The organism is Psychrobacter sp. KCTC 72983 (assembly GCF_014280455.1).
In the GTDB taxonomy this organism is placed as follows: domain Bacteria; phylum Pseudomonadota; class Gammaproteobacteria; order Pseudomonadales; family Moraxellaceae; genus Psychrobacter; species Psychrobacter pacificensis.
This window is the reverse complement of record NZ_CP060390.1, coordinates 1,845,487-1,960,829: the sequence shown is the minus strand read 5'-3', so window position 1 is coordinate 1,960,829 and position 115,343 is coordinate 1,845,487. Positions and strand designations below refer to the sequence as shown.

Here is a 115,343-nt window from a genome sequence, read left to right as displayed (position 1 = left end):
GTATATAGGCTGTTAATGGAGACAAAAAAGCGCTTTACTAGCCTCTCGCGTCTTTTTGCATTTGTATCGCCCACTTCTCAAGATTGGCTTTGAGCACTAACAGATCTGCCTCAATCCGTTGCTGATGATACGTGGGATTAGAGTTTGGGCGCACGTAAGCAATGTCTTCCCAATAGATGATAATGCTATTTGCCTTGGTCATCAGCCCTTTAACAAACGGCTCAATGCTCACTGGTAGCTCTAATGGCGCTTTGTCCAAACTAAAATCGGTTTTTTTCACCGTCACATTATTGCTGCTTTGCGTAGAGCGAATGGCACTTGGAATATGGAGTGTTTTTGCATCATCGCTGGTATCAACAAAACTGCTATCTGGTCGCCATTGTCCATCGATCACTTGATAGCGTGTGTGCGGCAGTTTGGTTTCTTCTAATATCAGACAATACTGTCCAAGCATACCGCGGCCATATTCATTATCACGACCTTTGATCCAATCAGGGCAAGCAACGAGCTTTGGATTAAGCTGCAAACGGCGTGCGGTCATACGCAGCTTGTCTAAACGCTGATCGATACCATTCGGTTTGAGCGCCATCATACTCCCTAAGACGAATAGTACAATGATAACGCCAATCAATGTTCCCATGATGCTCTGGCCTTTTAACTAAATAAAAATGATGCTAAACAATATCAATATAACTGCTACGGCTGATAACCGCTGTCTACGCCAACAGTAAAAATAACGGCTTTATAAATAACTATCCTATAAATCGTTAACGTGAACTGGCTGCTACTCACATGACAGATAACGATATAGCAAGACTTATAATGAGCTCGAACCCGCAAAAATCAAGCACTGCCACTCAACTACTATTCAAAAACTGGCTGTATGGCTCACTCTTTATTTGTCAGTTATACTGTTAAATCAGACATTTAGCGTACCTAATCATCAGTAGCATAGCCACATACAAAAACCAGATACAAAAAGTGGTCGGCGTAAAAAAGTGCTATGATAAACCATAATTTTAAACGCGCGCAGGTTTATTATGAATTATCTTATTAAGTCAAACTCATCAAGCGCTTATATCCCTAGCAAGCTGACAGGTAAACTCCTGAGCAACACTGGCATAAGCTTATCATTACTTGGCGCAATCGTGCTAACAGTGTCAGGCTGTGCCACTACCCAAAGCCTGACCCCGCAGCAATGTCAAAGCAGTAACTGGCAAGAAGTCGGTTATGCCGATGGTCTACAAGGTCGTTCAGGGGCTTACTTCGGGCACTATACCAACAGCTGCGCCAGTGTCGGAGGCGCCAGTCCTAACCGCATACAGTGGGAGCAAGGACGACAGCAAGGTCTCAAAAACTACTGTACCGAGCTGAACGCTTATAAGCTCGGTCGCGAAGGCTATGACTGGCAGCCAGTCTGTCCATTAGAAGGTATTGAGAAATTAGAAGAAGCTTACTCTCAAGGACGCTACTACTATATCCGTCAGCGCGATCTGGATTACTTGCGCTCGCCTTATCCGTTTGGTTATGGACATCTGGGCTTTGGCTACCGTCCATTTGGCTATGGCTGGTAAAAAGAAAACCTCAGTGATGACTTAATTTGAGGTTTAAGTCGTCACTGAGGTCGGAGAGAAGCTTATTATTTTGATCGTTCTTATTATTGTTATGACGCTCGTGCTATTCATTGGCTTGTTGATTTATATCGCCAATTTTTTGCTGTAACGGACGTTGCATTTCGCTGCTTATTACTACTTACTACCGTTTATCGCTGCTATTATTCATTGACAAAGGCAATCTTGGTGAGTCCTGCTTGACTGGCAGCCGCCAAGACCTGAGCGACCGTATCATACTTACCTTCTTTATCGGCGCGTAGTTGCACTGAAGGATCTTTGCCGGTTGCGCCTTGCTCTTGCAGACGCGCCTCTAGCGCTTCCATGCTGATGGGATCGCTGTCCCAAAATATCCCCGCGTCTTTATCAATACTGATTTGAATGGCTTCTGGCGGCGTTTGATTGACCTCAGCACTGGTCTTTGGCAAATCTAAAGGAACCGTCGGATTCAGCACGGTCGCTGTCAATAAAAAGATAATCATCAATACCAGCATGATATCGATAAGCGGAATGAGGTTCATCTCATTCATACCTTGAATGTCATCATCACCCAGTTGAAATGCCATAATTATTCTCAATACTTGTGTTTATTGTCATGCCGCCAAGAGGTGCTTTTTTATTCTGCCACAGAGCTGCTGTAGTGGCGCGCTTGCTGCGTGTCTACTGCTGCATCGATAGTATTTGAGCGATTGCCTTTAACCGCCTGCACCGATGTCGCGCCTACATTTGGGTTGGTAGACGATGGCACAGGCTCAGCAGACCCGGACAACAGATCATGTGCTCTATCATTGGCTTGATACATCACACGGCGATTGATACGTACTGCTAGGTTGTAAAACACCACAGCTGGAATAGCCACAGCGATACCAAGACCCGTCATAATTAGTGCCTCACCAACGGGGCCTGCCACTTGTCCCAATCCTGCCTGTCCACTCATACCAATATTATGCAGCGCGTGGAAAATGCCCCACACCGTGCCAAATAAGCCGATAAATGGCGCGATGGCGGCTGTCGTGCCAAGAATAGGTAAGCCGCGCTCGCTCGCAAAACGGTAGCGCCCTATGTGCTTGAGTAACGTCTGTTCAGTGACCAAACGACGAGCGGCAGCATCGGAGCCGACCAAATCGGCCTGCTTTGCTTGTAGTTGTTGACTCAAGTCATCTGCTACACTGGTCGCCAGTTTGCGACTTTGCAATACGCGGACGATACCTGTCACCCAAGAGAGAATAGATAACGCAAGTAACAAAAAGAATAACGTCTTTGTCACCATGTCGCTGATCTGCCAGTATTGCATAAAGTCCATATCAGACTCCTTAATGTTTTATGCCATCACATGCTACTAAAATGAGTATCATGCCTTGTCTTATTATGAAAGATTATCAATAAATACGTTGTTATATAATATAAATACTTAAGGAACTACATAGCTGATCGGCAAGGTCACATTGCCCACCACTGGTGCGCCATTCTTGGTAAAGGGTTTGAACTTGCCAGAGCGTACTTGACGCTGGGCTTCTTTATCCAGCAAAGTATTGCCTGAAGACTGCGCCACTCGCACGCTATCGATACCACCTTGTTTATTGACACGCAATACCAATACCACGTTGAGCGTATCACCTGAACGCGCTCTACGTGCCGCACGATCAGGAAAGCTAAAGTTTGGCGCAGAGGCCCAATTGGCAGCGCTCGCAGTAAAGCTCACAGGCTCATTACTCTGTGCTCGAGCAGCAGCTTCTGCAGCTGCCTCAGCTGCTTCTCTAGCGGCTTGTGCTTGGGCGGCGGCTTCTGCTTCTCTAGCAGCTTTTGCTTGTGCCGCAGCCTTAGCATCCGCGACTCTTTTAGCTTCTTGCGCTGCTCTGTCTTGTGCTTCTTGAGCGGCTTTTTTGGCTCGAGCAGCAGCCGATGTATCGACTATCGGTTCTGAGCTGATCTTTTTGGGTGCTGCTTCTTTTGGTACAGGCTTTTGACTACTCTCAGTAGATGTTTTTTCGGTTGCGATGATTGGCGGTGTTTCAGATACTTTTTTCACCACAGGCTTCGCTGGTTCTATAGGTGTCTCGACACGCTTCTTAGGCGGTGGCTCTGCTTTTGGCTTTTGTACAGGCTTAGGTTGCACTTCTTTTTTGACGGTGACCTTTTTGACCTGCTGCACAGGTTCTTTCGTTTCTACTTTCGCTACTGCATTATTAGCAGGTAACGTCACAAACTCTATTTCGACAGGCGTGATATCTTTTTTTGGCGCAAGCTGTGGTTTGGGCGTTTTGATCACCGCCAAGGCGACTGCGGTGAGTACATGCAACCCTACCACTACGAGAAGAGATAGCAGTATCAATCTGGTTGGTGGTGTCTCTAAATCCGTTGAACTCATAACAGCCTAATGTTTATTATCCGAGGTGGAATGGCGTTGATAATAATGCAAACGATAATTATTATCAATAATAATTTATAATATTTTTTTTTGCTTTGTGAACTCATTGCCTCTTATCTCTGACAGATATCCTATAACTATTGAGCATTACTGCCATCTCGCCCGTATTTAGCTCGCTTTTTTAATAAGTCTTTTAGATAAATACTTATCGCCAATAAAAATCATTATCATTATTATTATTGATAATGAGTCTCAACTACTTTATCATAACTGCTGTTTGGTTTTTCCGTATCATGATCAAAAACTGATGCGCATAAAAATATCCAAACCATAAAACGCTCAACCCAAAAGAATAAGGCTAGAGAGTAAAATTGACAGGCGCTCTATCGGCACCCTTTTAATATGAGCATTACTCTGCTCAGCTGCTCTCATCATTTTCTATTTTTATTGTGCTACCTGTGCAGTTGTCTTATTAACAGACTGCTTAAATATCCTGATATACCGAGTCCCTTATGTCTACTACCCCATTATCACACCGTCGTACTATTCCTATTTTTAAACGTCCATTATTGATGATGACAGCTCTAGTCACTGCTATCAGTGTGACAGGTTGTAGCTCGCCTGAGACTGAATCAGCTGATGCGACAGCTACCAATCAAACGGCCAATGAGTCTGCAAACGTTGCCAATAACGATGCCGTATCTGCTGAAAAAATCACGGTGAATACGGTTAAGGGTGATGTTGAATTGGCAATGAGTCCCTCACCGTTGGTGGTTTATGACATGACCTTGATGCAAGACTTGGCAGCGCTAGATGTGGCTGTTGACGGTATGCCAGGCAGTTTGCTGTTAGACAATTTACACTCAAAAACGCAGCCTGAACCAAAAGCGGTCGGCACTGTGTTTGAGCCAGATCTTGAGGCATTGAATGCCATGCAACCACAAGCAATATTGGTGGGCTCACGCATGGCAGAAAAGTATAATGAGCTGTCAAACATCGCGCCGACGTTGGATATGTCTATCGACACGGCTAATATTTATGAGTCGAGTAAGCAGCGTTTGCATGATTTGGGTGCGTTGTTTGGCAAAAGCGATCAGGCCGCTAGATTGCAACAAGACATAGATACGCTTATCGACGAGACAAAGGGTGTCACTAAAGATAAAGGCACTGGTCTGGTCGTTATGGTTAATGGCAATAAAATGTCAGCATATGGCGATAAATCTCGTTACGGGTTTATCCATACAGTGCTAGATGTGCCAATGGCAGATAAGCAAATTGCCGATGCCCCTCATGGACAGCCGGTCTCTTTTGAATATATCCAAAAAGCCAACCCAGACTGGTTGTTTGTTATCGATCGCAGCGCCGCGATTGGTGAAGATGGTATCGGTGCCAAAGCCGTATTGGACAATCCGCTGGTCGCGCAAACCAACGCTTGGAGCAAGCAGCAAGTGGTTTATCTAAGCCCAGACTCTTACCTAGCGTTTGGTGGCTATTACCAATGGATGCAGGATCTCACAACGATTAAAGATGCCTTTGCTAACGCTAAATAACGTCGTTCTCTATACAAACGATTGTTTCACAAGTAGGTAATTATTACCGTTAACCTTGCTCATTTTTAAGCCAATAAAGATTATGTCGTTATTTTCACACCGTGCTCGTGCTAGGCTCAAACCTAACGCTTCTCTGCCAGTATCAAATTGGCAAGGAAGCGCTAGCCATACTTTAGGCTCGAAATATCGACGTGCTGCCATGCCACCGTGGTTAATCAACACCGCAAGCCTCATTATCATGGGGCTTTTGGTGTTATTGAGCTTATCTATTGGTGTGGCTGACTTTTCGTGGTCGGGTATCTTACAAAGTATCATTAGTCATAGTGCAAACTCTGATAGCTCGCTACTACTGGTCAGCCGTATCCCGCGCACCGTTGCGATTATTTTGACGGGCATTGCGATGGCAGTGGCAGGAATGGTCATCCAAGTGGTGCTCAAAAACCGCTTTGTAGAGCCGTCTATGGTCGGTGCGACCCAAAGCGCCGCGCTCGGTTTGCTGGTAGTCAGTCTGCTATTTCCTGCCAGTGCGCTCATTGTGAAGATGAGCGTAGCGACCATCGCCGCTGTATTCGGCATGATGCTATTTATGCTATTGATTCACCGTATTCCGCCGACTGATTTTTTGATGGTTCCACTGATTGGTATTGTCTTCGGCGGCATTATCGAAGCAGTCACTACCTTTATCGCCTATCAAACCGAATCGCTACAGATGCTCAGCGTGTGGCAGTTTGGGGATTTCTCAGGCGTCTTGGCAGGTCGTTATGAGCTGCTGTGGCTCACGGGCGCGCTGTGTGTACTCGCCTATATCATCGCAGATAAGCTAACCATCGTTGGTTTGGGTGACAATATCGCCTTGAACTTAGGTATTAGTAAGCGCCAAGTGACGTGGATTGGTGTGGGGATGGTTGCCATGATGAGTGCCGTTGTCGTCGTGACGGTCGGTATGATTCCTTTTATTGGCCTCGTCGTGCCAAACATTGTGAGCCGACTGATGGGAGATAAGTTGCGTCGTAGCTTGCCTGCAGTCGCGCTACTGGGCGCTTCAGCAGTATTGCTGTGCGATATTATCGGTCGCTCGATTCGCTATCCATTTGAAGTGCCTGTTGCCACCATATTTGGCGTGGTCGGTACAGTGCTGTTTTTATGGCTATTACTGCGCGCGCCAGCTGAGCAATAAGACTAAGCAATAAAGCTGAATAATAAAACAGCAATCTTTAATCGATTAACCACTCACTTACCGTCGTTCATTTTTTGCCTTATTTAGCTAAGCTTGGCATCATAGGATTTATTTATGTTCTCATCAACTAAGCTTAGTGCCACAAAGGCTCGTTCTACGGAAACCAACACAGCGATAGATAACTCATCTGCAGCAGATGGTCAGTATTCAGCTGCTGCCCAAGGTCAGTTGGCAAAGCTTTGGGCATGGATAGCTGCGCATCCGAAATCTATTGCAGCTATTATTCTACTGATCTCGATGACCTTGTTTATGACACTCAATGTCAATGGCTATTGGGACTTTGCGCTACCGCTACGCGGCAAAAAACTGCTGGCACTGATGGTGGTTGGCTATGCGATTGGCGTGTCGACGTTATTGTTTCAAACGTTGACTCACAATCCAATTCTAACGCCCTCCCTACTCGGATTTGATTCGCTCTATATTTTGCTACAAAGCTTACTGGTTTTCTTTTTAGGGGCGATTAGTTTTACCAGTCTCGATCCTATTGCCAAGTTCACGCTAGAGATTGTCCTGATGTTTGGGGCATCTTTGTTATTATTTAAGCTATTATTTTCTAAAAGCAGTCAGGATCTGACACGCTTGATATTGGTGGGCGTTATCTTTGGTGTGTTGTTCCGCAGTTTATCAGCACTCATTGCACGGCTGATTAACCCCGATGATTTTGTGGTCGTACAGTCCGCTAGCTACGCGCAGTTCAATACGGTCAATCCTCAGCTATTAGGCATTAGCCTATTTATCTGTGTCATCACTGCGGTGTTTGTCTGGCGCTGGCGTTACCAATGCGATGTGCTAATGCTCGGACAAGCCCAAGCCATTAACCTTGGTATCCATTATCAACGTCTGGCATTTGGCCTATTAACTGTTATCGCAGTGTTAGTCGCCACAGCCACTGCACTGGTCGGTCCAGTGACTTTCTTTGGTCTATTGGTTTGTGCATTGACCAATCGTATCGCTCGACACATGTATCATACTGAGCGGCTGATATTGGTCAGTTTGGTCGCTATGATTTGCTTGGTGTTGGGTCAGACACTCTTTGAGCAAGTGCTAGATATGGCAGGCGTATTGTCCGTTGTGATAGAGCTCGCAGGTGGCCTCGTGTTCTTGGCATTGATATTTATGTCCCAGCGCCGTTCGTTATAACGACTTAGCCGACATTGTTTATTTAGCTGATGCTGTTGATAAAGAAAGCCCTAAGACTTTTTAAATAAGACGATTATGATTAAACTGAATAATATCTCTCACCATATTGGCAAACAAAAAATCTTGCATGACATTACGCTGTCTCTACCAACGGCGCAGGTCATTGCTTTGATTGGGCCTAACGGCGCTGGAAAATCGACGTTGTTTTCTGTCATGGCTCGCTTGCAACCACTGCAATCTGGGCAAGTGAGCTTCGCTGTAGATAATGAGGAACGTGATATTGTCAGTTGTCAGGCGCGCACACTTGCCAAGACGGTCGCGATGCTCGGACAAGACAACCATGTACAAGGACGACTGCGCGTGCATGAGCTGCTGATGTTTGGTCGTTACCCTTATCATCAAGGACAACCAACCGCAGAAGATCAGCAAAAAGTACAGGAAATCCTCGAACGCTTTGAGCTTGAGCCACTTGCCGAGCGTTTCTTGTCAACGCTATCAGGTGGACAGCGTCAGCGCGTGCTGATTGCGATGATTGTCTGCCAAGATACGCCCTATCTATTGCTTGATGAGCCACTCAATAACCTAGATATGTATCATGCTGGTCGACTCATGCGTGAGCTACGTACGCTTAGCCACAGCCAGCAAAAAACCGTGGTGATCGTCCTACATGATATCAATCAAGCAGCACAATTTGCCGATACGGTCGTTACAATGAAAGCAGGAGAAGTGATGGCTGTTGGTCGCCCTGCTGATGTTATTACTCAAGAGACAATGAAAGATTTATACAATGTCGATGTGACTGTGCTCAATCATCAGGGTCGTCCTGTGATTGTTGATACGGTGTAAAACCCCACTTCTTCTTATGTAAAAAAGCTCAATATAATGCTAGTACATTGGTACTAGCACTATATTGAGCACATCAATTTTATGTTTTAATATCTATTTGAGCTTTTGCAACGCCTTTAAACGCTGCTGTCGGCCTTTCCACCATAGATACACACCTGTCCCTGATAGCACCGCAACTGCCAGTCCAATCATTGCCAAAAATGCTTGATACAGTCGATGGCTCCAACCTTGACCGACATGTCCCATATGCAGCGTTGACAGCCATTGGTCTACTTTGTTACCAAAACCGCTTTGATAACCAAAACTAACACGCGCAACCTCTCCTGTGGCAGCATCAACCGTAATAGATGACGCGCCGCTGTGTATACCAATATCTCTATCTGTTTTGAAACGCATTTGCCATTGCTCGTCCTCTGCAACCCAGCGGATACCCAATAACTGCTGTACAGCCGTGCCATTCTGCCGCGCCGCAATATCGGCTTGGGCACTCAGATAGGCAATGCTGTTACTCTTATTGACTGCTTGAGCAATGGCATCCGCTGTATTGCGGCTATCGTTAACAGTCGTATTTGAGTTTATAGACTTATCTGCCCTACCCTGATTTTCTACTGTTTTATTCGGTTCAGGCTTGGTTGGCGGTTGCCCTCTTTCTCTTGGCGTCAGTCCGACCACTGCCTGCATCACAGGCTGATAAACGGGTTTTAAATTAAACCCAACGCTTGACCAAGCGATGACAAACAGCATCACCCATAGCCACAGACCAAAAGCATGATGCACATCATAGTTAAGCTTAAAGGTATTGGTCTTGCGGCGAATTTTCCATGCAGGTAGCCAGCGCTTAAACAGCGAGGCGCGTTTTTTGCTAGAGACTTGTTTTGACTGACTCGATTTGACTGCTCGAGGAAACGTTAAGTAAAAGCCAATAAAGCAATTAATCGTCCAAACTAGCGAGACGATGCCCAAAAGCCATTTACCAATATTACCCAGCAATAAATCACGATGCAGCCAAAACACCTTCCACATGGTGTTATGCCATGCCCATGCCTCCTTATCACGCGTACCGATAATCGCGCCGGTATAAGGGTCAACATACACCTCATGGAAGGTTGGCTCAGGTGCGTCTAAACTGGCATTGCCGCGCCATCTGTCTACCGAAAACACCGCTGACTTGCCCGCCTCAATGGTCGTCGGCAAACTTGAAAAACCATACTGCGGATAGGTACGGATCACACTATCATGCAGCGCAGCGACAGACTGTATCGGCGTGTTTTGTGCCTCGACACGCGCCAGTTTATGGTTAAACAAGTCATCTAACTCATGATGAAAAGCGAGCAGCGCACCCGTGAGACTGGCAATGATTAAAAAGGCTGCCATAGCAAGCCCAGTATAACGATGAATCCACAAGCAGGCTTGACGAGGATTGAATGTAATCATTGGTCTTGGTTCTTTATTATATGTTGTTTGGGTAGGTATTTATCCATTAGCACGTCATTGCTGCTATAGCCAATCCAAAAGCCAGTAGGCAATAAAAAGCCAGCTCCCATGTACAGACAGCTGACTCTATAAGTACGATTAGACTCAAACCAGATAAGCTATATTAGAACTGATACGTTAAAGACGTTTTGATATTACGTCCCATCTCAAAATCAGTATAGGCATCATCGATAGAGTTGCGAGATGCATGACTTGCATAAGTCTCATCAAAGATATTGTAGACACCTAGCGTGGCCTTTAGACCTTCGATTTGAGTTGGTGCATAAGTCATAAAGATATCATGCACGTCATAGCCTGGTTTTTCGTTGTCATCACCGGCGGTATTTGGTGTCACATCGGCGACATAAGTACTGCGCCAGCCAAGCTCGGTGGTGCTGGTTGGAGCGTAACCAAGATTGACCATGTACTTGTCACCAGACTCTGAGCCACTGCCGCTGACAGAAGAGATATTGTAACCCGTATCTTCGCCTTTGCTACGTGCACGAGCATAGCTTAGACCCATGTTGAAATTATCTGCGCGATAATCAGCTGATAACTCTACGCCTTTGATCTTAAAATCTTCGTCATTGTTGATGACACCTTGGCAGGCTTCAGGGGCAGCACTTGTACCTAGTTGCCCAGTGGTACAATTCATACCAGTTCTACTGCCACCTGCACGTACGAACTCAATATAGTTTTCGATATTGGTTTCAAAGTACTTAGCGCTCAGTTTTAAAGAGTCATCAGCCATGGTCAAACCACGCAGCGTTGTCGCAATACCGACTTCTGCATTGTCACCTTCTTCTGCTTTTAGGTCATTGTTTACATAGGTATCAACACCGTCGGAATTAAAGATCGTTTGGCTAAGATCTGGGCCATTAAATAACTGCGTATAGCTCGCAAATAGCTGGGTACGCGGTGCAATCTCATAACTGGCGGCCAATGCGCCAACGACATTGTCGTAAGTCTTGCCAGCCGATACGTACTCTGGAGATTCATAACGGTCATAGCGGACGCCTGGCGTTAAACTAAGCTTGCCCATCTGCCATTGGTCTTCCAGATAGACTGAGGTATTGGTTGCCTCATCAGTGCTCGCTTTGCCAAAATCACGTGTCATCTCAGATTCTTTTTTGTAATGCTCAACCCCAGCGATGAACTTATGAGTCCCTGGCAAACCATTGATAATAGTGCTATCAACGATACTGGTGTTCTGTATTTTGCCGCCTGTGGTTTTGACTTCCGCATCAAACTCAAACCCAGGTACGCCATCAGAGTTACGCAAAATCTGCGTGCTGGTCTGATATACATTGGCGTCTACATTGACCAACTGGTTGGCAGGACTGTATGCGTAGTCAAGCGCATAGGTATCGCGTTTGACTTCCTGCGGGATGATTGGGTTCCAACCACCAGCAGGAAAATCTGGACGTAATGGGAACTTGCCTTTGTTTTCAGTACGGCTAAAGCTAGCGCCCACATGATGATCACTACCGACATACGCACCCGCTTTTAATAAGATGTTTTCGCCTTCGCTATCTTCCGTTTGGATTTTACGGCCTTTACCATCTTCACCAGCATTAGCATCACGTTTGCCATAATAAGCCAGTAAATCAACATTTTCTGTTGGCGCACCATACACAGTAGCTGAGGTTAGCAGTTCATCATTGTTGCTGCCGTAGCCTGCATGCAGCTTAGCACCTACTTTTTGACCAGGCTTAAGTAAATCTGCCGCGTCGACTGTCTCAAAAGCAACCGCACCGCCGATAGCATCATTACCGAGCGTCACTGAGTTATTGCCTACCGACACCTCTGCTTGTTTTAGCAGATCTGGATCAATCGTGACATCACCCATGTGGTAGAACAACGCGCCTTCTTGACGTGCGCCATCAATCGTTACTTTTAGGTTGGTATCATCAAGACCACGTACACGAATACGTTGGTTGACTGATGAGGTACCGCCTACGCTTACCCCCGGTACGACGTCCAGAAAATCGCTCAGATGGCTTGCTTGAGCTGCTGGCGTATAGTCATCTATATAGACAGAGTCTTCTTGTACACTATCGCGGACAGAGCTATTTGCTGTCACGGTAATCGTTTGCAACGTCGTATTTGGCATATCTGCTGCCGTTGCAGCACTGGCAGCTTGTGCACACAATACCGCTGCTACACCCATAGATAGCACAGTCAATCTGCTAGATAACTTTACTTCGCGCATAACACATCTACTCACTTTATTTACTGTCAAAAATTAGAATTATTTTTAAAACCTATCATCGAATAGTCCTGAAAATAACGCCTATCAGAAGATTCATTACCTTAAAAACACTCAATCATGTCGTGCAAATAACACTATTAATACTAATGATAATGATTAGCGTTTAGATAAAGAGAGGCATAATAACTAAGTATTAACAATTTGGCAATAATTAATATCATACATTCTCAATTCTAGTACTTAGTACGCCAGGTGGACGTAGCAATACAACGCAGCAACGTTTGGTACTAACTATAAATATGCTATCGAATATGATGCTAACCACGAGTTGAATCTATATAAACAAAGCTTAAAAATCATCACTTCTATCATCACGTCTATAGCAGCCTGCTATTAACTTAGCTCATCACTTGTATTTCTTGTACTACTGTACTAGAATGCTGATACAAGCCAAAAGTATCATGGCTATCCTGACTGTTTTTTGATGAAAACTTTATTTGATTAAGACCACGATTATGAGTACCGACCCTTATCACAGCTTACTGAGTCATCTGGCAAACTGTACTGATAGCACAGAGATTGAAAAGCTACTCAGTGCCCTGCTGACAGATAAAGAGCAGCACGACATTGCTAACCGCATTCGTATCTTTGACTTGCTTGATCGAGGTATCACGCAGCGTGATATCTCTGAGCAACTGGGCGTTGGTATTGCGACTGTCTCTCGCGGTGCTAGAGCCATGCACAGCCATGATGTGAGTGCATTACTTGCGACCCATAGAGAACGGTCTTAAACCACCGATCCCAATACCGTTTACCCTTTTCCTCATTACTTTATTAATTGTTGATTGACACATATTTGAACCATTTTGGACTTTATTATGACTGCTAGTACGCCCATACATACCCAACCTGCACCGATTGATATCCCGAGCAAACCACAACGTATCAAGCTCACGCAAGATATCGATTTTTTTGCATTATTCAAACGTATTGAGAGCGCTTTTGACACCTGTTATTTGCTCGAGTCATTGGGCGAAGACAGTCATATCTCACGCCACCATGCCATCGGCTTTGATCCTGTGATGACCATCGCTGCGCTTGACCGTAATACGCTCGCTATCACGGACAATAAAACGGCTGAAACGACTCGTTATCAAACTGACAATCCTTATCAATTGCTCCGCGCCATCACGCCGCAGCACGTCATCGCGCGTGATCAAAGTGGCGGTCTCGTCGGTTATTTGGGCTATGACTGTGTGAATTTTTTTGAGCCCAGCCTGACAGCCAAAGCCAGTGACGACTTTGAGCCATTTAAATTTGGTGTCTATTTAGATGGATTGACGCTCGATAAAATGACGGGTGAGATTTTCTACTTTTATTATCCAACCGCTCAGCAGAATAATCGTATCGAGCAAATCAAAGCCCTACTTGATGAGCCAGTTCCCAGTTACGAAGCGCCCACCGTTGAATTTTTGGGCGATGGTATGAGTCAAGAGGAGCATGCCAAGGTAGTGATGCAGGTCAAAGAAGACATCATCTCTGGTCGTATCTTTCAGTGTGAGGTTGGCTTTAAGTCCAAATATCGTATTGCTGGCGACAAAATGCCCATCTACGAAAAATTGCGTACCGTGAACCCCTCGCCGCACATGTATTTTATGAAATTTGCTCAGCAGTGCATCATTGGTGCTTCCCCTGAGCTACTGTTTCGCTTGCGTCAAGGCGAGATGGAAACTTACCCACTCGCAGGTACTGCCAAGCGCGGCGTCGATGTGGTCGAAGATCGCAAACTTGCTCGCGCCCTACTCAACGATGACAAAGAAATTGCCGAGCACAATATGTTAGTCGACTTGCATCGCAACGATATCGGCCGCGTGGCACGATTTGGCACGGTAAAAGTGCGTAGTTTGATGGATATCAAACGCTTCTCGCACGTACAGCATATCTCCTCTGAGATCGTCGGCATCTTGCACCCTGACGAAGATATGTTCAGTGCCCTTGCCAGCAACTTCCCCGCTGGTACGTTATCAGGCGCTCCTAAAGTAGAAGCTATTAAGGTGATTAATGAGCTGGAGCCCGATGGGCGCGGTGCGTATGGCGGCGCGCTGGGTTCATTTAACTTCAATGGTGATTGTATTTTTGCCATTCCAATTCGTAGCCTATTTATCAGTGGCGAGTCAGCCTACGCACAAACGTGCGGCGGCAATGTCTATGACTCAAACCCAGAGGATGAGTATCTAGAGATTCAGCGTAAACTGTCGGCGATGAAAGTCGTATTAGACAGCTTTATGCAACCATAATCACCCCTATTTTTATCAAAGAGTTTATGACCCATGAATGTTTTAATTATCGATAACTACGACTCGTTTACCTTCAATCTGTACCAATATGTCGGCGAGATTCTGCAAACCTTGAGCGATGATAAAGAAACCAGCGTCACCGTGAAGCGCAATAATGAGATTACCCTCGCAGAGGTAGAAGCAATGAATCTTGATAGAATCATCATTTCACCTGGCCCTGGTTCCCCTGATGATCCTGCCTATTTTGGTATATGTAGCGAGGTCATCGAGAAACTGGGCAAAACTGTGCCAATACTCGGCGTGTGCCTCGGTATGCAAGGTATCGCGCATGTGTTCGGCGGCGATGTGATACGCGCTAGTGTGCCGATGCATGGCAAGGTCTCATCGATTCGCCATGATGGTAAGGGTATCTATCAGGACTTGCCGCAAGCGCTTGAAATCATGCGCTATCACTCACTGGTGGTAAAAGCCGATACCATCCCAAGCTGCCTAACGATCACCTCAGTTGTCGCCAATGAGAACCGTGCTGATTTAAGCTTTGATGAATCTGCGCTGACGGGCGATGAGATTATGGGACTAAAGCACAAAGAATACCCAATCCAAGGCGTACAATTTCACCCTGAATCCTTTGCTACTGAAGGCGCTAAGCGGTTGCTGAGTAATTTTTTACTGCAGGTGTAAATGCTACTATCTAGCCATGTCTTCCATTTTAAATGACAGTCGATTGAATTTAGACCACGCCCTAGTAGCAGTTTATAATCTTTTAATGATAGACTGAAATAACAAACAAAAGACAGCCCTTGAACCGGTTGTCTTTTCTTATTGCAGTATGGCTTGGTGCCTTTACATCACAGGCGCTTTAGCAATATAGTCGAACCACTATTAAAATGTTACAGCGTTAGACTCGTTTAGCCTACTACTGTAGCACTTGCACTCGTCCGCCTTGTACCACTTTTAATATTGATTGACTATAGCCCAATGTCATTTAGATCGTAAGAAGAAACCATTATGGCAAATATCGACAGTACAGCGGCGATACACTCGCATCAGTCATGGATGGGCATTGTCCAAATCATCACCGCGGCAACCTGCTGGGGGACGCTTGGGATATTCTCAACCTACCTCAATCAAATGGGCTTTAGTGGTTGGCAAGTCACGATATTACGCATTGTGACGGCAGCAGTGATTATCTTAGCCATGCTACCGACCCTATGGCCACAGCTGATCAAACTACGACCCAAGCAGTGGTTTGGGCTAGCACTTCAGTCCTTGATTGGTGTGCTGGGGATGTCCGTCTGCTATTTTTTTGCTGTCAGTTATGTTGGCGCGGGCCCTGCGGTGGCTTTGCTTTATACCGCGCCTGTGTTTAGCTTGTTATTCTCAAAGTTTTTGCTCAGTGAGTCCATTACGCGAAAATCTATCGCGCTGGCATTCATGGCGGTTTTTGGGGTTGGGTTGACGATGCTGGGTGAGCAAGCGGAGGTCAATTGGGGTGTTTTGCTCGGATTGGCAGCAGGGATGTGCTACTCACTATACGGCGTACTCGGTAAGCGCGCGATGCATGACGCGCATCCCGCTCCTTTGGTGTTTTTTACCTCTGTGGTCATCAGCGCGTGCGGGCTGCTACTACTGCCTGAAACGTATCAGACGTACGCGCAGCTAGTTACCTTGCCGTTATCGACTTGGGGTTATGTATTAGGACTATCGCTCTTGGGTACTGTCGTGCCCTTTGGCCTTTATATGAAAGCATTAGAGAAGCTGCCCGCCTCTCGTGCGTCTGTTTTTACGATTTTTGAGCCGTTGACGGCGATTGCGCTGGCAATGATACTGCTACATCAAGCTTTGTCTTGGATTCAATATCTGGGCGTGACACTGATTTTGCTGGCGGCGTTGTTAAATGCAGTGGTCAATGGCACGACCACGCGCGTTCCTCGCTGGCTTAAAAGACGGCAAACGGTCTAGCCTTATTATTTGGTTGTCTGGCAGGGTGCGATAGCCAAATTTGGATTAAAAAACGACGCAATAGATAGGCTTGATTAATGGTATAAACTTCAAGTTAAATTAAAATGATCATTTATAATCTATGAATTAGAACTATTTATCATGCAACGCTCTTCCATCTGGCAATCCAAATAAAACTAAGATCTTATCCAAGTTGCACTTATCTGAAGGTGTGGTTTTTAAGCCTTTTAGAATATAGCCGTTAGGATTATCTTTAGAAGTTAGAGTCCCTCCAGCGCTTATAGTATCGCCTACTTGGTAAATGACATTAAAATATTTTAAAGTCTGATTCTTTTTATCCCAGCTCGAAACCCCGTATGGTAGCAGCGGTACGGCTTTGTGTGGGCCATACTGGAAATAAATACATTCATTTTCGTATTTAAGCTGTACATTTACACCTTGTAAAATTTCACTCTCATTGAGATCGGAAAAATTGAAAGGGTAAGTATAAAATAAACCCTGACCACTAGTAGAAGAGTAATGAACTAAAGGCATAGTACTTTGAGAATAGTCCTTTGCTACTTTCATGTCTTTCGAAGGAGAGGTTGTAACTTGACAAGCAGTCAACAAAACGCAAAAGAAAATTGATACGTTACGAATATTCAAACCAGCTCCTTTAAGCACTAGGTTAAGAGTGTTTTTAACTTTATTAAAACATCAATATAAATAAAAAAAAGTTTTAATATATTACTATTTTGTTAAGGTGGCTATGATGCTTAGAATAGTCAAGTATGAGTATATGTATTCTTAACCTTACCGACTTGGCTTTTAAAAAAGGTATTTTTCTCGCTTGCTGTATCTACGCTAACAGAGGCTATATAAAATTTATCCAAAACCGTCAAACTAAAATTATAAACACAAAAAAAACCCTCAATGGGCTTCTTTCTAACTAAACATATTGCAACGATATAAATCGCTTACTGCTCGATACGCTGCAAAAATGCCTGCGTACGCGGATGCGTTGAGTCTTCAAACAGCTGCTTAGCGCTGCCCTCTTCGACTACAACGCCGTCTTCGATCAAGACTACATGATCGGCAACGTCACGGGCAAAGTTAATTTCGTGAGTGACCACGACCATCGTCCAGCCCTCAGAGGCAAGCTGCTTCATCGTCTCAAGGACATCCTGTACCAGCTCTGGATCTAGTGCAGACGTTGGCTCATCAAACAATAACAATGAAGGCTCAATCGCGAGCGCACGAGCAATCCCAATACGCTGCTGCTGACCACCAGATAGCTGGAACGGGTACAGCTCAGCTTTGTCCGCCAGTCCGACTTTTTCAAGCAATACCAGCGCGTCTTTACGCATCTCAGCCTTGTTTTTACCTTGTACCACTGTCGGGCCGAGCATGAGATTTTCGATCGCAGTCTTGTGCGGAAACAAATTATAAGACTGAAATACCATACCTGATTTGCGCTGCAAAGCGAGCAGCGTTTTTTTGCTTGGCTTAGTTGCAAAGTCAACTTTTAAGCTGTCATCATCAAATGCAATGACACCTTTATCAGGAATCTCCAGCGCATTGAGACAGCGCAAAAACGTGGTTTTACCCGAGCCTGAAGGTCCTAATATGACGACCACTTTACCTTTATTGATGGTCAAGTCGATGCCTTTTAGCACCTGATTGCCACCAAAGGCTTTATGAATATTAGTGACTTTGATCATAAAAATTCCTATTGTACTGGTCTATATGTACGATGGTCGGTTGCTAAGCGCTCTTGTCAAGCAGCTCAGCTATGACTTACTTTGCCACGTAACGGTCTAATCGAGTCTCAAGCTTGCCTTGGATAAAGGTCAAGAACAGACAGATACCCCAATAAATAATCGCCGCTTCGGTATACACCAGCATAAATTCATAGTTACGAGCTGTGATGATCTGCGCTTGTTTAAACAGCTCAGTGACCAATACCAGTGATGCAAGTGAAGTGTCTTTTACCAAGCTGATAAAGGTATTAGACAATGGCGGCACTGACACGCGCAGCGCTTGCGGTAAAATCACATGACGAAATGTCTGTAAATACGTCAAGCCGACAGTTGAACCCGCTTCCCATTGCCCTTTTGGAATCGACAAAATCGAGGCGCGCACCGTCTCTGATGCATAAGCACCAATATTGAGCGAGAATGCAATGATCGCTGAGGGAAACGGGTCGAGCTTGACGCCCACACTTGGTAAACCGTAGAAAATAATAAACAGCTGAACCAGCATCGGTGTACCCCGAATCGCGGATACATAGATACGAGCCAATCGATAAATGATCTCATGGAACCAACCAGTACGCGGTACAATTCGAATCAAAGCAACGGTCAGGGCAATCGCCATACCGATAGAAAACGAGATCAATGCCAGCGGTATCGAATAATAGATACCGCCTTTGAGCATTGGCCAAAACGACGAGATGACGATCTGTGCTCGATCAGGACTCATAAATGGCAATAATGCCAATAGTTCTGCGAGCACAGATGTGATAGAAGCCAACATTACTTTTGTTGACTTACATCAGCACCAAAGAACTCTTTACTAAGTTTGGTGAGTGTACCATCAGCGGCGAGTGCGGCCATTGCTTCATCCAGTTTTGCCACCACTTCATCGTTGCCTTTGATGAGCACGAGACCTGAGCCTGTTTGTTCACTTGGTGGGGCTGTCAATTTGATCTCAAGATCAGAATCTGGGAATTTTTTGAGATAATCAAGCACGGCTAGATTGTCATTCATCGTGAAGTCAGCGCGGTCTTGCTTGACCAATTGGATCGCTTGTGCCATACCATCGACAGGGACGATTTCTGCGCCGTATTTTTCTGCCAGCTCGCCGTAGTTACTGCTGAGTGATTGAGCCGTACGTAAACCTTTTAGGTCATCCCAAGAGCTATAACGGTTGTCATCAGTCGGTGCCAATGCAACCGCGCCTGACCAGCTATAAGCCATAGATTTGTCATATTTGGCTTGACGCTCAGGCGTCGTTAAGCTGACTTGGTTGGCCACCATATCAAAGCGTTTTGAATCCAAACCTGCTAGCATCGCATCCCACTGAGTCTCTTTAAACTCAACATCAACGCCTAGCTTGTCAGCGACCGCACGAGTCACTTCGACGTCATAGCCTGTCAGCTTGCCACTCTCATCATGATAGGTAAATGGAGGGTACGTACCCTCTGTACCGACGTTAATCGTACCACCGTTATTGATACGTTGCAGCAAATCAGAACCGCCAGTCGAGGTGGTGTCAGTGGCAGTAGTGTCAGCTTCATTAGTATTAGACTGACCACAAGCAGCAAGTAACACAGTACTAGCAGCAAGGGCTAAAAGAGTACGACGTTTCATAAGACGTCCTTATAAAATATAAAAGTAGATAAATGAGATAAAAGGGTTTACATGAAAACAGTTAGCGCCAATAAATAGGGAAAAGCTGATACAAGAGGGCAATATAATAATCGCCCTGCAAAATTCGGCTTTGGTTGCTCGATTTGAGGTTAGTCAGCATATTTTTCAATGCGGCGACCCTATTATTTTCGAATTTTTATAGCGTATGATCATTCAATAGGCAGCCGATCAAACGTTCATAGTTGCTACTGGATCAATCGCTGCTCATAAATATAATATCTTACTTTAGATAAAAAAGCGTACAAACTCCGTGAGCGTGCGTCAGGTAATGACCGCCATTAGCGCAAAACTACAGCTCACCCGAGAATTGATAGCGATCTCCTGCATGCCACATCTTCACAAAAGTGACGACTTGACCAGCTGAATAAGTCTGGCGACGCAATACCAATGTCGGCGACTGCGGCGCAATCTGCAACGCATCTGCCACCTCGTTTGGCGCCGCTAGCGCACGTATGGTGTAGCTGCCACTCTCTAGCGGTATTTTGGCGACCAGATAATCACTGGTATTAACCACGGTAAAATCCTGATCAATAAAATGTGGCACTTTTTTGGCATCGACCCAGCGCTCTTCAAATTGTATGGGCTGACCATCTGCAACGTGAATGATTTTCACCTCGTATAAAACGGGCGTATCACTAGCGTCTGTATGAGTCACGGTAGCCATTTCATCAATACCAAACTTACGGCGCAACTCATCATCGAGCATAGCAGCAGTCACCGCGCGCTTACTCACCACTTTTGCTTCATAATCGCGATTGGCAGATTTGAGATCCTCTGCGATATTACGCACTTCTACAAAGGTATGGTTGAATTGCTGCTGCGCGACAAAGGTTCCTGAGCCTTGACGCCGCTCCAATACATGCTCTTCGCTTAGCTCTTTGAGCGCGCGATTCACCGTCATCCGTGAGACACCAAACTCTGTCGCCAGTGCCATTTCTGTAGTGATCGCACTGCCCGCTTGCCATTTGCCAGAGTGAATATTGTCTAATATCGCATTTTTAATCCGCTGATACGCCGGAATCGTTTTTGTCATATTTGTTTTAAACCGTCAGTTCCGCTAATAAATAAGAGTAGCGCCATAATATCACGACAATCATGCGAACTTTTATTCATATCATTCTATCAGTTATGCTCTTTTTTTCATTAATTCTAATTTTTATCAAAAATCCTTGCATGAAAAAAGCATCTTTGATAATTTGTATATACAATTTATAGCAAGTCTAAAAATCTTGATCTAGCTACTCTATATTTCGATGCCTTTATAGACTGCCTATAAAACACTTACTCTTATTATTTTATCGCCCTATGAGCTACCACAAGGATATGACCATGACTACTGAAAACGGAACCAACAAAAAACTTACCCGCCGTGATGAGTCTCGCGATATCGCCGCCCCTACTGGCAGCACGTTGCACTGTAAAAGCTGGCTGACCGAAGCGCCGTATCGCATGCTACAAAACAATCTACATCCTGATGTGGCAGAAAACCCAAAAAGTCTTGTGGTATACGGTGGTATTGGACGCGCCGCGCGTAACTGGGAGAGCTATGATCAAATCCTAGAGTCGCTCAAAGAATTAGAAGATGACGAAACCTTACTCGTACAATCAGGCAAGCCTGTGGGCGTGTTTCAAACTCATGAGAACGCACCGCGCGTATTGATTGCCAACTCAAACCTTGTGCCACGCTGGGCAACGTGGGAGCACTTCAATGAGCTCGATCGCAAAGACTTATTTATGTACGGACAGATGACCGCAGGTAGCTGGATTTATATCGGTACGCAAGGCATCGTGCAAGGCACATACGAGACTTTTGTTGAAGCAGGTCGTCAGCATTATAATGGCAGCTGGGCGGGTCGTTGGATTTTGACCGCAGGTCTTGGCGGTATGGGTGGGGCGCAGCCACTGGCCGCAACCTTTGCAGGCGCAACCTCATTGAACATCGAATGCCAGCAGTCTAGTATCGATTTCCGTTTGCGCACGGGTTATGTCGATAAGCAAGCGCGCGATCTTGACCATGCTTATGAATTGATTGAGCAGCATACCAAAGCAGGCGAGGCGATCTCTATCGCGCTACTTGGTAACGCTGCAGATATCTTGCCTGAAATCGTTAAGCGCGCTCGTGAAGGAGACATCAAACCTGATTTGGTGACCGATCAAACCTCAGCGCATGACCTGATCAATGGCTATCTACCAAGCGGCTGGACGGTCGAAGAATGGAGGTCCGCTCAAGAAGATCCAGAGCAACATGCAGCTCTCACCAAAGCCGCTGCTCAATCTTGTGCCGTACACGTCCAAGCGATTTTAGACTTGCAAGCGATGGATATTCCAGCGACCGATTACGGTAATAATATCCGTCAGGTGGCGTTTGATGAAGGCGTCAAAGATGCCTTTAATTTCCCCGGTTTTGTCCCTGCTTATATTCGTCCGCTGTTTTGCCAAGGCAAAGGCCCATTCCGCTGGGTAGCGCTCTCAGGTGATCCAGAAGACATCTATAAGACCGATCAAAAAATCAAAGAGCTGTTCCCAGAAAACACCCACGTCCACCGCTGGCTCGATATGGCAAAAGAGCGTATTCAGTTCCAAGGCTTGCCTGCACGTATCTGCTGGTTGGGTCTTGGCGAACGTGATAAAGCAGGTTTGGCATTTAATGAAATGGTCAAAAACGGTGAGCTAAAAGGCCCAATCGTTATCGGTCGTGACCACCTCGACACGGGCTCGGTCGCCAGCCCCAACCGCGAGACCGAAAGCATGAAAGACGGCTCAGATGCGGTATCTGATTGGGCACTGTTGAACGGTATGCTAAACGTAGCAGGCGGCGCAACGTGGGTATCACTACATCATGGCGGCGGTGTCGGCATGGGCTACTCGCAGCATTCAGGCATGGTCATCGTGGCGGACGGTACAGATGCCGCAGCCAAACGCTTGTCACGCGTACTGGTCAATGACTGCGGCTCAGGCGTCATGCGTCATGCCGATGCAGGTTATGAGTTGGCGATTAAGACAGCGCAAGATTATGGTTTAAATCTGCCAATGATCAAATAGTTTGAACTACCTTAATATTATAAAGACAAACACTTATATGTCTATGCAACTAGGATTACCCTTATGAGCAACATCAAACAACTTACCCTACATCCACGCCAGCTTAGCTTCAAGATGCTACGCGACATCTACGATCAGCCCGTGGTATTGAGCTTGCCTGAGAGTGCGTATGAGGCGATTGACGCCTCGCATAACAATGTCAAAACCATTATTGAGCGTGATAAGAGCGCCTACGGCATTAACACCGGCTTTGGTCTGCTTGCCAAAACCCGCATCAGTGATGACCAGCTTGAGCTGCTACAGCGTAACCTAATCATTTCTCACTCGGTAGGTACAGGTGACGCGCTACCAGAGGGCGTGGTGCGCCTGATTATGGTGATGAAAGTTGCTAGCCTAGCACAAGGTGTGTCTGGCGTACGTCGCGAGGTGGTAGATAGTTTACTTGGTTTAATCAACAATCAAATCACCCCAAATATCCCAGCCAAAGGCTCAGTTGGTGCCTCTGGTGACTTAGCGCCACTATCACATATGACACTTGCGATGATGGGTGAAGGTGATGTGTTTGTCGCTGGTAAAAAAGTGCCAGCTGCTGATGCCCTAGCAAAGCATGGACTTGAGCCAATCACATTGGCAGCCAAAGAAGGCCTTGCGCTTATCAACGGTACGCAAGTCTCAACTGCGCTAGCATTACGTGGTTATTTCTTAGCGCGTGATTTACTTGAGACTGCTACTATCGTCGGCTCACTGTCAATTGATGCCGCCAAAGGCTCAGATTCACCATTTGATGCGCGTATTCACGAAGTACGCGGTCATCATGGTCAAATAGAGATCGCCAAAGCACACCGTCAACTGATCAAAGGCAGTGCTATCCGTGCCTCGCACGATGGCGAACAAGATGATCGCGTTCAAGACCCTTATTGCTTACGCTGTCAGCCACAAGTCATGGGTGCTTGTCTTGATATCATCAACCAAGCAGGGAAAACGCTGCTCATCGAATCTAATGCGGTAACAGACAATCCGCTTATCTTTAATAATGAAGATGGTCCGGTCGCCATATCAGGTGGTAACTTCCATGCTGAGCCAGTCGCTTTTGCCGCGGATATTTTAGCATTGGCTATCGCTGAGATTGGCTCGATGTCTGAGCGCCGTGTCGCTTTGCTGATCGATGCAACTTTGTCAGGTGGTCTGCCACCATTCCTAGTCGATAACGCTGGGGTCAACTCAGGCTTTATGATTGCGCATGTGACCGCTGCTGCACTGGCTTCAGAAAACAAATCTATCGCCCATCCAGGTAGCGTCGATAGCATCCCAACCTCTGCCAACCAAGAAGACCATGTATCCATGGCTACCTATTGCGCACGCCGCCTATATGAGATGGCGCAAAACACTGCGACTATCATAGGTATTGAGCTACTGGCTGCTGGTCAAGGTATTGATTTTCATCGAGGACTCGAGACATCAGAGCCGTTGACTGTGGCACATCAAAAACTACGTGAGAAAGTGACGTTCTATGATAAAGATCGCTACCTCGCCCCTGATATCGAAGCGGCCAAGCAGTTAGTACTAGACGGTACACTTGCTGAGCATTGGCAAGAACTACGTCAGAACTGGTACGAGTCTAAATAAGCATTGGCTGGTAAAAGGAGAGCCATGATGGCAGTCACAAACATGACCACACCCATTTGCCATACACCTGCTGATATGACTCAGTGGACAGGACGCGCAGAGCCGTTTGAGACTGCACGCGCCCGTTATTGGTATCAGCTTGCTCAGCCTTATGAGGCTCAACATATTGGGCTAATTGGCTTTGCCTGTGATCAAGGCGTCAGACGCAATCAAGGACGCGTGGGTGCTAGAGCTGCCCCGCCATTGATTCGTCGAGCTTTTGCTACGCTGCCAGTCATCGCTGATTTGCAACAACGCTTTGATAGTCAATTATCAACCTTATTGGGTGATGCTGGCGACATTCATTGTGATGACAATGATGGCTTTGCCGACAGTATTCTTGAGCAAGCTCAGATCAAATATGCCGATGCAGTGAGCACTATCGTCAAGCAAGGTGGATTACCCATCGGGCTTGGCGGTGGTCATGCCATTGCTTATGGTAGCTTTTTGGGATTATGGCAGGCCTTAGAAAAGGCAAACGATACAACTATCAGCACAAACACAGCGCCTACTATCGGGATTATTAATTTCGATGCCCATCTTGATATTCGTCAGTCTGATGTGGCGACTTCTGGTACACCGTTTCGCCAGATTGCCGAGCATCTTGACGCACACGATCAGCCCTTTCATTATTGCTGTATTGGCGTCAGTCGCTTTTCTAATACCGCCGCGCTCTTTGATCGCGCTGAGCAACTTGGCGTACAGGTTATTAGTGATGAAGACTGTCATTATAAGCCTTGGGACACCATTGCCGAGCAGGTCAAAAGCTTCATAGATCAGGTTGATATTATTTATCTCACTATTGATATGGACTGTCTCCCCTCTAGTATCGTTCCGGGTGTCAGTGCGCCTGCTGCTTTTGGTATTGAGCTTGGTTTTGTTGAGCGTATGGTCAAGCTGATTGTGTCATCAGGCAAAGTAAAAATGGCAGATATTGCTGAGATCAACCCAACCTTTGATGTGGATAGTCGTAGCTGCAAAGTCGCTGCTCGATTGCTGGCAACGATTGTAGAACAGCACTTACTTGTCACTTAGATCTTACAAGCAAAGGTCTTGCAAACAAAGATCGCTCGCCTCCCAATTATTAGGAGCATACTATGAATGAATCAGAAAATTTTAAAGAGCAGACGCTCGACGAATCTACTATGACATCGTTTGACCACCTTATTATCAATGCCAATATTGCGACGTTTTCAGCGCACTATGGTTTTAATCTTTATGAAAATTCAGATACTAATAACGTCCCATACGGTCAGCTAGAGAGCGCGGCTATCGGTATTAAAGACGGCAAGATTGCATGGATTGGGGCACAAGAGCAAATCACGACGCATCTGCCACATTATCACGAGAACCAAATCACAGACGCCGATGGCAAATGGCTAACGCCTGGGCTTATCGATTGTCATACGCACATTGTCTATGGTGGCAACCGCAGCAATGAATTCGAAGCGCGTTTGCAAGGGGCCAGTTACCAAGACATCGCAGCACAAGGCGGCGGTATTGTCGCAACCGTGAGTGCCACCCGCACGGCCAGTATTGAATCGCTATTTACCCAAAGTGAAAAGCGCCTACTTGCGCTGATGAAAGAAGGCGTCACCAGCATCGAAATCAAATCAGGTTATGGTCTTGACTTAGATACTGAGCGCAAAATGCTCACCGTCGCACGCCAGCTTGGCGAAAAATACGACATCCACGTCAGCACCACGTATCTTGCAGCGCACGCCTTACCACCTGAATATAAGTCCCATATGCAGGACCGTGCGGACGACTATATCGAGCAAGTCTGTGAGTGGCTACCAATCCTGCATGCAGAAGGCTTGGTTGATGCGGTCGATGGCTTTTGTGAAAACATTGCGTTTAGTAGCGATCAGATTAGACACGTTTTTGAGGTTGCACGCTCCTTAGACCTGCCGGTCAAACTACACGCTGAGCAGTTATCTGACATCGGCGGTAGCGCTTTAGTTGCCGAATACAAAGGGCTATCTAGCGACCATTTAGAACATTTATCAGAAACTGACATAGAGAAAATGGCTGCTAGCAACACGGTTGCGGTGATATTGCCCGGAGCGTTTTATACCTTGCGTGACACCAAGCTGCCACCGATTGAGGCACTTCGCAAGCATCAAGTTCCTATAGCGATTTCAACCGATTGCAACCCCGGTACATCACCTTTGACATCGCTGTTGTTGGCAATGAATATGGGCTGTACGCTGTTTTACCTCACGCCTGAAGAGGTATTGGCAGGATCAACCGTTTATGCAGCCAAGGCTTTGGGTCTATCTAATAAAGGCAAAATAGAAGTGGGCTGTGATGCTGATTTAGCACTATGGGACATCGCCCGCCCTGCTGATTTGGCCTATCAGATGGGACTGAACCCTATTGCAGGCACTATGTTTCAAGGTCAATGGCGTAATAAAGCTTAACGAATACGCCTTGATTTATCGTCACTAAAAAAGCCCCTATCATTGAATGATGGGGGCTTTTTGGTCGTTACATTGCAAGTTTTATGAAATAGCAGAAAAAACTTATCATAACCTTAGTTTAAATAGGGATTTACTATATCAATATTTTTAGTAAGGATTTATAATACCCTTTTTCAAACAGGGTTATTTTTGGCTAACTATAGTTCATAAATAAAAATTAACACACAGTATAGAGAAAGCGATATGCGTACAGATTCATTTCAACAGATATTGGAAGACTTAAACAGCTCATCAGCAGATGTTGAAGCATCTGCCCTAATCTCTAACGATGGTCTGATGATTGCCTCAGCTCTACCAACTGGCGTTGATGAAGATCGTGTGGGTGCGATGTCAGCAGCACTGCTATCATTAGGCGACCGTGCAGGCCGCGAATTGGCACGCGGTAGTATCGATCGCATCATGATTCAAGGCGAGATGGGCTACGTAATCATGACGTCATCAGGCGATGAAGCGGTACTCACTATCATGGCAAAACCCAATGCCAAGCTTGGTTTGATATTCTTGGACATCAAGCGCGCCTCAGAAGCCCTAGCAAAACTCATTTGATTGGTGGCTTTGGCTTTTTGACGAGTGCCCTATGTACTCGATTTACTCATTATAAATACAACGACCAACGAAGGAGATGACCATGGGTTCTCCAATCCCTGATGCACACAAGCCTGACCTGCCTGCTGAGCAAATCACCCTGACCTATCATGATGGCACCTCTCGGACTGTCTATGATACAGGTGTAGAGCGTCCCTACCCAGATGGTAAGCTCATTGTCTCGCGTACCGATTTAGACGGCATTATCACTCACGTCAACGACGCCTTTGTCGAGATTAGTGGCTATCACGTCGATGAGCTCATCGGTCAACAGCACTATATTCTGCGTCATCCTGATATGCCAAAAGCCGCTTACAAAGACCTGTGGGATACTGCTGAGTCTGGACAAAAATGGCATGGCTATGTCAAAAATTTATGCAAAGACGGCAGTCACTACTGGGTATATGCCACGGTCGTGCCCAATGTTCGCCGCGGCGAAACTGTAGGATACACTTCAGTACGCCGTAAGCCATCACGCAGCAAAATCGAAGCGGCAATGGCTCAGTACGCCCAAATGAAACAAGATGAGGAAGGCTAAATCATGACGACACACAATATGTTAATCGCCCCTGATTTTTCGCCTGAGCGCTTTGCTGGCTGGCACATGTTCAATACGCTGATTCAAAAGCGTGCCAACCTAAACATGCACCTCAATATCCCAGCCTCACATGCTGAGCAAGAGACCTTGATTGAGGCAGGTGATATTCAAATTATCTACGCCAACCCTTTTGATGCCGCTGCCCTCATCCGTGAGCAAGGCTACCGTGCGGTTGCTCGTCCCATTGGCAAATCTGATGAGATGGTCATTGCCGCGGCGGCCAATAGCGATATCAATCACTTAGAAGATATCCATAAAGGCGCAACCGTTGCGATGGCAGACAATCGAGACGTCAAGCTGATCGGTTTGCGTTTGCTCGAAGCTGTCGATATAGAAGAATCTGACCTCAACTGGGATATCACTGAGACCTATCAAGCAGCTGCTCGCAAAGTCATCAAAGGCGATGCCCAAGCGGCTTTCTTCTTGGCGGAGATCTTTCATAGCTTCTCACGCTTGACCAAAGCTCAGCTCTCAGTACTGATCGAAAGTGATCTGGCAGACATAAGCCACGTCCTTCTCATCAAAGACGACTTTCCAGATGCGCAAATTTTTATAGAAGCCATTCTGGATTTGCATAACGATGATGATGGAAAAGAAGCCTTAACTGAGCTTGGTATGCCTGAAGGGTTTGAGGCAATGAGTGAAGAGGATGCTGAATTTATGATTGATTTGATGCAGACATTGCTGGATTGATGGCTCATTGACACTCATATTATCAGAGGTTGTTTTGCTGAATGAGCTCATAGCCTGAGGCGCTGGTTGTCGTCACGGCTATGACACAAGGAGACTATAATGTCTGACTCAGACCTGATCAAAGAAAACGAGAAAGTGGCGCACCGAGTCTTTCGGTTTTATTCACGCAAAGTGTTTTTGGCACCCAACAACCGTTACTTTCATGAGCAGCGCATCAACGCCGCCTTATTACTCACCGAAAAAGAACCCCTACAGGGCGCGGTAGCAGATTTTTTCTATGGGTGCTGGTTTGACATTCCATACGATGTCAATAATTTGTTTACGCGTATCAAAGACCGTTTGACCCCTGAGGCTAAGCAAGGGTTTCGCGAGTGTATTGACAAAAAAAGATACATTCAGCGTAACAGCATGCTGGCCACTCGCTGGAGTGTCCTTATATCGCCTTCGCTCAATGAGCAAAAGCAACGCTTGCGTATCAGTAGTGATGACGCCAGAGAGATCGCAAGAGACATCACCGCTGAGCTGCTGCAAGCACGTGCTAGCCAAGACTGGGGCACCATTGAGCAAATTGAAAATGAGTTTTTTGCCTACTGTACGGCGCGCAACGATCGTCTGGCATTTTCCTTAGTATGGTTTAGCTTGGGCAAAAGTGATTGGCAATTTGATCAACGCTGGGATAACTGCCAACAGCATTTGGATCAGACCATCAAGCCTACCACGACATCATAAACTGTCATGCGTTTATAACTTAACTTCTATCACTTTTTACCACTTTTTCATCGCTAAGGTAGCCCTATGTCTTCTTATTTGAATGCCGATAAGACCTATCTAACCTTAACGCCTGCTGGTATTTTTGAGGCGTTTTCACAGAATGAGCCGACTGATGAGCAATTGGCGCTACAAGACTTGTTGTCTTATGGACAGACACTACTCGCCGCTGATTGGTTGCAGCGCTATTCTGATATATGGCTACAGAGCTTTATAGAACACGGCTGGATCGAAAAACTGTCTTTGCTATTGCCAGCGCCCAATCTACCATTGGATCAGTTTTTGCCTTATGTCGTGGCAAGCCTGTCTGGTAAGCGCCGAGCGGCGATTGGCTCTGATGAAGGGTTTTGTTTGGCTCGGATTGGTTATAGTCAAGAAGAAGCGGACATGCTCAGTGTTGCCGCCGCTGACTTTTCAGGGTTTATGCTGCGCCAAAAGCAGCGCGGCTGGGCAGTAGAAAGCCAAGCGATCTCGTTTTTTCAGCAAGTCGACTTGCTCATTCCTGAAACCAGCTTTGTGTTTTTATGGATCGATGGCGCAGGTTATGTACTCATCATCGATGGCGAACCCTTAACCAACAGTCGCGCCTTTGTGGAGCTGGTCTGGGCGCTCAAGACCTCTGGACTCAAATTTCTAAATTGATTCAGCAGCACACGCCAGCTTTAACCCTCTCTTGTATGGGCTTGTCAAAATAAACGACAAGCCTATCATGCCAGCATAAAAGCCACTCAACATCTCTCATACGCTTCTTTTACCGTCCGCTTTCACCAGCCCTTTTATCCAGCAATAACAATACCCTGAGATTTAACAATAACTTGTCATCATTTAGGTCATACTCTTCCTGCACCTTTAAGAGGACTGTTTTGACAACATGTGTTTTTGTCAAATAATAACCTCTACCAAATCACAGTCAATACTATATCCAAGATGCACACCCACCTTTGTATGCCCTACCTCACCGAAAGCGGCAATCTTTGCCAACCTTTGCACTTTTGCTTATTTTTTAGGACAGTTTATGACTTCGCTGACCACTGTGCGCGTGCGCTATCAAACGATCGAAATTGGCAACACCGACATTCACCTCTGCACCCTGCGTGACAATCAACAATTTAGTGATCCTGATGATGAGGCATTAAACTTGGGTATTTGCTCTGCTTCTTGGCCGATGTTTGAGGTGATATGGCCATCAAGCTTGGTGCTGGCCAATCACATGCTTGATTACGATATTAAGGACAAGCGGATATTGGAAGTGGGCTGCGGCATGGCGCTATCGAGTCTATTGCTCAATCATAGACATGCTGACATCACAGCGACCGACTATCATCCGACCGTTGAGTATTTCCTTGATAGAAATACCACGCTAAATAATAACAAAGAGATTAACTTTGAGCGTTTGGATTGGGCAGAGGATAACAGCCACCTTGGCAAGTTTGATATTATTATCGGTAGCGATCTGCTCTACGAAGACCAACATATTGGGATATTGGCTGAGTTTATCGAACGTCATGCGCTGCCAACTTGTGAAGTCATCGTCGTTGACCCTGGTCGCGGTCGCAAAAACAAGCTTACCAATAAAATGATTGAGTTTGGCTTTAGCAGTCAGCACGTCAAACCTGAAAATACGACTTATCTAGCGTTGCCTTTTAAAGGGCATATTTTGACGTTTTCAAGATCGGCCGTATAATATAAATAGAGTCCGTTATACTATAAGGGCTTGCCACTGCCGACGCGTGATTTTATACAGGACATGCTCAGCCAGTTGATGCTCAGCATCGAGCATTGGATGATAAAAATTGTCCTGCGTATCAGTCATACCAAGACGCTGCATAAGCTTTTGCGAGCGCTTATTGATAACGGCAGTAAAGGCAACAACCTCGCTAAGTTCTAAAACTTCAAAAGCATAGCGCAAAGCAGCCTGCGCGGCCTCAGTCGCATACCCTAATCCCCAGTAATCATTATTCAATCGCCAAGCGATCTCGACAGCAGGAGCAAAGGACATATTGGCATGAACGTTATTTAACCCAACCATACCGATAAAGTCATCGCTTTTATCTGCGCCATCTTTACGAGCCACCGCCCAAAATCCCCAGCCATGTTCTTCAATTAATTTTTGGCACTTATTGGCAATGGTATTACTCAATGCAGGGGTTAATAGTTTAGGAAAATATGCCATCACTTCAGGATCAGCATTCATCTCGGCAAACAGCGCAAGATCACTTGCTTGCCACTGTCTTAGGTACAGACGCTTGGTTTCTATCATGCTTGTCATATTGGTCGCTTAATACTTATTATGGCTAGGATTTCTTATCCAGCCAGCCTTGCTGTTTGGCATAGGTTAGCTGTTCGGGCGTATCAATATCATAGGTAAGATTATCGTTGATAACTGTACCTATTTGATCGGCTGGTAACCCTCTAATCAAATGCCGTAGCCCTTTATCGCCCATCAATGCTGCTTTCCACTGTCTAAGCAGCTTATAATTGATCACCAAAGGCAGACCAACGATATTGCTTGAAGGTTTATTGTTACTAAAGTTTTTATTAGATTCTGCTTCATCCAAATTTTGGTAGTTTTCTAGATATTGCCAGCTATGCCAACTATGATAGCGACTTGCCACTACAGACCGATCACCAGCCAGCAAAGCCATTAAATGCGACTGATCTAATAGAACCTGATCAACCCCTATGATAAGCACGCGCTCGATTGACGAATTTCCAAGACTCGCAATACTCTCAATACCCAAACGCAAACTGTCCGCCATACCAGTTTCAGGTTTTGGGTTTACTACCGCTTGAACCGCTGGATATTGCACAGCCAACTCTGTAACTACACTAGCAACTGCAGGATGCTTATCAGGAATCACAACGATAACGGCTTGCGGATTGGTGCTCACTGCCGATCGGATCATGTGCACGATTAATAGCTCGCCATTCTTAACGAGCAGCTGCTTAGGTTGGCCAAGGCGCTGACTGAGGCCACTTGCCAATATGATGACCGCATGATTTTGCACCTGTCTGTCCTTGTCTTCTAAGACGATACTACTCATACGGTACTCGGCACAATATCAGCATCCGTATTACCAACGCTTGCTTCTGAATTCGAGACCCTACTGTAGGAGCCTTCTACTGATGCAGTTTGATCGTGCATGACTGCATTTATCTGTGCCATGATACCCAGTGCGAGTGCCTCTGGACCATCTCCTCCTAGCTTATAGCCAATCGGATAATGCAGTTTTTGAACGCCAGTATCCAAGATAGCAGGATGATCCATGTTAGCGCTTATCTCATTGATTAAGCGTTCGGTACGATAGCGCGGCCCCAACTGTCCTAAGTATCTATAGTTTTGCGCATGTGCTAGCAATATCGCCAAGCGAGCGCGGTCTTGAGTCAAGCTATGTGACATCAGGGCAACCGCAGCATTTTTACTCAGCTTTAGCAGGGTATCACTATCCTCTAAAGATAATGACATTACTGCATCTGCCTGAGGAAAGCGCATACGAGTCGCATATTGCGCGCGACTGTCTATGACCGTGACATGCCAATCTTGTAGCTTGGCCATGGTCACCAATGGCATCACATCATTACCTGCGCCACAAATTAATAAACGCACTTGTGGTTGCAGGCGTTGTACGAGCCACTCGGTGGTTGCCTCGTCCGTTTTTATGGTCACGTATTCAGTATTGCTCTCAGACAGCTTGTACTCTGCTAACTTTTCTACAATATCGGCAATTATATTCGAAGGGTTTATTATCTCTTGTTTTGGTGAATTTTCCGAATTGTGATATTCGTCTAGATTGATACGCAGGCCAACTTGCAACTCAGTATTCTGACAACCGTTGTTGCGAATCAAAGTAGCGACCATAACTGGCTGCTGATGACGTCGCACCTGACGAACTGACTCTAAAAATGGTTCGGCTGTTGCCAGACGCTCAAACAGCACATGCACACGTCCATTACAGCCAAGCCCAAAATTCAACTCATCAAAGTCCATGTCATCAAAGTCGTCTAGATCGTCTGTATCGCCAGCTTCTTTGTTGATCGCTACCTGCGCTTGACCATTATCAGCGTACTCAATGTCATCACCTGTCTGATAAACCTGCACATTGGCACCGTCACGCGTGAGCCAAAAGGCACGTTTGATGATGTGAGGCTCCAAGCAACCACCGCTGATCATTCCGACCGAACGACCATCTTCACGGATGAGCATCATGGCACCAGCACGGCGATACGCTGAGCCTTCTGTATGAACGACAGTAGCCAATACAGCATCAACACCTTGTTGCTGAGCCTCGCTTGCCAGCTTCAGAATGTCAGCGACTTGATTCATAACGCCTCTTATTTAATAATTGTTTTTTGTTAGTGAATTTTTTGCTAGTAATAAAATATACTACCGACTCAGTTACAAAAACCCGCTCAGTAAGCGGGTTCTTGTCATACATAAGCTGATAAAACTACTCTGGCATCTCATAAAGTAGCTTGTCGAGGGTAATCGGGAAGTCATAAACACGCACACCGACCGCATTATAGATAGCATTGGCAATCGCGGCAGCAGCACCTGAAATAGCCGTCTCACCGATACCTTTGATGTGCATTGGATTGGTATAAGGATCATCTTCTTCTACCAATATGACATCTAACTGCGGTACGTCCGCATTAACTGGCACATGATACTCGGCAAGGTCATGGTTACAGAGACGACCGTCACGTTTGTCATGAATCACTTGTTCCATCAACGCTGAGCCAATACCGAACACCATACCGCCATAGCATTGCGACGTTGCAGTTTTGTGGTTCAGAATACGACCAGCGGCAAATGCACCTGTCATACGTCTCACCCGAATCTCACCAGTGACTTTATGAACCGCCACTTCAGCGAAGTTCGCACCAAAAGAGGCTTGGCGATGGCTCTTACCGTTCTTACCCGGTTTTATCTGGCCTTTGGCAGTGATTTTTTGCTCGTCATAGTCAGCGACCACATCCGCAAGCGCATAATACTCTGTATTATCAAAATCATACTTTTGTGATGCTGACTGTCCTGATAGTGAAAGCCCTGTGGTTTGCGATAGCTTATCAATAGTGCTGTCAGCAAATGATTGGCCGCTCTTTTTGGCAGCTTCCATTGCCGTTAAAGCATGCTCGCCTGTTTTCTTGATTTGACCATTGTCTAACTGAATGTTGTCAGGATACAGACCAACTTTTTCTGCTAGCATTTCACGCAGCTGCTCACAAGCAAGATAGACACCACTACCCGCACTCGCAGCACCAAAACTGCCACCTGAGCCTGATGCTGGTGGCAATGCAGTGTCACCTAGTTTCATCTCAACATGGTCGATAGGCAGTCCTAACAGGTCTGCCGCTACCTGAGAAAACACCGTATAAGACCCTGTACCGATGTCTGTCATGTCTGTCTCGATAACTGCTTTGATACCAAGTGCTTTTAACTCATCTACCTGTAGGGTTGCACGTGCTTCAGATTGCTGTAGTTGGTTACCACGGGCAGCAGCCGCCATGCCTGTACCTATCCACCAGTCACCTTCTAATTGACTGGCAGGCTTGGCGTTTCGCTCACTCCAACCAAAATGCTCAGCACCTTGTTCCATACAGGCAATCAATTGGCGCGTTGAGAAAGGAATATCTTGACTCGGATCTTGTTCTGGCTCATTACGACGGCGTAGTTCAACCGGATCAATCTCCAACTGTGTGGCAAGCTCATCCATGGCACATTCAAGCGCGATCATACCTACCGCTTCGCCAGGCGCACGCATAGAACCTGACAACACTTGGTTCATGTCTACCATCTCATAATTCACACGGCGGTTTTTGCCCCTATATAGATGGTGCGTAGATAGAGCAGTTGGCTCAAAGAAAGCCTCACCTGGCAAATTACTAGAGATCGTATCGTGAATCAATGTATCGATCACGCCGTCATTGTTCGCGCCGATTGCGATACGCTGACGCGTGTTTGAGCGTCTGACCGTTGCTTCCATCACTTGTGGACGCATCATGGTAATCAACACCGGACGACCCAGATCTTTCGCAGCAATCGCCGCTGCAATAGATTCAGGAGCAATACCGAGCTTACTACCGAACCCACCACCGACATAGTGTGCGATCAGTTGTACTTGGTCTTTATTTAGGTCCAGAGCATCCATGACTTGCTGTTTGCAAGAAGCGAGCATCTGATTGGAAGTATACAGAACGAGCTTATCGCCTTCCCAATGAGCCAACGTTGCATGGGGCTCCATCGGAGAGTTGCTTTGACTTGGGGTATGATAAAAGCGATCAACGGTCACTGCCGCATCAGCTAAGCCTTGGTCTGGATCGCCTTGGACATTATTTTTATCAGAGCCTTTTTTTTCATCTACCGCATGTGCGTTAGAGAGCTCTTGGGTAAAGTTCAGTGCCGCTTGGTCAGTCTCATCCTTATAAGTCACTTTCAGCGCTTTAGCGCCTTCTCTTGCCGCCTCAAAAGTCTCAGCAACCACGACAGCAATAGGCTGACCATGATAAAAAATCTCGCTAACCCCTTGCTTGGGTGCTTTAGTTTTTGTCCCTTGTTGAGAGTTACGCAAAAAGTGCTCAGGATCGGTCACGACTTTAATAATATTAGGAATGCCTTTTAGAGAGTCACTATCGATACTCTCAACTTGACCTTTAGCAATGGTCGCGCCTACCAATACACCATAGGCTTGATTGTCCAAGTGTATTTCGGCACTGTATTTCGCTTGACCGCTAACCTTTAGGGAACCATCAACACGGTTGATTGGCTTACCAACTAGCTTGCTTGCCGTTGTGCTAAATAGCGTTTCAACAGGCTCATCCATGGTCAGTTTTTTGGTTGGTTCTGACTGGGTGATTGATTCTAATAGTGCCATGATTATGCTCCCTCGCCCGCTAATGCGCGCTGAATAACTTGTTTTAGTAGGCGACGCGTCAACGGTATTTTAAAGTCGTTCTGACCATTACCTTTGGCATCATGCAATAATAGATCAGCGGCCTGCGTGATAACGTCGCTATTGCCATCGGTATCCATTAATAGTGCCTCAACCTCTTCATTACGCCATGGCTTGGTACCGATGCCGCCGAACGCCAATCGTACTGTCTTTAGGTTGCCATTGTCGTCAGCATCGATGACTGCGGCACAAGATACCAGTGCAAAGGCATAAGAAGCGCGATCACGCACTTTGTCATAGGTATGCATGCCCTTAATAGGGGCAGGTAATACAACATGAGTAATCAGCTCGCCTGCTTCTAGCACATTTTCGATATGCGGCGTGTCTTTTGGCAAACAATAAAAATCTTTCACATCGATAGCGCGAGTCGAGCCATCTGCTTTAACTGTCTCTATCGTGGCATCCAGTAAGCGCATTGCCACTGCCATATCGGATGGGTGCTGAGCAATACATGAATCACTGGTACCTAAGACAGCTAGGGTACGGTTCTCCCCGTTGATAGCAGGACATCCTGTGCCCGGTTCACGTTTATTACAAGCGCTGTCTGTTTGATAAAAATAATAGCAACGAGTACGCTGTAAAAAGTTGCCGCCCGTTGTCGCTCTGTTACGTAGCTGACCAGTCGCTCCTGCCAAGATAGCTCGGGACAATACTGGATAGTTTGCAATCACCTCAGGATGCGCGGCCAAATCGCTATTGGTCACAAGCGTACCAATACGTAAACCACCATCGGCAGTCGTTTCTACTTGCTCTAATTCTAAACGAGTGATATCGACCAGTTTGATTGGGGTTTCGATCTCTAGTTTCATGAGATCTAATAAGTTGGTACCACCTGCGATAAAAGAAGCGTCTTTGCCGCTAGCAGAGGTTGCGGCTTGCTCTGGTGCATCAGCGCGGCTATATTCAAAACGTTTCATGAGTGGTCTCCTGCCTTGCCTGTTATTGTTTTGTTATTCGCTGAGGCTTTATGGAACTGAGTCTCGCTTGACGGCGGTGACCAAATACCTGTTACGCTTGAGTTTTGCGCAGCGTTGTCAACTGTTTTAGAAGTAGACGCTGATGCTTCATTCTCAAGCACTTGTGAGATGGCTTTGATGATATTGGGATAAGCGGAGCAACGGCAAATATTACCACTCATGCGCTCAGCGATTTCTTGTACTAGAAGGCTATCAGGATGTTGTAAGTCTGTGCTCACATGGCTTGGCCAATTTTGTTTTACTTCTTCTATTAATGCAGTCGCTGAACAAATTTGACCTGGGGTGCAGTACCCGCACTGAAAGGCATCGTTATCTTTAAAGGCTTGTTGCAGCGCCGATAGTGAATCCGGCATACCGATGCCTTCGATGGTCGTAATCTCATCACCATCATGCATGATAGCAAGTGTGAGACAAGAGTTGACTCGGCGACCATTGATGAGCATGGTACAAGCGCCGCATTGGCCGTGGTCGCAGCCTTTTTTGGGTCCAGTAATTTGTAAATGTTGACGACAGACGTCGAGCAGTGTCGTACGGGCGTCAAGATTCTCGAGCTGATAATCCTGCTTATTGATTGTTAACGTCAAGGTAGACATGCTGGCTTCTCGCTGGCAGATGAATATAATGGGTGAAAAAAGCGCCTTATAGCTACGGCGGCAATAAATCCATGGCAATAAATCCATTATGGCGTACCAAAAAACTTGTTTTGTTTTTATTTTGTAGTTGTTGCAGTGTAGTTTTTAATCCGAGGCAGTACCTGAAAGTGTGTACTACCAATCGCTGTAAGCTAACTGATAATCATTTACCTCAATTAGCCTAACCATCCGCTGCTAGCTAGTATCACTTGATTTTTATATATAAGCACTCAAATTCAGGCCATATGATTTAGCAATATATAGTGAATTCAGTATAAAAACGATACAGTGGGACTGGGATAAATTTTTCGCAACCTCTGTCTGCGTAGGCACAGCACGCAAGGAAAATTTAGACCAGTTCCACCTTGATATATAATGTATCTGTTTTATTTAGGATTGACTATATTATGTGAAGTGGGCAATCTATTTTTTAGAAAAAGGTAGTATATTAAATAGACTTCAATAAAGAAAAGCCCCACAAACGAAAGTTTATAGGACTATTATGAGGCTACTTTAGAATGATCATTTCAAATCAAACACCTAAAACTAGGCTTTAGTGATGATTGTTTTTTCGTCAAATCGAGACTTAGGCATCAGCATTAAAATCATCTTCACTACGGTAGCCAAGCGATATCACGGCAACAGCGGTATAGCCCTTACTACGTAACTCAAACTCTTCATCAAGTGCTTTTAAATCTGCGCCTTCCATCGGCACAGCATCAATACCCAAAGTAGCAGCGCCTAGTAGTAATGTACCCATATTGAGATACAACTGCTCTATCAACCAATGCGGCTCGTCCTTTTGCTCATAACGACGAATGTCCAAGAACATTTTGTGCGTTTGATGCATTTGCTCTCGGAACTTTGGTTCTGCAAAGCGACCATCGGCATCTTCTTTGTCGAGCAAGCCTTCTAAAAACTCGTCATCGGCATAGACACGACTACAGAATACAATGACATGCGAGGCATCTTTTACTTTGGCATCATTGAATTCATACATGCCCTCTGTGCCTTTAGCGATTCGAGCTTTCCCAGCTTCGTCATCAGCAATCACAAAATGCCAAGGCTGAATATTGGGGCTCGACGGACTGAGACGTAAGATATCTTTTAGACTCTGAAAGTCTTCTGCTGATATTTTTTTGTTGGTGTCAAAGTCTTTGGTGCTGTAACGCCATTTCATTGCTTCAGTGATATTTTTCATATATGACACTATAGTGAGTGTTAAGTTTTTATTGTTTATTGAATTATTATTATTAGCGTTATTTATAAATAATCATCGCTAATCTCAATGGAGCAACTTTAAATAAAAACCTGTTTTGTGACCACGGCAGATTGGTTAAGTAGTCATGGGTTTTGTTATCAGTGCGTCAGTTGTTAGACCGTTTTTGCAAAAATTTCGGCTATCCTACTGATAATAGATACAATTGAGCTACCGAATTGGCGACGCCGACTGCGCAGACTACATTGTAATCACTTAGTCATTCTCTTAGTATGAACTGACTTGATACATGGTAACTAGTTATAGTTGTCTGATAACTAGGTATATCTGCTTGATTCCAACTGATATGCCTCTATCTATACATCCCAAACAAAACATAAATAATAATACCCGCGAGGAAATATGAGCACATCAGAAAAACCACTCCGAATAGATATCGTCTCAGACGTCGTCTGCCCTTGGTGCGTCATCGGTTATCGCCAACTGGCAGCAGCACTTGAGCAAACCAATACCGCACACACCATTCATTGGCATCCGTTTGAGCTGAATCCTCACATGCCAAGCGAGGGGCAAAACTTGCGTGAGCACATTATCGAAAAGTATGGTTCGACTAAAGAAGAGTCAGATGCTAGCCGAGTCAGAATGACTGAAGCTGGACAGGAAGTCGGCTTTGAATTTAATTTCAATGACGACACTCGCATGCACAATACATTTAATCTGCATCAGCTGCTGCATTTTGCAGACCAGCAAGGATATATGCATGAGTTAAAACAAGCGTTATTTGCGGCACATTTTACCGATAATAGAAACATCTCCGATATCAATGTGCTTGCTGACATTGCAGCTGAGACTGGACTGGATCGTAGTGAGGCACTGGCAGTGTTAGAAGGTCAGTTCTTTGCAAAAGAAGTGCGAGCAGAAGAACAGCATTGGCAGCAGCAAGGCATTCAAAGTGTGCCGGCGATTATCTTCAACGAGCGCCATTTGGTCAGCGGTGCGCAAGGGGTTGAAAATTACGTCAGCATATTAGAACAATTGGCGAATATGACTGACTAAACCGTCTGTCATTGTAAAAAAATAAAATAAAAAAAAGCTGCTTCAAAATTGAAGCAGCTTTTTTTATTGTAGCGTCATCAGGTTAAAACTGTGATTTTGATATTACTGTCAGTAACGACGCTTAGAAATTGACAACCGTACGAATGCTCTCGCCTTTGTGCATTAAGTCAAACGCTTCGTTCACGTCTTCTATTGGCATCGTGTGGGTGATGAAATCCTGTAAAGGAATCTCACCTGCCAGATAGCGCTCGACATAACCTGGTAGCTCCGTACGGCCTTTCACACCACCAAATGCTGAACCTTTCCAGACGCGACCCGTCACTAACTGGAATGGACGGGTTGAGATTTCTTGTCCAGCACCAGCGACACCGATGATGACTGACTCGCCCCAACCTTTATGGCAGCACTCTAGCGCTGAACGCATGACATCGACGTTACCGATACATTCAAACGAATAATCCACACCGCCATCGGTTAGATCAACGATGACTTCCTGAATCGGTTTGTCGTAGTCTTTTGGATTGATGCAATCGGTTGCGCCTAGTTTTTTAGCTAACTCAAACTTGCTTTCATTGATATCAATCACAATGATACGGCTGGCTTTTGCCATCGCCGCACCGATGACTGCGGATAGTCCAATGCCGCCTAGACCAAAGATAGCAACGGTAGCGCCCTCTTCGACTTTAGCCGTATTCATGACCGCACCCATGCCTGTGGTGACACCGCAACCAAGCAAACAAACTTCTTCTAATGGCGCCTCTTTATTGACTTTAGCCAAAGAAATCTCTGGTAGCACAGTATATTCAGAAAACGTTGAGCAACCCATATAATGATAGATAGGCTCGCCGTCTTTGTAAAAACGCGTCGTGCCATCTGGCATCAAGCCTTTACCTTGCGTCTCGCGTACTGCTGAGCAAAGATTGGTTTTGCCTGAGCGGCACATTTTACAAACACCGCACTCTGCCGTGTATAACGGAATGACATGATCACCAACCTGAACGCTGGTTACGCCTTCGCCGACTTGCTCAACGATACCGCCACCCTCATGACCCAAAATCGCTGGGAATACGCCTTCTGGGTCTTCACCAGATAAGGTAAACGCATCTGTGTGACAGACACCGCTGGCCACGATTTTTACCAGTACTTCGCCTTTACGTGGTAGCATGACGTCTACTTCTTCGATAGACAATGGCTGCTTTGGGCCCCAAGCGATGGCGGCTTTTGATTTGATAAATTTATCTGACATAGGAAAATCTCTTTTTGATTGTTATCGATGGATTGTAACGTAGCGTAAACTTAAAACGTCATTCACGCCCAATCATTCTTTTTGTTCAATAAGGCTATCTGCTCGTTTTAATCGTCACGATTTCTACGATTAAAACGGATAAAGATAGACTGAGCTTATCTTGCCTGCCCTCTGTAGGCAAGCATTGATGACCATAAAGCAGCATCTATTTACATTGATACTAACCATTATATTTATTTCTGAGCAGATAACAATATGCTATATTTGCAAATATCTTTTACATATTGGTAATAATCATGCGCTGGGAAGGGATTAGTGAGTTTGTCTGTGTGGCAGAGTACGAGAGCTTTACACGCGCTGCAAAAGCGCTTGGTATCTCGACTGCGCAAGTCAGCCGTCAGATTAGTGCGTTAGAGGAGCGACTGAAGATCAAGCTGCTATATCGTACCACGCGTAAAGTCTCACTTACTGAAGAAGGCCGCGTTTTTTATCAGCATTGCCGCAGTGTGCTCGATGGTTTGAACGCGGCTGAGCAAGCGGTGAGCAATTTGCAATCAAAACCTCAAGGCAGAATCAAACTGACTGCGCCTGTGACTTATGGCGAGCAACAATTGCTGCCCTTAATCAATGATTTTATGGTGCAATATCGGGACATTGAGGTGACCGCTTTTTTGAGTAACCAAAAAATTGATTTAATCGAGGGTGGCTACGATTTGGCCATTCGTATTGGCAAGTTGTGCGACTCTACGATGATGGCAAAAAAGCTTAGCCTGCGCACCAATTTTGTCTGTGCGACACCAGCTTATCTCAATCAATACGGGGTACCACGCACGCTTGACGATCTCAGCCAGCACAACTGCTTACTAGGGACACGCGACTATTGGCATTTTGTCGAAGATGGTACAGAAAAGAACTTGCGCGTCTCTGGTACCATACAGTGCAACAGCGGTTATAGTCTGGTTGATGCGGCGTTAAAAGGGCTGGGTATCGTACAACTGCCCGATTACTACGTACAAAAACATCTGGCATCGGGTGCGTTGGTGAGCGTACTCGACGACTATAGAGAACCCAAAGAAAGCATTTGGGCCATCTACCCACACAACCGTCAACTATCGCCAAAAATCAGACTACTGGTCGACTATTTGGCAGAGCGCTTGGTATAACGATCGATTGGAATATATTGCCACCCCCTGCCTGATGACGCACAATGGATATTCGCCATGACTCACTAATGAATCGCTCAAGGATATCGCCATAATTAAGATCGTCTCTGATGAATTGCGAGCAAACCGTCGCCATTGATTTACCACAAAAAATCCTCATTAGCAAAGGTGCCAATAAAAAGGTATGGCTATCATAAAACAATCCTGAATATCTAAAAACACGCCATAATATCAAAGGTTGCGATACCGTTATTGATAATGTCTCAAAAGCGCTCAACGCAATCAGCACGGCGGCAGTTGCCAAATAATACCAAACGAGAAAAGTATCATCTAAGCAAAAAAAAGGTGGGTGAGCAAAATCTCTACCCACCTTTTTCTTTGTGTAACTTATAAGCTGCATCAGTCACTATCAGATAACGACATTTCAGACTGCAGCTCTACTTTTAACTTCTTTGCGCACTCAATAATTTTTTTCCTTTCGGCAGGCAGCGCCCCATTCTCAAGGGCTGTTTCGCGCATTTGCACGGTAACATCATAATGCGGGTAGCTTGCGGTGCGGTGGAATAAACGTGGATCTACCTCAATCAATGCTGCAAAATCATGCAGCTCTTGCAAACTATCCGCAAGCATATGACACCATTTATAGCCTTTGAATTTTATCTGCACAAAATCTACATATACCGCCATGAGACACTCTCTCTTACTTATCTTCTCAAAACAACCTTTACTGATATTTGCTACATATCCATGTGTCAGCATCTTTAATCTCACTCAAATTATCAACGCCATCCATTAAAACGTTACAATAATTCGCGTACATTTTTTTTCAGCTGCTTAAGTAGTTTTTGATATTCACTATGGTTAGTATCCAAGTTACTCAGGCGCCCGTAACGTAGCTGACGGTAATCTTGTCTAATTTCAACCAGCTTTGTCTGAATCGCTATCGGGTTTTCACTGTCTGTTAAACGACTTGCATGACGGTGAGTATCGTTATCTAAGCGACTATCGATAGCAGATGCTAAACGCTCAAGCCATGCCAACTGTCCTTCATTATCTTCTCGAGCCAGCAATTTATCACGTTTGCCGATACGTTTTGAGAGCTGGGCAAGCGGCAAATCTGCTGGATGCCAGCGTTTACGGCGGCGCTGCCAAATGATGAATACTAAGGTAGCCATAATAATAACAGCACTGGCCGCTAACCAGATGATTTGCTGCATGATGGAGCTGATGTTGAACCACTTTAGTAGCGAATCTGCTTGTTTGTCTTGGTCATAACCGACCACATCTTTTTGCCAGTAATAGCTGGCTTGGTCAGACAAGCGACGTAGTGTTTGCAGCATTTGATACTGCTGATAGCTGATTTGCGCGCTAGCACCACTGCCAAACATGGCTGCCCCTTGCTGCTGGGTCATCGCATTCATACCCTGCTCAACTCGCTCAGGCGCCACAAACGACGTGGGATCGACGCGTACCCAGCCTTGGCCTTCGAGCCAAACTTCAGTCCATGCATGCGCATCTTTTTGACGCACTTCCCAAACATCACCACCTTGACTCAGCTCACCACCTTGATAGCCTGCTACCACCCGCGCTGGGACACCAGCTGCGCGCATCATAAAAGTAAAACTTGAAGAGTAATGCTCACAAAATCCTGCTTTGGTCTGAAACAAAAACTCATCGATACGATCAGTATTGAGTCGTGGCGGTGACAACGTATAGCGAAACTCTGTTTGATTGATCCAGCGCTCGATAGCAGCCATGTAGCGCACGGGATCTGAGCCTGATTGTACAAATAACTGCTGAGCAAGCGCGCGTGCTTGCGGATTACCCTCTGCTGGTAGTGCCAGATTTAGGCGTCTTGATGCCTCTGTCAGCACAGGGTCAATACGCATCGGCGCAAACTGCAATACATCATAACGCAGCTGCTGCGTAACAGGCTGATCTTTTGATAATGTAAAGTTGGAAGTAATGTTGATATCTGGCTGCTGAGAAAAAGGATAATCAAGCCCGAATAACCAGTTCTGCTGAGTAGGTTCTAGGATAATTTGATAGCGAGTAGGTGCGGCTTGCACTTGCTCAGGAACGGTAGCAAAGGCATTTTGAATCCATGTAGGGGCTTGCGATCTAGTCGACCATTGGCTTACCTGATTGCTTGGTCGCCAGGTAACTCCGTCAAAATCACTAAACACGAGTCCGCGCCAATATAGTTGCTGTTGCGGTGGACGCTCATCGCCAAACTCTACGCGAAAAGCCAGCTCAGTTGACTGGCCTAAATTGGCAAAATCACCGGGTGACATACTATCAGACACACCAGTAGTGGCTTGCTGACCTGATAGTTGTACAGACCACAGTGGCGGCAGTCTTGGGAAAAATAGAAACAGCACCACCAACAATGGCAGTGCCCCAATCCCTAACACCCCTAAAGTACGCAGGCGTCCATCACCGTCATCATTGCTATCGTCGTTTAGGGCAATAAACGCCAGCAGGACAATAACAGCGCCCAGTACCACTTCTAAAGTTGTCAGCAACCCTTGATCCATCAAAAACAAGGCCGCCAGTACAAATAACGATAGATTCAACACCACGTAAGCATCGCGCCGCTTGTACAGCTCCCAAAGCTTACTAGCGAGACATAGCACCAAAAATGCCACGCCCATGTCTAGCCCAAAGGCTGTGTTATACGTTAGCCACAGACCCACTAGGCCTAATAAAAAACCCAGCATCTGCATGCTTTGATAGACACGTTTTAAATGCGAGAGTTTTTTTAGCCGACTCTTGAGACGCGGTAGTTGGGCAATAATACTAATCGCCGCAAACCCGATTAACCATATTGGCAAGTGAGCAGCATGTGGCAACACGACTGCTATTTGAGCAATTAGCACCCAGTGGTAGGCTGGTAGAGCCAGTAGTCGCCGATACCGTTTATTATCAGCTGCTATGCCACTTTTCGCTTGTATATTTTGACCGAGTGCTAACTGCTCAAATCTTGCCGTTTTTGTGGCATCGGTTGCAGAAAACTGTTTGGGTTCATTCATGGTGCTTTCGCCAGCCTTAGCAAGCACGCTTGCGCAAAAGTCTCGCCATCACCCACCGCTGCGCTAGTAGGCGTATCATTGGGTAAACGCATTTGAAAGGGCACGTCTAATTGACCCAATGTCAACGCCCCATGAGCCAATTGCGCAAGCTTCTGTTCATGATGAGCACCTGGCATATCTGCATAATCAAGCGTTTGCTCATGACCGACAGGGTCTGCAAAGTGCTTGGTAAACATGCCTTGACCCCGTGCCACATGGCCCCAAGAGACACGGGCCAGCGACTCCCCTTCGACATAATTATCCAGTCGCTCAAAGTCGTCTTGCCCTTGTCGATATTGTCCGCCAATTGGCAGATCCTCCGAGCTTGCAACTGAATACTGCACCTGCCAGTCAAATGCTTCAGGTTTGGGATACACCCAAGTCTTACGCGCAAAATAGACATAAGACCAAGCACGCATAATACCCAAAGGATAAACGGTTTTAATTATTAGTCGTGGCAGCTCAAGAGGACCGCGATTGTAGGTTTGAACAGGTAAGCGAATAGTTTGCTCACTTTGTAGACTCGTCACGAGTATGGAGCTTTGCCGATTCGTGCCACTTTTATCCTTCTTGTCAGCTACTTGCTCAAACTCAAATAATAACTGCCGCCGTGGCTGACGGCTCTCACTTTTGAGTTGCAGTGTCACCCAAGCAGGAGTACCGGCCTCTGTCATAGTCACTTCTAGCAGACGCATTTGCAGACCCGATATGTGCGCAAAAGTCACATGAAAACTAATCAACCAAACGCTGACCAGATAAAAGCACAAGCCAAGTACCAAGTTATTGCCATAATTGATACCCGCGATAAAGGTAATCACTAATAGCACAGCAAATAGCATACCCTCACGACTAAAAAAAATATAGACGTTGCGTAGATTGAGCGTCGCGCTATCATTTTTGGGTGCGCGCGAGGCAAACCAACGGCTCATTGCTGACCTGATTGACGCGGTTAAGGCTTTTGGTAAAAAGCTCATGACTACCCTATTCTTACCATGTAATTGACTCTAGTCGCTAGTCCTCAGACTAACGGACTCGATGATATAGCCATGTATTATTAAACCTGCTCGTACTTCAATATAGATAACTAAAAATATAGACAGCTAAACGATGACAGGCACGTCTGCTAAAATGCGTTGGGCGATGGTCTGCGGTGCTTGCCCACCTACCACTTGTGCAGGTGCAAAACGCTGCCCGAGACGATGATCAGCCACGGCAGCAAAGACCGCTTGGATATCTTCAGGCGTCACCTCCATATGCCCCGACACATAAGCATAAGCCTGTGCAGCACGCTGTAGCGATAGCACGCCACGTGGTGATAACCCATGATACTCTTGGCTTGCTCGAGTCTTTGCAACAAGTCTTTGTAGGTAATCCAATACCACGTCCGCCACATAAACTTGTTTTACGCCTTGTTGTGCCAATAGCACAGCCTCAGTATCAAGCACCGTATCTAGATCCTTTAATAGCTCACGGCGATCTTGACCTTTTAGTAGTTCACGCTCTGCCATAGGTGATGGATAGCCCAATGACAGACACAGCAAGAACCTATCTAACTGTGATTCAGGTAACGGATAGACGCCAGCTTGTTGCAGTGGGTTTTGGGTTGCAATAACAAAGAACGGCTGCGGCAAGGGATAAGTTTGTCCATCTTGCGTCACTTGTCGCTCTTCCATTGCTTCAAGGAGTGCGCTTTGCGTCTTGGGGCTGGAGCGGTTGATTTCGTCAGCAAGTAGCAGTTGAGTAAAAATAGGACCGGGACGAAATTCAAAACGCAGTTTACTTTGGTCATAGATACTCATGCCTAAGATATCGGCAGGGAGCATGTCATTGGTGAACTGCACTCGGCTAAAACTCAGGCCTAACAGCTTAGCCAAACCTTGAGCCAGAGTTGTCTTACCCATACCAGGTAAATCTTGTAGCAATAAATGCCCACCTGCTAGTATGCCACTGAGTGCCAATTTAACTGCTTGCGGTTTGTCCAATACAATTTGGTTCAATTGCGCCATCAATTGTGCAATTTTCTGCTGATTGCGTTGCAAATCGGTGCCACTAGGAACGGATTGACCAAGCGTTTTGGCTATTTTTTGATAGGTAGGTGATGGTGCTCTATCGTTAGGGGCATGGGTCATAGTAAATTATCGGCTCATTTTTTGGGTCATAACGATCAACCAGTAAGGTCAGTTCGCATCATCTACGACGATCGGCGCATCAGCGCGGAGGGTTGATAAATACGCAATAACATCCGCGCGCTCTTTAGCATCTGGCATAGGGTCTGATAGCATCTTTGAATCTGGCATGGCTTTTTGTGCATCCGCGATATAGGGATCGAGTGTTTTGGCATCCCATACCCATCCTGACTCTGTGAGCCCTTCGCTATAAGTGTAATCTTTTAGCTCAGCAGCTGGTGCGCCGTATATATTCATTAATTGCGGGCCCTTTTTATTGAGACCAGCGTTGAGCTGGTGGCATTGACTGCAAGCATCTTGATAAATTAACGAGCCATTATCTGCATCCCCATTGACATATAGTGGTAGTGTCACAGGGTCGCGATGATCAGGCGGGGTATGCTCACAAGCAGTGAGCAATAAAACAGCGGCAAAAAGACTGCTTATTTGATATTTACTAATAATAGACATTTTGGCAATCTTTGGTTGGTGAGCATTAGCGATAAAGATTTTGTAGCATCGCAATATGTTAACTGGCAATCTTTAGCGTTTTGCTAGGCTTTTCTAAATAGTATCCTTGCAGATAGCGCGCCCCCACACTCCATGCGACTGACATAGTCGCTGCATCTTCAATATACGGCATTAGCACATCAACATTTACCTCATTGATGCGCATGATAAGTGATTTAACCGTGTCTAAGTTATCTGCTGAATTGATATCTTGTACATAGTTACGCGCCAAACGCACGATATCCGGCTGCACTAAATTGGCAATTTCGATAGATTTGGCAGAAGAACCAAAATTAGTAATGCCCATTTGACAGTTGACTTCGTTAAGGGCCGAAAACTGGGATTTTGCCACAGTTAAATGATCTGAGATGTCTTTTTCGTTAAATTGCAACGTTAAGACACCAGCAGCGCCGCCTACTGCCTTGATCAGTTGGCTTGCCACATTGGGCAGTTTCTTGTCAATTAATGAGGCACTGGTTAGCTGCACCAATAGTCTGGCCTCAGGATGCTCTTTACGGACATCATTGATTTTTTTGCACGCATTAATGAGTACCCAGCGATCTATCTTTTCAAGTAGCTTGTGTTTTCTGGCCACAGCCATAAACTGATCAGGAGTCAATACCGTGTTATCGGCATCGGCCAATGGCAGACGTAGATACACTTCAAAAAAGTCACTACGATCTTGATTGATATCGTATATTGGTTGAAATGACAGCTCAAATCGACTGTTTGTAATAGCATTAATCAGAGACTCAGCAAGCGCCTGATCATCACTATTGGCATGCTCACTCGGATCATATAGATGATAAGTACCACCATGGTTAGAGGTTTCGACCATGATTTGGCTAATAGCATCCATAGCACGCTCTATTATTATAGCGGGCTCTGCGGTATTTTTTTCGATTTTGACGATTGCGATACTTACCGTGGTACTCGTCGTACGCTTATCTACCTCAATGAGCATCTCACTGATACGCGAACCGATGTTCTCAGCCAGCTCTTCGAGCTCTGAGGTAGTTTTGTTTTTGACAAGTATCATAAATGCGGTATCACTAAAGCGGCTGACATGTCCATCCGATACCAGTTCATCTAGTGCATAGGCAACCTGTTTGACAGTCGTATCTACTCCTTGCAGACCGAGGCTACTTCTTATTTTTCCAATGTTATCGAGCTGTACATAGAGCAATGCTGCTGTCAGCACGCCTTGAGTTGCTTGCTGGTGCACTATCGCCATTTGCTCCTCAAAGCCGTGGCGATTATTCACACCTGTCAGGTTATCTTTACGCTCTGCTTCAGCCAAGCGTTTGGCAACCTCTGCGCTGTTGCTAGCATTTTGTTGTATGATAATCTGAGTAACGGGTTCGCCATCTAAAGTCGCAGATGCCAACTGTAATTTTGCCTCAAAAGTACTGCCATCCGTGCGCACGCTTTCAAAGTTAAACTCAACTTCGTCACGGCTACCTTTATCGAACTGACGTAGAAATTGCTTGAAGTCCTTGACACTATCGCCACCTGAAATCAAATCAATCACAGGTACCCCTATGACATCATTCATTGACCGAAAGCCAAACAGTTGAAGATAGGGATCATTGGCAAAGATATGGATACCTTCATCGATATAGGCAACTGCACTTTTCGAGTTTTTAATCAGCACATTGGCACGTTGCTCTGCTTCTGATAGGACATGGCGTAGTTTCTTGAGCTCACGGCGACTACGCAAGCTGTCATGCTGTAAGCAGATAGCCATAACGATAGCCATCTCTTGATCAGCCTTGAGTGCTTTGACCATGGTTCCGCTCATCACCGCAGGCAACCCCTCATCATTACACGCGGTCGATATTGCCTCACCCTTCATCAAATAAATCATCGGCAAATCAATGCTCTGCTCTTGAATGATGCCAACCACATCCGTAAAGCTCATATCATAAGCACTAACGAATACCAGCACATCCCACGACTGGCGCAGTACTTTTAGTAGCTCTTCTTTATCATCCAAAAATCCTAAATTCACGCTGTCATAATAATCACTCAGTAGATGTACAAGACGCTCAGCATAGAGCTGATCATCGTTAATCACTAATAGATTTAAGGTGGACTGAATGCGCATAGGTGGCCTTTTAATCTTATGGTTGTATCTTTATCTCTTATTTTTGACACCTTATACTGTTTCCAAAAATTAATCTGGCTTAGAAAACATTATAGAGAGTAGGCTCAGTGATTATTGTGATAGTAGCTGAGTTTTATGGCGTAATATATTCTAGCGCCCGAGGCATCTTATAAATTAGAGTAACAATATCGCTCATTATAGACAATAATTTGATTGACTGCAGGTTAACTTATGACCTTGTTTGTTTAATATTATTATCCTTAGATTAACACATGAAGTGCAATACCAAATGCAAGGTGAAAAAAAGACCTAGATGCGCTAGCATCAAAGTTTTTATCCACCGACCAAAGTGAGATTGCAACCATGAGCTATACACATCTAAGCCTAGGTGAACGATACCAGATTTATGCCCTTAAAGGGGCAAAACATAGTATTAATTTTATAGCGAGGGTGTTAAACAGAAGTCCCAGTACCATATCAAGAGAGCTTAGGCGTAATAAAAGCCTACGAGGTTACCGAGCAAAGCATGCTAATAACAAGGCTTGTGACAGACGGGCTAACAACGCCACAACTATTGTGACTGACCTCTGGGCATGGGTGACAGACAAGCTTAAAGAGAACTGGAGTCCTGAGCAAATATCTGGCGTTCATGCTGGTATCAGTCATATGAGCATTTATCGCTATATTTGGCGTGATAAGAGGCAGGGCGGTACATTGTGGCAGTGTCTCAGACGTAAAGGAAAACCATACCGGCAGCGTCTAACCGCTGAGACTCGAGGCCGTATCAATGACAGAGTCTCGATTCATGAGCGCCCTTGTATTGTTGAAGAACGCTCACGTATTGGAGATTGGGAAGCGGATACCGTTATCGGTCAGCATCACAAGCAAGCGATTGTCACGCTCGTTGAACGTAAAACGGGGCTGCTGAAGATGAAGCGTGTGGGTCATAAAACAGCACAGCAAGTATCAGAGGCAATGATAGAACTCTTAGCGCCAGTGAGGTTGCAGGTTAAGACCATTACCTCTGACAATGGTAAAGAGTTTGCTCAGCATAAGAAGGTGAAACAAAAGCTCTTTAGCCCTTTCTTCTTTGCCGATGCTTATGCGTCATGGCAGCGAGGAACCAACGAGAATACCAATGGCCTTATCAGAGAGTACTTGCCTAAGGGTTGTGACTTTAGACAAGTCTCTGATAATGAAATACAGGACATTGAGAACAAACTAAACAACAGACCAAGAAAACGATTAGGGTTTAAAACGCCTATGCAGGCGTTCTATAATATTAATTAGCGTTGCACTTGGTGTGTTAATCTAAGATCAAAAAAAACATCAGCCTTTTTTCTTATACGGTGCAACCCCTCTTTCTTTCAATATAGTAGAACCTCAATAAAATTGATACAGCATAGGAAACGCGCTCGATTAAACGCTACTTTTCTTGCTTGCTGTGACTGCGTCTTCAGAGGCTGCGAAAAATAGCGTTTAATCTTGCTATACCATTTTTATAATGGTTTCACTATAAATACATAAATAGACATTATTTTGCTATTTCGTATTGACTAAACCCTTCAGTTATCATCAATCTACGACCCAAACGTAGATGGGTTTGTTTACTGCTGATACGCATGATGACTCTATCATCAGGCTGAAAGTAAGACGAAGGTACAATCAGCGAACTCATGGTTTGCAGCTGCTCATCCTTACCCAGAATCAGCGCTGGCACAAAACAATGCTTCTGTGGGTCCCTCCCTTCCAAGCGCAATCCGCATGCCACAATCTGATGACCAAGCAATTGCCATTCAACCTCTTTGTTTTTGGTATCAAAATGCCGCCAACGTACTACCCCTATTGACCGATCAGGCTGCTCTGTCACATCAGGTTGACAGAGTAAGAACAAACTCATGATATGTAATGATGGCGGTGTGGTTGCAGCAAGCTCGCCATCTATCATATCCATATCAAGAGCTTCCTCTCCAACATGCTCTTCATTCAAGACATCTACTGTTGGCACCAATCGCAGTGTACGAAATAATGACAGACTGTCATGGCTGTCAAACACCTCTATGTCTAATACGCTATTACTGTTTTGCTCTGTATTAAACGTGTCATAACGAGGGCGCTCATCTATGGATAACTCATCTATTGCTATCAAGCTAGCAAAGCTGCTTGAGTCAGCAACATGGTGATGGATACTGTTAAAACCAGCGATTAAACTCGCACGGTGTTTGAGACTATATTTAGTAGGCAGCGTGAGCTGTGGTTGTAGATAACGATAACTGACTGTCATTGATATTGTATTCAACAGACCGTGTCCTATCCCCACATTACTGCTCTCAGTGGATAGCTGCCTACGTGAATTAAAATACTGCACCATAGGAGTCAGCTCTAAAAACAAACAGTCATAGCGATCTTCATAGGGATTTATCTCAGAGTTGGGCGTTAGATACGTTGGTGGTTTATCACTCTGTAAATCTACGAACACGCGTGTTTCCGTCTTTGGTTCTATTGTCGCAACAATATAATGAGACCATTCAGGCAATAAACGTTGTACCAATAGAACATTAGGACGACGCATGGCACATACATTCAATAAACTATGCAAACATATTTGGCAATAAAGCTGATGAATACTATTTGTGTAGGGTGTCACTGTTTCTCGATTCAACTCGAGATGAGACACACGCTGTTGATAAGCGAGGTGGTACAACTGATTAATTCTGAACCAGAGATAATCTGATGGCTTGCGATAGCAAAGTGCCTCTTCACACAATAGCTTGTGGTACCTCAGCAGCGACTGATAAATGGCAACCGTAAGCGTATTGGCGCGCTTTTTATTGGTATTAAAATAGCGCGGAAAACCTTTCTTTAAAATATTTTTTGGCGGACTGTTTGATATTAATTCTTGACGACGTACAACCTTGTCATAAGCCAAAATAATTAAATAATGCAAGGATTTTACTTGAGCCACATAACCCAACTGCACCTCACTCAGCGCGCCTGTTTCATAAATATACTGCTGTCGTAACGTGGCAATCAACCGATCTGAAGCATCGCTCACAGCCGTCATCAGTTTAAGGCATTGAAGCTCATCTATATTGGCCTCGCATAATACGGAGAGAACTTTTTCTAAGTGCTCAGCTTGCTGCTCTTGGGTTTGTGAAGATAGCGTTGTCAATAGTTTGAGCAAATGATGCTCTTGGCCGCTCACTGATTGGTTTGGCGTTGGTAGTGGCTCTTTGGAAGAAAGGGCTTCTTGAAACTTAGATAAAGTTATCATCAGTATTCCTACTCACTGTTGGTCACTCTGAGTAAGTTGACAAGAGGCAAGTATGCAACCACACAAAGTAGAGCAATATCAGGTAAAAAGCATGCAAACTGTGTATTGTTTTAAAGAGACTATGGGTATGAACGATAGAAGTTTTATTGTTAGACAATATATTTTAGGCGTTCTATCAATATAATGTCTGATACCGTGACCCCCTTCTTATAAAAAATCAGTCACTGACCAATTTTTATCAACAATCGTCTCTTTTTAACAGGTTTTTTCTGCACCCCTATATTGCCTGCATTAAATATGTTTGTAAATATCAATCGGCACCTTAAATGGCCTATTCGGCAGTTCTCTGACCAACTTAGGTACCAAATATCCCGGTAATGCTGCCAATATCGACCAGTAGAGCTCAATTGACGACCGCTCGTCGCTATCAAAGTGTGCTGCACCAGCCACCTTATCCAATACGTGCAAATAATACGGTAGTACGCCACAAGCAAACAAACGCTGGCTTAATTCTGTCTGAGCATCGATATTATCGTTAACACCTTTTAATAGTACTGCTTGATTTAGCATCGTCACGCCAGCTGCGCGAGCACGTTGAAGGTACTCTGCTGTCAGATCATCAATCTCGTTGGCATGATTACAATGAATGACCATCACGATACGGCAACGACTTTGAGACAGTCTGTCTAATAGTGCGTCATCCAATCGGGCTGGAATAACCAGCGGTAGACGAGTATGCAGTCGAATTGTCGTCAGCTGCGGAATAGATTCCAAAGTATCTAACCATGCAAACAGACGTCTATTGGTCACATTTAAAGGATCACCCCCGCTCAAAATCACTTCATTGATTTCAGGATGCGCGCTGATATAGTTGATGATATTTTCTTTTGCATCAGCAGTTGGCATATTGGCGCTATAGTCGAAATGCTGACGGAAACAGTAGCGACAATGAATCGCGCACGCCCCTGTAATCGTCAGTAATACTCTTGATTGGTACTTGTGCAGCATTCCTTTGACAGGGTTTTGGCTGTGTTCACTTAACGGGTCCGCCACATAGCCAGTGACCGCAATCTGCTCACGCTTATCTGGTAGGACTTGTTTTAGTAAAGGATCATCACGGTCGCCCACAGTCATTTTTGCCACAAAGCCGCGCGGCACACGCAGCACAAAATGCTTCGGCACATAGACATCTGCGCGCAATGATTCAAGTTTTAGGAGACTGAGCAGCTCGTCAACAGAGGTAATGGCTTCCGATAATTGCGTTTGCCAGTTTTTTTGTGTGATTAAATGGTTTATCATGACAGCCTACTACCTGTGCCCAAAATCGGATATTATACGCCCTTAGTGTCTACCCTATCAAAGTATATCGCTAATACGTAAGCACTTGGCTTGGCAGCAACTTTTGGTACAGTCAGCCTCATATCTATCTACTACCATATCTACAACCCCTAGGAGTCTCTTGTGGCAAGTTTTTCTACTAATGAATTTAAAGCTGGTCTAAAAGTCATGCTGGATGGCAACCCTTGTGCCATTCTTGAAAACGAATTTGTCAAACCCGGTAAAGGTCAAGCCTTTAACCGCGTTAAGCTGCGTAATCTTCGTAGTGGTAAAGTACTGGAGCAAACATTCAAATCAGGCGACAGCTTAGAAGCGGCTGATGTGATGGATACGGAAATGAACTATCTATACAATGATGGTGAGTTTTGGCACTTTATGCACCCTGAAAGCTTTGAGCAAATTCAAGCTGACAAAAACGCGATGGGCGACGCGATACAGTGGTTAAAAGAGAACAGCAATGCTCTATGCACCATTACTTTGTTCAATGGCACACCTTTATCAGTAACGCCGCCTAACTTTGTTGAATTACAAATCACAGAAACCGATCCTGGTGTACGCGGTGACACCTCAGGTGGCGGTGGCAAGCCGGCTAAGCTAGAAACTGGTGCCGTGGTACGTGTACCGCTATTTGTACAGCAAGGTGAAATCGTCCGTGTTGATACGCGTACGGGTGACTATCAAACTCGCGTAAACTAATAGCGCGATAAGCGTGATTGGTCGCTGAGATTGTTGTGTTGATCACTAATAAAAAAGCTTAACCGCTATATAAACGGTTAAGCTTTTTTTGTCTTTGTCGCTATGCACACAGTGATTATAAGGTGACTGAATGTGACTGCCATTGCAATCTACCGCTTACTCCTCTTCTGATAGCTGCTTTTGTATCAACCAATATTGTACTAAAGCATTTAGCTGCTCCTTTTTAAAAGGTTTGGTGCAATAATCTTGCATACCCACTTTTAAGTACTTTTCGCGCTCTCCATCCATGGCATTGGCAGTCAAAGCGATAATAGGTGGTAGGTCTTGAGGGTCATAAAGCTCATGCAGCTTAATAGTGGCCTGTACACCATCCAAAATCGGCATGTGATGATCCATCAAGATGACATCATAACGTTTGGGAAACAAAGCAAAAGCTTCAATCGCTTGTTGACCGTCAGTCACATGAGTGACGGTATGACCGCTATTGGTCAGTGCCTTTCTGGCAATAATGGCATTAACGGTATCATCTTCTACCAATAAGATATGACCTGCACGCTCGTGGCTAGGCTCTGCCATTGTGAGATCATGAGAGTCTTGCCATGCTTCGTATTTCTCTTCATCAATAGTCGGTAGTGGCAATAACACTCGAAAAGTAGTCCCGACACCTACCGTACTATTGACGCGGATATGACCACCCATCAGTTCGACTAAAGACTTGCAGACAGACAGTCCAAGACCTGTACCACCATAGAGACGATGCGTGAATTTATTGGCTTGATCATAAGCATCAAATATTGCCTCTAATGACTCAGCTTTTATACCGACACCTGTATCTGTGACCTCAATACATAAGGTTATATTCTTATCCGCCTTACGTTCTAGCGTCTCCTGCCTCATGCTATTTTTATCAATATTTTCACGATAGCAATTATTCATATGCTTGACATCAATACTCACTCTCCCGCCTTCACGAGTAAACTTAATCGCGTTATTGACAAGATTTGCGATGATTTGTTTGAGACGTACTGGATCCCCTTTTACATAAGGTGATAACGACTCGGTATAATGGTAATCTAGCGTCAAACCTCGTTGACGTGCCTTAATAGAAAATAGGCTGACCACTTCATTACATAATGTAGATAAATTGAGTGGGATAGAATCAATATACATTTTTCCAGACTCAACTTTCGATAAGTCCAAAATCCCATTAATAATCACCATCAAATGCTCATTAGAGACTTTGATATTATCTACATACTCTCGCTGTTCAGCGCTAAGCTCAGTGTCACCTAGCATCTCTACCATACCAATAATACCGTTCATTGGTGTTCGTATTTCGTGACTCATATTGGCCAAAAAGTTAGATTTCATCTCATTGGCGTGTTTGGCATCACGTTCTTTATCCTGTAGCTTCAACGCATCTGCTGCCATCATCGCAAACTGCGCCAATATCTCTTTTTGTTGGTCACTAAAGCTATGGTTGGGCTTGGTATCCATCAGGCATAATGAACCTAACCGGTAACTTTTATTGCCCTCATGCAAAATGATCGGTGCACCCGCATAAAACCGCAAATGAGACAAGCCAGTAACTAATGGATTCTGACGAAAGCGACTGTCCTCCAATGCATCTGGCACCACAAAGACTTCGTTAGATAAAACCGTATAATTACAAAAGGCTACTTCACGTGTTGTGGTACGTACACTCTCAGTCTCACTGTTGAATTTGCAGGCTGTTTTTAAATATTGTGTTTCCTCATCCATAAAAGTGATCGTTACCACCGGCACATCAAAAAATAGCTTTACGAGTGCAACGAGTCGATCAAATGCAGGCTCCTCATCTTCATTGAGTACCTGATATTTTTTCAACTTGTTGATACGCTCTACTTCATCTACCGCTACTGGGTAGCTGCTTTTAGGTGAGTTAGATATAGACAAGATCGACTCCATTAAATAATATCAGACGCTCGATTGGTGACTCGTCTGCTTTATCAATAATTGTAACGCTTCATTGACCATAATCATTGCGACCACCGATGTGACGACCACTGCCGACCCATAACCACCACATTGTAATCCGCCTGCTTGGCAGCTCTTATCCACATGTGGTGGCTCGGTAGAATAAACACATTTGATACCGAACTTCTCTTTTAGCGCGCTATTGATGCCTTTTTCGTGGCGCAGCTTATTACGCAATTTGGCAAGCAATGGATCTTGATAGCTATCACGCAAGTCGCTCACTCTTATTTGACTTGGATCTATCTTACCACCTGCACCACCTGCACAGACCAGCTTTAATTTATTAAAACGGCAATGTAGGGCAATCGCCAGCTTGGCATTCATATCATCGACGCAATCTAAAATCACAGTAGGCCTACCTTGATCGGCGGCTGCTTTCGCTTCGTGGCGACCCGGCAGTAGCGCTGCGACGTTTTCGACGGTCAAGAAATCATCAACGAGATTTAAGGTGACTTTAGGATTGATCTCTTTAATACGTGCCGCCATTGCCTCAATTTTGCTTTGACCAAACGTACTGTCTAACGCCGGTAGCTGCCGATTGACATTAGAGGCCACCAAAACGTCCAAATCAATTAAAGTAATAGTTCCGACTGCCGTACGTGCCAGCGCTTCTGCCGCCCAAGAACCAACACCGCCTACCCCAATGATATAGACATGCGACGCTGCAAAAGTATCGACAGCTGATGTGCCATAAAGCGTGCGCGTACCTTGAAAGCGGCGGTCATACTGCTCATTTTTTTCATCTACGCTAGCTTGTACATTATCATATTCGGTAGTGACTGGCTCTACGACTGGGTGCTCAATTTGTCTGGTTTCATTCATAGCTTTTTAAATACTCTTTTTAAATATTTTGACTGTGCTTACTTCATCTTTTAAGTGTAAGTTTAATAATTATGTTGGGTAGGCCCAGTTTACTTTTAGGGCATCGCAGCTATTTTGCCATAACTGCTTAGCAAGTTTATCCTGTGAGACACCCAATAATTCACTTAAACTCGACAATACCCAAAGCAAATTAGCAGGGATATTTCTATCGTGTGCATGTGCCATTTTTAATTCGCTATCTGGACTTTGTCCAACGGCTGAATGCTGACTATTTGAAGTTTGACACATAATCGGCGTCATGTCCGGACAGTCTGTCTCAATCACCAAGCACTCAATACCATATGTGTCCACAGAAGCCTGAATAGCACGGCGCAGTTTTTTGGCGTTCGGATTGGTCACCTGACCTGTAACACCCAGCTTAAACCCTAATTTCACAAATGCCTTGGCTTCTTGCTCACCGCCACTAAAACTATGCGCAATACCACCCAATGTGTGAGCATCGTATTCATGCGCTTTTAATATAGCGAGCGCTTCGGCATGCGCCTTACGAATATGAAGCATTACAGGCAACTGATGGGTCACAGCGATATCTAGCTGCGCCTCAAAGAACCGCTTTTGTTTATCAAAAACATCAGGCTCTTTCATTGCATCAGTAAAGGTATCCAAGCCAATTTCACCGATGGCTAATGGTCGACTATCCGCAACCATTTGTGCCAATTCTGTCAAATGAGCATCAGTATGCTGCTCGATATAAAAAGGATGTAAGCCTAGCGCAATATGGGTACAGAAATCAGACTCGTTATGTTCGCCAGTGTCTATGCCAAAACGCTTTGATAACTTATCGATCAACTGCTTAGTGTCATACATACGCTCAAAATGCTGATAAAGATAACCAACCAGCACAAGATGACGTATACCTTGATGGTAAGCTTTTTGCACCTGTTGCTCTCGATCATTATCAAATACTGGCGCATCAAAATGTGTATGGGTATCAATGAGCGGATAACAATTGCTCAAGGCTTGATTTACCCTATTTGATGACTCAGGACCAGACATAAATACACTCCAAAAACAACGTGTTTAGCAAAATACCTTATCAACCATCATATTATACACATGGTTGTAGTAACAGCCTATTCAAGCGATGCCGCGTTCACTATAAAGCGCTATGCGCCCCTACTGGGTATCCTTATCCCCGTGATGAGCATTCTTATTTTTTAAATTTGCGATATTAGTGTCAGTCACCTTATCGGATTTTCGACTACTACGCCGAGGAATAATCAATAAGGCGGTGGCCACAGCACCCAAGACCAGCCAACTTTTACCCCTTTTATGATTTGCCATGACTGTCTCTACCTATTGATACAGCACCAATTTTGTGGATATAAATATGCATACCTATTTTATCTCACTAAAGTTTAGTATACGTAAAATACGACGGTCGCTCTGTTTAGCTGTGTTACGAATACGCAAGCTCATGTACGATGTAACGTTTATTTATTACACCGTACATTGGCTTGTACTAATTGAGAGGAATGAGTGGATTAAAATAGCAATCTGTGACAGTTTTAGCGATTTAGAGGATACGTCGTTATACCATCGTTGGGACTATCTACCTTAGTGAAACCTTGAGGGGTTGATCTGGGTGTTTGATCGCGCTTAGGAATAAGGGGGTTGAGCGGCATCAATTCATAGTCTGCATCGACATTACCATCCCAGCCCTGTGTTCCGCTCAACGGGAGCTGTTTGATCGTACCATTTTTATCGATGACCAATTGCAGTACACGCATCTGGTTAAATTTACGCTCTGTGACACTGGCGACCGCGCCGCCATCACGCAAGATGGTTGGTTGTAAAAATATAATCAAGTTACTCTTTTGAGTACTGTCATTGTCAGAGCGGAACAACCTGCCAATCACTGGTACATTTCCTAAGCCCGGAACTTTTTGCTGGCGTGTGGTGCTATTGTCACGCATCAAACCACCTAGGGCGATGGTCTGCTGATCATCGGCTAAAATCGTTGTATTAATGAGACTTTTATTGGTAGTCAAACCACTAGCATTGCCAGTAGTACCTGGTACGACGGAAGATACTTCTTGTGAGACCTCCAAACGTACGGTGCCATTATCACCAATATGAGGGATAACGTTAAGATTGATACCAATATCTTGACGATCAATGGTCTGAAAAGGGTTGTTTGAGTTGTTACCACTGGTAGTATAAGAACCTGTGACAAAAGGTACGTTTTGACCAACCAAGATACTGGCCTTTTCATTATCCAATGTCAAAATAGACGGCATGGACAATAGATTGGCACTGGTAGAAGAGTCGAGTGCCTGCAAAATGGCACCATAAAATTCCGTATTACCCTGACTGTCTTTTCGGCTATCGCCAATCCCAACCAATGCACCAACGATAGAACTGGCAGCGGAGCTAATACCTGCGGCGCCCGCAGCAGCACTACCACCCAATGCGGCAGCGGCCAAAGTGGTCGCACTAGCACCGACATTATTGAAGTTGACGACGCCATAGCCACTATTGGCATTACCTAGCGCCCACTGAACGCCTAGCTGGGTTGCATCATCGCCTGAAACTTCAACGATAGCAGCTTGAATTAAGACTTGTGCGCGGCGACTGTCCAATTGGTTGACCGCATCTTCAATCTCAAACATGAGCTCAGGGGCAGCATTGACGATAACGGCATTTTGTGTCTCGTCAGCGATGATACTAAAGGGTTTTCCACCAACGCCTGTACCGCTTCCACTTGTATTGCTAGCAGGCACAACTGATGTACTACTACTACTGCCAATACTCTCACTCGCCGCACTGTTAATGGCTGCCCCTGTACTGCTTGCATCATTTAAAGAAGCGGACTCTAACGTTGAGGTGGCTCCAGCGCTATTAATCGATTGATTGGCCAAAAGGCCTCGTAGCATATCGGCAATATGACTAGCGCTGGCATACTTTAGGCGAAAGACACGTAACCCACTTAATCGTCTTGTCGGTGTGGTATCTAGTTGATTAACCATCTCCTGAACTTTGGCAATCATCTCAGGGCTGCCTTTGACCAGCAACCGATCACTTGATGAATCAGCGATCACTTTGAGTTGATTATTACCACCTTGTGCTTGTCCGCTACCAGCGCTTGCCACCAAGGCACTGATTAGCTCCATCATACGTTCGGCATCGACGTGGCGTAGTGGTATCACTTGCAGACTGTCATTGACGTTGCTGTCCAAATCACGGATAAGTGCGGTGAGTTGATTCAGGCTATCAGCACGATCTGATAGCACCAGCGCGTTCACACCAGGCACAGCGGCGGCATGTGCAGACTGCGGCATTAAAGGTCTTATAACGCCCAATACTTCTGCTGCTTGAGTATTCGTCAAATAAATCACTCGGGTTGCGAGCGACTCACCGACACTATTGCCGCGCAAATCAACAGCGACACCAGACTGCTTGGCAACATTATCTGGCACCAGTTTGATTGTCGTACCTGACTCTATCGCTGCAATCCCATTGACCTGCATCACACTTAAGAACAGCTGATAAATCTCATCACGCGATAAGGCTTTGTTCGAGATGACCGTCACATTGCCGTTGATACGAGGATCAAGGACAAAGTTTTGGTCGGTGATGGTTGCCACTTCATTAATAAAGGCTTTAATATCGGCATCTTGCAAGTTGACCTTCCAGCTCTCAGCATTCGCTAGGCCCATACTAGCAGCCCATAAGGGTACCGCTAGGCAAAGAGGACGACACAGGCGCATCAAACGCGGCAGGATACGGTGTAACGGTGTGGCTGAAAATTGATGAAAACTTACCATATTGATAATTACCTACAGTGATATTGCGTCATATGTACTGAGTTTTTAACGAGCACTCTTTGCTAAAAGTCCGTCTTATTAGAACTGCTGGCGGATAGTAATAACTTGCTCACCACGTTGAACCTCGATTTGTGCTTCGCCTGCTTGCTGTACTTGCTGTAATACGCCAGCATCCTGAGCAGGATTATTGCCCACGTTTTGCCCGTTTACTGTCAACACTTTGTCGCCTGGCTCCAGTCCCAGTCGATTGCGTAATTTTGATGGCATCGCTGCGGTGACTTGGTAGCTCTCACCTGAGGCCATCACCCCCATTCTACTCAAATAACTGGCAGGATTTTCTTGCAGCGCGGTGACCGCCTCTTCAATCGCCGTTTGCGGACTGCTTTCACCATTCGTCTCTGTCGGTTCAGGCGGCGTATCTTGTAGTGTCTGAGGCGCAGTCGGTAACATACTATTGTCTGGCAGACGCTGATTACTGACGCCGCCTGCCAGCATATCACTTTGATCTAGCGGGATAGCATCTGGCATGCTAATCACTGTTTCTTTATCATTGGCATCCGCGATAATAACCGAATTCCAGTCAACAGCGACAAGAATATAGTCGCTGTCTTTTAGTCCATCACCAATTCGGTAATTTTTCACCTCACCATTAATGTTAAGCAACGCTGAAGACATGCTCTCCGGTATGGCGAGTAGTACGCCTTTAAGCTCAACATTGGGTGGTGGCTGGACTGCCGCTGCAATAGGGTCAGGATCAGCAAATATCGCAAACAAACCACTATAGTCATTGGCAGACTTTGTATTGTTTTGCAAAGGGGCTAGTGGCAATGCTGGTGCTAAGGGCGCTGCTAATAGTAACCACAAAAGACGCGCCGCTGTCCAACATAGCCAAGCAATTGCCAGTAGCAACAACCACCCTGAAAAACGATTGAGAGTATTCACGACAGGCTTTAAGCTGGCAGCAATATTTGACATTTAGGGCACCCCCAAACCAGCTAGCAGCGGCTGGCGCACACTAACGACTGGTGTGTCCTGCGGTGCTTGCCCTTTATATTCAGGCATGTTTTCTAGTAGGCGCTGAGTCAGACTGACATCTAGCATATTGTTCCCGTCTATATACAGATCGCCCAAGCGCTTATCTTGATTATTCAATAGATTGATATGCAGCAGGTTTTTATTGTTCTTTTGCTCAGCACTCAGCTCAGCTCGCAATGCAGGCATAGTAATATAAAAAACCTTACCGCCACTCGGATAGCCGACTTCACCGCCAACCCAGGTCAACTGACCATCAGCTTCACTAAATCCCGCCGCATTTTTAGCAGACTCATTCTCAGCTGATTCCGATGATGCATTGTCGCTAGACTGACGCTTTAACGAAACGCCATTGACTTGAATGGGTGTGTTAGGCAGTTGCCAATCAACCATACTTGCCAAAGTCTCAGGAGCAATCTTTCCGCTCATATCATCGATTTGCCATGAGTTTAAACCCAGTTTTACCTGTCCGTTTAACCTCGTTTGCTCTGAGTTGATAGTCACATCGGCACCAAGCTTTCCTGTGAGCAGTTGCCATGGCTGCCATGACCATTCGGCCATCCCTGTGAGCGGTGTCGATGATAGAGGAATTTGCCAAATAGCAGAGCCCTGCCATACATTGCCAGACACATGCTGCACGTAAGGCGTATTGGGTGCATACTTTTGGATTAGCCATGCCGCTGGCATTTGCAATACAGCAAATAAGGCAAACAATACAAATCCGATCAGCCACCAAAGCTTGCGGGGACGCTTATGAGACAACTCAGATACTTGGGCCACGGTTGCACAACTCTTATATAAGACAAAAACGTCATTATCATAACAAACAATGACCTATAGATGACAGAAAAAAAGCCAGTATCTTTTTACCAAAATATTGGCAATAGAGATACTGGCTTTTTTATTTTGCAAAGCTTCAGTGCTTATGACTAAATGATTGTAAATAAACCATTATCCATAAGACTGATAAGCTCCGTCTCGTACTGTGTTAAGACTCGAAACTATCTAATTGGATAGCCTAATTAGATAGCAAAATCTTCAAGGTCACGACCTGCTGCTAGCGCTTCTACCAACCACGTTGGTTTACGTCCGCGACCAGTCCAAGTTTCTTCCTTGTTATCAGTATTGCGATACTTAATACTGCGTTTTTTCTCTAGTTTTTCACCAGCTTTTAAGATCTCTTCAATCGTAGCGTTGCTGTCTTCTGCAATTTGCTCAAACTGAATATAAGCATCGTACAAACGCTGATGCTGTTTTTTGGCAATAAGCTGCTGTGCATTTTCGCTGATGGCACGTAGTTCATCTACGTTTAAGTTATCTAAATCAATTGCGTTATTTTTACTCATAGTAAGTCCAACTGTCGGATAAAAAATATCACCTCAATAGAGACATTGTACCTATTGAGATACCTGAATGATGACTCATTCATTATTCAAAAATTAATAGTTTTTAAGGGTTAATTTGATTTTTGATTAATCAAAGATTATTCATAATTATTTTAATAAACATGAATAATAAAAATATTGCTGGCAAACACAAGCATTCATTATACCTTATATAGCAAATGGCTATCGACAATAATTACTTATCAAAACTTAACTCAACAAATTTCTATTTTCTATAGTGTTTCTTAAATGCGGTATTCCCTGAATATTAGTACTTTTTCATTTTTTAATAAAATAATATTCATTCATACACTATATTAATAAATCTGCTTTATTAGCATCTAATAATTAGGCGCTGTAGCAAAAGTATATGAGCTTGCGAACGAATGCTTGTCTAAACCCTAACGACTTTTATTTAGCCTTTTTGTGCACTCAGCTCATTCATCAACCCATGAGCAGATTCAGCATTTAGCAGGTAAGGGTTAAAACCAATAGTCGTAGAGTACTTTAAATAGATTGCGGCGTTCTCTTCGGTCGGAGACGCATAGTTCATCGACCATTTCGCCCACTCCCTATGCTTTAGCTCACGTGTGTCAATAATCTGTAGGTCGTGATGACGCTCATCGGAAATGAGACTGTATAGCAATCGATTAATTTGCGCTCTTGGGCCTTCTATCGTCTGCAAAAAATAATCTTTATTGAACGTTAGCATCCCAGTGATACTATTAGCAGCGTTATTTATCTGTGCTTGCTGTAATATTTCATTGAAATCGGTCGCTGATACATTTGGGTTTGCACGGCTAGCATAGGTCATGCTCACTAAGATATGGGCATCTGCGTGTGTTGATGTCATGTTTGTTCTCTTATACAAATATTATGAAAGCGGATCGCATTTATAGGCATTACTCAATTAACCAAGGGCATACCACGGTTTTTTCTTTTGAGAGGCACGCTGCTCTTCTTGCTCTTGAAGCTCTGATAAGGTGTCAATCAACATCATAATCTGATTGGTGCTCATCAAATAAGGATTGAATTCGTTACCTGTCGAAAACTTCAGTGCCAGCCCCTTGTTCTCATCGCTTGGAATCAAATACTTCATTGACCATTTGTTCCAATGACGCTGCTCAACCTCACGGCATTCTATGACTTGCAGGGAATGATGACGCTCATCTTGCACAAGCTTTCTAAGCAAGCCATTGATAATCGGCCTAGCCCCTTCGATACTTTGTAAAAAGTAGTTATGGTTAAACACCAACGCACCAGTGATGCCATTGCGCTCATTGTTTTGCCGAGCCTGCTCAAGGATACGAGTGACCTCACCATTAGCATTATCAGTGTTGTAACGGCTGATATAAGTCAGACGCAAAATGATATGCTCACCCTGCCGCATTTTTAGACTATTTGACTCTGAGAGATCGACTGATTCCATAATTTTTTCCAATTAATTTGCTAGATTTATAAAAAAGGCGGTGCAGGTATTGCTAATCACTCATCAATGGCCGTACTAACGTGACTGTTGAATTTTTTTCATAAATTTGCTCATACCACGTGCTAGATTCGCGTTACTGCTCTTTTGTACTTCTTGTGCCAACAGTAATAATTGCGCGCTGTCCTCACACTGCTCTAGACTCAGTAAATAGCCCCAAGCTTCTGCAGGTGGTGCATTTTTTTCAATGTAGGTCGCCAAGTCAGATTTAAGGGTTCCATAGTTGGCACCAGCAACTTTTGCCTTCAACATACTACCGATAGACTTTTTGCCAGTCTCTGCAATTTTGCTTGGCGGTTTGCTATTAAAAGTACGATCGAACTCTATCTCAGTACTGACATCAAATGAGTTGCCTGTAGATTGAGGTTGCTTAGCGACTGGTACTTGAGGAATAGTAGGTGCTTCGGTTACAGTAGATACCTGAGGCGCTGTTTGGATTTGCGAACTAGCGTTAGCAGCACCAATCAGTTCAATACAATCAAGCTCTAAAAGCAACTCAAATAAAGGCCCAACACCGTCAAAATCAGCAAACATTTTGCTATTATCAAGCGTATCAAGGTAGTTTTGATACGTGCGCTTGCCATCAATCATAATCAGCAATGTTCTCGCTTCTCGCGGCAATATACCGAGACTTTGAGACTTTATTTCTGCTCTACCTAAATCGCTTTTGCGAAACACGTCACCGTAGTTCATGCTTTATATTCAATATTGACAGCAAGATAGGCATCTTACCGATAAGACACCGACCCAGATAATTTTGTTCTTTTCAGCCATGAATGGCCAAACTCTGATAGATTTGAATTTATTGTTAACTGATGCTTTACATGCAACCTTGGCGCTTAAAATCAGCTACACTATTTAATTAAATAGAGTATATCAATGTCATCAATAGACTGTTACCACTAATTGAATTGGATAGCACAAACGGTTTATATAAGGTATGAAAGGTAGTTTTTATAAATTTTAATATAAAAATTGAAAATAAAATAATGGCAACAACGCTTTTAAAAAATAACGGTTATATACAACAGTGAATAACCACACTTCCTTGATAAACCACTCAATAGTAATCGCATATATTTCCAGCCTTTAATAGCAGAATGAAAAATAAACATAAGTTTTGTTTTTTATTAGCAAAATAACAATAAGTAAGTCTATTATTTGATACTTAATCTCTGATATCGCGTGAATATAAACATATAGGTAATTTTCTAATAATTTATTCATAAAAACTAAAAACCCCGCTATTAACGGGATTTTTAATTCAAAGATACTTGTTCAGTACTTTATCTTTTAAACAAAAAAAGAGCCTATTCACATAGGCTCTATCTAACTTAATCAACATTACTTAATTATGTATTCCTAAAACGGTTAAGTATACAATATTAGGTATAATAATTTAAAAGTCAATTAAAAACATATACTTATGTCAAGTAAATACAATTAAATATAAAAAAGTTTCAAATAATGCGTTTTAGCTAGAATTATCCCTGTAAATACAACTTTTAGATAGGGTAACCCTCCCAAACTTAAGACACCTAATAAATAGAATTAAGCTGCCTGATTGAGTTTCTGTATCGGTGTAAAACCGCCATTGCCCATATTTGGGCGCTTATGATTATAATGGTATAACCAGTTTTCTGCTTGTGCGCGTACCTGCTCTAGATTATCAAACAGCTCCTGATTTAACCAATCATATCTCATGGTTCTGTTAAAGCGCTCTACATACGCATTTTGCTGTGGATTGCCAGGTTCAATATAGCTTAAGATGATACCTTGCTGCTCAGCCCAGTCTTTGAGCGCATTGCTGATGTATTCAGGGCCGTTATCGCATCTTATCTGCACAGGTTTGCCTCGGTACTCAATAAGCTGATTAAGACTGCGTATGACCCTCCCGGCCGGTAGCGAGAAGTCGACTTCAACGGTGAGTGCCTCACGGTTGTAATCATCAATGACATTGAACAGTCTAAAGCCGCGGCCATCAGTTAAGCTGTCGTGCATAAAGTCCATGCTCCAGCTTTGGTTAATCCTATCAGGTACTGCTAATGGTATTGGTTTAGCACGTTTAATGCGACGCTTAGGCTTGATTCTAAGGTTGAGTTCAAGCTCGCAGTAGATGCGATATACCCGCTTATGGTTGTACGGCAGTCCTAGCACATTACGCAAGGTTAAAAAGCACAAGCCAAAGCCCCAGTTCTTGTTCTCATCGGTCAGTTTGATAAGTAAGTCCGCTATTTGCTGGTTCTCATCTGTTGCCACCGACTTGTGATAATAACAGGTGACGCTGATGTTAAAGATACGGCAAGCACGGCGTATGCTAATGCTACGATCTTCAATGTAGTGACAAACCAACGCTTTGCGCCTTTGGGGCGCTACCACTTTTTTGTCATGGCATCCTGTAGAATATCGGACTTAAGACATTCGTCAGCATACATCTTCTTAAGACGTGCATTTTCAACTTCAAGTTCTTTTAAGCGCGCAATTAAAGAGGCATCCATGCCGCCATACTTTGAGCGCCAGTTGTAAAAGGTACTTTGGCTGATGTTATGCTCGCGGCACAGCTCGGTAATAGGGACGCCTTGTTCGGCTTGTTTTAGGATGTTGACGATTTGGTTGTCGCTAAAGCGTGTCTTTTTCATAGAATTCTCCTGCTGGTGTATTTTAGCAGTTACTCTCTATTTGTAAGTGTTCTTATTTATTGGGGGGATTACCATAGCTAATAAATACTCTATGGTTGTTAAACCTCTGCCATCAAATCCGTACAGTTGAACTTGAGATATTTTAGTTAGGTGGTCTAACGATTAAGAAATCGAAGACCATGTTAATCATGATCTTCGATTTTCATTTAATTAGCTGAAGTGTGTGGAGAAAGTATTGTAGTTATCAGCTTTCACGAATTTAGCTGGGTTTTCTAAATCTACGCCATTGCTACCTTTGCTCAAAGCCTTGAAATGTTCAATACCACAATCAATCTTGGCCTTCTCAGCTGCTCTCAAATCATCAGAAAAAATACTTGATTTGGTTTCAACCACAAAGTATAGCTGCTCACCCATCTCATCATCTTTATCAATCAGTACAGCCCAGTCAGGGTTATAACTGCCTAATGGCGTATCAATCTTAAACCAAGCAGGTAGTTTAGTATAAAGTTTAACTTCTGCTGATTGCTCAAGCTTCTCAGCAAACTCAAACTCAGTATTAGAATCACAAACGATGTAATCATAAACTGACTTGTGTGCTTCAACCATATTTTTTAGATAACCTGTTAGCTCTTCTTCTTGAAACAGTTCTTGAGCATAATAATTTTCATCACCAATGCGCTGATACGAGATACCATCAACAATCGCTAAACGCATTTGTTTGCGAATGACTTCTGCACATTGTTGAATAAATAGCTGTGGGTTTTTCTTAAATGCTTCGAGCTTATCACCTAAGCCTAGTAGTATATGAATTATCGTTGAGCGTGTTAGATTCGTTTGAGACTCTAAGTAGGTAACAATATCAGGGAGCTTGAAGCTTACCTCCAGCACACCTTGTTTATCTTGAACTTTCTTGCCTTCTAAATCTAAATCAGAGATGAGAATTCCGGATTCAGCAATTTCAACTCTTCGTTTTTTCGATTCATACTTAACACTAGAAACGACAACAGACGCTCTAATCTCTTTGATACACTTCTCTACAAGCTCGCTAACGCTGAAATTCACTCTATAGGTGGTTTTGTACTTGATACGATCCCAAAGGGCCTTAAAATCGTCACCTAGTACAACTTGCTTACCGTCTTTCTCCTTTAGTTTAGCAGTTTTCTTTTCCTCGTGTTTCTTGATGCTTAACCCTCTTGCGACTTTAGTTAAGGTAGCCAGAATAGCTTCGGCATACTCTTCCACGCTTTCTGGTAGAACCACAATGTTATCAGCTAAATCAGTTTTTAGAGAATCTTGTATTTTACCTTTATTATTTATATAACCCTGATTTTCAAGATGCTGATAGATCTCTTCTGATTTTTTTGCTCCAAGAAACTCTTTATCATTATGTTCATCAGATATTACGATATTGGCGAACTGATGTTTTTCTACCACACCAAATTTAATACCTTCTTCTTCTTCAATTTCTTTCTGGAACTTAGCTACAAACTGATCATAAGATTCGTTTACCATAACGGTTAGTGTGTTTACTTCAAAACCGTAAGGTACTCGCTCACCCGACTGATCTACAGCTAGACGCAAACCACGACCAACTTCTTGGCGCTTTTTAGTTTCAGACTTGGTTTCGTTTAAAGTACATATTTGGAATACGTTTGGATTATCCCACCCTTCTTTTAGAGCAGAGTGACTAAAGATAAAACGTAGTTTCTCATCCATTGAGAGTAACTTTTCTTTATCTTTCATAATGAGGTTATAAGCTGACTCATCAGCAATAGTTTTACCACCTTCACCTTTTGCTGAAAGCTTAGATTCTGCAAACAACGGATTTCCTAGAGCGTCTTTCTTTCTATCTTGTGCAAAGTAACCATCATGAACAGAGCTTGCCAACTCCTTGAGAGCTTGTTCATTGATAATTGACTTTCCAGAATCATCCTTATCCCATACTGAAGGGTATAAAACACGATACTTTGGTTTTTTAAGCTGTTTTATAAACTCTTCTTCAAACCAACTGGCAAACTTACCTTGTACAGGCACGCCATCTTTATTGTACCCACGGTAATTGGCTACTTTATCAATAAAGAATAGACTAAGAACTTTAATTCCTTTTTTACTAAGAACTTTAGAGTGATCCATTGGATCAACTCCAGTGGTAATTTTTCGATAAAACTTCAGTTCTTTTTCTAGATGCTCTTCTACTGTTTTTGATACTTGCAGTCGCTTGTAAGTGTCTTGATCAACTTCACCAATAGCCTGATTGAGTTCTATGATGTCATCACGACTAGTAAAATCAATATACTCGCTGCCTTCCTCGCAGTAAATATCGTTTATCACATAACCTTCATAAAGATCCCGTCCACCAGACACTTCGAATAAGTCAGTACCTGCTTTTACTGTAATAGATTTACGAGGCTGCAATTTACCTGTTTTGGTCTGAGCATCGATTTCAATTTTTGCAGTAATTGGTGACTTCTTGTTATCAACGCTAAGAAGCTTAATATAGGCTTGGTTATGATTATCTTTAATTTCTAATGAAGCTACTTCAATTTGTTTTACTAATTTACGCTCAAAAGCATCTCTCGAATCTAGCTTATAGAGTTTATTAAAGTCCTCATTCAAGGTAGCTGAGTAGCGAAATGTACATAACGGATTTAAGCTAGCAATTGCTTTCTTACGGTTGGCTGTAGAAGCTACTGACTGAGGTTCATCAATAATTACTATTGGGTTTGTCGCTTGGATAAATTCAATAGGCTTCATGCCATTGAGTCGATCATCTGTACGGTGAATCAGGTTAGCAGTTGATTCTTTTTCAGGATCGACAAATGATTTACTGAAAGCATCAATATTGATTACCATAATCTGAATATAGTCATTAGTAGCGAAATTTCTTACCTGATCTCGCTTTGATGAGTCATATACGAAGTAATCATACTGAATATTTTTATATTCTTTTCTGAAATGCTCTTCTGTAATTTGAAGAGACTTATATACACCCTCTTTAATGGCCACTGAGGGAACAACAATAATAAACTTACTCAAGCCATAACGTTCATATAGCTCAAATACGCTACGCAGGTAAACGTAAGTCTTACCTGTGCCCGTTTCCATATCAATAGTAAAATCGAGGCTATGAAGAGCTTGTTTGGTTGTTTCTGTTTGAGGGAGCCCATTCAACAGCTGAACATTGCGAGTATTCTCATACAGCTCCTCTGGTAGCAGATTGAGCGCATTAGCTACACCAATGTCATTATTCTTCGCAAATAGACCTAACTGTTCATTACTGAGAGCACTACTTGCAACAGAGAAGTTTGATTGAAAGGTTTCTTGACCTTCAAATACACCTACAACAGCATTAACTGCATCTTTTTGATGAGAAAGGTCAGGATTAAACTTTATTTTCATTTGAGACATTACTTATCCTCTAGATGCTTTTAACATCATCAATGCCAGCTTGCTTTAAGATCTGGATGGCATTTGTTTTCACGTTGCTATCAGCAAATCCAGCATCTTTAAACACTACCTGAGTTGTTTCTGTATCTAGCTCAACTTTAAGCTTAGCAATACCTTCAACCACTTCACTTGTGATTCCATCGTCTAGACACACAATTAATGCGCCAGCACCAATAACAAAGACTTGCTTGCCATTTATAATTTCAGTCTCTACATGTGTCGTTAAATCATAACCATATTTTAGAAATATTTCATAAAGCACATCTTCGTTTGAGCGATTTTCTTTGATGGATTCTGTTGCTTGTCTTAAAACACTTTCTAAATTATCAAAATCTGCATCCCAAGGGCGGATATTGGTTTCATCAAGTCTGAAGATCTTAAAACCATTATCTTGAATATTATCTATGTAGGTAGCAGCTTTCTTTATTCTAGAAATACCAATATCCGTAATGTATTTATACCCTTTTTTATAAATGGAACTGTTTTCATCAATTCTTTCGGGAAGTTGAATACAAAAGAATCTTATTTTTTTATCTTTTGTCAATGAATTAAACTTCATTACTGAATGAGCTGTTGTGGCAGAGCCCGCAAAAAAATCAAGAACGATATCAGATTCATTTAAATCAATAATCTGCATCAAATATAAAATTAAGTCTGTTGGTTTTGCAAAATCAAAGGGTATATCTAATGCCTTTAACTCTTTTGAACTATGTCTATTCTCAAACTTATCGAACATGTCTAAAGGTAGTGAACCACTTTCAAGCCTTTCATTTAGCCAAATTTTTGTATAAATATTCCACTTACTTTGTGACTTACTAGATGTCAATAAAGGCGATGTACTAGTTTCCTTAAATAAAATATTGCCTTTAGATATTTCCTCAAGATATCTAGCACAAGACCATCTCCAAACGCCATCTCCATCAACAGGAAGAATCTTTTCTGCATCTTTCTTCGTATGCGGAAATGTTTCACCTGGCGGGATAACTAACTCACCATCTGGGCATTCTATGTAATACCTCTGATTCGGGCGTTTTTCTAACGTTGGTTGAAATAAACCCATACTTCTATACCTTTCGCCTTTTCGCTCTCCTTCAGTTTCGATTTGGTTATAAACCTTGTCTTGTAGCTCCTCACTTATCTCACCTCTAAAATTCTCCAAGAATTCAATATTCTTAGCGTATACCAAAACATAGTCTGTATTTGGAGAAAAGAATTTACCTTTCTGACCTCCAGTTTTCATAAGCCTTGTACAAATAGAAACTCTATTATCCTCACCAAATATTTCATCTAACACTTTCACGGAGTTATCTAACTCAGCTTGGCCAATCGACATAAAAAGCACGCCACTTTCTTTCAATAAATTCCTTGCTAGCTTCATTCTAGGGTAAATCATATTCAACCATGCAGAATGATATCTTCCAGACGTATCAGAGTTTGGACTCAGCTTAAAACCTTCGTTATCTAGTTGACCCGTTGTTTTTAAATAGTTTTTTAAGTTATCTTGAAAGCTATCCTTATAAACAAAGTCATTACCTGTGTTATAAGGAGGGTCGATATAGATCATCTTTACTTTTTTATGGTAAGACTTTTGCAATAGCTTAAGCACCTCAAGGTTATCACCCTCAATAAATAGGTTTTCTGTTGTATCCCAGTTTACGCTTTCTTCCTTGCTAGGGCGTAGAGTGCCTGTTGAAGGGGTTTGAGCAATTTGGCGAGCTTTGTTCTTACCCTTCCATGTAAAGTTGTACCGCTCTTCTGAATCGTCAACTTCTTCTCCTAAAGCTGCTTTAAGAGCCTCAAAATCAATTTTATTTTCAGAAAAGACATCAGGGAAAAGCTGCTTAAGCTGTTCAATGTTTTGCTGCGTAATATCCAAGCTTTTCGCTTCTGGGCTATTGCCAGTAATTTTTTCCATTTCACTCATTTCTGTATATACCCTTTAGGCCTATTTCTTAGTTTATAGTTACACTGCCACTGTTCTAGTAGAGATAACTAAGCTTGTATTCTTAGGTGACTCACCCTACTGTAATTCATTTTTGATAGTAGCAATTTCTTGCTTTGCCTTTTTTGCCTCTACGTTAAGACGCAACTTAATATTCATTTGCGTTTCTTTTTTTAACTTATTTCTGATACTAGCTAGTTCTGTTTCCAACCCTTCTAATTTCTGGAGTAAAGCTGTTTTATACTCGTTACTCTTCTCAGAAAAATCCGAGCTAGTTGATGTGCCAATTTTTTCACTACCTACTTGTGCTTCAGGCTTATAGTTTCTTTGAGATATGGAAGAGTTCTTTGATTCGTAATTTCCAGAAATCCTACTGGCCTTTAACCCTATAATCATTGAGATAAGATCTTGATAGAGCTCAAAATAATTAAGACTTGAGACGTTCACCAAAGAGAAGTCATTAAGAAAATCGTTTTCGTTAGCACTTAGTTTTTCTGGATGCAACCAATCGCTGTTATAAATATGCTCAATGACCAGCTTGGTTTTATCAGCTTGGTTAATCCGCTTGTCAGCCAAGCTAATTGCTAAATCATCCTGCAGCTCAATCAATAAAACTACTGGATAAGGAATTAAGGTATGCAATAGCTTAGTTATATTTGTGAGTCTGTCTTTGTGCTTCTTACCAGCTTTTAGCACAACACGTATTACCGCTACTTCTAGGTATTCAACTGTATCAGTCACATACATAGAAATATTAACTGTGTCTGGCTTCAGGGTATTGCGCCATTCTATAGATTGAATAACATCCGTGACTAACTTTTTATCATGACTACTAAGCTCATTGTTATCTATGAGCATTTTTTTAGTGATGCGTGTACCGAGTAATGTAGACTCAGGAAGTTTTAAGTGGTCACATACCTTGTCTATCAACCTGCCACGAATTTGAGAATCATCTTTTTCTTCAGCAGCTCGAAAATCTACATATTCCATTACAAGACAACCATATAACTAATCACTTCAAAGTCATTCACGTTTTGAGTGCTAGATGCTGATAAGACTGTTCCGCCTCTATTAAACAAGCTCACAGCACCAATCTCTTCGCTTTTACCAGCAATATTTTCCACTGCTTTCGATAAAAGATTTTGATAATGTTTCATCTGTTTACCATTTTTAGTTCTGCTAGCAAACTCTTGATAAGCTGTACTGGACTGGCTAATCTCGGTTAGCTCTGACCCTAGCTTTTTACATAGATCAAGAATATTCTTGGACTGAGTAAAGGAAAGTAAAACCTCTTCTTCATCAGAGACATAAACAAGATAGTAAGGTGCGAGAGAATAGCTGTCTTCAACTTGCACTTTACCCTTGATATCTTTTAGACAGAAAATAACACCTGGTTCAACCTCATCCTGTAATCCTGCAAACTGGCTTGATTCTGATTCAAATGCTTCTTTAGATATAATCACAGGAGCGAACAAACCAATTGGAGTTTGCTCTAGCAAGCTAGTATTATCTTGCTCATTATTACTAATAAAGCCTGTTAAATCCATTCTGAAGTCATTGAGAGTGAGATCTGTGATTGATACCCCACCAGATATTTCCTCAAGGTCTACGACGGCATTTTGAAGCTGTTCAAGCTGCTTTCTGCGATACTCAAGGTCATTCATCCCTTTGTTTATTTTTGGGTCTTGCTCAATTATATTTTCTTCACCTGTTGCTGAGATATCAAGTAAGACCATTCGACCACTAACTCTAGCTTCAAGATTAATATACTCATCTAATTCCATGTTTGGCCAAAAATTAACAAGCTGAATGACATCATTGGTTGAACCTAAACGATCAATACGTCCAAAGCGCTGAATGATGCGAACTGGATTCCAGTGAATATCATAGTTGATGAGATAATCACAGTCCTGAAGATTCTGACCTTCTGAAATACAATCAGTAGCAATTAAAATATCAATCTCTTCTTTAAACTCAGGGAATACTTTGTCACGTTCTTTCGATTTAGGTGAGAAGTGAGTAAGAAGACTGTTCAAGTCTGTTTTGAACTTCTTACCATCAGTTCCACGTAAAGTCGTTTCTGTACGTTGCCCTGTGATAATGGCTGAATGGAGACCTAGCTCTTGCTTGGCCCATGGAGAAATATTTTTATATAGGTACTCCGCTGTATCAGCAAATGCTGTAAAAATGATTACTTTTTTATTATTTCCGTTTATTGGGTTTTTACATTTATCAGAATAATTACTTTTTAGCATTGTTAGCTTCGCATCTCGTGCTGCATCTATACTTTTAGATACACGTAAGATTTCTTGAAGAAAAACACTATCCGCCTCTAGATCTTGAGTAAATCTAATTAAATCCATATCTTGGATGCGAACTTTTGTTTTATTACCTATTAGGTATGGTGCTAATTCTGGAGATTCAAATTCAAGGTCATCAATCTCTTCAATTGATGGAGCCACAAACTCTTCTGTCTGCTCATTCATCAGGTTGGAGTCAAAATGATCTATTTTTTCTAGCAACACATTCACTTGATTCAGTAATTTCTCTAACGTTAGTGTGAACGAGTGAATGGAGCTTTCCATACGCTTCAATAAGTTAACACGGATAAGATGAATTAAGCTTTCTTCACGATCAATCTGCTTAAATACACTTTTTCCGCCTTTAACTTCTTGGTCATACCTTCGAGCATATTCAGCTTTTTTATCTACTCTGACGTACTTTATTGGTGAGTAGAACGCTAATGAAAGCCTACGGATATTTTTATTTACTTCTTCTAAAGGTGGGAACTGATCCTTTAGGTCTATTGAAGCCTTCAGGTTGATTGGTAGCAGACGTGTAGGGAATTTCCCCATGTCTGAGGTGCCATAATACTTTTCAATATGTTTACGAGAACGAGCAATAGTATAAATATCAAGCAACTTAAAATAATCAAAGTTCATTGAATCAAGCAAATCTTTTGAAGTACGCTCATCAGGATCCTGCTCTGCCCATTTTGAAAACCTTGTTTGCGCTTGCCTTAATGTTCCTTCAATACTGCTAATACCATGATCTAGCAAAGCATGGTCATTTGCTTCAGTAATGAAAGCCACTTGGTTTTTCATATCATTCAAACGGTTATTTACTGGTGTGGCAGAAAGCATCAGTACTTTCGTTTTTACACCAGCTTGAATAATATCTTCAAGCAACCTTTGATAGCGATTACGCCCATCTTTTTTAGGATTATTATTCCTAAAGTTATGCGACTCATCGATTACAACGAGGTCATAGTTACCCCAATTAATAGTTTCAAGATTTATATCTCCTGAGAACCCATTGGTACGACTCATGTCCGTATGGTTTAGCACATCATAATTAAAACGGTCACTTGCAAGTAGGTTACGCTTATCGTTCTGTGTATAGATTAGCCAATTATCACGCAATTTTTTTGGACAGAGAACTAAGACCTTATCATTACGAAGTTCGTAGTACTTAATTACAGCAAGCGCCTCGAATGTTTTACCTAAGCCTACACTATCAGCAATAATACATCCGTTGAAGTGTTCCAGCTTATTGATTGCACCTAATACGCCATCCTTTTGAAACTTATAGAGCTTATTCCAAACGATAGTATCTTTAAAACCTGTTTTGACTTTTAAAATTTTATCTTCTTGCAACTCACCAATAAAGCCTTTAAAGATACTGTATAAAGTAATGAAATAGATAAATTGCGGTGTTTGATCCGAGGTTAGCTTTGCTAATTCTGCTTGATAAAGCTCTTTAGCTTCTTTGACTTGGGCTTTGCTACTCCAAACTCGATTAAAGAAAGCAAGCAACTCTTTGGCTTGATCAGCACTAGCAAGGGTTATCATATCAAAACCCTTAGATTCAGTTAGACCCAAACCTTGACCGTTAAATTGAGCCCCGTTGATAGCAACCGATTCAGATATTGAATCTACATGTATAACATGCTGATGAACTGCACCAATCTGTTGCACCAGTCGAATTGATGCTTTTTCTTTTAACCAATGTGCAAAATCTTGAGCTATTACCTTTTGTTTTAGCTGATTACGAAACTTATTTTCTAGCGCTGTACCATTCAACGCACCAAATGGAGACTCAGTATCTGATGAGCTTAAATAATCAAACCCTTTGGCTTGAGAAAAAAGCAGTCGAGCTGAATCAACTTTATCAAGTGATTCTTTTAAATGTTCGTATGCGTATATAGAGAAGAGGCCTGTCATTACTGCAAGCTTGTCATTATCTTGAATCGAGCTAATAAGAGTATCGGATACTTTTTCTACTACGTTATCTATTAGCATATTGATTAGATACCTTTTTCTTTAAATTTAGTTTCTTATCTAGTAGCGTGTCTAGCTCAACTAGGTGAACCAAGCTGTTATTAATTACTCTAACTGACCATCAGAATCTATCCGTATATAGTTTGAACCGCCCCGGATATATTAGAGGCTATTTATTTAAGTTGGACCGCTAAAGCTTACGGTGCTGATAACCGCATCATTGAACGAATTGAAGCAATACAAAGCAGTCATACCATCCAAGTGTCAACGACTTCAGGCTACAGCACAGATATTTCGGCAAAGCGCTCTATAGAGCACGGCAGCTGATTGAGAGCTTCTTTGCCAAGCTTAAATAGTACCGTATGATTGCTACTCGCTCTGATAAGTTAGCCAGTCATTTCTTCTGTTGTTTGGCTTAATTGATGTCACGTCCCAGTCTTCCCTAATTAGTAATTTGGTTTAGAAAACTTCTCTTTTACGCTTACTTGCTTGAATATCTACTATCGCTTGTGTTGTTCTCAATCTAAAGTTTTTTGACTATAGCAATTTAATTCTGTTTCGCTGGAAGAGGTTGATTAAGTGTAGACAAATCTACATTTGGCATCATGGAAAGATTATATTGCCACCTTCGGTACTGCTCTACCCATAGCCTTTCTTTTGCTTTAAACTCTTCTTCTAAATGATGAATTTGGTTTCTTAGCTCAGCATTTTCGTTGATAAGTATATCAATAGTCACATCACCCATTGTTTCAATGACCTGTGACTTTACCTCTTTAAGCGTTTGCTTACGTCTATTAAATGCCTGTTTGACCTCAGGGTAGCCCATTAGAGTAAACTTAGAGACAGAATCTTTCCCTAAAGCAGAAGCAACTCGGACAGCGAACTTATCCCATGTCAGCTTGCCTGACCATTTCTTCAATATGTCTTCAACTAAATCCAATTCCTTTTCGCTTATAAGTTTTGGCTTCATAACCCACCCTCTAAAATCGCTAGAAAGTTAGACTCTGTTGTGAGAGTAATCTTTTCACTCAAGGTTGAGTTATCTGTGACCTCTGTAGAATATCCAAGCTCGTTTAGTGCTATTCGCGTTAAGCTCACATCTAGAGCTTCTGGAACACGGATAATAAGCCCTTCAGGATAGTCATCATTATCTAAATATGTTAACAGAGTCTTAATTATTGCAAGTTTTTTACTTTGATAAATGACCCAGCTACTAGCACCTGAATAGTCGTTATTATCAGCTTCTACTGCTCTATTAAGCTCATGTTTGACAACCTGCTCTAATTCTAATAATCGCTCTTTTGTATTCGGCATACCTTTAATGCAAGAGTGCTCTTTACACGTTACACATTCACCTGCTTTTGAACATGGTGACATAGTCCAATCATGCTCGCAGTATCCAAACCCAGAAGCTTGAACTACACCATATCGATCTTTATGACCTAGCATTTCAAAAGTAATAGGTACATTAACCTTTACAGCTTGTAGAGCTTTAGTCCCGTCGTGAGCCTCTAGGCCAAGACTAATTAGTTTTCTTGACTCCTTTGCCAATTCCTCCATAGGACGTAAATCATAAGCTCTGTTGTCTTGAATACGGCTACGTCCTGCAAACATTGCTAAGTCTAATGACTCCATCTCGCCACGTTCAGCCATTGTAGACAACCACACTCGAATTTGATGCGAAGTAATTACTAAGTTGTCTCCGTTTTGTTCCTTTAATCCCACAGATGTAAACAAAGACTGCACTATTGTGCCCTTTTTTCTTTCATGAATACTGCCTAAAGCATCATTTAGTTGATTTATAGTAGGAGCAGTAAAACTATAGCCTTTAGATTGAAACTCGCTATGAAGCTCGTTGTCTCTAACAAGGCATAACATGTCTGATACAGGCTTATTAATTTCTGAAAGATTAGGAAACTTAGGAAAAGACTTTTTATAATTTCCCACAGTATAAGCAGCTAAATCTCGATAGGTAATACAGTCCTTTGTTTCAAAAAGATTTTGAATCCACTTTTGCTTGTAGTAATTCAAGAAAGCACTTCTTTCTATAGATTCAGCAAAATCATTCGGTATATTGTCCTGTGAAAGCCCCATAGCCGCTGCAAACTCTAGAATAGTCAGTGGAGCATCTTCGCGATGATCTCCTGCGGTAATGCAGCCATCATGTCGATAGAACTCATTAGGATGCTTGATTGACCACTGTGCAGCTCTTCTAGCAGGCTCTCCAATGTCAATTAGCCTTTGCACCGCCTCTCTCACCGTTGGCTCAATTAGAGGGTGTACAGGCTTCGGTATAAATCCACCACCTTTAGCAGCGAGCCAACGAATATTTAAAATAGTATGCTCTTCTTTGACGACTTTACCCGAAGCATCAACCACCTCCTTAAATGCTGTTGTTTCAAATAAACAATCTGTAGTCAGAAAATGTAGCTCTCCACCTCTGCTTGGAGCAGCCATCAATAATACAGCTTGAGATGAATAAAATTGCTCATAAGGCGTTCTAGCTAACCGAAAAGCATCAGCTAAACAACTAATCTGGTGACTAGTTAATAATCTATTTTCTTGCCAAGCTCTATCTTCGTGAGAAGTTCCTGTAGCCTTTTCATTTGGTCGTTTCCAAGGGTTTTTCCATATTGGTATCGTTAAGTTTATTTTATACTCTTGAATATCACTCAATAAACTTTCAAGCACTTGACCAGCACGATATAATGCACCTGAAGATAGACGATTTTCTAAGCTCTCAGTAGTTTTTCGTAGTGTTATACCATTGAAATCAAGAATATCAGCGCTTTCATTAGTTTCGACTAGCATTTCATAAACAGTTTTCAGCACAACCATATAATTTGCAGGATTTCTTTCTTTCCATGTTTGCAAGTCTCTCATGTATGCTTTCGCAAAATCTCTAAAAGGTTGTAGCATTAACTCCCCAGTCTTATTACCTTGAGATTTTAGTCCAGTAAAATGCATAGATGAGCTACGACCATTTTTATATATAACCTTCCAGTTGTCGCTATTGAAGCCACCTTGATCCTCATAAATACTCAAGTTACTCTTGGCTCTCTCAATAAAATCAAGAAGGTTTTTTTTGCACTCAACTTCATGCTTTGGCGTAAAAGGTATAACCTGTGTCATATCAAAGCACCTCCTCTAGCTTGATTTTATCGCATGCATTCATAATAGCTTTGACATGGGCTAGTTGAAGATTAAACGATTGTAAAATCAAATCGCTAGCTCCCATAGCTTGCTTATGTTCAATTTCTTCCATTAGATCCAGTAACACATCTTCCCAAGGAGCGTCTAATAATGGTTGAAACTGACTGCATAAAAGACAGGCTTTCAAGCCACTGTTACAGGCAGGAGAGCCTCCACAGTTACCTACCTGATTGTTTGAAGATTGGAAGACACGGCTATTAGGATCATTACCTCTTAATGCTTGAGCTTCGGAATAAATAAGACGCCCTTCAAATTTTGCAGATAACAACTCCATTGCATCATTCATCTTGTCAAAAATTCTCAGTGCTAACTCACCTGTATGCTGAGTATATACACTCAGTTGCTGAGTATCTGAATGATCAAGCAAGTAGGCTAGCTGTACACCTGTAATACCATTCCTAACAAGATTGGTCGCTCTAGTTCGCCTACATCTTATAGGTGTAAAGTGAATGTAATCGCCTGTACGCTCAGAAATAGCATCACATTTACGGGATATTCGTCTATCCATATAATGAACGTCAATTGCAGATAGATGTAAGTAATCAGGAGTATTTACAATAACGTCTTTATAGTCGCTTACTTTCATTTCTCGCAATGAATCGCGATTCAAAAAAATAGGTAACTGTTCAATATCGTTATCGTCAAGTCTAGGCAATTTAGAAGAAACAAAGGATTTAACCTCATTAACTTGATTTACTACAATCAAATATAAGTCTTCAGTAATAGTTAAAGACCTGCATTCAGAACGGAATTTACCACCTCTTTGTTTCGCTCTTGGGATATTAATAGAATATATATTTCTATTATTGACCACTTTATGAGTAACGTCACATATTCTTAACGCTCTGATTTGGCTTGGTCTTCTAGCTGTTGCATATATCAAATAGAGCCATGTAAACTCCTCTAAAGACAAGATTTTCTCTTGAAAAGCGTTACCCGCCCATATTAATAATGATTGCTGTTCAGTGAGCGTATAAGCGCCCGTATGAGGACATTGATGTAAAACAGCTTTACCTTTTACATTTCCCTTTAAGACTAGCCGATCAAGTGTATCTGATATATCACTATTAACCCCTGGATGTTTCCACTCAACCCAATTTCTCAGTAATGAGCGAATCGTTCCCAACTTATACTCATTTTCAGAGTCTAAAGTTGATTTATACTTCAAAATTAGCTCTGAGCTAATTTTGCCACCTGTGTAGATGTTGGGATCTAACAAATATTGCTTGAAATAATGCCAACAATTTTGAGTATGCTTTGCGGAGACCTCTTCAGCCATCCGTGCAGTAGTAAGCTTAAATCCTTGTAGAACACTACCTGAAACATTTCCTACATTACCCCAATTAATACTGTACGAATTATCCAGTTTCCAAACAACATCTTGAAAATTTGATTCATAGCCTGATTTAGATCTAATAATAAAGGAGTCTGACCTCTCAAGATCTTCTACATAATTATTTAATACTTCAGCGGTGTTCATCTCAGTTAATCATCCTTAGGGTTAATAAGAAAATCCATCTTTTGCATTTCTTGCAATAATAGTGATTCAGCCTGTTTTTTAGTATGCCTCAAGTTGTAAATACTCGAAGAACTTTCATTTTTATGACCCATAAGATACATTCTATTTTCAAGTTCTTTCTTTTCTGAGATGACATCATGTAACCGCCCTTCTTCTCTTGCCTTCTCATTGTTCTTATCAATACTAATCGATAGCCGATTGTTAAAATCATGCCTAAAACCATGCCTAGTTATTCTCTTTGCACCTTTAAATCCATACTTTTTGATGAAGTCAGCTAAATTTTCATCCTCTGCAACTTTTTCAACAATTTTTGAAAACTGTATAAGAGAAATAGGATTTCCAGAACTTGTCCCTTTATGAGATACGAATAAGAAACTATGCTTATTTGCATTACTAATAAGCGGACGTTCTTGAATAACGTATGATCTAATCTCTTCAGATAGTTCAGATGTTATAGGGATATCGCGCTCAAGAGTTTTAGCATTAGGCTCAATTGACCTATAAGTATCCTCAAGGTCATCATGTCTACGACGAATTTCGATTAGGTCTTGAGAGAACTTAATATCAGTTATTTTTAGCTGAAGGATCTCTCCACTTCTCAGACCAGTTTCATACAGCAATCTGAATAAGAGGTAGTTCCGATTTTTGACTAACTCGGTAAAAGGATTCTTGTGGTTGAGTGGCCTTACCAATTCCATAACCTCAAAAAACACTTCTGGAGGTGGGGCTTTAGCATCAGGATCAAACGTTGTTCTACGACTACCACCTTTAGGCTTTTTACTTAAAAGCCACTCTTTAGTTTCTTTAATGATTGCAACATAGCTTGAGAAACTTTTTTTGCTCCTGAGAAGATTATTTGCTAAGAACTCGAAATATTCAGCAACCACTTTAATTCTTTGATTTTGTTGGGCAACGGATACAGTTGCTAATGGTGCTTTAGATGTAGGCTTCTTGAATTGAATTACCTTATTATTCGAATCATTTAGCTTTCGAGCAGTCTTTGTTTGAAGCTTACAATGCTCAGCAATTGATTGAACTTCAGAATGTGAGAAAAACTGAATATTATTACTATTTTTATTTTTTGATGCTGTAATTATCCTATCAGACAAACGAACTTTTATTTTCGCTTCCCAAAGACTGAAATGGTACAAGTGATTAATATAGGCTCTTTGAGTTGAGTGTGTATAAGATCGTACAACAGTAGTCATGAACAACGTTATCCAAAAGTCGGGAATACCATTCTCATCAACAAGAAGAGAAAACCTTTCACCACTTGTCTCAATAAACTCTTTTCTCTTTAAGACTAACATCAGGCTACTACTCTAAGTAAATACAATAAATAATATTATACAAAGTTATCAAATCCAAATACAATATATTTTTGATATAAAAATAGCTCAATGATATTATTATCAATGAGCTACATAGTTATAAATACAACATCTTGTTATTGTATAAGTTAAAACGGGATATCATCGTCTACAGGGCCATCTGACATTGCCGTAGGCTTAGATTGCGCGGGTTGATTAAACTGATTTTGCGGCGCAGGTGCATTTTGGTTATTAAAGCTGTTCTGACCGCCACTCGGTTGGTTATTGTAGCCGCCTTGCTGTGCTGGCTGGCTACCTGCTTGCTGACCGAAATTATTTTGGTTGCTTTGACCGCCTCGGTTGCCGTAACTGTTTGAGTTCTGTCCACCTTGATTGTTACTAAAGCCTCCATTATCGCTTTGGCCACCACTCATACCATCAAGCATCTGCATTTGCTCAGCACGAATCTCAGTGATATAACGGTCTTGACCGTTCTGGTCTTGGTACTTCCGCGTACGCAAGCTGCCTTCGATATAGACCTTGCTGCCTTTACGCAGATACTGTGCAGCGATTTCACCCAAACGATTAAACAGTGAGATACGATGCCACTCTGTCGCTTCTCTTTTTTCACCGCTTTGTTTATCCGTCCACTGCTCAGATGTCGCAACCGAGATATTAGTCACGCTACCGCCATTATTGAACTGGCGTGCCTCAGGATCCGCACCAAGATTACCGATGATGATGACTTTATTAACTCCGCGCATGATACCGTCCTTTTACTTATGAATAATTATTCGATAGAAAAAATGATTCCTATCAATGATATGATTTTACTTTAACCAATTTTTGTTTAAATATCTAGCAGGTTTTATTAATATACGACAACAAATGTCGCCTAGACATATTAATTAAGATTTAAAATTTTAATAGATAAAGATGCTGTTATTTTGCCATTTTAAAACGCTGATGAAAACTTTCAAACTATATCAATTCTGGTTAGCACCTTGATTGCTATCACGTAATTTAGAGGAAGAGTTCTTGCGATGCATACTTAATGTCACACTTCCTAACTCGACGCCAAACTTTGTCATCACTGAACGATTGAGCATGACATCGTCATTAATGAGATACATCCAATCGTCAAAATTCACTTTGTAGGTTTTGTCCTCGACTGGCAGATTTAATACATAATCCCAATGCAGGGTATTGCCTACCACATCGCCTGTTGCCTCGCCAACGACGTCGTCTGCTGTACCAATCCAGCGTCCATTACTTTTCTCAGTCAGTCGCCATATACGCTGCGATTTTGACCCATCTGCCCACGAAAATTTTTCGTCCAGAATTATGACATCATCGCCTTCGTGAGTCGCATCGATATCGACATAAAAGCGTTTTTTGACCTCACCATCACGCCCTTGGAACATGCCCCACCCCTCGATTTGACCTGAGAAAAACTTATGCATATCAAGCGTTGGTGTGGTGTTCTGATAGGCTTGAATATTTTGCGTGGCACAGCCAGAGGTCAGTAGCGCGACTGAAAGTCCAAAACCTATCGCCAGCTTATTAAACTTACTCATATCAATTCCTTTTAAATAGAGATAAATATCTGACACTCACCGATTGATGATTATCTATACGCTACACGATCTATACGGCTGCTGCCCATTCAATTCTGCCTATTTGCCCTTATTTCTATAAATTTGGGTCTCTGCCGCTATTTAAATATCTAACGGACTTTGCGCCAAACTCGATAACTGCTGACGTGAATCATCCGTCAGTTGGGTCTTGTCTAATTTTAAATAAGCGACCTGCTCTTTTGCCATAACGACCAACTCATCCACGCCATCAACTGCCAGCATCTGCCGAGACCAATCTTGGATATTGATGTTTTTAGGAATGGTTACTGTCGTGCTCGACAGATAAGGTGGCTGGGCAATGGGTATAATCAGCAGCAATGCGATGCCCATGACAAGTGACAACAGCCCCCATGCCAGCAAGTTAGACTGATTCAATAGCAGCCCGCCCATCGCGCCACCAACGAACGCACCTAAAAACTGGCTCGATGAATTAAGCCCCATCGCGGTTGCTTTATTGGCGACTGGGGCGCGCTTGGATATCCACGAAGGAATAGTGGCCTCAAGTAAGTTAAAACCCATAAAATAGAGCAATAAACCTACAATAATACCAACCCCAATCTGGCTACCAAAGGCAAGAAATGCCAAGGCTGCGGTCATTACTGCAATGGCGCTCAAAAATACTTGGCGCATTTTACGCTTCTTTTCAGCGATAATAATAAAGGGAATGGCGACGGCAAAGCCGACAAACAATAGCGGCAAGTAGACCAAGCCTTGCTGACGTACCGATAAACCCATCACCTCTGTGAGCTGATGCGGCAAGATCACAAATATCGCTGTCATGGTCAAATGCAGCGCAAAAATTCCAAAGTGCAAACGGTTTAAGTCGCCGATTTTGAGCACGGTAGCGAGTTGCTCACCGATCGATTTGTTATCCAGATTGTGCTTGAGCACGCGCATTGGCGTGGGTACGACAAAAAGTAGCAGCATCGCTAAAATAGCAAATCCTGCCGTCAGCCAAAATAGACCAGAGATACCAAGCGAGCCTACTAATAACGGCCCAAAGGCAAAGGCGAGCATGATGGAGGTAGCAATAGTCAAGCCCATCGTCGCCATTGCTTTGGTACGCATCTCCTCACGCGTCACGTCTGCCAATAATGCCATCAATACGGCAGAGACCGCGCCACTGCCTGACAGCGCACGCCCGATGATTACCTGATAAATATCAGTGGCATTGGCGGCAATAATACCGCCCGCCGCAAACAGTATCAGACCAAGCATGATAATCGGCTTACGCGGGAATTTATCAGCGGCAAGGCTCATCGGTATCTGAAAGATCGCTTGTCCTAATCCATAAATACCAACTGCCAAGCCAATCAAAAACGGCGTCGCGTGTGCATAATTGTCACCATAAACAGAAAACACCGGCACAATCATAAACAAGCCAATCATACGCAAGGCAAAGATGCCACCGACTCCGAGGATTGCCCGTTTCTCTACGCTATTCATACTTGCCTCACTGATTGATCATTGCTGTTTTTTCACTGCTGGTACTTGTACTGCACCATGATTTATCACTACTGGTTTATCAAGACACTGGCCTATAAATCAAGCCCCCTAGTATAAGACATTCGCCGTTTGGTTGCCGAGACTTTTGTCTTACTGACGCCCCCGCCTATAGCGCATCAACCCAAGCCATTCATATTACGCAATTATTTTGTTACCAACTGCGTCAGATGCGCAATCACACCTTGAATAATGCGGTCGCCATAACAATAAAGTAAGGCGTTGTAAACATTATTATTCATTAGCTCGAACGACAGTTCAAACGACAAACTCCTCCGTAAAATGACATTTTTGGTCAAAACCATAACAAACGATGCCTGTTACTTAACAGGTATTTGATTTAGATTTGCTTAGTCGAACAGAAATCAATCGCATCAAAGACTGCAAAATAAGCAAACAGTAAATTGGCATGTATAGCCCTTACTTCACGAACGTATGAACACTTTATAAAAGCACTATTTATAACCATATTTTTTATAACAGAGCTATTTATAACGACATTATAAATTTAGAAATCATTCGCGTTTTTAACCAATAATTTTACTGATCTGTATTTACCTTTTCATTTGAGATATTTCCCAATACTCTTTTAGCAAATAGGAAACCCATAAACGATGGCACATGACCATATCGCAATACGCGGCGCACGTACTCATAATTTAAAAAACATTGATTTAGACATTCCACGAGATAAATTCGTGGTGATTACTGGTTTATCCGGTTCTGGTAAATCGTCCTTGGCTTTTGACACGCTATATGCCGAAGGACAACGCCGATACGTCGAGAGTCTGTCCGCTTATGCGCGCCAGTTCTTATCGCAGATGGAAAAGCCTGAAGTCGATAGCATCGAAGGCTTGTCACCGGCAATTGCTATTGAGCAAAAATCGACCAACCATAATCCACGCTCAACGGTCGGTACGATTACTGAGATTTATGATTACCTGCGTCTATTATACGCGCGTATCGGCACGCCTTATTGCCCAGAGCATGGCGAACCTATGGTGGCGCAGTCGGTGACCGAAATGGTCGATCAGGTTATGGCACTCCCTGATGAGACCAAGCTTATGATCCTTGCGCCAGTAGTGCGTGAGCGTAAAGGAGAGCATACAGTGCTGCTTGAGCAATTGATCGGTCAAGGGTTTGTCCGTGTACGTGTCGATGGCGACGTGTACGATACCGATGAGCTACCAACACTGGATAAAAAGAAAAAGCACACCATCGAAGTGGTGGTTGACCGCTTTAAAGTACGTGATGACTTAGGTAACCGCGTCGCTGAGAGCTTGGAGACCGCGCTACGTTTGGGTCAAGGGCTGGTCACTTTGCACTTTATGGATGGTAATCCAAAAGAAGGCGGTGACAACAATCAAGTCATGTCCGCCAAGCACTCATGCCCTATCTGTGATCGTGCCGTGCCTGAGCTTGAACCGCGTATGTTCAGTTTTAACAACCCGTATGGCGCGTGTCCAAGCTGTGACGGTCTTGGCAAACGCCAATATTTCGCCGCTGAAAAGCTCATTACCCACCATGAAAAATCGCTCAATCAAGGCGCGATCAATGGTTGGGATAAACGTCATGCCTACTATTTTGGTTTGCTTAGCACTGTTTGTAAGCACTTCAAAATCGATATGGACATGCCATGGCAAGACCTCGCCAAAAAGTATCAAGACATCATCATGCATGGCTCTGGTAAAGAAAAACTCACCTTTAATTTTACCGATGAGCGCGGTCGTAAGACGAACAAGACCGTACCGTTTGAAGGCGTGCTTCCTTACTTGGAGCGCCGTTATGCCAAGACGCAAAGTAACCTCGTCCGCGATGAGCTGGCTAAATACTTAGCTGATACCACGTGTAATGTCTGTGATGGCGCGCGTCTGAACGAGATTTCGCGCAATGTGCGTGTCGATGACCAGACCATTGCTGACATCGTTAAGCTCTCTATCGGTGATTCTGCTGATTATTATAAAACGCTAAAAATTGGCGGTCACAAAGGCGAAGTCGCCGAAAAAATCTTCAAAGAGATCAATGAGCGCTTAAACTTCCTCGTCAGCGTTGGTCTGGACTATCTGACCCTAGCGCGCTCTGCCGAGACCCTATCGGGCGGTGAAGCACAGCGTATCAGGCTTGCCAGCCAAATCGGTGCAGGTCTCATGGGCGTCATGTATGTACTTGATGAGCCATCTATCGGTCTGCATCAGCGTGATAACGACCGCTTGCTTAAAACTTTAACACGCCTGCGTGATTTAGGTAATACCGTACTGGTCGTTGAGCACGATGAAGATGCGATTCGTCAAGCGGATCATGTCATCGATATCGGTATCGGTGCGGGCGTACACGGCGGTCATGTGATTGCTCAAGGTACGGTCGATGACATCATGGCAAACAAAGAATCGCTCACTGGACAATACATGTCTGGCAAAAAGCGCATCGAGATTCCAGCCGTGCGTCATAAAGCCAAAACGATGGACGTCGACGTCAAAGGTAAGGCCAAAGCCCAAAAAGTACCAATGACGATTGAGTTAAAAGGCGCGTCAGGCAATAACTTGCACGATGTGGATTTGACCATACCTGTCGGTGTCATGACTTGTGTAACGGGCGTATCCGGTTCTGGCAAATCAACCTTGATCAACCGTACGCTTATGCCATTGGCAGCGACGCAGTTAAATAACGCCTCAACGCTTATCGCAGACAAGCATGAGAGTATCAGTGGTCTTGAGCATTTGGATAAAATGGTCGATATCGATCAAAGCCCAATTGGTCGTACCCCGCGCTCAAACCCAGCGACGTATACAGGCGTGTTTACCCCTGTACGCGAGATGTTTGCCCAGACACCAGAAGCCCGCGCACGTGGTTATAAAGCTGGGCGCTTTAGCTTTAACGTCAAAGGCGGACGCTGTGAGATGTGCCAAGGCGACGGTCTTATCAAAGTTGAGATGCATTTCTTGCCGGATATGTACGTGCCATGCGATACCTGTGAAGGCAAACGCTATAACCGTGAGACTCTAGAGATTCACTATAAAGGCAAAACCATCGCTGACGTGCTCGAGATGACGGTAGAGGACGCCACTGAGTTCTTCTCAGCGATACCAGCGATCTATCGCCGTCTGCAAGCGCTCATGGATGTCGGTCTAAGCTACATTCGCTTGGGTCAATCCGCGCCAACCCTATCGGGCGGTGAAGCCCAGCGCGTGAAACTCGCGCGCGAGCTTGCCAAACGTGATACAGGGCAGACGCTATATATCTTGGATGAGCCGACTACAGGTTTGCATTTCCATGATATTGATAAGCTGCTCAATATCCTGCATGCGCTACGTGATAAAGGTAATACTATCGTAGTGATTGAGCATAACTTGGATGTCATTAAAACTGCCGATTGGGTCATTGATCTAGGTCCTGAAGGTGGTAAAGGTGGCGGCATGATTATCGCCGAGGGTACGCCTGAGGAAGTGGCAGAAGTTGCAGGTTCGCATACTGGTGAGTTTTTAAAACCGGTGCTTGAGCAGGCGATGTCTGAGGCGAGTTAGTAGCTTGATTGTTTGGTTTTGATTTGAAGGCTGCTCTTTTGGGTGGCCTTTTTTTGTTGTGAGGAGGGATAAAGCAAAGCACTGCTTTGCCCCGACGCAAGAGAAAATCTGTGATTTTCTAAAGGTAAATAGGATGTAGCCATTCCCGCTTTTCGCTTCTATCTGCCAGTCTAGGCGAGGCGGTGACTACGGTTTGAGATGTTCCTGCTGCCTCGATACCCTCTCAAAACCAAGTCACCGCAACTCGCCTACCCCGTCAGTATATCCGCTTCAATCGGGGCTAGCGGTAACATCCTCTTCTTAAAAATATCTATCGTGGTTTTGAACTTTTCTTTCTATACCAATGAAAAGAAAAACTTTGTCTTTGCGTTAGACCATAGATCTAGCATAGCGTTTAAATTTTTTCATACTTTGATTAACCTAGAAATTCAGACTTATAACCCTTCCATAAACTGTCTTTTACTATTCAGCATCTCTTTTTTCAACCAATCCTTAAATATGACCTTCCTTTCATCTTCGTAAAAAGGATAATAGGACAGCAGATGATAAGAAGAGCTATCCGCTACGGGTGGATGTACTAATTCTAAAAATTGATGTGATAGCTCTTTTTCTACCATAAACATTGAAACAATAGCGGTTCCTAATCCTGCTAAGCAGCCCTCAATACACAAGTAAAAGTGTTCTAATACCATGTGTTCATACGACAGGATCTCGTTACTGACCAATTTACCCTTATTTATGTGTTGCCATAAATTTGGTCGAGAAGAACTCAGTAGCAGCGTGTTGGTGGTCTCCGTTCGAGTATTGCGTACAGCCACTATGTATTCTTCGATAATTTTTTCGTTAAATAGGCCTTTGCTCCATTCAAAATCGTTTCTTCGCAAAGCGATATCGATAGAGTTCTTCTGAAAGTCTACCATGCCACCGCCTGTGAGTAGCACTATTTCAAAACCATGACCTAGTGAATTAAATTCAGTCAATCGAGGGATCAACCATTTCATAGAAATTGTTGGTTCACATGAGAGTACCAGTTGTTTTTTTCGGTGATCATGATTTGATAAATCAACCAGACAGTCGTCTAACTTGGCGAATACTTGCTGACAACACGAGAAAAGTACGTTGCCATTTGCTGTCAGTACAAGCTTTTTATTTACTCGATTAAATAAAGATAGATCTAAGGTATCTTCTAGGTTCTTAATTTGTTTGCTCACTGCACTTTGAGTCACGAACAATTTTTGAGAGGCAAGAGTAACGCTGCCGTACTCTGCCACATAGTAAAAAAACTTTAGTGCATTCAACGATATTTTTTCTATCATGCCAAAAACTCATAGATGGTGATGCAAATAAATCAATTTTAGTTTACTGAGAACTATAGGAAGATGCAACTACATTAACAGACGATATGAGCTAAGCATGAAAAATGTAGAGAACGTAACCGTTGGAAATACAGAATTAAACTCCTTGACCAATATTAAAGGAATTATCTCTGACTTGGAAGATACTGGTTTTGTCCTAATTGACAGTAGGACATTCCATAAAGTACAGAACGAAAATCAGATTTTAGTTACAGATAAGGATAAACTAGAGTTTATTATAAGTTGGCAAAATCTAGAGGTTGATCGCTTCATGTCCGATAATGGAGTATATCGAACAAGAAAACATGCTACTTTTACCATAAATAGTAAGTCTAAAATCTATAACAAAAATGACTATCAGCCTCATTATCAAACAACTGAATACAACACTCTAAATGGTGGAGTTGAAAGGTTTTACAAAGAAATCGACACAAACACGATTAGAAATCCAATTTTTAAGAACCTGATCCAATTCGCCTACTCAGCATTCGATAAAAATGAAATCAAAAGTTGGTACGTAGAAGCTCATCAGTTTAGAATTGAAGCAAAAAATCAGATTGATGGTAAGCCTACTCCAGAAGGTATTCATAGAGACGGTGTTGATTATGTACTCATGGCAATGGTTAATAAAGAAAACGTGGTTGGAGGTATTACAACTATCTATGATTTAAATAGGAATGCATTAACTTCTTTTGAGCTTAAAGATTTTTTAGATATTGCAATAGTAAATGATCATATTGTTTACCATGGTGTATCAGAAATTCAACTTCACAATAATATTAACAGTAAAGTAGGTGTGAGAGACATTCTAGTTCTTACTTTTAAAGAGTTAAATAAATGACAGAATTCTTCACCGTTATCATGATTACTATCCTCGCTGTCATCAGCCCTGGTGCTGATTTCGCTATTGTAACCAAAAATAGTTACTTATATGGACGCTCTGTTGGTGTATTGACCTCTATTGGTATCGCTTTAGGAGTTCTAGTACATGTCGCCTACACACTAATAGCTGTCGCCGCTGTGATGAAGTTAGCCCCTAACTTTTTGACTCTCATAAAGTATCTTGGTGCATTTTATCTTATTTATATTGGTTATCAAACGTTTACACAGAAGCCTGTAGAAGAGACTAGTTCCTCTAATCACATTAGTTCTAGACAAGCATTACGTTATGGCTTTTTTACCAATGCTTTAAATCCTAAAACTACACTATTTGTTATTAGCACTTATACGCAAATTGTGAGTGCTATCACACCGAAGTCTATCTTAATCGGTTATGGCTTGTTCATGTCTGTTGCACACTTTATATGGTTTGCTCTAGTCGCTTTGTTGTTCTCTCAACGCACCTTGAGAGAGAAGATGCTGAAGAAACAACTGGTAATCAATCGAGTCATTGGGTTCATATTAGCTTTGCTAGGTGTGTTCTTGCTCTTTACTAATTTAAACTAAGGAAGTTGAATATGAATAAAGTCGCTTTTATCGATATGGAAGGTGTCTTAGTTCCAGAAATATGGAAGTTCTTAGCAAGTCAGCTAGGTATATCTGAGTTAAGTATAACAACGAGGGAAGTAGAGGATTATGAAAAGCTTATGCTGTATCGTATAGCTGTTCTAGAAAAGCATCAGATTACTCTACCTAGAATACAAAGTATTATCGGGCAACTCAATCCAATTGAGGGAGCAGCAGAGTTTCTACGAACGTTAAGAATAAAGGGTTTTGATATTCAGATCGTATCAGACTGTTTTTATGAATTACTCGAAGTTTTTTTACACCAATTAGAAGTTCCAATCGAAACAATATATTGTCATCGTTTACAGTGTAATGATAAAGGTTTTATTAAAAAAGTGTTATATAGTCGTCAGAAAGGTAAACATGAAATTATAGAAAAATATCCATTATCATTGAAACATAGTATGGCAATGGGTGATGCTTTTAATGACTTCACGATGTTAAAAGCCGTAGCTCATGGATACTTATTTTTACCTTCAGAAGAGGTTATGCAGAAGGCTCTGCCTATATTTAATATCGTAAATAGCTATCAGGAAGTTATCGTCTCTCTCGACACAAAGATGGTCTGAAGATTTTTTTTGAAGCTCTATAAATAGGAGTCGCTAAAATGGTACTTTTATAAAAGGTCTATTGTATTGCAATTTTTTAATACCTTATTATGAGCTAAATAGAACCCGAAAACAGTGCTCAATTGGATAGTCATTTATGAACAGCGAAAATTCAGATCAACCACTGGCTAATTTACGAACTAACAAATTAACCAGTCTACTGAAAGAGAGTTTTTGGACGATACTTGGTGGCTTGTTAGGCAGCTCGATAGTTGCCTATCTTTCTTCACGTTTTTTCATTAAGTTCTACTTGATAGAGATTGGTTATCCATCCTTGACCTACAGCGCTTTATTAGATAACAGCACCGTATCAGCTTTGACATTTGGAATTTTTGCGGTTCTAATCGGTTTTCTTTTTGCCTTTTGTGTAGCACCAACAGTTTTGAGATTACTCTACACTGAAAAATTAAAATTATACGAAGAAATACATCAAGATTATAAAAAGCCGATAATTATATTTCTATCTATTTGCTTGTCACTACCTCTCCTTGTACTAATTCCTGAACAATACGTTCCATTCTTCGACACAAAACACTTGATATATTTAATTTTCACATCATCCCTTTTATTTACCTTTTTCTTATTTAAAACTTGGAAAAAGACAACGATTGAGGAAAAGTTTAAATTATTATTTAATGGTTTGCTGTTTGGAGGCGTTTCTTTTTTTGCTTTTTATCCATTTCTAATACTCATCAATGCACTAAACTACTCTGATATTCCAAATTTACTGGCATACCCTATTACTATAGTAATTTGGATGGCGTATAGTATTTTTAATGGAGTTAGAGTAGTTTCCCAAGAAATTTTTCAATATTTTATTGACATCAGTATTGGTCTGTTAGTTCTGTTAGAGGTCATCATATTAAGCTCAAATACTATCAAAGTGCCTATAGCTGAATTTGTAGGTATGGTAATCCCCCCAATAAATAAGAACACTTACAAATAGAGAGTAACTGCTAAAATACACCAGCAGGAGAATTCTATGAAAAAGACACGCTTTAGCGACAACCAAATCGTCAACATCCTAAAACAAGCCGAACAAGGCGTCCCTATTACCGAGCTGTGCCGCGAGCATAACATCAGCCAAAGTACCTTTTACAACTGGCGCTCAAAGTATGGCGGCATGGATGCCTCTTTAATTGCGCGCTTAAAAGAACTTGAAGTTGAAAATGCACGTCTTAAGAAGATGTATGCTGACGAATGTCTTAAGTCCGATATTCTACAGGATGCCATGACAAAAAAGTGGTAGCGCCCCAAAGGCGCAAAGCGTTGGTTTGTCACTACATTGAAGATCGTAGCATTAGCATACGCCGTGCTTGCCGTATCTTTAACATCAGCGTCACCTGTTATTATCACAAGTCGGTGGCAACAGATGAGAACCAGCAAATAGCGGACTTACTTATCAAACTGACCGATGAGAACAAGAACTGGGGCTTTGGCTTGTGCTTTTTAACCTTGCGTAATGTGCTAGGACTGCCGTACAACCATAAGCGGGTATATCGCATCTACTGCGAGCTTGAACTCAACCTTAGAATCAAGCCTAAGCGTCGCATTAAACGTGCTAAACCAATACCATTAGCAGTACCTGATAGGATTAACCAAAGCTGGAGCATGGACTTTATGCACGACAGCTTAACTGATGGCCGCGGCTTTAGACTGTTCAATGTCATTGATGATTACAACCGTGAGGCACTCACCGTTGAAGTCGACTTCTCGCTACCGGCCGGGAGGGTCATACGCAGTCTTAATCAGCTTATTGAGTACCGAGGCAAACCTGTGCAGATAAGATGCGATAACGGCCCTGAATACATCAGCAATGCGCTCAAAGACTGGGCTGAGCAGCAAGGTATCATCTTAAGCTATATTGAACCTGGCAATCCACAGCAAAATGCGTATGTAGAGCGCTTTAACAGAACCATGAGATATGATTGGTTAAATCAGGAGCTGTTTGATAATCTAGAGCAGGTACGCGCACAAGCAGAAAACTGGTTATACCATTATAATCATAAGCGCCCAAATATGGGCAATGGCGGTTTTACACCGATACAGAAACTCAATCAGGCAGCTTAATTCTATTTATTAGGTGTCTTAAGTTTGGGAGGGTTACCGTATCAAAGATGCTGAAGCTCAGATTTATGAGGTTTCACAATCAGACTACGACGAACTAAATCAAAAAATCACTAAGTTTTGGCAAGTTGGTAAAACTTGTAGTACTGGTGACACCTGTACAATGATAAGCGCGGACTACGATGAAAGTTGTATCGAAGACTGCGAAAACTCTGTCTATTTACAGGGGCAAGTTATTTTTCGAGACTTAACAAATGCAATTATTTGCCCGCCAAACTACAAGTTTGGCAAAGAGATGAATGATCGTTGCCTATTGATTGAACAATCAAAAATCAAACCAACGTCACAAACTGCTGCATCACTAAAGGAGAACAGTCACGTTGTTGTGAATTCTTTTGTTCTACAATGATGAATATAGTTGTTATATCTCGCATCTTGACATCAACCTATCTCTAATTCATTAAAGTCCTACCAAGTACCCCATGTCAAAACACCATCAAAACACCATCAAAACACCATCAATTACAGCCACCTTTCCAATCACAACACTTTCATTACAATCAGTGCCATAACGACCGATAAAATAGAACACATACAAAATTCAAACTATAAGGATGACTCATGACGAAGAATATTTTAATTACTGGCAGCACGGATGGCATTGGTAAACTTGCCGCTTTAAATTTAGCCAAAGCAGGACATCACGTGTACTTGCATGGCAGAGACGCTGACAAACTTGATAGCGTTATTGTGGAGGTCAAAGCAGTAGCGACGGGCACAGCAGTAGATTATATTGACGGCTTTGTGGCTGATTTTTCAGACTTAAACGCAGTACGTGACATGGCAGCAGAAGTAAACAAAAAACTGTCTAAACTTGATGTGCTGATTAATAACGCTGGGATTTATACCACCAGCTCACCTGTGACCAAAGACGGATTAGACGTGCGCTTCGTGGTCAATTATTTAGCGCCTTACGTGTTGACCAACGCCCTATTACCACTACTTAAAAAGTCTAATAAAGCTCGCATCGTCAATCTAAGCTCAGCGGCGCAAGCACCGATATCCTATCCCGCCTTTGCAGGCAACGAGCGTCTCGATGATAAAGACGCTTATGCGCAAAGCAAGCTCGCGCTTACGATGTGGAGTATGGACTTAGCCGATACCGTCGCAGGCGATAATATTAATGTCATTGCAGTCAATCCAGGCTCACTTCTCAATACTAAAATGGTCGATGAAGCTTATGGCAAATATTGGTCATCGGCGGATAAAGGCGCGAATATCCTAACCGAGCTTGCTATATCCGATGAGTTCGCTGACGATACAGGTAAATATTTTGACAATGATATCAAAGACGGCGTGCATGGCGAGGCTAGAGGCGAGTTCGGACAACCGCATGCCGATGCGTTAAATAAAGACGCTATTGCCAAGCTTAAACGCCAAACGCAAGATGTATTGCAATCACTATAAGGCTAACCATAGGACGTATTTATGAATACTCAAGAAAAACAAGCGATCACTCTCATTGCCACTATCACCGCCAAACCTGAACATGCTGAGGAGGTTAAATCTGAGCTACTTAAGCTCGCCGAGGCCTCACAAGCTGAGCAAGGCGCTATCCACTATAATATTCATCAAGATAATAATAATCCTAATCATTTTGTCACTTATGAGGTGTGGGAGACTAAAGCGCTTATGGATCAGCATGGACAAAGCGCGCATTTTCAAAACTTTATGAAAGTGACCAAGGAGATGATCGAAAATTTTGATCTTACGCAAATGACTCGTATTGCGTAAGTTTTGAGAGAGTGCGGTTTGTGGTACTTTGTCTTTTGATAGTGTGATTTGGGCGCTTTAAGAGTCTCAGGTTATGACAGTTTAAATTAGTCTTTAGACTGAGTGTAAGTCCGTAGGGTGCGTTCCACGCACCTTTAATCTTACGGTAATAAATGGAGCATGGAGATCAAAATTTATTTTTTCTAAAATAATTACTATGAATAGAATGTTAATTATCTTTCACCTGTTCATCTATAAAGGATTTGAAAGTCTCCAACCTATCATTAGAAAAAATTAAACGTTCGAAGTGTCTGTTAGATAAAAAAATTACCTTTTTATTTGTTCTAGATTCTCTAATAGCCTCAAGATAGGCTGTACTAGTGAATCCTCCTGATGTTGCTATAATCCCAAATTCAGATAAATTAGCAGTATTTTCAAGCTTATTTTTAAAAACAATGAACATATTCTTGTCCACGTTTGCCTTCGGCATATTTTTGCACTCTATGAGAAAATACTTACCAAACTTATTTAAGAAACTATCTTCAACATCATTTCTAATAATCAAATCAACTTCATTGCGAGACTTATCGATATTACGTCTATTTATCTTATCAAAACCCATACTATTAAATAGTAGTGCAACAAACTGTTCAAACTTAACTCCCTTTCTATAAGTATCTTCAAGATTTTTACATTCAGCATAGTTTTCTAGTAAAGCATTTTGTACGCTATCATCAGAATTAAAGTGCTCATTATGGTAGTTTTCGATAGCTCGTACTACGTTTGAAGCAAAGATACTGAAAGATTCCTTGTCAATTGTATCGATAACCTTGCCAGAAAGTAGCATATCTTTGAAAGAAGCGTAAAACTCACCTGTGAATGCAGATGTGATCAAAATTTTAGCAAACGGATTCAGTTCGATTACTTTCTTGGCTATAGATATTCCATCTATATCATAATCATCCATTCTTAAGTCAAGAATAGCTAAAGAATAGTAAGAGTTTTCTACTTTATCTAAAATATCGTCTTCTTCATATGCGGTAAATATGTAATACTCATCATCAAGAGTAGAGGACAAATACCTTTCAAGATTATCTACTTGAGCCTTTTCATCATCTATAATTAGAATACTCTTTTTCATCGTTCAAGTCTCCAATCTTAAAGGCAAAATTATTGTAAAACATTTAGTAAAATTTTCATTGTGAACATCACTATATATTATACTTCCACCATTTGAAACACATAAATGCTTAGCATGATATAGACCTATACCGGTACCACCAGTTGTAGAAAAACCATAATCAAAAAGACTATTTTTATATTTTTCATTAATTTCTTTCCCATTATCACTAACCTTTATAGTTAAATTTTTGCTTTCAACATATGCTTTTAGCTCTATTGTTTTATTACTTATACTTTCAAGCGCTAGTGCTTTAATAGCATTCACAATAAGATTATTCAGTAGTTGAAACATTATATTAAAAGGTATATAGAATGTAACGTCAACACTACTATCTACCTTGAAATCAATATCTAGTTCTGCAAGTGAGCTTCTATTGATGATATTAATAGCATTTACCAAGTCTGAAAACTCACAACTGCTCTCTTCATTATGAACAACTAATTTAGAAAATTCATCTAATGTATTACGTATGAACTCTACGTTCAGTCGGATTGTTTCAAGCTGATCGTCAGTAATACTGTTAGCTTTGTAAGTACTTACTATCCCATCAATTGAATGAACATAGTTTTTCAAATCGTGTCTAGCGAAATTACTCAATAGAGAAAGGTGGTTTGCATGACTCTTTGTTAAGGAATCTAGAGTATTACGGAAGCCCTCTAGCTCTTCTCTCTGTTTTTGTACTTCCTCCTTTTGTTTGTCCAGCTTTTCATTGAAAACTTGTCTTTGAGTTTTTGGAGAGCGAAAGAGAGGCTTAGCGACCTTCTTTTTACTTTTCTTGTTACTTTTTGGCATTGATGATTTTCCATAGTTCAAATTAAGATATTTTCAACATGCTGAAATGTGAATTACTTACAAAATTCGTTCGAAGTAAATACTATCATACTAAATAATGATCAACACTAAATAGTCACCTTGAGGAGTGGTTTAGCCCCGATTGTAGCGGTTATCCTTGGGGACGCACAGAGTTGCGGGCGCTTGGCTAGAGGTGGTCGCTCGAATGTTGGAACGACTCTAGTCTTAGCGCCCGCTTCTGTGCTAGCCAAGATATGAGCGAAAAGCGGGATTAGCTCCCATACTCCATAAGATAAACCCACCCCACCTAAATAAACTCCCGCTCAACATTCATCATCCGCGCGTCTACTATACGTTCTATCTTTTCCTCGATTTGACTACATTGCGATTCAACCTCGCGTTTAGATAGACCAACGATGACGAAAGTCCATTCGCTGGCGTCGTGTCGATCGCGCTCGCCGCTCTCACAGACGGCAACGCTTGGTGTATTACCAAAGCGGGCGTGCAGTCCGCCCATACGTTGGCGCTTTTCTTTTAAAGAGCTGCAGCCGGGCAAGGAGAAAGTCAACGTCAGGATAGCGATATGCATTTGTTTTCCCTTTTTCTTATCAATGTTAACGTTATTTACGCTTCATGGTATCATCAAGCACACTTAATGCATGGTCAACAACTTGTAAGATTTATTATTATACCCATTACTATAAGGTCGAAATTGTACCAAAACTTAATAAAGAGATCTCAACAATGATAAAACATTATGATTATATTTCCATTGGTGGCGGTAGTGGCGGTATTGCCTCGCTTAACCGTGCAGCAAGCTATGGCAAAAAGTGCGCGATTATCGAAGCTGAGCAATTAGGCGGTACTTGTGTCAACTGGGGCTGCGTACCCAAAAAGGTGATGTGGTACGGCGCGCAAGTCGCTGAGGCGATTGAGAAGTACGCGCCAGACTACGGATTCGAGGTTGAGTTAAAGAATTTCGATTTTCAAAAACTCATTCAAAGCCGTCAGCAGTACATCGAGAATATTCATCGCGCTTATGACAATAACTTAGCCAAAAATGGCGTGGAAGTGATTAAAGGCTTTGCTAAATTCGTCGATACCAATACGGTTGAGGTCAATGGCGAGCAAATCACTGCTGACCATATTTTGATTGCGACGGGCGGTCATCCTATTTTCCCTGATATCCCAGGCGCAGAGCACGGTATCGATTCTGATGGTTTTTTTAAATTGACTCATTTGCCCAAACGCGTCGCTATCGCAGGCGCAGGTTATATCGCTGTTGAAATCGCAGGCGTGCTGAACAGCCTCGGCGCTGAGGTACATCTATACGTGCGTCAGCATTCTCCGCTACGCTCGTTTGATCACACTATCGTTGAGACCTTGCTCATAGAGATGGAGCAAGACGGCATTCATTTGCACACCAACACTACGCTCACTGAGGTCAATAAAAACGAAGATGGCAGCTTAGAGCTATTTACCAAAGATGGTACGCTAGATACGGTTGATTGTCTGATTTGGGCGATTGGGCGCGCGCCTTCAACCGACAACATCAACCTACAAGTAACGGGCGTAGAAACCACCGAGTTTGGCAAAATCAAAGTCGATAAATTCCAAAATACCAATGTCGATGGTATTTACGCGGTCGGTGATATTATCGAAAACAGCATTGATCTGACACCAGTCGCCATCGCCGCTGGTAGGCGTCTGTCTGAGCGCTTGTTCAATGATAAGACTGACGAGCATTTGGTTTATGATTTAGTACCAACGGTAATCTTTACTCATCCTGCTATTGGTACGATTGGCTTGTCAGAGATTAACGCGGTGGAGCTACATGGCAAAGACAACATCAAGTGCTACACCTCGACCTTTACCTCGATGTATAGCGCGGTGACGCAGCATCGCCAAAAGTGCGTGATGAAGCTGGTGTGCTTAGGTGAGGAGGAGAAAATCATTGGCCTACATGGCATCGGTTACGGTGTCGATGAGATGCTGCAAGGGTTTGCCGTAGCAGTGAAGATGGGCGCGACTAAGGCTGACTTTGATAATACCGTTGCTATTCATCCAACCGGTGCAGAAGAGTTTGTGACGATGCGTTAGACAGACTGAATGAGAAGAAAGGCTATTTTTAACAAATCGCCTTTTTTATTGTCTATTTTTGCTTTAGTGTAAAACCACATACAGACGGCACAATCCTGATACTGCTATGATGCGTTTAATAATGACCGTTGCGAGATGACTGTGTGGCAGATTTACCTTTTTATATTACCCGTGGGCTTAGGCATCATGACCTTGGCAGGAAGTTTGCTATTTTTATTCGCTTTTCTCATGTCTGATGATAATGCCACGCGCGTGCCCGCTTTTAACTGGTTCAAGCGCTTAATTATCGTGGCATTTATCTTGCTCAGCATTGGGCTGTTTATGACTTTTGGGCATTTTTGGGGGCCACCAAGATAGGGGCTTATGCACTGACCCTTTTTTCTAACTCCAATAACTCTAAATCTTCGCGTTTTGGCTCACCATTATTACCATCATTTGGGAACGGTATTTTATTACCATTTAACTGATAGCCACGGCGCTGATAGTAAGCCAAAAGCTCAGGCCGATGGCTCAAGATTGACATGGTTAAGCGTGCAGGCTGTTTATCAGTGCCATTTTCAGTTGATAACAGATGTCGTGTGGCAAACGTCTCTGCCGCTTGTAATATCTCATTGCCAACGCCCTGCCCTTGCAGTTCAGGATGCACGGCAAACATACCGATATAGGCTTTTTTGTTTGAGTTGGCATCAGTTTTTATATCGACAGCGATACAACCAAGTATTTCACCTGTCTCTTTTGCATCACGCTCACCTGTCGTGGTTTTTGGATAGACAAACAGATAGTGTGTGGGATTATTAATCGTACTCGCCAGCTCCTCTGGCGTGATACGGATACCGCCGACTAAGTCAGCCTCATTGGTCCAGCCCGCTGTCTCTCGATAGCAGCAGTTTAATAACCGCTCAAGTGCGCCAATATCACTCGCGTCAGCCTGACGTAAAAATACGGCATCTTTGCTCAAATTACTTTTATTCATATTATAGTGTTCCTTTTTTATTTATAAAAAAACTGGCCTAGTTTCCTAAGCCAGCTTAAATACTAATACTTATCTGTCTATAGTACTAGCGCGATAATGCATGCGCCTGGTCAATCATATCAAACCCTGCATTAAGCTGTGCGCGCGTTGGTGCATGACCTCGGCGTAATAGTTCAGAGAAAGCAACCAGCTCTTTATCACGTCCAAGCGTACTTGCCGCACTCGCACGTGTATCCGCACCTTCGTCATCAAAATAATATTCGATATAGTCGAGCGTATCTGGCGTACCAAATAGGATATTGTGATCGGGCGTTGGCGCATGACCGCTATAGCGTAGGCTTTTGCCATATTGCATGGTCCAAAAGAAGGGAATGCGCGCCTCTAGCGAATCGACATTGTCATTATTTAGTATTGCGGCTGCCGTGACCATGCCATGCTGCAACGCCACGCGCCAATGTTCGATACGCATACGACCCATTTGGTTGGTAGGTTTGGCAATATCACCGAGCGCATAGATACCATCGCGCAGTTGTAGATGAGCGTCAACTTGTACACCATCTGGATCATTGATCTCATGCAATATCTCTGTACGTGGTGACACACCTGTGCCCAAGACCACAATATCAGCATCAATATGCTCGCCATTCGCCAACGTCACACCGCCTACATTTGAGAAAGCCTGATTATTGCTATCTCCATCCTTGTCCACTTGACGCTCAATCTTAGTGATTTCATTGACGGTTGCATCGAACACAAAGTTAATGCCCTTTTCTTCATGTAGCTTAATTAAGGCGTTACTCACCGTTTCTGAGACGATATTGCTCATTACACGGCTGCCTTGTCCAATCACGGTAATAGAAGCAGTCGTGCCTGCTTGCGCCAATGCCGAAGCGGTCTCCATACCGATAAAACCTGTACCGATAATCACTACGCGCTGGTCATGACTGGCCGCTTTGATCAATTTGGCATCTGCCATGCTACGCAAGGTATAGACGCCATCTGTCTCTGCTCCTTTGATAGGCGGAGTGATCGGCGACGCCCCTGTTGCCACCACTAAGAAGTCCGCTGTCTGCCGCGTGCTGTCGCCGTTTTCATTTTTTATGACAATGGTCGCCTCATTGGGCAATACTTCGCTGACCGTTTGATTCAGGTGCAGATCAATATCGTTGCTACTCGCCCAATCTGATCCGCCCAATAATAGCTTATCTTCATCCATTTTCCCTGCCAAAAATGCTTTCGATAATAATGGGCGGTTATAAGGAGCTTTGTCATCTTTGCTAATCATGGTGATTTTGCCGCCATAGCCACCTTGGCGCAATTGATGCGCGGTCATAAAACCTGCACCGCCGCCGCCGACGATGATGGTATGCGTATCAGCGAGCTGATCGTTATCTGCTCGCTCGTTGATATTGCTAGTCGTATCAACGATTAAGTTGTCGCCTTGCCTAGTCACGCTATAGCGCGTCAAGCCTTTCATCGCAACCGGCTCTATCAGCGAACCATCAGTACTATCAAAAGTGCCATGATGCCAAGGACAAACCACTCGATGACCGCAGCGTAACCCATTGCCCAAATCTGCACCCGCATGCGGGCATTTACCATCGAATGCATGGAACTCATCGTCATCACGAGTGATTAAAATGATGCTATCGTCTTCTTGCTTGTACGATTTCATACCGCCATTTGGAATATCCGATTTTGTTATCGTGACTGTGTTGATCATCGCCTTGGTCATAATGCTTCCTTAACAGTTATAATGAGTTCCTGATGATAGCGTGTTGAAAATAGCCCTAACCATTCAGAGCGATTCAACCTACCTTATTATTTTTGATGTTTTATGCATTGATAGTAGCAAGCGCGCAGCATATACGATGTTTTTTTGTATGCTTGCTGCGTTGCAAAACGTAATTGCGCCGTTTTTATCAGCGTCTTTGCTATCTCCATTTATTATAAATAAACACAATAAAAGACTATTTTATGACTCCTCAAGACACCTCTAACGATATTGAAAACAACTCTGCTCCTCAGTCCATCTTAGATAGTGACTCAGATAGCGATACAAATAATCAGGCTGCCGACAGTTTTGATCTCAGTGTTATTGATATTGGCGCTGTCACTGACACCGCAAACTTGCCGCAGCCAAAGCCTCAACCGATAAAGCAAGCTACTTATAAAGCAGATGCCACCGACTTTGTGGTCAACGAAATACTCCCGCTAGAGTTGACAGGTGATGGTGAGCATCTATGGCTGCATATTAAAAAACTAGGCATGAACACCGCGTATCTGGCAAAACTGTTGTCAGAGTGGGCAGACATACCGCTACGTGATGTCGGTTACTCAGGACTGAAGGATCGTCATGCGGTGACGACCCAGTGGTTTAGTCTGCGTATACCCAAAAAGCAGTTGCCGCCTACAGAGTTTGCGCCGATAGATATTGGCGAGCATGAATCTGTCGTTATTCTGGCGCAGCACTGGCATAATAAAAAACTCAATCGCGGTACCCACCGTGCCAATCAATTTATCATTACCTTGCGTGATATTAAGTTTACGAATGATGATGAAAACACTGAATCAACTGAGCAATCGTTATCTACTCAGCAGACGGCTAAGCAACGCGTCGAGGAGCATTTAGCACGCATCGATGAAACAGGTGTGCCTAACTACTTTGGCCCACAGCGTTTTGGTCGTCAGGGTAATAATGTTAGAGAAGCGTTGTCGCTATTTGCCCGTCCAGCGCGCGAGCCAAAGCCGCAACCCAAAAAGAGCAAACGCAAACGTGCGCCACGCGAACAAAATACGATGGAGCTGTCGGCAGCCCGTAGCTTGATATTCAATGAGATACTAGCCGCGCGAGTTCGTAATGGCAGCTGGAACACTGGCCTAGCAGGGGAAGTATTTAATCTGGATGGTTCGGGGTCGATATTTACCAGTGAGGAGATAGACGATACGTTACGCGCTCGTATGAGTAGCGGCGATATTCATCCAACTGCTGTGCTTTGGGGTACAGGTAATGACAAAGTCAGTGGCAGTGCAGCCGCGTTAGAAAACGAAGTTGTACAACACAGCCCATTACTCATGCAGCTAGCAATGGGATTGGAGCAGCGTGATATTAAAGCGCAAAGACGATCATTACGACTGCCTATTGAGCAATTAAGCTGGGAGTGGTCGGATGAGCAGATATTGGTATTGAGCTTTACGTTGACCACTGGTAGCTTTGCCACTAGCATGCTAGCAAGTTTGGTTCAGCAGATGGATTCATGATTGAGTTATTGATAGTGCAGAGGGGCAGCTAGCGGTTTTTGTAGAGTGAATGGATACTACCATTTTTTTCAGCAAACATATGGTTGGCACTGACGACTTGATTGCGTCCACGGTGCTTGGCTTCATAAAGAGCCTTATCTGCTGCGCTAATCAAACGTTGGCAGATGTCGCTAGGCAGTTTTTGCATGAATGCCATTTGGCTCTCAGCGCGCTGAGTGGCAATCGGCTTGATAAGAGGTGATGCACTTGATTGAGACTGGGCTTTTTTTGCCAAAATAGATTTATAGTTTTTGACAATGCAAGCTCTTTCTTGATGGGTCAAGGTATACAGCCCAAAACTCGCTGTCACGCTAAAATCAAACACATCACCGACCTTGATGATATGCTCAGCAATACTAAGCCGTAATTGCTCCGCAATCACCATTGCACTATCGTGCGACGTATCTGGTAGCACAACCAGAAACTCCTCACCACCGTAACGGCTAATGATGGTTTCATCTGATAACGACTGCAATAGCGTCTGCGATATTTCGATCAACACTTGATCCCCCACATCGTGGCCATAGTTATCGTTGATGCGTTTAAACCAATCCAAATCAAAGAGCATCACGCTCAAATCCTCATTGTCTCGTACCGTTGACAACGCATACTTCATTTTCTTCAGGCCGTAGCGACGGTTTTTTAGCTTCGTGAGCTCATCTTGATTGGCATACTGCAAGGTTTCTTGCCGACTATCATCTAAAACCAATAGCAAAGCACGAAATATATAAACGATAAAAATCGCTTTCGGGAATGCTAAATATAAATGGGTTGAGCGCCAAAAAAAAGCTGATGAACGCTGTATCTCAGTGATACTATCCCAACTTAATACATTGTTTTCAAACGCTGAAGCAGCAACGGCATTTTCAACCGCCATAATCTCGTTGTAAGTCAAATAATTATGAGTTTCTAGTAACGGGTGGATAACGGTCAACTGACGTAGATTGGGTAAAGTGATACCAAAATAGGGCGAGGTAATGGCCAATAACATAAGTATGATTTGTAGCCAAAACATGCGCCAAGCATAGCGGCGTTTGATGAGCATCATGCCAAGCATCGCACCGCCAACTAGCGATACTCCAGCAAACAAGCTGCTATAACCTATCACCACGATGACGGTAGCAATATAGAACGTATAAGTCAGTACTAGTGCGATTTGCCATCTGTCTAAAATATCCCGCCTACTTCCAGAGTGCGGCAAATATTTGACCATACATAAGAAAAATAAACCCATTACGCTGATTCCCAGCCATAGTGGGTACAGATAGTGCATATTGACATAGGCATGGAGCGCATCTTGTCGCCACCAAACGAACAGACACCACAGCCAATGCAAGGATACTTCCATGACAATAAATAACGCCATCAATGACGTTCTGTCAGCCGCTTGCCACTCAAAAATCATTTGAGAGAGCTTTTTGTATCCAAGATGAGAGACCGACACAGCCATAGATGGGCTACCGCAGAAAATATAAATGCACTGACTTTACAGGCATTGTGATCGAGTTAATCGAGTTAAAGGGCGTCATACCTTTTATAAACTTTTCTAGATATCCCTTTAAGTGTTACAAGTTCTGTCTGTATTATCAATCTGTTTTGTACATTTATTTATCAATCAGCAGTTTTTGAATATACAGTTTTGAGCGTCATGATATTCACATAAAAGACTCAGTCATCTTGGCGACGAAACACAAAAGTGACTAACCGCTAAAATGTCCATAAAACATGATAAAACCATCAGACTAAGCAGGCGTGTTAAACAACTCCCAAACCCCTTGTTGGTCTTCATTCAAAATAGGCACATCACCCAAACGACGCCACGGCATATTGCTACCATGAAAGTCACTGCCAATCGAGGTGACAAGATTGTGCTCGGCAATACTACGATCAACCATTCTGCGCGTGCTGATTGGTTCACTTGTGGCTGGTAGCTCACAAGCGTCACCGCCAAGCTGAGCAAACTCCCCAATCAGCTTGCGCACTCGTGTGGCCGATAGCTGATAACGCGTGGGATGCGCGAGCACCGCTCGACCACCACAAGCATGAATCAACTCAATCCCATGCTGCATCGTCAACGCCTCGATCGCCACATAAGCAGGCTTATTATCTGCCAAATATTTATCAAAGGCTTTTTGAACGGTTTTGACCTCGCCCCGCTCAAATAATATCTGCCCAATATGTGCGCGTCCAACGGCTTGCGGATTACCCCCTGCCTTATCGAGTACGGCTTGCCACAACTCATCGAAATCTATAACCAGCAGCTCACTGAGCTTTTCGGTGATGCGCTGACCACGTGTGGCCCGACTGTCTTGTAGTTGCTGCAGAGTGGCGTGCATTTTGTCGCGATCAGTAAAGTCCAGTCCCAGCACATGGATGATCTTATTGGTAGATTTGTTTTTGCCATAGCCACCGCTCAATGTGTGCTCACAGCTGATTTCCACCCCATTGATCAGCTGTATATCATAAGCATTAGCGGCTTCTCTTGCCTCATCAATGCCCGCTAGCGTGTCATGGTCGGTCAAGGCCAGTACATTGATGCCCGCTGCGTGCGCGCGCTTTACTACTTCAGTTGGTGCGTAAGTACCATCCGAACAGGTACTGTGACAATGTAAGTCGTATTTCATAAGATGAACCTTAATGTTTTAAAAAATAAGCGTATAAACAATTTAGTAGTAGATAGTCACTATTCATATTGGTTGCTATTGATTGCTATTATTAATGATAATGTCTGAGCCAACTCTCTGGATTTAGCGACTATTGCTGCTGTATTTGATGGTTATATTTGGTTAGCGCTATGGTCATTGCTCGCAATAAGAAAGGATTGTTCTATCGGGTGCTTATATCGCAGGATTATCGTGTTGATTGCTTTTTTTTGCGGCAGTAGACGTGTAAACTACCCATACGTTTTTGTTGGACACAACCTTTGCTATGAAAGCATTATTAGACTTTATCCCTTTGATTGCCTTTTTTATCGCGGCGCGTTATAACGGTATTTTGGCAGCGGCAGGGGCTTTGCTCGTCGCTACTATCGTTGTTTATGCCATTCACTTTATTCGCCAAAAAGGCAAGTTTGATAAGCAACAATGGGTCGTCTTACTATTAACCATTTTGTTTTGCGGTGGTACATTGCTGCTGCGTGATGACATCTACCTGCGCTGGAAATCGCCCATTATCAATGGTATTTTTGCGTTGACCTTGTTTGTCAGTGCCGCTATCAATAAGCCATTAATGCAGCTAGCAATGAAAGAAGTATTTACTTTAACACTTAGTGGTTGGAAAAAACTGACCGTTGCTTGGGCACTTTTCTTCGCCCTCATTGCTGTACTCCATTATATTACAGCCTTTACCATGTCAGATGAAGCGTGGATTAACTTCAAGACTTATGGCTGGATTCCGATTATGCTGGTATTCGTCGTGGCTCAGTTTGCTGTACTCAAAAAGCATCTCAACCCTGCGCTGACGGACAAAACCACTAAATAACAGTTATGCGCTGATTGCAGCTACTGTCTTATAATTGATAAAACTGCTTTTAGAGCTCAAAGTAATCAGCCGTTAGCGTTATACGATGCATTTCAAATCAATCATTACATTTTATTATCAACTAAGGAAGTTCCATGTCTTTATTTGTCATTATTGGTCATGATGTGGCTAATAGCAGCGCACAGCGTCTGATTACTCGCGCTGAACATATTGAGCGATTACAGGCGCTAAGTCGTGAAGATCGTCTGGTGATTGCAGGCCCAACGCCGATCGAACATGGCAAGAGCGATATGTCAGGCAGCTTAATCATTGCTGAGTTTGACTCTATCGAGGCGGCACAAGCGTGGGCGAACGATGAGCCTTATTTACGTGATGGCGTCTATAGTCACGTGGATATCAAGCCATTTATTCAAGCATTGCCTGCGCCCACTGATAAAGTAGCCGCGTCGTGAGTCAAAAGGTCTTTACGTTGAATACTCGATTCTATAAAAGTAGCTTGGCTAGCCTGTTACTGATGGCAGCAGTATCAGTGCAAGCCGCGCCAACGGCACCCAACGCAGATGCAGCGAATCCTACAGTAGCCCCTATAAATCAACCTGCTGTAGGCGATGCAGCAACAAGTTCAGCACTAGATATCAATGATACTCTGGCAGCACAGTTGCAACCGTCTACTAAAGCACTGTCCGAGGCCAATCAAGAACTACTCAGCCGTAATGCACAATTGCAACGCCAAGTGAACGACTTGCAGACCCAAGCAAACGTTTTAGTCTATGAGAGCAAAGGTCAGCTGTTTTTGTATGGTGCATTTACCGTTTTAATCAGTTTATTGGTGGGTATTTTTATCTCGTGGCTGGTGTTCGTTCGCCGTGATCGCTGGTAAGCAATGCGCTCTTTATAGATTTAGCCTTTGACCTGCTCTATTCTGCGACGTCTCATTGTATTTTTATGAACTTGATTCTGTCATCAAGAACATTTTTATTATAGTAAATCATCCTACTAAGAAGTTTCCATGTCTATCGCTCATCACACAAACGCTGAACCATTAAACATTATCACACCTGCCAAGGTTGAGTGGCAAATGGATGATACTGGCAATATGGTGCCAGTGTCTGGTGAGTTCGGCGATGTGTATTTTTCGCATGCGGATGGTCTGGCAGAGACACGTCATGTATTTTTAGAGCACAATCAGCTGCCTGATCGCTTGGCAGGCCTTGTACCAAAGCAATGCTTTACGATTGCCGAATTGGGTTTTGGTACTGGGCTTAACTTATTGGCGACTTGGCAGTTATGGCGACAGCTGCGCGATACCTACCCACAACTGGCAGATGCCCGCCTACATTTCATTACCACTGAAAAATTCCCGATACCGCTTGCAGATCTGACGCACATACTTGCCCTATGGGGTCAGCGTGCGCCTGAGCTTGTAGCGTTGATTGAGCCACTTTTGGCTGCGTATCCGCCTCTTATCGCAGGCTGCCATCGTTTGGACTTTTCTTATGATAATCTGACGGTCGATATATGGCTTGGTGATGCAGCCCAGAGCCTTAGCAAACTGGCAATAGAGCGCCCTCAGCAGTCTGCGCCTCAGCCTCATATCGATGCGTGGTTTTTGGATGGCTTTGCGCCTTCTTGCAACAGTACCTTGTGGGCTGACAGTATCTTTACACAGATGCAGCGCCTATCGCGTCCGCATACCACCGCCGCTACTTATAGCTGCGCAGGCATCGTCAAGCGCGGGCTCAAGGAACATGGCTTTGCCATCAAAAAGGTAAAAGGTTTTGGTCGAAAGCGAGAAATGCTCACCGCCATCATGACCGATACAAACCATATTGACGTTACTAGTGATAATAAAAGTTGTGATAACGAAAGCCACGATGCGGAGCAGATAACAACAGATAGCACCTTTAATCACACTGCCATCATTGGTGCAGGCGTTTCAGGGTTGCTAACGGCTTGGTCGCTTGCCAATCGCGGCATTGCGGTCACTTTATTAGACAAAACGGCGCCTCTGGCTGGCGCTTCAGGCAACCCTCGAGCATTGCTTGCCCTAAAAATGACGCCAATTCACCACGTTGATGAACATTTGCATACCATCGGTTATCTTTATAGCAGCAGGCTATATCGAGACCTTAATCAGAAAGCCACACAGCTCAATACAGCGCCAGTACTGGAGCCGACTGGAGCGCTTGATTTACTGGTGAAAGCCAATATTGGCACCGAGCAAATCGAAGATTATCCTGATGAGATGGCAACCACCCTACCCCATGAGCAAGCACAGAATATTAGTGGAATAAAAGAGCAAGACTTATCAGAGAACTTATACTTACCACAGTCTGGTTTGGTCAATCCGCAAGCATTGAAAACTATTATATTGACACATCCGCTCATTCGCTTTCAGCAATTAGAAGTGAGTGAGATTAACGAAACTGAACAGCAAGTGTGTATTGAAGGCAGTGATCAAAATCAGGAGACTGTCTCTATTCTTGCTGATCATGTCGTTATTTGCGCCGCCTTTGAGAGTCATCAATTAGATAAGCGCATTTTTGATTGCCGTAAAATTCGTGGTCAACTGTCTTGGTTTCGTCCTAGCCTAGAGCAACTGATAAATTTGCCAAAAATCCCGCTTAAATATAGTGGTTACTGTGCGCCCTTTAACGCAAAAGCAGGGGATGATGAGCTAAATACTGTCACCGCTGGCAAGCCATATCTATTATTAGGCGCAAGTTTTATCCGCAACGATACAGATACGGACTTAAGAGATGAAGAACATCAGATTAGCCGGGACAAGCTCGTTGCTGCCATTCCTGAGATGGAATCTATCGTGCCAGCCGATACTAGCCTGTGGCAAGGGCGCGCTGGCATTCGCACTCAGACACCGGATTATCATCCAATCGTTGGGCAACTAACCAACAGTCAGCGAATTTGGACGATAAGTGCAATGGGTGCAAAAGGTTATGCGTTGGCACCCATCTGCGCTGAAGCGTTAGCGGGTATGATGCTAGGGTCATTTGCGCCACTATCTAATGCAATGCTCGCACGTCTATCGCCCAATCGTACCCGTTTGCAAACACCGCTCACTTAATATCATTTAGGATGATATTCATGTACATCAAAACAACGATTTCGACGATTCATATTATCTTGTGATATCTTTATTTAATGTTCATTCCGACAATGAGATAAGCATCATGAGCTATCATCAAACCACCATTACCCTACCTACTTATGCCCGTGGTATTCATGTCATCACGCCTATCATCGAGGAAGCCATTGCTCAGCTCATACCGTCCAGTGCCAAAGCGGGGCTGGTTCATTTGTTTTTGCAACACACGTCAGCCAGTCTCGCCATTAATGAAAATGCTGACCCAGATGTAAGATTGGACACAGAGGATTGGCTCAATAAAATCGCCCCAGCCGATCAGCAAGAGTACCGTCATACCTTAGAAGGCTCCGATGATCTACCAGCGCATCTCAAAAGCATAATGATAGGTGTCAGTTTAACCATTCCTCTGATAGATGGTGTCTTGGGTTTAGGGATGTGGCAAGGAGTTTACTTATGTGAGCACAGAGACTTGAAGGGTTATGGCGGACAGCGTAAGCTGGTCATTACAATCAATACGTAATACTATATAGTGATGAGATGGCAGGTTGACCCTTGCAAATTGCCACATTGATATAGCGCGCTATTAACGGATAAACCTGACTATGAAAACCTTTTTACCAAAACGGCTCAGCTTTTTGAACGCTAACACTTACTGCCTCAGTGCACCTGCTATTTTTTTGAGTGTGTTTTTGCTGACTGCCTGTCAAGAAACGCCAGAACCCGAAGAATCTGCCGAAACACCATCTGAAACGTCAACACAGACAACGCCAGTAACGACAAATATCAATGTCAATGAAGCGGCGGATGACAGTATAGAGGAGGTACCGAACTTAGCGCAGACTGCTACTGATTCAGAGCGCGATGTGAGCTTGACTGAACTGGAACAAGACCTTGGAGGCACTGTCGCTGCACCAAGTAATACTGCTACATCGCCCAATCCAGAACAGGCCATTAAAGGCGCACAAATCACTGATGTCCGTTACAAAAGTGAAGCAGGCGACACCTTATCGGTCGTTTTTGAAACGTCAGCTGCAGGGTTGCTCAATGCCATCGTCACTCGACCCAACCAGCCAAAAATGACGCTCAGCGCACCAGAAGGACAAGGTAACAACCCCACTTATCGCTCAGCTGACGGTAACGTCCAACTGGTGAGTCATGCAGGTGGCGGCACCATTGATCTT

At 43.2% G+C, this 115,343-nt stretch carries 98 protein-coding genes (1 of these 98 running past the window's edge); 41 read left to right on the top strand and 57 right to left on the bottom strand.

The features are described from left to right. Positions 1 to 37: 37 nt before the first annotated feature. On the bottom strand, positions 38 to 640 hold the full coding sequence (locus PSBA01_RS08400) for a hypothetical protein (RefSeq protein WP_071002153.1): 603 nt from the start codon (positions 638 to 640) through the stop codon (positions 38 to 40). 400 nt (positions 641 to 1,040) lie between these two features. On the opposite strand from PSBA01_RS08400, the gene PSBA01_RS08395 reads away from it, so the two are divergent. Further along, complete coding sequence (locus PSBA01_RS08395) at positions 1,041 to 1,574, top strand: DUF2799 domain-containing protein (RefSeq protein WP_186473888.1); 534 nt, start codon at positions 1,041 to 1,043, stop codon at positions 1,572 to 1,574. Between the two features lie 200 nt (positions 1,575 to 1,774). Here the strand turns inward: PSBA01_RS08395 and PSBA01_RS08390 are convergent, their stop codons facing one another. The 3 genes from PSBA01_RS08390 to PSBA01_RS08380 all read right to left on the bottom strand — a co-directional run bounded on the left by PSBA01_RS08390 (position 1,775) and on the right by PSBA01_RS08380 (position 3,978). Further along, positions 1,775 to 2,176, bottom strand: coding sequence for an ExbD/TolR family protein (locus PSBA01_RS08390; protein WP_186473887.1), 402 nt, complete (start codon positions 2,174 to 2,176; stop codon positions 1,775 to 1,777). A 50-nt stretch (positions 2,177 to 2,226) separates the two neighbouring features. Next, a complete protein-coding gene (locus PSBA01_RS08385; RefSeq protein WP_186473886.1) occupies positions 2,227 to 2,913 on the bottom strand; it encodes a MotA/TolQ/ExbB proton channel family protein in 687 nt (228 codons plus the stop codon). Positions 2,914 to 3,021: 108 nt separating this feature from the next. Beyond that, entirely contained in the window at positions 3,022 to 3,978 is a 957-nt protein-coding gene (locus PSBA01_RS08380) for an energy transducer TonB (RefSeq protein ID WP_186473885.1), read from the bottom strand. 512 nt (positions 3,979 to 4,490) lie between these two features. Between PSBA01_RS08380 and PSBA01_RS08375 the strand changes: the two genes are divergently transcribed. From PSBA01_RS08375 to PSBA01_RS08360, 4 genes are all read left to right on the top strand, one after another. Beyond that, complete coding sequence (locus PSBA01_RS08375; protein WP_186473883.1) at positions 4,491 to 5,528, top strand: siderophore ABC transporter substrate-binding protein; 1,038 nt, start codon at positions 4,491 to 4,493, stop codon at positions 5,526 to 5,528. 199 nt (positions 5,529 to 5,727) lie between these two features. Further along, positions 5,728 to 6,705 (top strand): ABC transporter permease, encoded by a 978-nt coding sequence (locus tag PSBA01_RS08370; protein WP_416383518.1) that lies wholly within the window; start codon positions 5,728 to 5,730, stop codon positions 6,703 to 6,705. 114 nt (positions 6,706 to 6,819) lie between these two features. Next, positions 6,820 to 7,905, top strand: coding sequence for an iron chelate uptake ABC transporter family permease subunit (locus tag PSBA01_RS08365; RefSeq protein ID WP_186473879.1), 1,086 nt, complete (start codon positions 6,820 to 6,822; stop codon positions 7,903 to 7,905). A 75-nt stretch (positions 7,906 to 7,980) separates the two neighbouring features. Continuing rightward, entirely contained in the window at positions 7,981 to 8,751 is a 771-nt protein-coding gene (locus PSBA01_RS08360; protein WP_186473877.1) for an ABC transporter ATP-binding protein, read from the top strand. A 93-nt stretch (positions 8,752 to 8,844) separates the two neighbouring features. On the opposite strand, the gene PSBA01_RS08355 is transcribed toward PSBA01_RS08360, so the two are convergent. Together PSBA01_RS08355 and PSBA01_RS08350 are read right to left on the bottom strand one after the other, a co-directional pair. Then, positions 8,845 to 10,185 (bottom strand): PepSY-associated TM helix domain-containing protein, encoded by a 1,341-nt coding sequence (locus PSBA01_RS08355; RefSeq protein WP_186473871.1) that lies wholly within the window; start codon positions 10,183 to 10,185, stop codon positions 8,845 to 8,847. Positions 10,186 to 10,348: 163 nt separating this feature from the next. Then, on the bottom strand, positions 10,349 to 12,436 hold the full coding sequence (locus PSBA01_RS08350) for a TonB-dependent receptor domain-containing protein (RefSeq protein ID WP_186473869.1): 2,088 nt from the start codon (positions 12,434 to 12,436) through the stop codon (positions 10,349 to 10,351). A gap of 515 nt (positions 12,437 to 12,951) precedes the next feature. On the opposite strand from PSBA01_RS08350, the gene PSBA01_RS08345 reads away from it, so the two are divergent. From PSBA01_RS08345 to PSBA01_RS08330, 4 genes are all read left to right on the top strand, one after another. Next, positions 12,952 to 13,227 carry a Trp family transcriptional regulator gene (locus tag PSBA01_RS08345; RefSeq protein WP_093070521.1) on the top strand — a complete coding sequence of 92 codons (276 nt, stop codon included), beginning with the start codon at positions 12,952 to 12,954 and terminating at the stop codon, positions 13,225 to 13,227. A gap of 87 nt (positions 13,228 to 13,314) precedes the next feature. Beyond that, a complete protein-coding gene (locus tag PSBA01_RS08340) occupies positions 13,315 to 14,733 on the top strand; it encodes an anthranilate synthase component I family protein (protein ID WP_186473868.1) in 1,419 nt (472 codons plus the stop codon). Between the two features lie 33 nt (positions 14,734 to 14,766). Further along, positions 14,767 to 15,414 carry an anthranilate synthase component II gene (locus PSBA01_RS08335; RefSeq protein WP_186473865.1) on the top strand — a complete coding sequence of 216 codons (648 nt, stop codon included), beginning with the start codon at positions 14,767 to 14,769 and terminating at the stop codon, positions 15,412 to 15,414. 327 nt (positions 15,415 to 15,741) lie between these two features. Further along, a complete protein-coding gene (locus PSBA01_RS08330; protein ID WP_186473863.1) occupies positions 15,742 to 16,695 on the top strand; it encodes a DMT family transporter in 954 nt (317 codons plus the stop codon). 132 nt (positions 16,696 to 16,827) lie between these two features. Here PSBA01_RS08330 and PSBA01_RS08325 read toward each other — a convergent pair whose 3' ends face one another. The 5 genes from PSBA01_RS08325 to PSBA01_RS08305 all read right to left on the bottom strand — a co-directional run bounded on the left by PSBA01_RS08325 (position 16,828) and on the right by PSBA01_RS08305 (position 21,138). After that, positions 16,828 to 17,340, bottom strand: a complete 513-nt coding sequence (locus PSBA01_RS08325) for a hypothetical protein (RefSeq protein ID WP_152978606.1) — start codon at positions 17,338 to 17,340, stop codon at positions 16,828 to 16,830. A gap of 311 nt (positions 17,341 to 17,651) precedes the next feature. Continuing rightward, complete coding sequence (locus PSBA01_RS08320) at positions 17,652 to 18,395, bottom strand: amino acid ABC transporter ATP-binding protein (protein WP_058024436.1); 744 nt, start codon at positions 18,393 to 18,395, stop codon at positions 17,652 to 17,654. A 76-nt stretch (positions 18,396 to 18,471) separates the two neighbouring features. Then, entirely contained in the window at positions 18,472 to 19,155 is a 684-nt protein-coding gene (locus PSBA01_RS08315; RefSeq protein ID WP_186475489.1) for an amino acid ABC transporter permease, read from the bottom strand. Positions 19,156 to 19,208: 53 nt separating this feature from the next. Beyond that, positions 19,209 to 20,045, bottom strand: a complete 837-nt coding sequence (locus PSBA01_RS08310; protein WP_071002168.1) for an amino acid ABC transporter substrate-binding protein — start codon at positions 20,043 to 20,045, stop codon at positions 19,209 to 19,211. A 349-nt stretch (positions 20,046 to 20,394) separates the two neighbouring features. Further along, positions 20,395 to 21,138, bottom strand: a complete 744-nt coding sequence (locus PSBA01_RS08305) for a UTRA domain-containing protein (RefSeq protein WP_186473861.1) — start codon at positions 21,136 to 21,138, stop codon at positions 20,395 to 20,397. Between the two features lie 296 nt (positions 21,139 to 21,434). On the opposite strand from PSBA01_RS08305, the gene hutU reads away from it, so the two are divergent. The 10 genes from hutU to PSBA01_RS08255 all read left to right on the top strand — a co-directional run bounded on the left by hutU (position 21,435) and on the right by PSBA01_RS08255 (position 31,623). Then, positions 21,435 to 23,147: a urocanate hydratase gene (gene hutU / locus PSBA01_RS08300; RefSeq protein ID WP_071002170.1), complete on the top strand. Its 1,713-nt coding sequence runs from the start codon at positions 21,435 to 21,437 to the stop codon at positions 23,145 to 23,147. 63 nt (positions 23,148 to 23,210) lie between these two features. Next, positions 23,211 to 24,773 (top strand): histidine ammonia-lyase, encoded by a 1,563-nt coding sequence (hutH, locus tag PSBA01_RS08295; protein WP_071002171.1) that lies wholly within the window; start codon positions 23,211 to 23,213, stop codon positions 24,771 to 24,773. Between the two features lie 42 nt (positions 24,774 to 24,815). Then, positions 24,816 to 25,847, top strand: a complete 1,032-nt coding sequence (hutG, locus tag PSBA01_RS08290; RefSeq protein ID WP_071003668.1) for a formimidoylglutamase — start codon at positions 24,816 to 24,818, stop codon at positions 25,845 to 25,847. A gap of 62 nt (positions 25,848 to 25,909) precedes the next feature. After that, the gene (hutI, locus tag PSBA01_RS08285; RefSeq protein WP_197496746.1) at positions 25,910 to 27,235 is read left to right on the top strand and encodes an imidazolonepropionase; all 1,326 of its coding nucleotides are present in this window, start codon (positions 25,910 to 25,912) and stop codon (positions 27,233 to 27,235) included. A gap of 243 nt (positions 27,236 to 27,478) precedes the next feature. Next, a complete protein-coding gene (locus PSBA01_RS08280; protein WP_071002172.1) occupies positions 27,479 to 27,841 on the top strand; it encodes a roadblock/LC7 domain-containing protein in 363 nt (120 codons plus the stop codon). 82 nt (positions 27,842 to 27,923) lie between these two features. Next, positions 27,924 to 28,418 carry a PAS domain-containing protein gene (locus PSBA01_RS08275; RefSeq protein ID WP_058024428.1) on the top strand — a complete coding sequence of 165 codons (495 nt, stop codon included), beginning with the start codon at positions 27,924 to 27,926 and terminating at the stop codon, positions 28,416 to 28,418. A 3-nt stretch (positions 28,419 to 28,421) separates the two neighbouring features. Further along, positions 28,422 to 29,171: a PhnD/SsuA/transferrin family substrate-binding protein gene (locus PSBA01_RS08270; protein ID WP_186473859.1), complete on the top strand. Its 750-nt coding sequence runs from the start codon at positions 28,422 to 28,424 to the stop codon at positions 29,169 to 29,171. 99 nt (positions 29,172 to 29,270) lie between these two features. Continuing rightward, entirely contained in the window at positions 29,271 to 29,900 is a 630-nt protein-coding gene (locus tag PSBA01_RS08265; RefSeq protein ID WP_186473857.1) for a hypothetical protein, read from the top strand. Positions 29,901 to 29,966: 66 nt separating this feature from the next. Further along, positions 29,967 to 30,581 (top strand): hypothetical protein, encoded by a 615-nt coding sequence (locus tag PSBA01_RS08260; RefSeq protein WP_186473855.1) that lies wholly within the window; start codon positions 29,967 to 29,969, stop codon positions 30,579 to 30,581. Positions 30,582 to 30,954: 373 nt separating this feature from the next. Next, on the top strand, positions 30,955 to 31,623 hold the full coding sequence (locus PSBA01_RS08255; protein WP_186473854.1) for a class I SAM-dependent methyltransferase: 669 nt from the start codon (positions 30,955 to 30,957) through the stop codon (positions 31,621 to 31,623). A gap of 15 nt (positions 31,624 to 31,638) precedes the next feature. Here PSBA01_RS08255 and PSBA01_RS08250 read toward each other — a convergent pair whose 3' ends face one another. The 7 genes from PSBA01_RS08250 to nfsB form a co-directional block, all read right to left on the bottom strand. After that, entirely contained in the window at positions 31,639 to 32,199 is a 561-nt protein-coding gene (locus tag PSBA01_RS08250) for a GNAT family N-acetyltransferase (RefSeq protein ID WP_222436692.1), read from the bottom strand. 34 nt (positions 32,200 to 32,233) lie between these two features. Beyond that, a complete protein-coding gene (locus PSBA01_RS08245; RefSeq protein WP_186473850.1) occupies positions 32,234 to 32,983 on the bottom strand; it encodes a nucleotidyltransferase family protein in 750 nt (249 codons plus the stop codon). Beyond that, entirely contained in the window at positions 32,980 to 34,263 is a 1,284-nt protein-coding gene (locus PSBA01_RS08240) for an XdhC family protein (RefSeq protein ID WP_186473848.1), read from the bottom strand. Before PSBA01_RS08240 ends, PSBA01_RS08245 begins: the two co-directional genes overlap by 4 nt. 124 nt (positions 34,264 to 34,387) lie before the next feature. Continuing rightward, positions 34,388 to 36,811, bottom strand: a complete 2,424-nt coding sequence (locus PSBA01_RS08235; protein WP_186473846.1) for a xanthine dehydrogenase family protein molybdopterin-binding subunit — start codon at positions 36,809 to 36,811, stop codon at positions 34,388 to 34,390. A gap of 2 nt (positions 36,812 to 36,813) precedes the next feature. Next, complete coding sequence (locus PSBA01_RS08230) at positions 36,814 to 37,806, bottom strand: FAD binding domain-containing protein (RefSeq protein WP_186473844.1); 993 nt, start codon at positions 37,804 to 37,806, stop codon at positions 36,814 to 36,816. Further along, the gene (locus tag PSBA01_RS08225; protein ID WP_186473843.1) at positions 37,803 to 38,459 is read right to left on the bottom strand and encodes a 2Fe-2S iron-sulfur cluster-binding protein; all 657 of its coding nucleotides are present in this window, start codon (positions 38,457 to 38,459) and stop codon (positions 37,803 to 37,805) included. The genes PSBA01_RS08230 and PSBA01_RS08225 overlap by 4 nt, the downstream gene beginning before the upstream one ends. A gap of 625 nt (positions 38,460 to 39,084) precedes the next feature. Beyond that, a complete protein-coding gene (gene nfsB, locus PSBA01_RS08220; protein WP_228724544.1) occupies positions 39,085 to 39,699 on the bottom strand; it encodes an oxygen-insensitive NAD(P)H nitroreductase in 615 nt (204 codons plus the stop codon). Between the two features lie 420 nt (positions 39,700 to 40,119). Here nfsB and PSBA01_RS08215 point away from each other — a divergent pair, with 420 nt between their 5' ends. Beyond that, on the top strand, positions 40,120 to 40,773 hold the full coding sequence (locus PSBA01_RS08215; RefSeq protein WP_186473842.1) for a DsbA family oxidoreductase: 654 nt from the start codon (positions 40,120 to 40,122) through the stop codon (positions 40,771 to 40,773). Between the two features lie 121 nt (positions 40,774 to 40,894). Here PSBA01_RS08215 and PSBA01_RS08210 read toward each other — a convergent pair whose 3' ends face one another. After that, positions 40,895 to 42,019: an S-(hydroxymethyl)glutathione dehydrogenase/class III alcohol dehydrogenase gene (locus PSBA01_RS08210; RefSeq protein ID WP_058024416.1), complete on the bottom strand. Its 1,125-nt coding sequence runs from the start codon at positions 42,017 to 42,019 to the stop codon at positions 40,895 to 40,897. Positions 42,020 to 42,315: 296 nt separating this feature from the next. Here PSBA01_RS08210 and PSBA01_RS08205 point away from each other — a divergent pair, with 296 nt between their 5' ends. Together PSBA01_RS08205 and PSBA01_RS13430 are read left to right on the top strand one after the other, a co-directional pair. After that, entirely contained in the window at positions 42,316 to 43,182 is an 867-nt protein-coding gene (locus PSBA01_RS08205) for a LysR family transcriptional regulator (protein ID WP_186473841.1), read from the top strand. 110 nt (positions 43,183 to 43,292) lie between these two features. Further along, complete coding sequence (locus PSBA01_RS13430) at positions 43,293 to 43,379, top strand: hypothetical protein (RefSeq protein WP_323970246.1); 87 nt, start codon at positions 43,293 to 43,295, stop codon at positions 43,377 to 43,379. A gap of 202 nt (positions 43,380 to 43,581) precedes the next feature. On the opposite strand, the gene PSBA01_RS08200 is transcribed toward PSBA01_RS13430, so the two are convergent. The 6 genes from PSBA01_RS08200 to PSBA01_RS08175 all read right to left on the bottom strand — a co-directional run bounded on the left by PSBA01_RS08200 (position 43,582) and on the right by PSBA01_RS08175 (position 51,035). Then, the gene (locus PSBA01_RS08200; protein WP_186473840.1) at positions 43,582 to 43,869 is read right to left on the bottom strand and encodes a DUF4031 domain-containing protein; all 288 of its coding nucleotides are present in this window, start codon (positions 43,867 to 43,869) and stop codon (positions 43,582 to 43,584) included. Between the two features lie 113 nt (positions 43,870 to 43,982). Beyond that, positions 43,983 to 46,214, bottom strand: coding sequence for a transglutaminaseTgpA domain-containing protein (locus PSBA01_RS08195; protein ID WP_186473839.1), 2,232 nt, complete (start codon positions 46,212 to 46,214; stop codon positions 43,983 to 43,985). Beyond that, positions 46,211 to 47,182 (bottom strand): DUF58 domain-containing protein, encoded by a 972-nt coding sequence (locus PSBA01_RS08190; RefSeq protein ID WP_227517189.1) that lies wholly within the window; start codon positions 47,180 to 47,182, stop codon positions 46,211 to 46,213. The genes PSBA01_RS08195 and PSBA01_RS08190 overlap by 4 nt, the downstream gene beginning before the upstream one ends. A gap of 171 nt (positions 47,183 to 47,353) precedes the next feature. Continuing rightward, a complete protein-coding gene (locus PSBA01_RS08185) occupies positions 47,354 to 48,382 on the bottom strand; it encodes an AAA family ATPase (protein WP_186473837.1) in 1,029 nt (342 codons plus the stop codon). Between the two features lie 48 nt (positions 48,383 to 48,430). Then, positions 48,431 to 48,889 (bottom strand): c-type cytochrome, encoded by a 459-nt coding sequence (locus tag PSBA01_RS08180; protein WP_058024410.1) that lies wholly within the window; start codon positions 48,887 to 48,889, stop codon positions 48,431 to 48,433. Positions 48,890 to 48,947: 58 nt separating this feature from the next. Further along, on the bottom strand, positions 48,948 to 51,035 hold the full coding sequence (locus PSBA01_RS08175; protein ID WP_093070590.1) for an EAL domain-containing protein: 2,088 nt from the start codon (positions 51,033 to 51,035) through the stop codon (positions 48,948 to 48,950). Between the two features lie 363 nt (positions 51,036 to 51,398). Here PSBA01_RS08175 and PSBA01_RS08170 point away from each other — a divergent pair, with 363 nt between their 5' ends. Beyond that, a complete protein-coding gene (locus PSBA01_RS08170; RefSeq protein ID WP_025643743.1) occupies positions 51,399 to 52,325 on the top strand; it encodes an IS30 family transposase in 927 nt (308 codons plus the stop codon). Positions 52,326 to 52,569: 244 nt separating this feature from the next. On the opposite strand, the gene PSBA01_RS08165 is transcribed toward PSBA01_RS08170, so the two are convergent. Both PSBA01_RS08165 and epmB read right to left on the bottom strand, forming a co-directional pair. Beyond that, positions 52,570 to 54,309 (bottom strand): hypothetical protein, encoded by a 1,740-nt coding sequence (locus tag PSBA01_RS08165; protein WP_186473835.1) that lies wholly within the window; start codon positions 54,307 to 54,309, stop codon positions 52,570 to 52,572. 291 nt (positions 54,310 to 54,600) lie between these two features. Then, positions 54,601 to 55,608: an EF-P beta-lysylation protein EpmB gene (gene epmB / locus PSBA01_RS08160; RefSeq protein ID WP_186473834.1), complete on the bottom strand. Its 1,008-nt coding sequence runs from the start codon at positions 55,606 to 55,608 to the stop codon at positions 54,601 to 54,603. 162 nt (positions 55,609 to 55,770) lie between these two features. Here epmB and efp point away from each other — a divergent pair, with 162 nt between their 5' ends. Further along, positions 55,771 to 56,343 (top strand): elongation factor P, encoded by a 573-nt coding sequence (gene efp / locus PSBA01_RS08155; protein ID WP_058025610.1) that lies wholly within the window; start codon positions 55,771 to 55,773, stop codon positions 56,341 to 56,343. A gap of 156 nt (positions 56,344 to 56,499) precedes the next feature. Here efp and PSBA01_RS08150 read toward each other — a convergent pair whose 3' ends face one another. The 22 genes from PSBA01_RS08150 to PSBA01_RS08045 all read right to left on the bottom strand — a co-directional run bounded on the left by PSBA01_RS08150 (position 56,500) and on the right by PSBA01_RS08045 (position 88,344). Then, the gene (locus PSBA01_RS08150) at positions 56,500 to 58,278 is read right to left on the bottom strand and encodes a GAF domain-containing hybrid sensor histidine kinase/response regulator (RefSeq protein ID WP_228724543.1); all 1,779 of its coding nucleotides are present in this window, start codon (positions 58,276 to 58,278) and stop codon (positions 56,500 to 56,502) included. Between the two features lie 21 nt (positions 58,279 to 58,299). Next, positions 58,300 to 59,181, bottom strand: a complete 882-nt coding sequence (locus PSBA01_RS08145; RefSeq protein WP_186473832.1) for a ThiF family adenylyltransferase — start codon at positions 59,179 to 59,181, stop codon at positions 58,300 to 58,302. A gap of 69 nt (positions 59,182 to 59,250) precedes the next feature. Beyond that, positions 59,251 to 60,237 (bottom strand): TatD family hydrolase, encoded by a 987-nt coding sequence (locus tag PSBA01_RS08140; protein WP_186473831.1) that lies wholly within the window; start codon positions 60,235 to 60,237, stop codon positions 59,251 to 59,253. A 512-nt stretch (positions 60,238 to 60,749) separates the two neighbouring features. After that, positions 60,750 to 63,008 (bottom strand): type II secretion system secretin GspD, encoded by a 2,259-nt coding sequence (gspD, locus tag PSBA01_RS08135; protein WP_186473830.1) that lies wholly within the window; start codon positions 63,006 to 63,008, stop codon positions 60,750 to 60,752. A 78-nt stretch (positions 63,009 to 63,086) separates the two neighbouring features. Then, complete coding sequence (locus tag PSBA01_RS08130; RefSeq protein WP_186473829.1) at positions 63,087 to 63,983, bottom strand: type II secretion system protein N; 897 nt, start codon at positions 63,981 to 63,983, stop codon at positions 63,087 to 63,089. Beyond that, the gene (gspN, locus tag PSBA01_RS08125) at positions 63,984 to 64,820 is read right to left on the bottom strand and encodes a type II secretion system protein N (protein ID WP_058025604.1); all 837 of its coding nucleotides are present in this window, start codon (positions 64,818 to 64,820) and stop codon (positions 63,984 to 63,986) included. A 242-nt stretch (positions 64,821 to 65,062) separates the two neighbouring features. Further along, the gene (locus tag PSBA01_RS08120; RefSeq protein ID WP_186473828.1) at positions 65,063 to 65,386 is read right to left on the bottom strand and encodes an H-NS family nucleoid-associated regulatory protein; all 324 of its coding nucleotides are present in this window, start codon (positions 65,384 to 65,386) and stop codon (positions 65,063 to 65,065) included. 454 nt (positions 65,387 to 65,840) lie between these two features. Beyond that, positions 65,841 to 66,278 (bottom strand): BLUF domain-containing protein, encoded by a 438-nt coding sequence (locus PSBA01_RS08115; protein ID WP_093070607.1) that lies wholly within the window; start codon positions 66,276 to 66,278, stop codon positions 65,841 to 65,843. 57 nt (positions 66,279 to 66,335) lie between these two features. Continuing rightward, a complete protein-coding gene (locus PSBA01_RS08110; protein WP_093070610.1) occupies positions 66,336 to 66,854 on the bottom strand; it encodes a BLUF domain-containing protein in 519 nt (172 codons plus the stop codon). A gap of 75 nt (positions 66,855 to 66,929) precedes the next feature. Continuing rightward, a complete protein-coding gene (locus PSBA01_RS08105) occupies positions 66,930 to 67,604 on the bottom strand; it encodes a hypothetical protein (RefSeq protein ID WP_186473826.1) in 675 nt (224 codons plus the stop codon). An 858-nt stretch (positions 67,605 to 68,462) separates the two neighbouring features. After that, positions 68,463 to 69,550, bottom strand: a protein-coding gene (locus tag PSBA01_RS08100; protein WP_186473796.1) for an IS3 family transposase whose coding sequence is annotated in 2 segments (ribosomal slippage) — positions 68,463 to 69,298 and positions 69,298 to 69,550 — 1,089 coding nt in all. Because the reading frame shifts where the segments join, the coding sequence is not laid out codon by codon here. A gap of 210 nt (positions 69,551 to 69,760) precedes the next feature. Beyond that, entirely contained in the window at positions 69,761 to 72,958 is a 3,198-nt protein-coding gene (locus PSBA01_RS08095) for a type III restriction-modification system endonuclease (protein WP_186473824.1), read from the bottom strand. A gap of 10 nt (positions 72,959 to 72,968) precedes the next feature. Next, positions 72,969 to 74,921 carry a site-specific DNA-methyltransferase gene (locus PSBA01_RS08090; protein WP_186473822.1) on the bottom strand — a complete coding sequence of 651 codons (1,953 nt, stop codon included), beginning with the start codon at positions 74,919 to 74,921 and terminating at the stop codon, positions 72,969 to 72,971. A gap of 96 nt (positions 74,922 to 75,017) precedes the next feature. Then, complete coding sequence (locus PSBA01_RS08085) at positions 75,018 to 75,929, bottom strand: DUF4391 domain-containing protein (protein ID WP_186473820.1); 912 nt, start codon at positions 75,927 to 75,929, stop codon at positions 75,018 to 75,020. Then, positions 75,929 to 79,240, bottom strand: a complete 3,312-nt coding sequence (locus tag PSBA01_RS08080; RefSeq protein WP_186473818.1) for a helicase-related protein — start codon at positions 79,238 to 79,240, stop codon at positions 75,929 to 75,931. The genes PSBA01_RS08085 and PSBA01_RS08080 overlap by 1 nt, the downstream gene beginning before the upstream one ends. 526 nt (positions 79,241 to 79,766) lie before the next feature. Further along, a complete protein-coding gene (locus PSBA01_RS08075; protein WP_186473816.1) occupies positions 79,767 to 80,189 on the bottom strand; it encodes a hypothetical protein in 423 nt (140 codons plus the stop codon). Beyond that, positions 80,186 to 82,351, bottom strand: a complete 2,166-nt coding sequence (locus PSBA01_RS08070; protein ID WP_228724542.1) for a hypothetical protein — start codon at positions 82,349 to 82,351, stop codon at positions 80,186 to 80,188. The genes PSBA01_RS08075 and PSBA01_RS08070 overlap by 4 nt, the downstream gene beginning before the upstream one ends. A 1-nt stretch (position 82,352) precedes the next feature. Further along, on the bottom strand, positions 82,353 to 83,912 hold the full coding sequence (locus PSBA01_RS08065) for a site-specific integrase (RefSeq protein ID WP_186473814.1): 1,560 nt from the start codon (positions 83,910 to 83,912) through the stop codon (positions 82,353 to 82,355). Positions 83,913 to 83,917: 5 nt separating this feature from the next. Next, positions 83,918 to 85,159 carry a site-specific integrase gene (locus PSBA01_RS08060; protein ID WP_228724541.1) on the bottom strand — a complete coding sequence of 414 codons (1,242 nt, stop codon included), beginning with the start codon at positions 85,157 to 85,159 and terminating at the stop codon, positions 83,918 to 83,920. 251 nt (positions 85,160 to 85,410) lie between these two features. Beyond that, positions 85,411 to 86,025 carry a single-stranded DNA-binding protein gene (ssb, locus tag PSBA01_RS08055; protein ID WP_093071191.1) on the bottom strand — a complete coding sequence of 205 codons (615 nt, stop codon included), beginning with the start codon at positions 86,023 to 86,025 and terminating at the stop codon, positions 85,411 to 85,413. A gap of 222 nt (positions 86,026 to 86,247) precedes the next feature. Beyond that, the gene (locus tag PSBA01_RS08050) at positions 86,248 to 86,838 is read right to left on the bottom strand and encodes a DUF3833 domain-containing protein (RefSeq protein WP_093071193.1); all 591 of its coding nucleotides are present in this window, start codon (positions 86,836 to 86,838) and stop codon (positions 86,248 to 86,250) included. A 141-nt stretch (positions 86,839 to 86,979) separates the two neighbouring features. Further along, positions 86,980 to 88,344: an MFS transporter gene (locus tag PSBA01_RS08045; RefSeq protein WP_186473810.1), complete on the bottom strand. Its 1,365-nt coding sequence runs from the start codon at positions 88,342 to 88,344 to the stop codon at positions 86,980 to 86,982. A gap of 671 nt (positions 88,345 to 89,015) precedes the next feature. On the opposite strand from PSBA01_RS08045, the gene uvrA reads away from it, so the two are divergent. Next, positions 89,016 to 91,922: an excinuclease ABC subunit UvrA gene (uvrA, locus tag PSBA01_RS08040; protein WP_186473808.1), complete on the top strand. Its 2,907-nt coding sequence runs from the start codon at positions 89,016 to 89,018 to the stop codon at positions 91,920 to 91,922. Between the two features lie 434 nt (positions 91,923 to 92,356). Here the strand turns inward: uvrA and PSBA01_RS08035 are convergent, their stop codons facing one another. Beyond that, on the bottom strand, positions 92,357 to 93,238 hold the full coding sequence (locus tag PSBA01_RS08035) for a LysR family transcriptional regulator (protein ID WP_186473806.1): 882 nt from the start codon (positions 93,236 to 93,238) through the stop codon (positions 92,357 to 92,359). A 97-nt stretch (positions 93,239 to 93,335) separates the two neighbouring features. On the opposite strand from PSBA01_RS08035, the gene PSBA01_RS08030 reads away from it, so the two are divergent. From PSBA01_RS08030 to PSBA01_RS08000, 7 genes are all read left to right on the top strand, one after another. Continuing rightward, a complete protein-coding gene (locus tag PSBA01_RS08030; protein WP_186473804.1) occupies positions 93,336 to 94,118 on the top strand; it encodes a 2OG-Fe dioxygenase family protein in 783 nt (260 codons plus the stop codon). Then, positions 94,115 to 94,723, top strand: coding sequence for a LysE family translocator (locus PSBA01_RS08025; RefSeq protein ID WP_186473802.1), 609 nt, complete (start codon positions 94,115 to 94,117; stop codon positions 94,721 to 94,723). The genes PSBA01_RS08030 and PSBA01_RS08025 overlap by 4 nt, the downstream gene beginning before the upstream one ends. A gap of 11 nt (positions 94,724 to 94,734) precedes the next feature. Continuing rightward, the gene (gene thrH / locus PSBA01_RS08020) at positions 94,735 to 95,352 is read left to right on the top strand and encodes a bifunctional phosphoserine phosphatase/homoserine phosphotransferase ThrH (protein ID WP_186473800.1); all 618 of its coding nucleotides are present in this window, start codon (positions 94,735 to 94,737) and stop codon (positions 95,350 to 95,352) included. Between the two features lie 136 nt (positions 95,353 to 95,488). Next, positions 95,489 to 96,337 carry a hypothetical protein gene (locus PSBA01_RS08015; RefSeq protein WP_186473798.1) on the top strand — a complete coding sequence of 283 codons (849 nt, stop codon included), beginning with the start codon at positions 95,489 to 95,491 and terminating at the stop codon, positions 96,335 to 96,337. Positions 96,338 to 96,373: 36 nt separating this feature from the next. Continuing rightward, positions 96,374 to 97,461 (top strand): IS3 family transposase gene (locus PSBA01_RS08010; protein WP_186473796.1). Its coding sequence is split into 2 segments (ribosomal slippage): positions 96,374 to 96,626 and positions 96,626 to 97,461, totalling 1,089 coding nucleotides; the frame shifts between segments, so codons are not numbered across the junction. Between the two features lie 618 nt (positions 97,462 to 98,079). Beyond that, the gene (locus tag PSBA01_RS08005) at positions 98,080 to 98,925 is read left to right on the top strand and encodes an SDR family NAD(P)-dependent oxidoreductase (RefSeq protein WP_186473794.1); all 846 of its coding nucleotides are present in this window, start codon (positions 98,080 to 98,082) and stop codon (positions 98,923 to 98,925) included. 21 nt (positions 98,926 to 98,946) lie between these two features. After that, entirely contained in the window at positions 98,947 to 99,252 is a 306-nt protein-coding gene (locus tag PSBA01_RS08000; protein WP_186473792.1) for a putative quinol monooxygenase, read from the top strand. A 208-nt stretch (positions 99,253 to 99,460) separates the two neighbouring features. Here PSBA01_RS08000 and PSBA01_RS07995 read toward each other — a convergent pair whose 3' ends face one another. The 3 genes from PSBA01_RS07995 to PSBA01_RS07985 form a co-directional block, all read right to left on the bottom strand. Beyond that, positions 99,461 to 100,372, bottom strand: a complete 912-nt coding sequence (locus tag PSBA01_RS07995) for a response regulator (RefSeq protein ID WP_186473790.1) — start codon at positions 100,370 to 100,372, stop codon at positions 99,461 to 99,463. A 3-nt stretch (positions 100,373 to 100,375) separates the two neighbouring features. Next, positions 100,376 to 101,206, bottom strand: coding sequence for a sensor histidine kinase (locus tag PSBA01_RS07990; protein ID WP_186473788.1), 831 nt, complete (start codon positions 101,204 to 101,206; stop codon positions 100,376 to 100,378). Positions 101,207 to 101,513: 307 nt separating this feature from the next. Beyond that, entirely contained in the window at positions 101,514 to 101,795 is a 282-nt protein-coding gene (locus PSBA01_RS07985) for a DUF503 domain-containing protein (protein WP_186473786.1), read from the bottom strand. Positions 101,796 to 101,950: 155 nt separating this feature from the next. Between PSBA01_RS07985 and gorA the strand changes: the two genes are divergently transcribed. Together gorA and PSBA01_RS07975 are read left to right on the top strand one after the other, a co-directional pair. Beyond that, entirely contained in the window at positions 101,951 to 103,306 is a 1,356-nt protein-coding gene (gorA, locus tag PSBA01_RS07980) for a glutathione-disulfide reductase (protein ID WP_186473784.1), read from the top strand. Positions 103,307 to 103,441: 135 nt separating this feature from the next. Next, entirely contained in the window at positions 103,442 to 103,663 is a 222-nt protein-coding gene (locus PSBA01_RS07975) for a hypothetical protein (RefSeq protein ID WP_186473782.1), read from the top strand. A gap of 4 nt (positions 103,664 to 103,667) precedes the next feature. Here PSBA01_RS07975 and PSBA01_RS07970 read toward each other — a convergent pair whose 3' ends face one another. Next, a complete protein-coding gene (locus PSBA01_RS07970) occupies positions 103,668 to 104,279 on the bottom strand; it encodes a GNAT family N-acetyltransferase (protein ID WP_186473780.1) in 612 nt (203 codons plus the stop codon). An 85-nt stretch (positions 104,280 to 104,364) separates the two neighbouring features. Continuing rightward, positions 104,365 to 106,014 carry an FAD-dependent oxidoreductase gene (locus PSBA01_RS07965; RefSeq protein ID WP_186473778.1) on the bottom strand — a complete coding sequence of 550 codons (1,650 nt, stop codon included), beginning with the start codon at positions 106,012 to 106,014 and terminating at the stop codon, positions 104,365 to 104,367. 242 nt (positions 106,015 to 106,256) lie between these two features. Here PSBA01_RS07965 and truD point away from each other — a divergent pair, with 242 nt between their 5' ends. Then, the gene (gene truD / locus PSBA01_RS07960; protein ID WP_186473776.1) at positions 106,257 to 107,540 is read left to right on the top strand and encodes a tRNA pseudouridine(13) synthase TruD; all 1,284 of its coding nucleotides are present in this window, start codon (positions 106,257 to 106,259) and stop codon (positions 107,538 to 107,540) included. A 28-nt stretch (positions 107,541 to 107,568) separates the two neighbouring features. On the opposite strand, the gene PSBA01_RS07955 is transcribed toward truD, so the two are convergent. Beyond that, entirely contained in the window at positions 107,569 to 109,029 is a 1,461-nt protein-coding gene (locus PSBA01_RS07955) for a sensor domain-containing diguanylate cyclase (protein WP_186473774.1), read from the bottom strand. Between the two features lie 292 nt (positions 109,030 to 109,321). Then, a complete protein-coding gene (locus PSBA01_RS07950) occupies positions 109,322 to 110,203 on the bottom strand; it encodes a PHP domain-containing protein (protein WP_186473772.1) in 882 nt (293 codons plus the stop codon). Between the two features lie 304 nt (positions 110,204 to 110,507). On the opposite strand from PSBA01_RS07950, the gene PSBA01_RS07945 reads away from it, so the two are divergent. The 6 genes from PSBA01_RS07945 to PSBA01_RS07920 form a co-directional block, all read left to right on the top strand. After that, complete coding sequence (locus tag PSBA01_RS07945; protein ID WP_186473770.1) at positions 110,508 to 111,059, top strand: inner membrane-spanning protein YciB; 552 nt, start codon at positions 110,508 to 110,510, stop codon at positions 111,057 to 111,059. Positions 111,060 to 111,193: 134 nt separating this feature from the next. Next, a complete protein-coding gene (locus PSBA01_RS07940) occupies positions 111,194 to 111,511 on the top strand; it encodes a YciI family protein (protein ID WP_071003108.1) in 318 nt (105 codons plus the stop codon). A gap of 62 nt (positions 111,512 to 111,573) precedes the next feature. Next, positions 111,574 to 111,939 carry a hypothetical protein gene (locus tag PSBA01_RS07935; RefSeq protein ID WP_228724540.1) on the top strand — a complete coding sequence of 122 codons (366 nt, stop codon included), beginning with the start codon at positions 111,574 to 111,576 and terminating at the stop codon, positions 111,937 to 111,939. Between the two features lie 129 nt (positions 111,940 to 112,068). Next, positions 112,069 to 114,141, top strand: a complete 2,073-nt coding sequence (gene mnmC, locus PSBA01_RS07930; protein WP_186473766.1) for an FAD-dependent 5-carboxymethylaminomethyl-2-thiouridine(34) oxidoreductase MnmC — start codon at positions 112,069 to 112,071, stop codon at positions 114,139 to 114,141. A 106-nt stretch (positions 114,142 to 114,247) separates the two neighbouring features. Further along, positions 114,248 to 114,682 carry a secondary thiamine-phosphate synthase enzyme YjbQ gene (locus tag PSBA01_RS07925; RefSeq protein WP_186473765.1) on the top strand — a complete coding sequence of 145 codons (435 nt, stop codon included), beginning with the start codon at positions 114,248 to 114,250 and terminating at the stop codon, positions 114,680 to 114,682. A gap of 82 nt (positions 114,683 to 114,764) precedes the next feature. Continuing rightward, positions 114,765 to 115,343 carry the 5' portion of a hypothetical protein gene (locus tag PSBA01_RS07920; RefSeq protein WP_186473764.1) on the top strand. The gene runs 66 nt beyond the window's last position, so the window shows 579 of its 645 coding nt (coding positions 1-579); its start codon is at positions 114,765 to 114,767; the stop codon falls past the right edge of the window.

Excerpts from the sequence above, each read along its gene's own strand:
- PSBA01_RS08400 (WP_071002153.1), bottom strand. The coding sequence starts at position 640 with ATGGGAACATTGATTGGCGTTATCATTGTACTATTCGTCTTAGGGAGT.
- PSBA01_RS08395 (WP_186473888.1), top strand. The coding sequence starts at position 1,041 with ATGAATTATCTTATTAAGTCAAACTCATCAAGCGCTTATATCCCTAGC.
- PSBA01_RS08390 (WP_186473887.1), bottom strand. The coding sequence starts at position 2,176 with ATGGCATTTCAACTGGGTGATGATGACATTCAAGGTATGAATGAGATG.
- PSBA01_RS08385 (WP_186473886.1), bottom strand. The coding sequence starts at position 2,913 with ATGGACTTTATGCAATACTGGCAGATCAGCGACATGGTGACAAAGACG.
- PSBA01_RS08380 (WP_186473885.1), bottom strand. The coding sequence starts at position 3,978 with ATGAGTTCAACGGATTTAGAGACACCACCAACCAGATTGATACTGCTA.
- PSBA01_RS08375 (WP_186473883.1), top strand. The coding sequence starts at position 4,491 with ATGTCTACTACCCCATTATCACACCGTCGTACTATTCCTATTTTTAAA.
- PSBA01_RS08370 (WP_416383518.1), top strand. The coding sequence starts at position 5,728 with ATGCCACCGTGGTTAATCAACACCGCAAGCCTCATTATCATGGGGCTT.
- PSBA01_RS08365 (WP_186473879.1), top strand. The coding sequence starts at position 6,820 with ATGTTCTCATCAACTAAGCTTAGTGCCACAAAGGCTCGTTCTACGGAA.
- PSBA01_RS08360 (WP_186473877.1), top strand. The coding sequence starts at position 7,981 with ATGATTAAACTGAATAATATCTCTCACCATATTGGCAAACAAAAAATC.
- PSBA01_RS08355 (WP_186473871.1), bottom strand. The coding sequence starts at position 10,185 with ATGATTACATTCAATCCTCGTCAAGCCTGCTTGTGGATTCATCGTTAT.
- PSBA01_RS08350 (WP_186473869.1), bottom strand. The coding sequence starts at position 12,436 with ATGCGCGAAGTAAAGTTATCTAGCAGATTGACTGTGCTATCTATGGGT.
- PSBA01_RS08345 (WP_093070521.1), top strand. The coding sequence starts at position 12,952 with ATGAGTACCGACCCTTATCACAGCTTACTGAGTCATCTGGCAAACTGT.
- PSBA01_RS08340 (WP_186473868.1), top strand. The coding sequence starts at position 13,315 with ATGACTGCTAGTACGCCCATACATACCCAACCTGCACCGATTGATATC.
- PSBA01_RS08335 (WP_186473865.1), top strand. The coding sequence starts at position 14,767 with ATGAATGTTTTAATTATCGATAACTACGACTCGTTTACCTTCAATCTG.
- PSBA01_RS08330 (WP_186473863.1), top strand. The coding sequence starts at position 15,742 with ATGGCAAATATCGACAGTACAGCGGCGATACACTCGCATCAGTCATGG.
- PSBA01_RS08320 (WP_058024436.1), bottom strand. The coding sequence starts at position 18,395 with ATGATCAAAGTCACTAATATTCATAAAGCCTTTGGTGGCAATCAGGTG.
- PSBA01_RS08315 (WP_186475489.1), bottom strand. The coding sequence starts at position 19,155 with ATGAGTCCTGATCGAGCACAGATCGTCATCTCGTCGTTTTGGCCAATG.
- PSBA01_RS08310 (WP_071002168.1), bottom strand. The coding sequence starts at position 20,045 with ATGAAACGTCGTACTCTTTTAGCCCTTGCTGCTAGTACTGTGTTACTT.
- PSBA01_RS08305 (WP_186473861.1), bottom strand. The coding sequence starts at position 21,138 with ATGACAAAAACGATTCCGGCGTATCAGCGGATTAAAAATGCGATATTA.
- hutU (WP_071002170.1), top strand. The coding sequence starts at position 21,435 with ATGACTACTGAAAACGGAACCAACAAAAAACTTACCCGCCGTGATGAG.
- hutH (WP_071002171.1), top strand. The coding sequence starts at position 23,211 with ATGAGCAACATCAAACAACTTACCCTACATCCACGCCAGCTTAGCTTC.
- hutG (WP_071003668.1), top strand. The coding sequence starts at position 24,816 with ATGACCACACCCATTTGCCATACACCTGCTGATATGACTCAGTGGACA.
- hutI (WP_197496746.1), top strand. The coding sequence starts at position 25,910 with ATGAATGAATCAGAAAATTTTAAAGAGCAGACGCTCGACGAATCTACT.
- PSBA01_RS08280 (WP_071002172.1), top strand. The coding sequence starts at position 27,479 with ATGCGTACAGATTCATTTCAACAGATATTGGAAGACTTAAACAGCTCA.
- PSBA01_RS08275 (WP_058024428.1), top strand. The coding sequence starts at position 27,924 with ATGGGTTCTCCAATCCCTGATGCACACAAGCCTGACCTGCCTGCTGAG.
- PSBA01_RS08270 (WP_186473859.1), top strand. The coding sequence starts at position 28,422 with ATGACGACACACAATATGTTAATCGCCCCTGATTTTTCGCCTGAGCGC.
- PSBA01_RS08265 (WP_186473857.1), top strand. The coding sequence starts at position 29,271 with ATGTCTGACTCAGACCTGATCAAAGAAAACGAGAAAGTGGCGCACCGA.
- PSBA01_RS08260 (WP_186473855.1), top strand. The coding sequence starts at position 29,967 with ATGTCTTCTTATTTGAATGCCGATAAGACCTATCTAACCTTAACGCCT.
- PSBA01_RS08255 (WP_186473854.1), top strand. The coding sequence starts at position 30,955 with ATGACTTCGCTGACCACTGTGCGCGTGCGCTATCAAACGATCGAAATT.
- PSBA01_RS08250 (WP_222436692.1), bottom strand. The coding sequence starts at position 32,199 with ATGATAGAAACCAAGCGTCTGTACCTAAGACAGTGGCAAGCAAGTGAT.
- PSBA01_RS08245 (WP_186473850.1), bottom strand. The coding sequence starts at position 32,983 with ATGAGTAGTATCGTCTTAGAAGACAAGGACAGACAGGTGCAAAATCAT.
- PSBA01_RS08240 (WP_186473848.1), bottom strand. The coding sequence starts at position 34,263 with ATGAATCAAGTCGCTGACATTCTGAAGCTGGCAAGCGAGGCTCAGCAA.
- PSBA01_RS08235 (WP_186473846.1), bottom strand. The coding sequence starts at position 36,811 with ATGGCACTATTAGAATCAATCACCCAGTCAGAACCAACCAAAAAACTG.
- PSBA01_RS08230 (WP_186473844.1), bottom strand. The coding sequence starts at position 37,806 with ATGAAACGTTTTGAATATAGCCGCGCTGATGCACCAGAGCAAGCCGCA.
- PSBA01_RS08225 (WP_186473843.1), bottom strand. The coding sequence starts at position 38,459 with ATGTCTACCTTGACGTTAACAATCAATAAGCAGGATTATCAGCTCGAG.
- nfsB (WP_228724544.1), bottom strand. The coding sequence starts at position 39,699 with ATGAAAAATATCACTGAAGCAATGAAATGGCGTTACAGCACCAAAGAC.
- PSBA01_RS08215 (WP_186473842.1), top strand. The coding sequence starts at position 40,120 with ATGAGCACATCAGAAAAACCACTCCGAATAGATATCGTCTCAGACGTC.
- PSBA01_RS08210 (WP_058024416.1), bottom strand. The coding sequence starts at position 42,019 with ATGTCAGATAAATTTATCAAATCAAAAGCCGCCATCGCTTGGGGCCCA.
- PSBA01_RS08205 (WP_186473841.1), top strand. The coding sequence starts at position 42,316 with ATGCGCTGGGAAGGGATTAGTGAGTTTGTCTGTGTGGCAGAGTACGAG.
- PSBA01_RS13430 (WP_323970246.1), top strand. The coding sequence starts at position 43,293 with ATGAATTGCGAGCAAACCGTCGCCATTGATTTACCACAAAAAATCCTC.
- PSBA01_RS08200 (WP_186473840.1), bottom strand. The coding sequence starts at position 43,869 with ATGGCGGTATATGTAGATTTTGTGCAGATAAAATTCAAAGGCTATAAA.
- PSBA01_RS08195 (WP_186473839.1), bottom strand. The coding sequence starts at position 46,214 with ATGAATGAACCCAAACAGTTTTCTGCAACCGATGCCACAAAAACGGCA.
- PSBA01_RS08190 (WP_227517189.1), bottom strand. The coding sequence starts at position 47,182 with ATGAGCCGTTGGTTTGCCTCGCGCGCACCCAAAAATGATAGCGCGACG.
- PSBA01_RS08185 (WP_186473837.1), bottom strand. The coding sequence starts at position 48,382 with ATGACCCATGCCCCTAACGATAGAGCACCATCACCTACCTATCAAAAA.
- PSBA01_RS08180 (WP_058024410.1), bottom strand. The coding sequence starts at position 48,889 with ATGTCTATTATTAGTAAATATCAAATAAGCAGTCTTTTTGCCGCTGTT.
- PSBA01_RS08175 (WP_093070590.1), bottom strand. The coding sequence starts at position 51,035 with ATGCGCATTCAGTCCACCTTAAATCTATTAGTGATTAACGATGATCAG.
- PSBA01_RS08170 (WP_025643743.1), top strand. The coding sequence starts at position 51,399 with ATGAGCTATACACATCTAAGCCTAGGTGAACGATACCAGATTTATGCC.
- PSBA01_RS08165 (WP_186473835.1), bottom strand. The coding sequence starts at position 54,309 with ATGATAACTTTATCTAAGTTTCAAGAAGCCCTTTCTTCCAAAGAGCCA.
- epmB (WP_186473834.1), bottom strand. The coding sequence starts at position 55,608 with ATGATAAACCATTTAATCACACAAAAAAACTGGCAAACGCAATTATCG.
- PSBA01_RS08145 (WP_186473832.1), bottom strand. The coding sequence starts at position 59,181 with ATGAATGAAACCAGACAAATTGAGCACCCAGTCGTAGAGCCAGTCACT.
- PSBA01_RS08140 (WP_186473831.1), bottom strand. The coding sequence starts at position 60,237 with ATGTCTGGTCCTGAGTCATCAAATAGGGTAAATCAAGCCTTGAGCAAT.
- gspD (WP_186473830.1), bottom strand. The coding sequence starts at position 63,008 with ATGGTAAGTTTTCATCAATTTTCAGCCACACCGTTACACCGTATCCTG.
- PSBA01_RS08130 (WP_186473829.1), bottom strand. The coding sequence starts at position 63,983 with ATGTCAAATATTGCTGCCAGCTTAAAGCCTGTCGTGAATACTCTCAAT.
- PSBA01_RS08120 (WP_186473828.1), bottom strand. The coding sequence starts at position 65,386 with ATGAGTAAAAATAACGCAATTGATTTAGATAACTTAAACGTAGATGAA.
- PSBA01_RS08115 (WP_093070607.1), bottom strand. The coding sequence starts at position 66,278 with ATGACATCAACACACGCAGATGCCCATATCTTAGTGAGCATGACCTAT.
- PSBA01_RS08110 (WP_093070610.1), bottom strand. The coding sequence starts at position 66,854 with ATGGAATCAGTCGATCTCTCAGAGTCAAATAGTCTAAAAATGCGGCAG.
- PSBA01_RS08105 (WP_186473826.1), bottom strand. The coding sequence starts at position 67,604 with ATGAACTACGGTGACGTGTTTCGCAAAAGCGATTTAGGTAGAGCAGAA.
- PSBA01_RS08095 (WP_186473824.1), bottom strand. The coding sequence starts at position 72,958 with ATGTCTCAAATGAAAATAAAGTTTAATCCTGACCTTTCTCATCAAAAA.
- PSBA01_RS08090 (WP_186473822.1), bottom strand. The coding sequence starts at position 74,921 with ATGAGTGAAATGGAAAAAATTACTGGCAATAGCCCAGAAGCGAAAAGC.
- PSBA01_RS08085 (WP_186473820.1), bottom strand. The coding sequence starts at position 75,929 with ATGGAATATGTAGATTTTCGAGCTGCTGAAGAAAAAGATGATTCTCAA.
- PSBA01_RS08080 (WP_186473818.1), bottom strand. The coding sequence starts at position 79,240 with ATGCTAATAGATAACGTAGTAGAAAAAGTATCCGATACTCTTATTAGC.
- PSBA01_RS08075 (WP_186473816.1), bottom strand. The coding sequence starts at position 80,189 with ATGAAGCCAAAACTTATAAGCGAAAAGGAATTGGATTTAGTTGAAGAC.
- PSBA01_RS08070 (WP_228724542.1), bottom strand. The coding sequence starts at position 82,351 with ATGACACAGGTTATACCTTTTACGCCAAAGCATGAAGTTGAGTGCAAA.
- PSBA01_RS08065 (WP_186473814.1), bottom strand. The coding sequence starts at position 83,912 with ATGAACACCGCTGAAGTATTAAATAATTATGTAGAAGATCTTGAGAGG.
- PSBA01_RS08060 (WP_228724541.1), bottom strand. The coding sequence starts at position 85,159 with ATGACTACTGTTGTACGATCTTATACACACTCAACTCAAAGAGCCTAT.
- ssb (WP_093071191.1), bottom strand. The coding sequence starts at position 86,025 with ATGCGCGGAGTTAATAAAGTCATCATCATCGGTAATCTTGGTGCGGAT.
- PSBA01_RS08050 (WP_093071193.1), bottom strand. The coding sequence starts at position 86,838 with ATGAGTAAGTTTAATAAGCTGGCGATAGGTTTTGGACTTTCAGTCGCG.
- PSBA01_RS08045 (WP_186473810.1), bottom strand. The coding sequence starts at position 88,344 with ATGAATAGCGTAGAGAAACGGGCAATCCTCGGAGTCGGTGGCATCTTT.
- uvrA (WP_186473808.1), top strand. The coding sequence starts at position 89,016 with ATGGCACATGACCATATCGCAATACGCGGCGCACGTACTCATAATTTA.
- PSBA01_RS08035 (WP_186473806.1), bottom strand. The coding sequence starts at position 93,238 with ATGATAGAAAAAATATCGTTGAATGCACTAAAGTTTTTTTACTATGTG.
- PSBA01_RS08030 (WP_186473804.1), top strand. The coding sequence starts at position 93,336 with ATGAAAAATGTAGAGAACGTAACCGTTGGAAATACAGAATTAAACTCC.
- PSBA01_RS08025 (WP_186473802.1), top strand. The coding sequence starts at position 94,115 with ATGACAGAATTCTTCACCGTTATCATGATTACTATCCTCGCTGTCATC.
- thrH (WP_186473800.1), top strand. The coding sequence starts at position 94,735 with ATGAATAAAGTCGCTTTTATCGATATGGAAGGTGTCTTAGTTCCAGAA.
- PSBA01_RS08015 (WP_186473798.1), top strand. The coding sequence starts at position 95,489 with ATGAACAGCGAAAATTCAGATCAACCACTGGCTAATTTACGAACTAAC.
- PSBA01_RS08005 (WP_186473794.1), top strand. The coding sequence starts at position 98,080 with ATGACGAAGAATATTTTAATTACTGGCAGCACGGATGGCATTGGTAAA.
- PSBA01_RS08000 (WP_186473792.1), top strand. The coding sequence starts at position 98,947 with ATGAATACTCAAGAAAAACAAGCGATCACTCTCATTGCCACTATCACC.
- PSBA01_RS07995 (WP_186473790.1), bottom strand. The coding sequence starts at position 100,372 with ATGAAAAAGAGTATTCTAATTATAGATGATGAAAAGGCTCAAGTAGAT.
- PSBA01_RS07990 (WP_186473788.1), bottom strand. The coding sequence starts at position 101,206 with ATGCCAAAAAGTAACAAGAAAAGTAAAAAGAAGGTCGCTAAGCCTCTC.
- PSBA01_RS07985 (WP_186473786.1), bottom strand. The coding sequence starts at position 101,795 with ATGCATATCGCTATCCTGACGTTGACTTTCTCCTTGCCCGGCTGCAGC.
- gorA (WP_186473784.1), top strand. The coding sequence starts at position 101,951 with ATGATAAAACATTATGATTATATTTCCATTGGTGGCGGTAGTGGCGGT.
- PSBA01_RS07975 (WP_186473782.1), top strand. The coding sequence starts at position 103,442 with ATGACTGTGTGGCAGATTTACCTTTTTATATTACCCGTGGGCTTAGGC.
- PSBA01_RS07970 (WP_186473780.1), bottom strand. The coding sequence starts at position 104,279 with ATGAATAAAAGTAATTTGAGCAAAGATGCCGTATTTTTACGTCAGGCT.
- PSBA01_RS07965 (WP_186473778.1), bottom strand. The coding sequence starts at position 106,014 with ATGACCAAGGCGATGATCAACACAGTCACGATAACAAAATCGGATATT.
- truD (WP_186473776.1), top strand. The coding sequence starts at position 106,257 with ATGACTCCTCAAGACACCTCTAACGATATTGAAAACAACTCTGCTCCT.
- PSBA01_RS07955 (WP_186473774.1), bottom strand. The coding sequence starts at position 109,029 with ATGGCTGTGTCGGTCTCTCATCTTGGATACAAAAAGCTCTCTCAAATG.
- PSBA01_RS07950 (WP_186473772.1), bottom strand. The coding sequence starts at position 110,203 with ATGAAATACGACTTACATTGTCACAGTACCTGTTCGGATGGTACTTAC.
- PSBA01_RS07945 (WP_186473770.1), top strand. The coding sequence starts at position 110,508 with ATGAAAGCATTATTAGACTTTATCCCTTTGATTGCCTTTTTTATCGCG.
- PSBA01_RS07940 (WP_071003108.1), top strand. The coding sequence starts at position 111,194 with ATGTCTTTATTTGTCATTATTGGTCATGATGTGGCTAATAGCAGCGCA.
- PSBA01_RS07935 (WP_228724540.1), top strand. The coding sequence starts at position 111,574 with ATGGCAGCAGTATCAGTGCAAGCCGCGCCAACGGCACCCAACGCAGAT.
- mnmC (WP_186473766.1), top strand. The coding sequence starts at position 112,069 with ATGTCTATCGCTCATCACACAAACGCTGAACCATTAAACATTATCACA.
- PSBA01_RS07925 (WP_186473765.1), top strand. The coding sequence starts at position 114,248 with ATGAGCTATCATCAAACCACCATTACCCTACCTACTTATGCCCGTGGT.